Origin of the sequence: Flavobacterium cauense R2A-7, from assembly GCF_000498475.1 — a bacterium.
GTDB lineage: Bacteria > Bacteroidota > Bacteroidia > Flavobacteriales > Flavobacteriaceae > Flavobacterium > Flavobacterium cauense.
Map to the genome: position 1 here is coordinate 115,344 of NZ_AVBI01000001.1, position 115,343 is coordinate 230,686.

Consider the following 115,343-nt stretch of genomic DNA (forward strand, 5'->3'; position numbering starts at 1 on the left):
CTTGGACCACGGCTCCTATACTTTTCAGGTGCGTTTGGTCGATAAACTCGGAAATTTCATAAGCGCTCCGACAACGTTTTCTTTTAAAATTGACACTCCGTTTTATTACCAATGGTGGTTTTTACTGCCCATTTTCTGTTTCATCGGGCTCTTCCTGAAATTAATTTTTGACAAAGCTTCCACCTACAACAAAGATTTCATAAAGAATTTTTCGGAAACCGAAGACGACAACAGAAGTATACGGACATTTTTTTTCTTTCTGGGTATTATTTTTCCGCTAACCGAAGTCATTAATCTCTATTTCATTAAAAGGGACAATTCTGAATTACTGATAAACCTGATTATCGGTATGCTCTTCATTGCGATTTATATCGGTTCCAAAAAATCAGATTTCCTGAACAAACACCTCCGAAAAATATTCATTTCGATTTTACTGATTTATTCTGCCCATGTTATTTTTAAAATTGCGACACAGCCTTTCGAATTGATTACGTATACCGAATTCTTATTGATTATTTTCTTCTCCTACAGTACCTTTAAGAACGTCAATCACTATGTGTTTTTCATTATTGCGCTTTTTATTGCGTTACTCATATTACTGTTAAACATCCAATCGGAAACCAAACAGATCATCACCCTAATCAACACTTCTTTTATTGTATTGGTGATTAATTATGCGCGAAGAATTTCGATTTTAAACAACAATGACAAGGTTTTGTTTTCAAGCAGTATCATAAACAATTCCAACTCTTTAACCATTGCAACCGACCGAAATGGCGAGCTGACCTTTTGTGGAAAATCGATTGAGAAAATTTTAGGCTATACACCGGAAGAAGTGATGGGTAAAAACTTCTGGCTCCTTACAAATGACATTGAATTTCAGGACGTCGATTACAATACCATTTATGTTCCCGATTCCATTTACACCCGAAAACTGCGTTGCAAAAACGGAGAATACAAATACATTCAATGGACCGATCAAAAATACAGTGACAATCTTTTCGTCTCTAACGGACAGGACATTACCGGAAAAGTAATTGTAGAAGAACAATACCGCAATTTGGTACAATTTGCTTCGGATATTATTTTTGAAGTCGACAAATATGGTTATTTCACCTTTGTCAATCAATTTGCCGAAAAATCTTTGGGTTACCCTACGGATTATTTCATCGGTAAACATTTTTCAAGCCTCATAAAACCGGAAAATGCTAAAAAAATTGAAGACTATTATTTCAAACAACGGGAAAACCAAACCGAATTCGACATCATAGAGTTCCCAATTCTAAAAAGCAACGGCGAAGAAATGTGGGTTTCGCAAAAAGTAACCCTCAAAAAAGACGAAAACGGAAAAGTTAACGGATATTCAGCCATTGTAAGGGATATTACAAAACTCAAAAAAATCGAACAGGAAGAAAGTTTCCGTTTGGAAAAAAGTTTCCGTTTGAATCAAACCCTGAACGAACTGTCCACCTTAAACTTCTTAACGTACGGCAATCAGGAAAAGCTCATTGGTCATATTTTAAAAGAAGCAGCAATTGCGTTGGACATCAACAGGGCGAGCCTTTGGAATAAAACTGAAAAAAGTCTTGATGTGTTTTGCCTGTATATAAAAGATACCGATAGTTTTTCCAATGGAATTTCAATCAACAAAATCGATTATCCGATTTATTTCGATGCCATCGAAAACCAGCCTTTTATTGTGGCATCCGATGCTAAAAACCATCCGCAAACCATAGAATTTCAGGATGTTTATTTTAAAAACTACGACATTCAGTCCCTGCTTGATTTCCCTATATATGTTTCCGGGGAATTAAAAGGAGTAACGTGTTATGAAAATACATCTGAAATCAGAAACTGGTCTACCGATGAAATCAATTTTGCGCGAACCGTTTCCGATATCATAGCATTGGCCATCGAAACCTTAAAAAGAAAATCAGCGGAAGAACTCATTATCTATAAAAGTGAAATTCTATCCTCGATTGCCAAAACTACCGAGAAGCTGCTAAAAAGCAACAATCTGAATGATATATTTCACGAATCGATGGGCTATATTGGGGAAGCTACCAAAGTAGATCGTTTGTATTATTTCGAAAACGATACCACCACCAACCTTCTGAGTCAGCGTTTGGAATGGACCAGTAAAGAGGAACTGAAAGAAATCGACAACCCCGAGTTGCAGAATATCCCTCATGAGATGTATCCGGAATTCATGAAATCATTATTGCAGAATAAACCTTATCAATCCATAGTGCGGGAAATTAGCGAAAGTGCCTTTAAAAAGATTCTGCAGAAACAAAAAATACTTTCGATTTTAATTCTGCCGATATTCATCAAACAAAACTTCCATGGTTTCATTGGATTTGACGATTGCTCTACCGAAAGAATTTGGGGTGCCGATGAAATAAACATTCTTCAAACCTTTACCAACAATATCGCTTCTACAATCGAACGCATCAACAGTGAAAAAACGATTAAAGAAAGTGAGGAAAAATTCCGCCTGCTTGCCAATAACATACCGGCAACCGTATACCTGGTAAAATACAATAAGGAACGAACAAAGTTATTTTTGAATGATGAAATCGAAAAACTTACCGGATACAGCAAAGAAGATTTCTTTGAAGGCCGAATATCGTTATTCGAACTCTACCATGAGGAAGAAAGAGAACAGGTAACACGAGAAATTGAAAAATCGATTAAAAACGGGGTTCCGTTTCATATTTCCTGCCGTTTGGTAAAAAAGAACGGTGATATTGTATGGATTGAAGAATATGGTGAAGCCATCACCGTGGAAAACGAAATCTCCTATATTGAAGGCGTTGTCATTGAAACCACCGAGCGCAGAAAAATGCAGGATGCCATCAAAGAAAAAGAAATCGCACAAGCCGCCAATAAAGCCAAAACACAATTTTTAGCCAACATGAGCCATGAAATCCGTACGCCACTTAATGGAATTATCGGATTCAGCAACCTGCTTTTAAAAACACATTTAAATTCCGTTCAGGAACAATACATGATTACAGTGAATCAATCTGCAGACGCCCTGCTCGAGATTGTAAACGACATCCTGGATCTTTCCAAAATTGAGGCCGGAAAACTGGAATTGTACATTACCAAATCCAATTTGCATGAAATTGTAAATCAGGTTATCGATATGGTAAAATACTCCGCACATCAAAAGAAACTCGATTTAATCATTAATATTAAAGAAGACATCCCATGTCTTATATGGATTGACGAAATCCGATTGAAGCAAATTCTGGTTAACCTTCTTTCCAATGCCATTAAATTCACACAAGTAGGTGAAATAGAACTCGAAATCCAATACGAACCTTCAGCGCAGGATCGTACAAAAATGAAGTTCCTTGTAAAAGACACGGGCATTGGCATACGTCCGGAAAACCGTGAAAAAATATTTGAGGCTTTTTCACAGGAAGACAACTCCACCACCCGAAAATACGGCGGAACAGGTTTGGGTATTCCTATTTCGGAATCGCTCCTACGTCTAATGAACAGCAAGCTGGAAATCGAAGACCGGCCAACCGGAGGCACCATCTTTTTCTTTACATTGGAACTGGACGCGCAACCATGCGATACATTAAGCATCTTAGACCACAACAAAATAAAAAAAGTACTATTAATTGATGACAATGAAAGCAACTGTGAAGTTGTTGAGCGTATACTTCAGTACTATTCAATTGCAACGCTGACGAATAAAAATTATCAGAATGCTTACCAATACAATGACAAAGTCGATTTGTTTTTAGCCGATTACGAACTGATTGGGAAAAAAGGTCTTGAAGAACTTGCTAAATTTGAAAAACCAATCATTTTGATGCAAAATTCCAACGCCAACGAAATTGATTTTCCGGAAAAAGCGCTGGTAAAACCCATCGTTAAACCAATAAAAATTCATGTTTTACAAAACACCCTAAATGAGATAAACAATCCGGAAGCAAATACAAAACCAACCACTTCCGAAAACGAAGCGGTTCCTGCATTGATTAAAAATACGATCAAAATCCTTATTGTAGAAGACAATAAAATCAACATGCTGTTGTCAAAAACACTGGTAAAAAAAATCATTCCCAACGCAATTATATCAGAAGCCTATAACGGTATTGAAGCGGTAGAACAATTTGACATTCATCAGCCGGAAATCATTCTGATGGACATTCAGATGCCATTAATGAACGGTTACGAAGCCACAAAAAAAATTCGGGAGAAAAATACCAATTGTGTCATCATTGCGCTTACAGCCGGCATTATCGAAGGAGAAGAAGAAATGTGCAAAACCATTGGAATGAATGATTATATCACGAAACCTATAAACAAGGAAATTCTGGAAAACACCTTGTTAAAATGGTCGAAAAAAGCTAAAAGTTAATTTTTGAATCGCTGAAAACGTATCTTTGCATTCAAATGTATTCAACAAAAGTAAAATGACGAAAGCGGTTAGCGGTTTTTCGAAGTTATCGAAAGAAGAAAAAATAAACTGGATTGCAGAAACACATTTTTCAAATCCGGAAGAGGCCATAAAAACGATTAAAAAATACTGGAATTCCGATGCCGATTTACAAAAACTTCATGACGAATTCATAGAAAACACTATTTCCAATTTTTATTTGCCCTTGGGTGTGGCACCTAATTTTCTGATTAACGGAAAAAATTACACGATTCCAATGGCCATAGAAGAAAGTTCTGTGGTCGCCGCAGCGTCCAAAGCCGCAAAGTTCTGGGCAAATAGGGGCGGATTTAAAGCTACCGTGCTGAATTCAGAAAAAATTGGTCAGGTGCATTTCATCTATAAAGGAAAAAAAGAAAATCTGGAGGAATTTTTCAAAACCATAAAACCAAAATTCTTCACCGAAACCCAAAGCATCACTAAAAACATGCAAAAAAGAGGCGGTGGAATTTTAGATATTGAACTCAGAGACAAGACCTTTGACCTGGAAAATTACTATCAACTTCACGCCACCTTTGAAACCAAAGACAGTATGGGGGCCAATTTCATCAATTCCTGTCTGGAACAATTCGCCAAAACGTTAAAACAAGAAGCACTTCAATTTGAATTGTTTTCCGAAGATGAAAAAAACATTCAGGTCGTGATGAGTATTTTATCCAATTATGTCCCGAATTGCATTGTTCGTGTAGAAGTTTCCTGTCCGATTTCGGAATTAAAAGAAGACAAACACATCTCGCAGGAAGAATTTGCTGAAAAATTCGTGCGCGCCGTTAACATAGCCGAAATAGAGCCGTTTCGGGCCGTTACCCACAACAAAGGCATCATGAACGGTATTGACGCTGTGGTCTTGGCGACCGGTAACGATTTTAGAGCCGTAGAAGCCGGAGTTCATGCTTATGCTTCGAGAAACGGAAAATACACCAGTCTTTCCCATGCTAAAACAGAAAACGGAATGTTCAGTTTTTGGATGGAAATCCCATTGGCCTTAGGAACTGTGGGTGGATTGACCAATTTACACCCATTGGTAAAAGTAGCCATGGAAATGCTCGGAAATCCTTCTGCGCATGAATTAATGCAGATTGTAGCGGTAGCCGGTCTGGCACAAAACTTTGCCGCACTGCGCTCCCTGACAACAACCGGTATTCAACAAGGACACATGAAAATGCACCTGATGAATATTCTGAATCAATTCGAGGCGACGGAAGAAGAACGTAAAAAAGTGGTAAACCATTTTGAAAAAAACACGGTTTCCCACTCGGCCGTAGTGGATTATCTGGATGCCTTAAGAAAATAAGAACCTTGAAACAAACATTTTACAGCAACGGAAAATTATTAATTACGGGTGAATATACGGTTCTGGATGGAGCCATTGCTTTAGCATTGCCAACAAAATTCGGACAGTACCTCCATGTGGCCGACGGAGAAAACAAAACTTTTTCATGGAAAAGTTATGATAAAGACAGCAGTATCTGGTTTGAGGATGAAATTTCTTTTGAAGCCGTAAAAAACAAATCCCATAACAATTCAGAAAACACAATCCGTAATACTCTGATTGACATTTTACATCAGGCGTACCGACAAAATCCGGATTTTATTGAAGCCGCCAAGGGCTATAAAATAACCACGGAATTGACCTTCCCAAGGTTTTGGGGCTTAGGGACATCATCCACACTGATAAACAATATTGCCCAATGGTTGAAAATTGATGCGTTTGAACTTTTACGGGAAAGTTTTGGCGGAAGCGGTTATGACATAGCCTGCGCACAAAATGACACCCCAATATTATACCATCTCGATGGAGTAAAAATCGGTGTAGAACCGGTTTCTTTTCATCCTGAATTTGCAGAAAACATCTACTTTGTGTATTTGAACCAAAAACAAAGTAGTAAAACCGCAATAAACTCCTATCGGAATAAGCGTCAGAATATAGAAAAAATCATTCCTGAAATAAACAAAATTACAGCTGCGGCAGTAAAATCAAGCAACAGTAAAAACCTCTCCGAAATATTACAAAGACATGAAATTATAATGAGTCATGTTTTGGAATTCCAAACCGTTAAAGAAGCTTTATTTCCCGATTTTAAAGGTTGTATAAAAAGCCTTGGGGCTTGGGGAGGTGACTTTGTAATGGTAATTTCCGAAGAAAACCCCAACACTTATTTTAAATCACGGGGATTTGACACAATCCTCCCCTATGCCGATATGATAAAATAAAAAAAACGCTCCAAATTGGAGCGTTTTTTATTTATATAGTGTGAAGAATTTTATTGGAATTCCACTCTGTTATCTTCAATATCTGCGGCACTTTTAAGTGCTGTGATTACTCTACCCGAAGCAGTTCCTTGGTTTTGAGACTTCAATTTAGTTACATAAGCAGTATAGTTTGGTAAAGCAGGAGCTTTAACCACAGCTTTAGTTCTAATCATGTATACTCCCATTTCACCATCAATCAATTTTGAGGTTTTACCCGCTCCTAAACCAAAAGCTTTACCAACAACTTTTGGTTCAGAACCAACATTTGGAATTGAAGCGCCTTCTAAAGCGATTCCTGCAGCAGGAATAATGCTTGCACCTGATTTTTGAGCCACAGCTTCTAAAGTTGTTCCTGTCATTTTAGCTTTAATCAGTTCGGCTTTTTTCTTGTTTTTCAAAATAGGTTCAACTGCTCCTCTAGCCTGTTCAACAGACATTAAACCAGATTCGTTAGTTGCTTTAAGTCTTGCAATAATATGTCCTTGCAGATTGTCAAATTTCTTAACATCTCCAATTTTAGTACCTTTGTTAAAGGCCCAAGTAACAACCCCTCTTTGACTTCCAACAGCTGGAAGATACTCATCCGTACCTTTAACGGTAGCAGGATTTACAGTCAGATTTGCTTCTTTTGCCACAGTTGCAAAATCTTTCTCGTTAGCATCCGCTTCAAATTTGGTCGCTTTAGTGTAGATTTGATCTGCAGTAGTTTCTGAAGGCTCGATTTTACGGGCGATTGTTGCCAAACGAACAGCATCGTATTTTGCATCCACTTTAATCACATGGTACCCGAATTCTGTTTCCACAATTCCAATGGACCCAACAGGATTGTTAAACAGATAATCATTGAATGGTTTCACCATTTGACCTTTGGTAATATTATCGTAAGAACCACCGTTTTGTTTAGAACCGGTATCATCCGTATTAACCATTGCTAACATTGGGAAACTAGCCGGATTCGCTTTAACCTGAGCTAACAATTCCTCTGCTTTTGCTTTAGCTTCTTCTTTTGTTCTCTTTGCAGCAGCAGGAGCTTTACTTCCGGTGTAAGACAATAAAATATGGCTTGCCTTAGCCGTTGAACCCGCTTGTCTGCCTAACATTTTAGACAAACAATAGTAGCCATTGTAAATATAAGGACCGAAAACTTCACCTTGAGGCAAATTGAATAACTGCTCCTGATTTTCTAATGGTAAATCTTTTTTAGCAATATAAGTAGAATCAAATTTGATATCCGAATTTGCATTAACAAATTCTTCTACATTGGCAGCTGCTTTGAAACCTGGTAAGGTATCGTTTTTACCTGTTTTATCATTATAAACCACTCTTCCGGACAATAAGCCGTTGATAGTAGTTTTCATTTCAGCCTCATCTTCTACAGACGGTTTATTTTCAATAAATACGAATTCAATATCTCTTGAATTTTCAGATTTATATTTTTTCTCATTCTTTTTCATGTAATCCATGATTTCAGCATCAGAAACTTTAACCTGATCGTCTTTAATGGTAGAATATGCCACAGTTACGTAGTCGAAATCTACTTTATCATTTTCTTTGGCGTAAGCTGCTTTTGCTTCCACTTTTGTAGTAACCAAACCAGACTTAATCATAGTGTAGTACATTTGCTCCAAAGCAAAATCCTGAATGTTTTGCTCGTCTTTCAACCAAGCATTCCATCTTTCAGAATCGGAATTTTTTAATGTCGCTAAAAATTCATTGAATTTGTTAACGTCAAAAACACCGGCTGCATTTAAAAACTGAGGATTTTGAGCAATATTAGGATTTTGTTTGATTACGTTGATCAATTGGTCTTTTCCAATTTTCAAACCTAATTTTTCAAACTCACCATTCAATAGAATCTTTTTAACTTCCTGTTCCCAAACTCCATTTGCCGCCTGAGTACCACTTACACCCTGACCGTTTTTCTCCGCTGCAGAAACTTTCTGTAAAAAATCCTGAGCCGAAATGTCTTCGCCATTAACGCTTCCTACATTTCTTGAAGTTTGATTAAAACCTCCGTTCTGGATCACATCACCAACAACGAATGCCAATAAACAAAACCCAATTACTCCGATAAGTAATATGGAACGTTGTCTAATTTTTGATAAAACTGCCATTTCTTATTTAGTTAAATTTTTATTCAGTGGGCGAAAATACAATTATCTATTTAATAATAAAATAGTATTCTGAGTTTTTTACCCCTTACTTTAAATTATTTGTGGTTATTTCTGAATTTTATTGGAAAAATGTCTTCGAAAGAAAAACATAAAAATTGCCACAGCGGCAAAAAGGAAAACAACAATCGGGTTTTCATCCTGTTGCATCTTAACAATTCCCTCATAAAGGAACAATATTGCCATTACCAAATACAGATAATGCACGTATCTTAAAATTTTCATTGTTTATTCTAATTTGGTTACTTCTCCGCTGCTTTTCTGCATATTGAAGACTTTGAAATCTTTACTGAAATCGACTCCTGGACCTTCCAAATAGCCGCCAGCCTCATCCGTATATTTAAAATGTTTTTCAGTAAAAAACCATTCGTTTTTCTGATCGTAATACAATTGCTCCGTCTGCAGTAATTTCCCGTCTGAGGAAGTGATTTTTACATTACCCTGCAAATCAATGATGTCAGTCTTGGCATAGGTAATTGCATAATCCGAATCGACAAAGCTTTTTTTCTGGTTTTCATCAAAAAGCGTTACATGAATTCCTTTTGGAAATTCGGTAAAAGGATATTTGGCATTGGAATAATCCAACATTTTCGGACTCACCAAAATTGCTTTGATTTTTCCGGAATCGGTATATTTCAAATCAACATTATCAGCCTCACCCGAAGGCGAAAAAGCCACGGAATTGATTCGTTGCACCTCCTTAAAATTACTTTCGCATGAAAACAACAGGGCCACAGCAGAAACTACAACCAATGCTACCAAACTATCCTTAAGAAGTATTACCATAATCAGAAAGTTGATTAATCGTATTTCGGTTTCACAAACCAACGGTCGCTGAAAGACAATCCGATGTGGATATTAAAATAATTCTCCTGAATCAGCCCATTACTTGTAGTACCTCTTTTACCATATTCAAATCCTAAATTGATGTTCGAAATACTCGTTCCTACAGGAAATCCAAACCCAAAGCTCATACTTGTATCTCTGACAGACTGATTGTTTACTACTAAACCTGTATTTTCATGACGGAATCCCGCACGATACACAATGCGGTCGAAATAATTACGAAATGAATTGTACTTCGGAATATAAAAGCCTCCCACGGCAAAACGAGCCGCTCCTTCATAGCCTAAATTAGGGATATTGCCTTGACTTGCTGCATCATTTTTCCCTTGAAAGGTCAACTCTGTTCCAACAAACCATTTTTTACTTTTACCGAAAGCGGTACCAAAAGACAATTTCGATGGCAGTTTAAACTCAGAATCTGCTATTTCTATGTCTGTTCCTTCACCAATAAACTCGGTTCCGGTCACACTATATGTTACAGTAGAAACATTTCGGGTGTTATCCGACTTCAAGTTACTTTTTGGTGAAAAGGTAAAAGAACTCGACCACTCAAGGTTATTTTTCAATTTTGTATGATAATATAAGCCCATAGTCGCTGAAAAACCACTGTAAGTTGACTCGTTTTTAGTTCTGGATCCCAAAGCAATGGCAGGATCGGTAACAAAAACAATGGAATTCGTTTCTATTCCTCCAAAACTGTAGTTGATATCCATTCCAATACTTAGTTTCGGATTGATTTTATAAGCACCGCCCAAAAACACTTTGTTCAAACCGCCTTCACCTTTAAAAATTTTCGATTTAGGCAACCCATCTTCCGGATCAACTATTGTATTGGCAACTTTATAACCAACAGCAGTGTAAGGCATTAAACCAAAACCGACACCTGCTCTTCCCAAAGGAATTCCAACCGCAAGATACCCCAATGAGGTTCGGTCTGCCGTTTCTTTTTGAGAATCCGTTTTAAAAGTTGTTTTTGTATTGCTCCCTCCAACGGTTAATGAAGTGTATTTTAAAAAAGAATAAGAAGCGGGATTTTGCAAATTAACGTGGATACTGTCTACAAACACGCCAACAGTTCCCATGGCTCTGTTTTCATTGGTCCCTTTAAATTTAAGATCTCCAATTCCGTAAAATGAATACGGTGAAGCAGTACCTTCCTGAGCTAATATTACAGTAGAAAATAGCAAACTAATGCCAAGAATTATCTTTTTAATCATTGTCGATTGTATAATGGTGTATAGCCTCCAAACTTTCCAGAAGAAAATTTGAATTGGCAAATATGGTGTTTTTTATGTTTTTAGCCAAAAATTCCGCATCACCTCCTGTTAAAATTACTGTTAAAACTTGATATTGTTCACGATACCGATTAATAAACCCTTCAATTTCATTTATAATTCCGTTCACCACTCCCGAATGAATGGAACTATCAGTTGAATTTCCTATAAAATGTTCCGGTTGTTCTAACGTTAGTAACGGTAATTTTGCGGTATAATTATGAAGTGCTTCATAACGCAATCGGAATCCGGGCGAAATGGCACCCCCGAGATAAACATCTTCGGCCGTAACAAAATCATAGGTAATGCAGGTTCCGGCATCAATAATAAGTCGGTTTTGATTCGGATACAGCAACGTTGCTCCGGAAGCCAGCACCATCCGATCGACTCCTAATGTTTTGGGCGTGGCATATTTATTTTCAAAAGGAAAATTGGTTTCTGAGGAAATCACATTCAATCTGGAGGATTTTTGAAGCAGTTCAAGAACATCATTCTCTATTTTTCCTACCGATGAAAACACGGATTCGGTTATTTCTGAAAAATTTTTAAAAATATTTTCAATTTTTTTTCGGGCTTCTTCTTTCACAAAAACATCCTGAAACAAAAGGGTATGTTTCTCAAAAACAGCAACTTTAATTCGGGTATTCCCCACATCGATGGCTAAAAGCATATTTTCTTTATTGTGGAAACAAAGATACAAATTGATTTTTTTAAAAATTTGTTTTGGATAAATGAAAAATGGTTCTATATTTGCACCCGCAATCAACAAGCAATACACGCTTAACGAAAGCAGACATAATGGTGCCTTAGCTCAGTTGGTAGAGCAATGGACTGAAAATCCATGTGTCCCTGGTTCGATTCCTGGAGGCACCACTTTAAAACCCGAATAGCAATATTCGGGTTTTTTGTTTTATACAGTTCCACCAAAAACAAAAAAGCCACCTCATTGAGATGGCTTTCTTTTTATTTTCCTGTTTTTATCCAATCGTTTATTTTCTTTTCGAGCAGTGCCAAGGGCATCACACCGGATTCCAACACTTTTTGATGAAACACTTTAATATCAAATTTGCCTTTCATCTGGGTTTCCGCTTTTTTACGCAACTCCATAATTTTCAACTGTCCGATTTTATACGACAAAGCCTGACCGGGAATTGCCATATAACGCTCCACTTCCGAAATAATGCTTGCTTCGCTTTCTGCTTCGTTTTCCAACGAATACTTAATCGCCTGCTCGCGCGTCCAACCTTTAGCATGTAAACCGGTATCGACCACCAAACGAATCGCACGGTGCATTTCATTACCTAACATACCGAAATATTGATACGGATCAGCATACAATCCTAATTCCTGGCCTAAACTTTCTGTATACAACGCCCAACCTTCGCCATAAGCTCCAAACCAGTTGAATTTCCTGAAATCCGGCAACTCTTTATTTTCCTGTTGCAGCGAAATCTGAAAATGATGTCCCGGAATGGCTTCGTGCAGAAACAAATCCTCATCACCATAATAATTATAATTTTTTACATCCGGAATCGGCACGTAAAAAATTCCGGGTCTGCTTCCATCCGCCGTTCCCTGAATATATTCGGCACTGGCTGTTTTTTCGCGAAACGCTTCTGTTCGTCTGATTTCGAAAGGTGTTTTCGGCTGCAAGGAGAATAATTTATCCACATTAGGCTTGATTCGTTTATGAATCGCTTCAAAATTCGCAATCACTTCTTCCGGCTTTTTGAAAGGCTTCAGCTCCGGTTTGTTTCTCACGTAATCGAAAAACTCCACAATTGTTCCTTCAAAACCCACCTGAGTTTTCACCTTTTCCATTTCCGCTTTTAAGCGTGCTACTTCTTTCAATCCCAATTCATGAATATCCGAAGGTTTCATATCAGTGGTCGTCCATTGCTTCACATACACCGCATATAAATCCTTTCCATTAGGCAAACTGCCAATTCCGCTGGTTGCTCTGGAAGCCGGCAAATATTTGTTTTTTAAAAACTCTGCCATCTTTTTATATTGTGGCATCAGCTTCTCATTGATGGTTTTCGTATATTCGGATTTCAAAGAAGCTTTCACCTCTTCCGAAAACGATTGCGGCATTGTTTTAATAGTCGAATAAAACAGATTATCTCCAACATTCGGAACAATCTGCTCTTCAAACTGCGGAATTAGTTTTTCGGTTAAAGCCGTTGGCAACACCATCCGCTTCTGAATACCTTTTTCCATGTAAATCATCGCCGAATCAATCCAAACCGAATACATTTCCATTCGTTTTAAGAAATTACGATAATCTTTTTCAGTTTTAAAAGGTTGCGCACTGCTTCCGCTGGCAAATTGCGACATCGTTAAATGTGTGCCCCAAAACTGGTGTACTGGCATCAGGTTAGCCTCTTGTTTCAACAAGTCTTTACCTACCGCGGTTTCCCATTTAATAATGTGATAACTGATTTTTTCTTCCGCAGTAAGGACAACGGTATCTATTTCGGAAAGTTGTTTTTCATACTTATTAAAGAAATCACCTTGCTTTTTTCTGTACGCATCCGTCATTTCAAAGACGAATTGATCGTTATATTCGTTCTGACCATTCAACGTGGCATCCAACGGATTAAGCGCATTTTTTTCTTTAAAATAAGCATCGGTAACCGATTTAAAATCCACCATTTTTTCTTCTTTTTTACAATTCACAAATAATACTGAAAGCAGTATTGCCGAGGAAAGAACAAGTGTTTTTTTCATATATTTTTTATTTGAATATTGACTAATAAAGCTACGGATTTTATCCGTGATACACTCTTGAAGCAATGATTTTCCCTTCTCGGACTTCCAAAACTTCCGCTACCAGCATATCTTCTTCTCCGTCGACCTGGCGAATGTATTCCATAAAAACCCTGTCGGTATTTGCAGTTAAAGACGTTACCTTATAATGTAAACTCGGCAAACGATCAAACGCATCCTGCCACCATGCCCGCATAGCACTTTTCCCCACCACCAAACCATTGGTCTCGGGCTGACGGATTTTTAATTTCGGACTAAAATGTTCTGCTTCATCATCATAAAGCGACAATAATTTTTCAAGTTGCTTGGTATTGAACGCCTCAAACCAACGAAAGGCAATGGATTGTAAAGTTTCCGGACTCATGGTATACATATTAATAAAGGCAAATATTGGAAATAAATTTCAAATGCACATCACTCCTTTTTTATATCTTTGAAACTATGAAGATCGACAGTCAAATAGCAAAAATATCCAGTTTCCAGCATCTCGAATTACTAGCCAACCAAATTGTGGAAGGTTTTATTTCAGGCATGCACAAGAGTCCGTTTCATGGTTTCTCTGCCGAATTTGCCGAACACAAAGTGTACAATACCGGAGAAAGCACCAAACACATCGACTGGAAACTTTTCGCCAAAACCGACCGCTTGTACACGAAACGTTTTGAAGAAGAAACCAATTTACGATGCCATCTGATAATCGATAATTCGTCGTCAATGCATTATCCGAAGCTGAAAGACGGGCAATTGTTCTATGAAAACAAGATTGGATTTTCGGTACTGGCTTCCGCCGTTTTGATGAACCTACTGAAAAAACAACGCGATGCGGTCGGCTTGAGCATTTACTCCGATACTTACGAATATTATGCGCCGGAAAAAGGAAGTGATCGCCATCATCGCATGCTTTTGAACCAACTGGAGGGCATTTTACAGTCGCCAAAAAATTCAAAAAGCACCGACACCATAACTTTTTTGCATCAGATTGCCGAAAAAATGCACCGTCGTTCAATGATTGTTTTGTTTACCGACATGTTTCAGGGCGAAGATGACGAACGATTGTTTAAAGCGTTACAGCACTTAAAACACAACAAGCACAAGGTTGTTTTATTCCATGTAATTGACAAAAAAACCGAATTCAACTTCAATTTTGACAATGCGCCCCGTAAATTCATCGATTTGGAAACCGGCGAACAGGTAAACCTCTTTGCTGAGAATGTAAAAAATGATTACGAAAAATTGGTCGAAGCCTATTTTGCAAAAGTTGCCAATACCTGCTCTCAGTACAAAATAAAGTACGTTCCTGTTTCGGTTGACGAAAAATTCGAAAAAATACTAACCACCTATTTAGTTGAAAAACAAAAGTTTGGCTAATTGATTTGAAAATAATTTGAAATTTTTCGATAAAACATTTGGAGGATTTGAAAATGGTTGTATATTTGCATCCGCAATAAAGCACTGGTTTGGTAGTTCAGTTGGTTAGAATACATGCCTGTCACGCATGGGGTCGCGGGTTCGAGTCCCGTCCAGACCGCCAGTAAAGAGTTGAGAAAGCCTTTCGAAAAGAAAGGCTTTTTTGCCCTCTTAAAAATATTTAAAGCAGTTGTGTTGTTTAGGTACGAAAGTACCAGGTTTAGTAGTTAGACCAATGAAAAGCTTTCCATTTATGGAGAGCTTTTTTGATTTATACACTTTTCACTGTTCTTCAAAATTGACATTCAGCCATTTACATTTTTTATTGATTTTTCTTTGCAAAAACATTGCAAAACGACAAAATTCAACCTACTTTTGCAACGCAATAAAGCACTGGTTTGGTAGTTCAGTTGGTTAGAATACATGCCTGTCACGCATGGGGTCGCGGGTTCGAGTCCCGTCCAGACCGCCAGTAAAGAAAAAGCTTCGAGAAATCGAAGCTTTTTTTATTTTAATTACATTGTTTTTTCAATACAAACGGCATGAAAAACCCACGCCTTGCTTTACTAATCGGCATTTTCTGTATTTCCGTTTTCCCGATTCTGGTAAAATGGACGCCGGTTTCGGGTTTGAGTTCTGCATTTTACAGAATGGCTATTGCATCGGCAGTTGTTTTACCGATAGTTTTCTTTCGAAAGAAACTGGAAAGACCCAATCAAAAAACCGTGCTAATTATAGTATTGTGCGGCATTTGTTTTGGCTGCGATATCGCCGTTTGGAATATCGCCATACAGCAATCCTCAGCGACACAAGCGACTTTGCTCACCAATTTAGCGCCAATTTGGGTTGGACTCGGCATGTTTTTCTTTCTTCCGAACAAACCTAACCGTAATTTCTGGATGGGCGCCGCATTAGCAGTCATCGGAATGATTGTTTTGATTGGTTACGAAACTTTTTATGAATTGAAATTCGACATAGGTTTCGCTTTTGGAATACTTTCCGGAGTATTTTATGCCGCTTACATCCTGTTAAGCAAATACGTACTCAATCAGATGCAGCCCATAAGTTTTATGACTTACAGCATGCTGGTTTCAAGTATATTTTTAGCTGTGATTTGCTTGATATTCGAGCAGCCTTTTTACGGATTTTCAACTACGGTTTGGGGCGTTTTAATGGTTCAGGGTATTTTATGCCAACTGATTGCCTGGACGTTAATCAGCTATGCTACCCAGAAAATGGAAGCCAACAGAGTTTCCCTGAGCCTTCTGAGCCAAGCTTTGATTACTTCCGTATTCGCATGGCTTTTTCTGAAAGAAACCATATCGCTTCAAATGACTATCGGAGGAGCAATCATTTTATTAGGAATCCGGATTACGTTCTACAAAAAAAAGTTACCCTAAAACCACGAGCTTCGGTATTCCCAAACTTTCATCAGAAATACTCCGAAATAAATCACACAAACCACAAATTTCATAAAAGTGGAGGCTAAAAACCCCACGAAAGAACCCGTTGCCGCTTTTACAGCACGTTTATGATCCTGACTGTCGTAAATCAACTCACCAATGAAAGCCCCCACAAACGGACCAACAATTACCCCAAAAGGAATCGGCGCAATCAACCCGATTATCAATCCGATGTTGGTTCCCCAAACACCATAGGAACTGCCTCCAAAACGTTTTGTTCCTTTTGCAGGAATAACGTAATCCAAAATCGCAACAACGACCGCAATCCCAAGTGTAATTCCCAAAACCCAATAATCTTCAGGAACCGCTTTCGTAAGATAGAGCAACAGTAAACCAGCCCAACTGATGGGCGGTCCGGGCAATACCGGAAGAAAACTTCCTAAAATCCCAACCGCCATAAAAACGAACCCGGTAATTAATAAAAAATATTCCATCTTTTTTTTACTATTTTTGGCACTTAAAATTACACTTTTACGATGTCGAAAAAACTTTTGGTATTCTTTTTCTTTTCCTTAGCGGTTTCTTCCTGTCAGTTCTTCGACAAGAAAGCACCGTCTGAAGACGAATTACTGCAAAAAGAACTTCAGAAAATCGACTGGAAAAAAGTAGATGCATTTCCAAGTATTGATGCTTGTGAGGTAATTACCGACGAAGCCCAACGCAAACAATGTTTTTTCGAATACCTGACCCAAACCATTCAGGAGAAATTAAGCGTCGACACTTTGGCCATTTTATATCCCGAAATCGATACCATTGAAGTAAAAGTAACGGTTTTCCCGGATGCGCGATTGGAATTTGAACCGCAATTCCCAAAAGACAGCGTGGCGTACGACAAAATTAAAATCGACAGTATTTTACACACCAGATTAGTTGATTTTCCAAAAGTCAATCCGGCCATAAAACGCGGAATTCCGGTGAAAACACAATTTGTACTACCGGTTATTTTAAAAACGGAATAGTTATCTAATATTCTCGCGCTTCCATTCAAAACCACCAATCAAAGAGTACAACGCAACAAGCGTACTAAAAAAAGGATAAATCAGACTGCTTACCACCACGGAATACATGCGCATTTTCAAAAATCGGTTGGCCTGATACATCAATATGAAATCGACTATAAATTTTACAAAAAGCAATGTTATAAGGAATTGAATCTGCATCAGATTAAAAAACGAAAGTACTAATCCGCAAAGCAGTGTGAAATTTGCCAGAAAAACCAAAATGGCCAATCCTTTGGCGAAATCACTTTCATAAGCCGTTGCCTTTGAAGCCCAACGCACCCTTTGTTTGAATAATTTGAGCCAGCTTTTTTCTGGTTTTGTAGTTACAATCGCTTCCTGATTTTTCAGATAACGGACTTTCTCAGGGAAATTAGCAATTGCTTTCTGCAACAAGAAAACATCATCACCACTGGCAATATGATTGTTCCCATGGAAGCCTTTCAAATCCGAAAATAACGTTTTGGTATAAGCAAAATTCGCACCGTTACACATAAAAGCCTCTTCCAGACCAAAACTTCCGATGCTCGCTCCTTGCAGACTCAGCATATCCATCTGCTGAAAATGGGAAAGCAAAAATCCTTTCGTTGGAAATTTTACCGCTCCGGCAATCATTTCAGCTGATGCATTCACCTTAATATAAGCATCGTATACCGAAAGCCATTCGGGTTGCACCACACAATCGGCATCGGTGGTAATTATCCACGGATGTTTGGCAATCATCACCGCGCGGGTTATTGCGTCTTTTTTGGGTGATTTGGAAATACGGACATTGTCGAGAATCGTCAGATGAATCCACGGATTTTCCATGCGCCAATTGTTAATCACACGGGCGGAATTGTCTTTTGAAGCATCGTCGACAAAGATAATTTCAAAATGCTCTTTCGGATAATTCAGTTTTGTCAATGATTCTAATAAGTCCGGTAAATTGTGCTCTTCATTGCGAAATGGGATTACTATGGAAAATCCGATTTTGTTTCCGGAATCCGTCTGTTGAAATGATTTCACTTTTGAAAAACCCCAAATCAACAATCCGATAAAAAAGACATAATTGATAAAAATCAATACGAAAAGTAAGTTTACGATTTCCATTGCGCTTTAAAATTTAAAACAAAATAACTACCGATAAATACCGGAATAACCACATTCAAAAACCACATCAGCGTACTGATGAACACCACAATCCATTCGTTCACACCCAACAATCCGAAGAAATAAACCGCCACACTTCCTTTTACCGCAAAATCCAAAAACTGAAACGTTGGCAAGGAAGACGCTAAAAAATAAACGCTCGTAATGGCAGCCATTAACAAAAAGTACGGAATTTCCACATCGAAAATTAAAAATAGGAAATAATATTGATGCGAAAAAACCAAATAACGACCAATCGCCAACAAAATGTTTTTCTGATGAATGCATTTCGGAATTTCGTTGATTTTGTGAATGAGCTTTTCAACCGAATAGCCTTTGATGCTGATTTTTTTGGTGAAAAATAAAACTAACACCAGTATCGTGAGTCCTCCGAAAAGAATTCCGACCATAGTAGTGGTAATGATCTCGAATTGGGCATTGAAATACAGCAACCCGAAAATTCCAAAAACTATGGTGAGTATCATTTGGATTCCGTTGCAGATCAAATTCAGGAAAACGATTTTTTTGGCTTGCGATTTCTCAAAAAACAAAGCTTTCCCGGCATATTCCCCGATTCCGTTTGGCGTAAACAATCCAGCCGTTAGCGCTCCTAAAACCTGCTTCGAAGCTTCTCCCAGCCTTATTTTCCGGATGACTCCCACCAGATTCTGCCATTTTAAAATTTCCAGAAAACGGTTTAAAAACGTCAGAAATAAAATAAAAGCGATGTTAGCAAACGACTGTTTTTCCTGTACTAAATTTCGAAATTTATCCCAATCGAGCTTGTCGTTATGCGCCAGTTGATTGTAAATAAAATAAAATGCGCCGCCTACAACCAAAAGTTTGATCAGAAGAACGAGGAATTGTTTAGCTTTGTGGGGTATAGAAATCATCTGTGCAAAATAACAAATTAAAATTGGCAAACGAGCGCATCATATTAGGAATTGACCCCGGAACGACCATTATGGGTTTCGGTCTGATAAAAGTCGTCAACAAGAAAATGGAATTCATTCAACTTAATGAATTACAGCTCAATAAAATGGACGATCATTACATGCGATTGAAACGTATTTTTGAACGCACCATCGAGTTAATTGAAACCCATCATCCCGATGAAATTGCGATTGAAGCGCCGTTCTTCGGCAAAAACGTACAGTCGATGCTGAAATTAGGACGTGCGCAAGGTGTGGCGATGGCGGCAGGTTTATCCCGCGGGATTCCGATTACCGAATACGAACCCAAGAAAATCAAAATGGCCATCACCGGAAACGGAAACGCCAGCAAAGAACAGGTGGCCAAAATGTTGCAACAACTTTTAAGCTTAAAAGAATTGCCTAAAAATTTAGATTCAACCGATGGATTGGCAGCAGCAGTTTGTCATTTTTTCAATTCGGGACGCGTAGAAGTCGGCAAAAGTTATTCCGGTTGGGATGCTTTTGTGAAGCAGAATGAAAACAGAATAAAAAAATAGTGTTCAGCAATCTGTGATCAGTAAGCAATTCTGACCACTAACTACTGATCACTGATAACTAAATATGAGCGGTATCTACATCCATATTCCCTTTTGTAAGCAGGCGTGTCACTATTGCGATTTTCATTTTTCGACTTCACTGAAGAAGAAAGACGAAATGGTTTTGGCTTTGGCGAAAGAAATCCGTCTGCGCAAAAGTGAATTTGAAAATGACCCGAGCGAAAGCGAACAGGCGAAGCAAACCGTGGGAACCATTTATTTCGGCGGGGGTACTCCGAGTATTTTAGCGGTTTCCGATTTGCAGCTGTTGATTGATGAAGTATACAACAATTACAACGTCAGCGAAAATCCGGAAATTACTATGGAAGCTAATCCCGATGATTTATCCGAAGTACGAATCATCGAACTTTCCCAAACTAAAATTAACCGGTTGAGTATTGGAATTCAGTCGTTTTTTGAAGAAGATTTAAAACTGATGAACCGTGCCCACAATTCGGCAGAAGCCAAAAAATCATTGGAAATCGCCACAAAATACTTCGATAATATTTCGGTGGATTTGATTTACGGAACGCCCGGAATGAACAACGAACGTTGGTTGCAAAATATCCAAACCGTTCTGGATCTGAACATTCCGCACATTTCGAGTTATGCCTTGACGGTCGAACCGAAAACCGCCCTACAAAAATTCATCCAACAAGGTGTTGTACCACAACCGGATGATGCAGTGACACACGAACAATTCCTGATGTTAGTCGACACCCTTGAAACCAACGGATTTGTGCATTATGAATTGTCGAATTTCGGAAAACCGGACTATTTCTCTAAAAATAATTCAGCCTATTGGCTCGGAAAAAAATACTTAGGCATTGGTCCGTCGGCACACAGTTATGACGGCAAAAACCGAAGCTGGAATATCGCCAACAACAGTATTTACATTAAATCTTTAGCCGAAAACAAACTACCCAATGAAACGGAAACGTTAACCGAAACCGACCGCTACAACGAATACATCATGACCGGATTACGTACCGTTTGGGGCGTTTCGTTAGATCGGATAGCAACGGAATTCGGTGAAAATATGTTGCAGTATTTGCTTCAAAACGCTAAACGTTATCTCGACGATGAAAAACTTATAGTTGAAAACAACATCCTTCGAACCACCAAAAAAGGAAAATTCTTTTGCGACGGAATTGCTTCCGATTTATTTTGGTTAAATTTGGAGGAATAACAGAACGCAGATTTTACGGATGCTTCGCAGCGCTGATAAATCTGTTTAAATCCGCGTTAGAATATTCGTAAAATCCGCGTTCCATTTATGATAACAATCATCAATCATCAGAATAATGAATTCAAAATCGACCTGTCAAAACCGTTAGACATCTCGATTCCATTAACCAATACCGACGAAAACCCGATTGCCTGGTACATCGAAAAACCGGAAATCGAACCGGTACGTTTTGGCGATTGGGTGGGAAAAGTTTCCGAAGGCAGTTCGTCTACGAATTTCAACAATATTTTTTTCAATCCGCACGGGCACGGTACGCACACGGAATGTCTGGGACATATTACCCGCGATTTTTACAGTATCAACCAATGTTTGAAACAGTTTTTCTTTACGGCGGAGGTGATTTCGGTGGTTCCGGAAGCGCAAGGAGAAGATTTTGTCATTACCAAATCGCAAATTGAAAACGCTTTAGAAGGAAAATCTCCTGAGGCCATTATCATCCGAACATTACCGAATTTAGATGAAAAAAGATCAAAAAAATACTCAAATACTAACTGGGCTTATCTTTTGGAAGAAGCGGCGACTTACATCCGCGAAAGCGAAATCCAACATTTGCTGATTGATTTACCGAGTGTGGACAAAGAGCACGACGAAGGCAAATTACTGGCGCACAAGGCATTTTGGAATGTAAAAGACGTAAATACACTGAATTCGGATGCACGATTGAATTGCACGATTACCGAATTGATTTTTGTCTCCGATGCCATTTTGGACGGAAGTTATATGCTAAATTTACAAATCGCTTCGTTTGAGAATGACGCGAGTCCGAGTAAACCGGTTTTATATAAAATTCTGTAAATATGACTATTGACGTATATTACGATTATTGCCTGAACAAAAAAGGGGTTACTGAACATTTTCCTTTCGATGAAGACACCCTGGTATTTAAAGTCGGCGGAAAAATGTTTGCCTTATCTTCGTTACAGGAATGGGAAAACGGAACCCCATCGGCCAACTTGAAATGTGATCCCGAATGGGCTTTGGAATTGCGCGGACAATATGACGATATTCAGCCCGGTTATCATATGAGTAAAATACATTGGAATACTATAAAAATTAACGGTTCGGTTCCTGATGTATTTGTAAAAGAGCTCATCGACCATTCGTACGACTTGGTTTTTAAGAGTTTAACTAAAAAACAACAGCAGGAAATAGCCGAATCTTAAAAATAGGCATTACTTTTGCAGCCAAATAGACGATAAAATTATTTACAACATATCATGATTGACAATTTAAAGAAAATATTAAACGAAGACCAGGATCCGAAAGCGATTGAAAAAATCACTTCCAAACTGGAAAACTTATTAATGACCAATGAAGAAGTGGGATATATAGCCGTTCAGAAAAAACCGGCAGTAACCATTCTTCCGGACAGTGTTGTGGTAACCAACAAAAGAATCATCCTTTGCAAACCGAAAAACTTAGGTTTATCGATGGAATTTGTGGATTACGATTGGGATGACATCGCTGCTTCGTTTGTAAAAGAAGGTATTCTGGGTGCCGATTTCACGTTTACCACGAAATCCGAATTAACGCAAACCGTTGATTATTTACCGAAAAATCAGGCCCGAAAATTATACACCTACGCCAAAGAACAACTGGATTTATTAAAGAATCCTATAGCTGCAGCTCCAATGGCTTCAACGCCTATAGTAGAAGAAACAAAAGCAGAAATTCCGGTTGCGGAAGAAGTAATTGAAGAAATGGAAACCGAAGAAGTAACTTCCTTTGCCGAAATCATTCCTTCGACTCCGGCAGTTCAGGAAACGTTTACCGAAACAGCGCCACAACAAGCAAATGCTGAGAAAAAGTTAAGCGAAATGAGCAGCGATGAATTGTTTGCCAAATTGCAGAATTACAAAAAACTTTTGGATAACGGATTAATCCTTCAGGGGGAATACGATAAACTTAAAGCGGAAATTTTACAGTACATGTAACATCAGAAAACAAAAATAAAAAGGGATAAGCATTTGAAAACTTATCCCTTTTTTGTTTCTATACTAAAATTGTAACGCCTTATTTCGTTAAATCGATTGGAATTTTGACCCCAAACATGATATTGAGACCCGGCTCGATAATTTCATACGATCGGAATCTTGACATATGATCTAGATAGGTCGTATCCAAAACATTGTTAGCGGCAAGTGTAAATTCGGTTTTTCTGTATGTCGTTCCCAAAGAAAGATTCAGCAAAGTATAACCGTTGGTTTTCATCTCATTGGCAGCTACTTTTCCTTGTTTAAATGCGGTTACGGTTCCGATGCTCAAAAATGAATTCCTGAAATTACGAATAGCCTCCCAATTAAAACTCAACGTGTTGAACAATTTTGTAGCCGGCATGGTTGGCAAATACGAATCATTGTCTCTTCTTTTGGCGGTCAGCGTCGAAATTTTCGATTCAAAATGTGTCCATTTCAAAGTTGCGGGATGAATATCAATTCCCGCTTCTCCACCAAAAATCCTAGCATCGGATTGGTAAAATTTGTATTCAGGCACCATATTGGCCGGATCAATATTGCTGGCAACTGAATTTCCTGTCGGTGCAATATAAATATAATTGTTAATCATGTTATTGTACACTGCTCCCTCAATTGAAATATGTTTGGAAGTGTACGACAAGTTAAAATCCAATTCATTATTGGTTTCTTTGGTGAAATTTTCATTTCCGATTTCAAAACGTTGGTTTTCCAATTTCACGCCATAGGAGAAAAGCTCGTTTAAATTCGGCGTTCGGTAACCGGAAGCAAAACTTGCTCTCGCAATCAGATTTTTCCCGATTAAATACGATGTAGCAAAAGAATAACTCAAGTTGTTAAAGTTTTTTGTGGTGCTGTTGGCCGCATTGATCCGTTTTGAATCCAGATGTCGGGTATCGTAGCGGGCACCAAAACTAAAGGAAAGTTCGTCCAGATCTAATTTCGTTACTCCCAAAATGCCGAAATCGTTTATTGTCGCATCCGGAATTAACTGTGCAGCGGCATCTTTCATGTTTTTGTTGTTCTGATACATTCCCTGCGTACCGATTATGGTGAAAAACTTATACCAGTTTGGCAAATACCATTTGACATCGTAAGTTAAGGATTGTAAACGCATATCCAGATACGTGTATCCTTTTTTAACATATTTCAACTCTTCATTCTCCGTACGACGGTTGTTCTGATAGCCGAAATTTGTTTCGATTTTCGATTTTCCTAAAAGAAATGTTGATTTAGAATTCAAACGATTATCGGTAACCCCATGAAAAGGCGCTTCGATTTCGAAAGGGAATTTTTCAGCTTCCAGACTGTCGATATTTACGATTTGACCGTCTGCATTTTTTACGATATCCTTACCGTCTAAAATTCCGTAATAAGCCTTATTGAACTGATACGACAATATGGTAGAACCCCACTTTCCGTTTTTACCTACGTACCCTTTTGCGCCGTATTCTAACACCCGCGTGTTAGGCACTCTGAAATCGTACCCGTTGTAAAAATAATCCGACAATAGCCTACCCAAGGCATTAAAACCCCAATTGTATTTTTCTTTTGCCCCCTTTAAATTTAGTTCGCTGCTTGCGCCTAAGTTATTGGAGAACAACCTACTTGTAACGTATCCTTTTTTAGTATTCACCTCAGCCGGTTGCTCCCCAACAATATGAACAATTCCACCCATTGCCTCGGGACCGTACAACAAACTCATTGGACCTTTTATAATTTCAACGCGGTCCAACCCCACCTCATTAACGCCGATTCCATGCTCATCATCCCACTGTTGCGTTTCAAATCGCACACCGTCTACAACCGTTAAAACCCTATTCCCGGACAAACCGCGAATGACCGGTCGGGAAACCAATGGCCCGGTGGTAATTGCATCAACACCGGCTACTTTCTCTAAGGCGTCCATTAAAGTAACGGCGCCATTTCTTTGAAAGTCATTCTTTTTAACAACCTCAACCTTATGGGCATTTTTATCCTGTTTGTTATAAAAAGCATTGGAAATTACCACTTCATTTAACCTAAACGATCGCGTTTCCAAGGCAAAATCCAAAACTAAATCCTCCCCTTTTGTAATTTTAATCTTCTCGACTCTTGTTGCATAACCCAAATGACTGATTTTTAAATGGTAAACTCCTTTTCCTAAATTGGAAAAAGCATACTCCCCATTTTCGTTGGTTAACACATTCTTATTGATTTCCGAAAGAAAAACACTGGCATGAACTAAAGGCTGGTTGGTGTTTACATCTGAAATTTTACCTTTTAAGGTTTGTGCATTGGTCATCTGAAAAATCAAACCAATAATAATGTAAAAAAGTGAGCGCATATCTAAGGTTAAGTTCATTAATTACGTCGCAAAAGTATTGTTTTTTTAAAAAACCGTTACTTTTTTTTCATTTTATTCAATAAAAAACATAATTATATGACAGACCTCGTCAAAGAATAAAAGTAATTCTTACAGATTAAAAAAGGGATAAATCGTTTTAATGACTTATCCCTTTTCCTTTGTCTTAAATGCAGTTACATGACACTTTTCTGTTTTTCCACATAAGCATCCGATTGTAATTTCAGCAGTTCGGAAGCGGCTTTCCGTTTGTAATCATAAATTTCTTTGTCGTCCCGAATGTCTTCATATACCTTGTCGTAAATAGAGGCATCGGTTTGTTTCTGAAGATTACGTTGGTAATTGTTCTGTTCGATATGGGTTCGTAATGCCGTTTCAGTATCTTCGAGTTTGAAATCGTATTCCCCTTTTGGCGACAGTAATTTGGCGATAATGGGCGAAGTTTCAATTGCTAAAAACAACAGCATGATAAAGAATGAAGGCAGCCAGGGCAATTTACCCAAGGCGTTGATGCGTGCCATCAATCCGTCGAAACTGTCTATAATAGTTTTTGAATCGGCTACTTTTTTATCCAAATCGGTTTGCAGGGTTTTGGCCCGCGCTTCTTTTTCGGTAATGGTTTTCGCAGAATTGGCTTTTAAGGAATCCAATTGTTTTAGCGCCAAATCATGTGCTTCGCGTTTTTCTTTATAAATAGGGCCTTTTCCCATTTTTTTGGTCCCGGCGGATCCTTCGGCTTCTGTAATGTAGGATTGGTACAAATCGGCCACTTCTTTCTCTTTCGCGTTGATATTCGATTTAATGCTATCGATTTCCGATTGGTTTTTCGTCACATCGCCTTTGAAATAATTGGTTACCTGATTTTTATTGGCAATGGCCATTTCATTCTTTTCTTTCAGTAATACCGTATTGATTTCCTTTTCGAAAATTTTGATTTCCAACGGTTTTGAAATCACGACGGCAATAATCATAGCCAGAACAATTCGCGGTGACGCCTGAATAAGTTCTCCCCAAAAATTCTCACGTTTGCGGATGGTGGAAACAATAAAACGGTCGAGATTAAAAATTAGTAGTCCCCAAACGATTCCGAAAAGCAAGGCCGGATAAACGCTGTCGAAAACCGTAAAAAGAGCATACGCACTGGCGATAAAAGCCATAACCGCCGTAAAGAAAACAGTGGCTCCAATGCCTGCGTACTTGTTTTGTTCGCCATTGGAACAGGAGTAGATCAGGTCTTTGTCTGCGCCGGAGCACAGAATAAAAAAACGTTTTAACATGATGATGATTTTTTTCCGCGGCGCTCCAAACAGTTCGGCTGCGCCACAGGTTGATTGATGATGTAGCAAATTTAACGCCAAATTTTATATTTTGTTGTAAACCAGCCATTTATTTTACCTTGCTTTTAATTTGACAGCAAGAACGGTAGTTCGTCGATATATTTTATTGACAATCAGGTATTTGTGTTAAAATAATTGTAAATTTGTATCAAATACCGCATAGTTTTCAAAATCCACACCGCCTCAGATTTCAAAATTGAATTTTTATTTATTCATCAACATAAATTTTGAAATTATGAAAACTGTCCATTACAAATTTTACGTCCTAATTTTGTTTTTTTTTCTGCAACACGCTTTTCTTTCAGCACAGGAAAAAATGTATTACTTAACGGTTACCACCACCTACAGAAATTTTGAGAACAAAGAAGCTAAAGCTGCGGATTGGTTGGCGTTGGAGAAAGAATATCTCGAAAAAGTGATTAAAAAGAACGAGTTCATTGTGGGCTATAATGTTTTGAACCACTATTATACCGCAAACAATGGTGAGATTGTCTTTGTAAACGTTTACGAAAACTGGGATGCGATTGAAAAAGCCTGGAACAAAAATCAGGAATTGGTAAAACAAGCCTGGCTCGATGAAAAAGCCAGAAAAGCATTTTATGAAAAAAGAAGCATGTTCTACAAACCCAGACATTCCGATGAAATCTACGTGACGTATGGCGATCGTAAACGCATGGCAAAAGCACCCGACAAACCGATGGTCTATTATGTGCGTAAAAGTATTTTTGACACTCCGAAAGACGGTACCGACAAAGAATTTGATGATTTAAACAAACAATTATTCGACAACCTTACCATGAAAAACGATGTTGTGAAAGCCTATTACGCTTACAATCATGCGTGGGGCTCCAACAACATGGAATTTGTGGAAGTTTTTGTAGTGGACAATTTAGCCGATGTTGAAAATGCCTGGAAAAAAGACGACGAGTTGTTTAAAGCCAAATGGAAAGATGAAAAAGGCCGCGAGGAATTCAATAAAAAAATGGGTAAGTATTTTACCGGTCAGCATGGGGATTTCATTTACCAGTCCGTTCCCGAATTGTACAAACAGGTAATGCCTAAATAATTTAACAAGCCGAGGATTAATTCCGAACCTTTATTATTAAAACCGAAAGCCACAACTTTTACAGCTGTGGTTTTTGATTAAAATTTGTCTTTTCAAGATTATTGCCTCTATTGTGAACCGATTGCGTTAGGGATAGAGGCGGTATCCTTTCATGGAGTGGTAACGGAATAAAAGATAAAGCCGAAAGCCCGACCGAAGGAAACGCCAAAAAAAAATCCGCCACTGTATTGGTGACGGATTTTGTATTGTTTATGATTGTATTATTTAGAAAGTTCCACGAAATATTTGTAGAACAACGGAATGGTTTCGATGCCTTTCAGATAATTGAATACTCCGAAATGCTCATTTGGCGAGTGAATCGCGTCGCTGTCCAAACCGAAGCCCATCATGATCGTTTTTGATTTTAATTCTTTTTCAAACAAGGCTACAATTGGAATACTTCCTCCGGAACGCACCGGAATGGGTTGTACACCAAACGTATCGGCATATGCTTTGGAAGCCGCTTGATATCCAATTGAGTCAATCGGAGTTACATAACCTTGTCCGCCATGGTGCGGTTTTACAACCACTTTCACCGATTTTGGCGCAATGCTTTCAAAGTGTTTGGTAAACAATTTTGTGATTTCTTCCCAATCCTGATTTGGCACCAAACGCATCGAAATTTTAGCGAATGCTTTGCTTGCGATAACCGTTTTTGCCCCTTCACCGGTATAACCGCCCCAAATTCCGTTTACATCTAAAGTAGGTCGGATGGAATTTCTTTCGTTAGTAGTATAGCCTTTTTCTCCATAAACTTCTTCGATATCCAGCGCTTTTTTATATGCTTCTTCCGAAAACGGACGTTTGCCCATTTCGGCTCTTTCTTCCGTAGAAAGTTCTTCTACGTTATCATAGAATCCCGGAATGGTAATATGATTGTTTTCGTCGTGCAACGAAGCGATCATTTTGGTCAATATATTAATAGGATTTGCCACAGCACCTCCGTATAATCCTGAGTGTAAATCGCGATTCGGTCCGGTAACTTCCACTTCCACATAACTCAAACCACGTAAACCTGTAGTAATAGAAGGTTGTTGGTTGGAAATCATTCCCGTATCGGAAATCAAAATCACGTCGTTTTTCAGTTTTTCCTGATTGCGTTCCACGAACCATCCTAAACTGGACGAACCTACTTCCTCTTCTCCTTCAATCATGAATTTCACGTTACAAGGCAAACAGTTGTTCTGAATCATGTACTCGAACGCTTTTACGTGCATGTACATCTGTCCTTTGTCGTCACACGCGCCACGTGCGAAAATAGCGCCTTCGGGATGTAATTCGGTAGCTTTGATTACCGGTTCAAACGGTGGTGAAGTCCATAATTCAATGGGATCGGCCGGTTGGACGTCATAATGCCCATATACCAGAACGGTTGGCAAAGCCGGATCGATTATCTTTTCCCCGTAAACGATTGGGTAGCCCGGTGTTTCGCAAAGCTCGACAAAATCGCAACCAGCTTTTTCAAGGCTTGCTTTTACAGCAGCTGCAGTATCAATAACATCCTGAGTGAAAGCACTGTCGGCACTTACGGAAGGGATTTTTAATAATTCAATTAACTCATTAAGAAAACGTTCTTTGTTTTGCTGAACGTACTGTTTAATATTGTCCATTATGTTGTTAAAATGATGAAAGCCAAATATACAAATAGAAATCCCAATACTAAAATTGAAAAACTCAATTTTTTAGAAATTAACGAGTTAAAAAAAGTTTTACAGGAAATTGATGTTTCCATTTTGGAATTACAAAAATATGTATATCTTTGCACCCACTTACTGAAACAACTACTTGTTTTATAAGCCTGCGGGTGTGGTGAAATTGGTAGACACGCCAGACTTAGGATCTGGTGCCTCACGGTGTGTAGGTTCGAGTCCTATCACCCGCACAACAAAAACCCTAAACCTTTTTAATTAAAGTGTTTAGGGTTTTTTATTTTCTTTATATTCCCAAAAATATACGTAAAAGAATTTACACTACTTGAAATCAGCAATTTCCTTTTGAACAGAACCGCATTGTACGCCTTTAAAAAACAATGCGCATTCCGGCCAATGTGTAATTTTGTGTTGTACTGAAAGTGTAATTAAATTCAGGCTTGACACGTTCGGAATGTCCTGTTTTGAGTTCTTTTTTCTCATTAATTCTGCTTTTCACAATACTCTTGCCTATTATATATCCCATAAAAAGAGCCAACGGATAATCGGAAACCCAATGCACTTTACTTTGTGTCATTTCAAAACACATCAATCCTATAAGACCACAACTTACCGGTTTGATCCATTTAATCTCTTTGTAATTTTCCGACACAATCACAATTGTGGTCATTATAGTAACCAAGTGTCCTGAAGGCATGGCATCATAATGTGGTGTATTTGTTGCATATGCTTTAAATGAGGGAAATAAAGTCCATTTTCCACCTTCATTCCGGTTTTCTTCCGCAATAAAAGGACTTTCCCTACCAGTTGTCCTCTTAACTGCCTGAACAAAAAAACCAGAGATTATCATCCCTTCCAATATTTCACTTGATGTCTGAACGGCTCTGTAATCATCATTTTTCAAACCATACGTCAGCAATCCTCCACCTATTAAAATCGCAGTAAATCCATTACCAAACCTGTAAATTGCCGAATTCAAATCTTTTGGAAACATTTTCAAAGGTCCTGAGTAGTTATGGCTTTCATTGAACCCAATCTCTTGCCCAAAATCTCGCGAAGAATCAACCATATTCTGATCAAAAGGAACCAAAGCTGCTGTTGCTCCAATGGAGGAACCAAACCAAATTAAATTATCTTTTTGAATAAATTGATCTCCCAGAATTACAATACTGTTTGGGATTTTTGTAACAAAGTCGAAAAATTTCGGTTTTTGATATTGATAACTGAGATTACTATTAATCCTAAATTCCTGAAAATCTTTATTTAAATTGTTCGACACGGAAAGCGAATCATTTTTTTGCCCAAAGCTCAATGAAACATAAAAAAATAAGACCGCTCTAAGAACAACCATCTTTTGCATAATATTGATTCGATATCCGTATTCTACATAAAGTTAAAAAAACCAATATAGTATACGAACATCAAAAAACACATTTTCGTCAGGAGGTAAATATTTTAGTCGAAACCTATTATTATCTAAGGTTTTATCGCAACGGACGAAGTTTATTGCTGTACGTAATCAAATAAGGATTCCCCTGTTGCGCATAATCTTTCATTACATACACAAACTTGTATTTTCGGGCATTTTCAGGATCAATTACCGCTTCTTTTTCACTTAATTTATCCGAAATTCTTGTGGCAAGCGTATTGTCAATCGTGAGATAACCCGCAATGCCGGTTTCCAGATGACTGATTGGATTCCCTTTGTACAATGTCTTTTTTTCATTCGTTACAACAACGTCTTCGCCTTTAAATCCCTTGGTCAGAATTAAAACCGATGCCGTTTCACCATTCGCCTTCATTTCAGTTAAAAATTTCCTTTTGCCTGTCTCAGAAACCGATCTGAAATCATCGCGATACTGAATTACCGCCTCTTTTCTTTCCGTAACAGGTGCCTTTTTTGACGAACAACCCAACATCAAGAAAACCACAATCAAAACAATTGCCGTATTTTTCATAATCCCTTCATTAATCCTTTTAATTGTAACGAACCACCAAGCAAACTATTATCTTTGTATCGTTAATTAAATGCCAAAGTTTTATGGTTCAGAAAATCGGACATCGCGGAGCGAAAGGATACGTTGCCGAAAACACGCTGGAATCTTTCCAAAAAGCTTTAGATTTAGGCGTAAACGGCATAGAACTAGACGTTCACGTATGCGCATCGGGTGAATTAGTGGTTTTTCACGATTTTACTGTTGACCGTATGACCAATGGCACGGGAGAAATTCACAAACTGACTTTATCCGAATTAAAAAAACTAAAAATCGCCGACGCCTTCGAAATTCCGACTCTCGAAGAAGCTTTCGATTTAATTAACCGAAAATGTTGGATTAACGTCGAATTAAAAGGACACGAAACGGCAGAACCCACCTGTAAACTGATTGAAAAATACGTTTCCGAAAAAGGCTGGACGTATGAGGATTTCATCGTTTCCAGTTTTCAGAAAGAAGAATTAGACCGAACACGCGCCCACAATACTGAAATAAGACTGGCAACTCTTTCGCAGGCCAGTGTGGAACAGGCCTTGGAATGGGCCGATGAACTTTCCGCTTACGCTATTCACCCTCATTTTTCTTTATTGACCGACGACAACATTCACGAAGCCAAAAAGAAAGGCTATAAAATCAATGTTTGGACCGTAAACCATTACGAAGACATCCAACGACTGGAAGCCCATATTATAGACGGAATTATTTCCGATTTCCCGGACCGATTATGATTTCAAATTACGACATCCTTATTGTAGGCGGCGGCGCAGCAGGTTTTTTTACCGCCATCAACATTGCCGAAAACAATGCTAAATTAAAAATTGCCATTCTCGAACGCGGCAAGGAAGTACTGACCAAAGTGAAAATTTCAGGCGGCGGACGTTGCAATGTCACCCACGCCTGTTTCATTCCGAATGATTTGGTAAAATTTTATCCGAGAGGCGAAAAAGAACTCAAAGGTCCGTTTCATCAGTTTTGTTCCGGTGACACTATCGAATGGTTTGAAAAACACGGTGTTGAACTCAAAATCGAGGAAGACGGCCGAATGTTTCCGATTTCCGACAGCTCGCAAACCATCATCGACTGTTTTTTGTCGGCAACCAAAAAATTAAACATTGACATCCTAACCGGGCAAAGCGTGCAGTCCATTTATAAAGGAGAAGGCTATTGGAAAGTCGACACCAACCAGGAATCGTTCAAATGCGATAATTTAGTGATGACTACCGGAAGCAATCCAAAAATCTGGGAAATGATGGAAGCCCTCGGGCACACAATTGAAGCACCAGTACCTTCGCTATTTACCTTTAACATCAAAGATTCCCGAATCAAGGATTTGATGGGACTCTCCGCACAAACATCGGTGAAAGTAAAAGATTCCAAACTAAAAGCGTCCGGACCACTGCTGATAACCCATTGGGGCATGAGCGGACCTGGAATCTTACGTCTTTCCGCTTGGGGTGCACTGGAATTGGCTGCTAAAAATTACCAATTTACATTACAGGTCAACTGGCTGCATGAAACCGATTTTGAAGAAGCACTGGATACTTTAAAAGATTTAAAAGACGAAAATGCCAAAAAATTAATGGTGAAATTTTGCCCTTTTGAGTTTCCGAAACGCCTTTGGGAAAGTTTGGTTGGCGCAGCCGGAATTTCAGCCGAAACCAAATGGGCTGATTTATCCAAAAAACAACTCACCGATTTAGCGAACCAACTCACAAACGGAGAATTTCAGGTAAATGGAAAAAGTACCTTTAAAGACGAGTTTGTAACCGCGGGAGGTATCAATCTGAAAGAAATCGACTTTAAAACCATGCAAAGCAAACTCCACGACAATTTGTATTTTGCCGGTGAAATTGTCAACATCGATGCCATTACCGGTGGTTTTAATTTTCAAAACGCCTGGACCGGTGGTTTTTTAGTTGCAAAAGCCTTAACCGAAAAATAACCTACTCCAAACCGCCTTGCAGCGATTGCTGCCAAACTTTTAGATCACGCCATTTTCCTTCATACGCCAATCGCGCCTGACGCGGCCATGTAGATGGATTATGACGGGCAAATTGCTCTCCGGCTTTACTTAAAATTTCATTGCAACGGTCTACAGACATTTCGGCTAAACTTTTCCAGGTAAGAATCCCCGAGGTTTTGAATAGTTTTTCGATTTTCGGACCAACACCTTCAATCACCTTCAGGTCATTTTCCTCCACATCTTTTCCTAAAACCGACGAAGCCAGATCATGGTCAAACGGATGGTATTCGGGCGCTCCGGAAGCAAAACCCAAATTATGACTTCCCGAAGCACTTTTTGCTTTTACATGTTCCAATTCTGCCGCAAGTCGTTCAACTTTTCTTTTGTACTTTTCTAATTCTTCATCATTGTTTACGGATGATTTCCCTATAAGATAACCTACCAAACCACCTATAAAGCACAAAATCAATACAATTATCGCTCCCATAAGTAAAAATTTTTAGTTATTCTAAATTGCTTTTCATCGCCACAGACGAATTCAAACCGACAGTGTAAACTTTTAACAGTGTAAGTTGCGGTAGGATTCAGGAGTACAATAAAGTTACTTAAAAAAATTAATTTTTTACTCTTTTTTAGCTACTTAAATCAATGATAACCAAAAAATTATCGGTTCAACCAGCAGATGGCCGCGTTTAAAATCCCGGCGAAAGTAACCCAGGCAAGGTAGGGCAAAAGCAACATGCCGGCGATTTTATCCACTTTTCTGAAAACTATATAAGTTTCAAAAATCATCAGCCAAAGCACCGCCAATTCAGCTAAAGCAAGGAGTGGATTGTGTAATCCGAAGAAAAGGTACGACCATAAGAAATTCAACACCAACTGAATCGCAAAAAACTGCAACCCTTTACGAACGTTAATCCGGTCCGTATCGATTCGGTGCCAAACCAAACCGGCAGCAACGCCCATCATCGCATACAACATCGACCAAACCGGCGCAAACAGCCAATTGGGCGGATTAAAACTTGGTTTTACCAAAGTGGGATACCAGATTTCAACACTTTCACGGGTAACCATTCCGGAGAAATAACCAATACAAAGGCAGGTAACGACAACAGTCAGAATCTTAGTAATTTTGTTCATAGGAATGATTTATCTTTCAAAAATAGGAAATTCTTCAGAATAAAAAAGCCTGCAGGTTAAATACCCGAAAACTGTATCTTTGCGTAAATTTTCAAGTCTATGATTTCTGAAAAAGATTTTATTCTAAACAACTATACGCTTTCGGTAGAAAACGGCAGCTTTCAGTGGAGTGCCCCAAGCAATATCGCCTTGGTGAAATATTGGGGCAAAAAAGACCATCAGATTCCAGCCAATCCTTCCATCAGTTTTACGCTAAATAACTGCAAAACAATTACAAAGTTGACTTTCGAAAAGAAAATCAACGATGGAAAGTTCTCCTTTGATTTATTATTTGAAGGCCAGCCCAAAGAAGATTTCAAACCGAAAATACAGAAGTTTTTCGAACGCATTTTCGAGTATTGTCCGTTTCTGAAGGATTTTCATTTCACGATCGACACGCAAAATACCTTTCCGCACAGTTCCGGGATAGCTTCCTCAGCATCAGGAATGGCAGCGTTGGCCATAAATATTATGAGTCTGGAAAAAGTATTAAATCCAACGATATCAGAAGATTATTTCAACCAAAAAGCGTCTTTTTTAGCGCGATTGGGTTCCGGAAGTGCCTGCAGAAGCATAAAAGGAAACATTGTAGTTTGGGGAAATCATGCCGAAATTTCAGGAAGTTCCGATTTGTTTGGCGTGGAATTCCCTTCATCTGTTCATGAAAATTTCAAAAACTATCAGGACACGATTTTATTGGTAGACAAAGGCGAAAAACAGGTTTCCAGTACCGTCGGACACGATTTGATGTTCGGACATCCGTTTGCGGAACAGCGTTTTTCTCAGGCACATCACAATTTATCCGCCATCAAGAACGTTTTGGAAAACGGCGATGTGGAACATTTCATCAAAATCGTGGAAAGTGAAGCCTTAACATTACATGCTATGATGATGACTTCCATGCCGTATTTTATCCTGATGAAACCCAACACACTGGAAATCATCAACAAAATATGGAAATTCAGAAACAACACCCAAACATCGGTTTGTTTTACTCTGGATGCCGGCGCTAACGTTCACGTTTTATATCCGGAAAGCACAAAAGAAAAAGTTTTGCAATTTATTAAGAACGAATTGGTTGGCTATTGTCAAAATGGTCAGTACATTTGTGACGAAATTGGCAATGGTGCTGTAAATTGTAATTGATTTTTCATTACTTTTACTAAACCCAAATTCGTGTTAAACCAAAAACAGCATATGAAAGGACCGCTTTTTTACTCAAAAATATTACTCTTCGGAGAATACGGAATCATTAAAGATTCTAAAGGCTTGTCTATTCCTTATAATTTTTACAACGGCGCTTTGAAAGTGGATGAAAATCCATCGGAAGAGGCTGTAAAATCAAATGCCAGTTTAAAACGTTTCGTTGCCTATCTGAAAGATTTGCAAAACGAACAACCCGAATTGGTAACCTTCAACTTAGAAGTTTTAAAATCTGATGTAGAGCGCGGGATGTATTTCGATTCCAGTATTCCGCAAGGATATGGCGTAGGAAGCAGTGGCGCTTTGGTAGCCGCTATTTACGATAAATATGCCAACAACAAAATCACGGTTTTGGAAAACTTAACGCGTGAAAAGTTATTACAATTAAAAGCTATTTTTTCTCAGATGGAATCATTTTTCCACGGAAAAAGCTCTGGTTTGGATCCGTTGAACAGTTACTTGAGTTTACCGATTTTAATCAATTCCAAAGACAATATCGAACCCGCAGGAATTCCTTCACAAAGTACGGAAGGAAAAGGTGCCGTGTTTTTGATTGATTCGGGAATTGTGGGCGAAACGGCTCCGATGGTCAACATTTTCATGGAAAACCTAAAAAAAGAAGGTTTCCGAAAAATGCTGAAATCACAGTTCATCAAATATACTGATGCCTGTGTGGAAAACTTCTTGCACGGCGACATGAAATCCCTTTTTGAAAACACCAAAAAACTGTCCAAAGTCGTTCTGAATAACTTCAAACCAATGATTCCTGAGCAATTCCACCAAGTATGGCAGAAAGGAATCGACACCAACGATTATTACCTGAAACTTTGCGGTTCCGGCGGTGGCGGTTACATTTTAGGATTTACTCAGGATTTGGAAAAAGCCAAACAATCGTTAAAAGATTACAAATTGGAAGTGGTATATCAGTTTTAAGAAATAACTTCAAACTTTTAAACCTAAAACTTTCAACCACAACTCATGCTTACACGAAAAACAAAATTATTGTTGATGAAAATCCTCAGTTTGTTTTCTGTGGTAAGAGGTTATAATATTCCGGTTATTGTTTTAGCGCAGTATTTGTCCTCGATTTTCATTTTGGCGCCCGAAAAAAGAGCATTAGACGTACTACTCGATTGGCGCTTATTCATCATTGTTTTTGTTTCTACACTTACGATTGCGTCCGGTTACATCATCAATAATTTTTACGATTCCGAAAAAGATTTAATCAATCGCCCCAACAAATCGATGCTGGACCGATTGGTGAGTCAGAAAACAAAACTACAGGTTTATTTCGGACTGAACTTTCTGGCTACGGCACTCGCCTACATCATTTCCTGGCGTGCCGCCTTGTTCTTCGCCGTGTATATTTTCCTGATTTGGTTCTATTCCCACAAGTTGAAAAAATTCCCCATCATCGGAAACCTGACTGCTTCTTTATTGGCGGTATTGCCGTTTTTCGGAATTTTACTGTATTTCAAAAATTTCTACCACGTGATTTTTGCACACGCTACTTTTTTATTCCTGTTGATTTTAATCCGCGAAATGATTAAGGATCTGGAAAATATCAAAGGCGATATAGCGAACGATTACCAGACCATTCCGGTTCGGTTCGGCGAAAAAATATCAAAACAACTTATTACAGTTTTAACCATTTCGACAGTGATTCCGGTTTTTATTCTAATCGACCGATTCGATGTGGGCTACATGGACATCTATTTCTACATTAGTCTTATTGTGTTGATTTTCTTTATTTTAAAACTCTGGAAATCACAAACCCAAAACGAATACGTACAGTTGCATATTATCCTGAAATCATTGATTGTAGCAGGCGTTTTCTGTATCGTTTTAATCGATCCTTCGGTCTTACTAAATGGCCGAACCGTACTGAAGATCTAACTTCTAAGTTCTGATTTCTAACTTCTAATGATTTTAAACACTATCTTTGCAAAAATTATACAGTGCAATGAGTTACGGAAAAGGTAATAATAAAAAAAGACCGTCAACAGACAAACCAAAATCCGGAGTAAAAAAAACTTCGGCAGCGGGCAAGTCTACCATCAAGAAAGATGACAAGAAAACTGGTTTCCCGAGACCAAAACCAGCTTTAGATAAAAAACCAAAAGCGCCAAAAAAACCAGCCAATCCGGACGAAATCCGTTTAAATAAATACATTGCCAATTCGGGCGTATGCTCGCGTCGTGATGCGGACATTTACATCCAATCCGGAAACGTAAAAGTCAACGGAGAAGTGGTAACCGAAATGGGCTACAAAGTGCAACTGAACGATGTGGTCAACTTCGACGGAAGCCTGATTACTCCGGAGAAAAAAGAATACGTTTTATTGAACAAACCAAAAGGATTCACAACTTCCAAAGAAGAAGACATCAACTCCAACAATGTATTGGATTTGGTTCGCGGTGCTACAAGAGCCAAATTACAGGCCGTTGGACGTATGGACAAAACCACAACCGGTTTGTTATTGTTTACCAACGATACCGACATGATTCGTAAGTTCACGATTCCCAACCAACGCTCTTCGAAAGTATATCAGGTTTCTTTAGACAAAAATCTGAAATACGAAGATTTGGAAAAAATTGCAGGTGGATTGACTATCGACGGACACCGCGTTTACGTGGAAGAAGTCTCCTATATCGAGGACCAGCCGAAAAGTGAAATCGGCATCAAAATGAAAACCTCCAACGTAAAAGTGGTGCGTTCCATTTTCGAACATTTCAAATACGATGTTTTAAAAGTAGACCGTGTGGTTTTCGCCGGTTTAACCAAAAAGAATTTACCAAGAGGCAATTGGAGATTCCTAACCGAGCAGGAAATCATCAATTTGCGAAACATATAAAACCAAAAAGGCTAACGAAATGTTAGCCTTTTTTTATACTTTGATGCGTCGATTATAACAATGCGTCGATAGCTTCTGTGTATGTATTTTTAGGAGCAACTCCTACCTGACGTCCTACCACTTCCCCATTTTGGAAAACCAAAACCGTTGGAATATTACGAACACCGTATTTTGCTGCAAACTCCTGATTCGCATCTACATCTACTTTTCCGATTACCGCTTTTCCAGCATACTCCTCACTGATTTGGTCAATGATTGGAGCCACCATACGACATGGACCACACCAAGCTGCCCAAAAATCCACCAATACCGGTTTGTCTGATTTCAATACTACTTCGTCAAAAGTTGCATCTGTTATTGCTAAAGCCATTTTAATGTTGTTTAAAATTTGAGTAACAAAAATAATACTTTATTTTGATTCCCAATCGGTTTGAAAATCAGTTTTGATTATGATTGTATTGTTATTTCTTATGTCTATCAGAAAAGATTTTTCAATGCTTCTCGTTTAGCCTTTTCAAAATCAGCCGTGACTTGTTTGATTTCCTTATGTTTTTCCTCATTGCTCAAACCCTCTTTATTCTTTATTTCCAATACAATTTTATCGAATTGTTTTTTGAGTTCCTGAAGGAAATCACTTTGTCCCTCCGAATGTAATTTCAAGTTTTCCATGTAGAATATCTAATTCAGCTTAAAGTTAATCTGTAAACGCTCGAGCTCACTCAATACCGCATTGGAAATCCCAACTTTCAGTTTCCGGCTCGGCATGCTGAGTTTGGTCACCACTTTAATTTCTTCTTTTTCTTCCGGCATGGTAATTTCTACCTCATCCAGACTTTCATCTGCATCACCAACCTCATCGGAATCGTTCAGTTCACTAACTACCGGAACTTCTACAATCCTTTTAACCCGTTCCAGCTCCATTACTTCAAAAGTTACCGTGGTTTCCCCGGTATTGGCTTTGAACAGTTCGTTCAGTTCCATAATAAGTTGCTCCTGCAAATCAGTAATAGAGAACATTAAAATCAGTTTTTTAGAAAATTTAGGCAACACATCCTGCAATTGCAACACGTCCATAAACTGCAAACGAGGATCCGATTTTTTCCCGGTTTCTTTATTGGTCCAGCCTTCTTTCACATTCAGTCGGATGTACACAAAATGATTTTGTCCTAAATAATGACGGAATTTCAGATATTCTTCATCAAAAATCCGGAATTCGTAACTCTCATCATACCCTTCCAGATTGAAGGTTGCCCAGCCTTTTCCGTTCTTAGCCGTTCTGTGTTGCACATTGGTTACAATTCCGCCAACGGCTATATTTTTTCCTACATGCGGAGTCAAATCTTTCAAAGCTTCAAGTCGCGTACTGCAGAAATATTTCATTTCAAATTTATAATCGTCCAACGGATGCCCGGAAATGTAAATCCCCACCACTTCCTTCTCTTTGGCCAGTTTTTCCATCGTGAACCATTCTTCACAAGGCGGCACGGTAGGCTCGGGAATCTGTACTTCGGAAGCATCGCCGAACAAACTTACCTGCGAGGAGTTTTCATTTTCCTGCGTTTTCGATCCGTAGCGCATCGCCTTTTCCAAAAAGGTAACATTATCCCCATCATGATGGAAATACTGGGCGCGGTGTGTGTTCTCAAAACAATCAAACCCTCCGGCTAACGCCAAATTCTCAAAAGCTTTTTTGTTGGCAGCTCTTAAATCAATACGTTTTGCCAAATCGAAAATGGATTTGTACTTCCCGTCTTTTCGGGTTTCCACTATGGTTTTTACAGCACCTTCCCCTACTCCTTTAATCGCACCCATTCCGAAACGAATTGCATAGTTTTCGTTTACCGTAAATTTATAGAAGGATTCGTTCACATCCGGTCCTAAAACCGCTAAGCCCATACGCTTACACTCCTCCATAAAGAACGACACCTGTTTGATGTCATTCATATTATTGGAAAGTACCGCAGCCATATATTCCGCAGGGTAATGCGCTTTTAAGTAAGCCGTTTGATAAGCAATCCAGGCATAACAGGTCGAGTGCGACTTATTAAAGGCGTAACTTGCAAACGCTTCCCAGTCGGTCCAGATTTTATCCAGCTTTTTCTCATCGTGCCCGTTAGCCATGGCCTGATCGATGAACTTGGATTTCATTTTATCCAAGACATCTTTCTGCTTTTTACCCATCGCTTTACGCAAAACATCAGCATCCCCTTTCGAGAAGTTGGCCAGTTTTTGCGACAAAAGCATTACCTGCTCCTGGTATACGGTAATCCCATAGGTTTCTGAAAGATACTCTTCGCAGGCATCCAAATCATAGGTGATGGGTTCTTCACCATTTTTTCGGCGAACGAAAGATGGAATGTACTCTAACGGTCCCGGGCGATACAAGGCGTTCATCGCAATCAAATCCCCGAAAACCGTAGGCTTCAGTTCCTTCATGTATTTTTGCATTCCGGCCGACTCGTACTGGAAGATTCCAACCGTTTCTCCCCGCTGGAACAACTCGTATGTTTTTTGGTCGTCAATGGGAAACGTATCCGGATCGAGTTGGATTCCGGTACGGTATTTCACCAATTTGACCGTATCTTTTATTAAGGTAAGGGTTTTTAAACCCAGAAAGTCCATTTTCAGCAATCCCGCACTTTCTGCAACGGAGTTGTCAAACTGCGTTACGTACAAATCGGAATCTTTGGCCGTGGTTACCGGTACGAAATTGGTAATATCATCCGGTGTGATGATTACCCCACAGGCGTGAATTCCGGTATTTCGCAACGAACCTTCCAAAACTTTTGCCTGCTGAATGGTTTCTCCGGCCAAGTCTTCTTCGTTGGCAATTGCAATCAATTCTTTAACCCTGTCAAACTCTTCCGAAGATTTCAAGGCTTTTTTTACTTCGCCTTCATCTTCTGCCAGAAAACGTGCCAGATTCCACTTTGATGGCATCATCGCCGGAATCAGCTTGGCGATTCTGTCGGCTTCAAACAACGGTAAATCCAACACACGAGCGGTATCACGAATCGCCGATTTTGTCGCCATTTTACCATACGTGATAATTTGCGCTACCTGATTCGCACCGTATTTGTTGATTACGTAATCCATAACCAAACCACGGCCTTCGTCGTCAAAATCGATATCGATATCGGGCATGGACACACGATCCGGATTTAAGAAACGCTCAAAAAGCAAATCGTATTTAATCGGGTCGATGTTGGTAATACCCAAACAATACGCAACCGCTGAACCCGCTGCCGAACCACGTCCCGGACCAACAGAAACGCCCATTTTCCGAGCTTCGGCAATGAAATCCTGTACGATCAGAAAGTAACCCGGATATCCGGAATTGGAAATTGTCAACAATTCAAAATCCAAACGTTCCTGAATCTCCGGCGTGATTTCCTCGTACCTTCTTTGTGCGCCTTGCATCGTCAGGTGGCGTAAATAGGCGTTTTCACCTCGTACCCCGCCATCGGTTTTGTCTTCTTCCACCACAAATTCTTCGGGAATGTCGAATTTCGGAAGCAATACGTCTCTGTACAACGAATAAGCTTCAATTTTATCGATAACTTCTTGAATGTTAATGATGGCTTCTGGCAAATCGGCGAAGAGTTTTTTCATCTCTGCTTCCGACTTGAAATAGTATTCCTGATTCGGTAAACCGTAACGATAACCACGACCGCGACCAATTGGCGTCGCCTGCTTTTCTCCGTCCTTCACACACAATAAAATATCATGAGCGTTGGCATCTTCTTTGGCTACATAATAGGTGTTGTTGGTGGCAATCAGTTTAACATTGTGTTTTCTTGCAAAAGCAATCAGGGTTTGGTTGACACGATTTTCATCTTCCTGATTATGGCGCATGATTTCGATGTAAAAATCGTCCCCAAATTGGGATTTCCACCAAACCAATGCTTCTTCGGCCTGATTTTCACCGATATTTAAAATTTTGCTCGGAATTTCCCCATAGAGGTTTCCGGACAAAACAATGATGTCTTCTTTGTATTTTTCGACTACCGTGCGATCGATTCTCGGCACGTAATAAAATCCGTCGGTATAGGCGATGGACGCCATTTTCGCCAGATTGTGGTAGCCTTTTTTGTTCTTGGCCAGAAAAACAACCTGATAACCGTTGTCTTTTCGGGTTTTGTCTTTATGGTCGTCACAAATATTGAACGTACAACCCACTATGGGCTTTACAATAGTTTCCGAAGGTAACTCGCCGTTTTCTTCAGCTGCTTTGTTCTTGGCTTCGGCAGCTTTGTTGTGATTGAATACGGCACTCACGAAATGGAATGCGCCCATCATGTTTCCCACATCGGTCATGGCTACGGCAGGCATCTTGTTTTTTACCGCCGCACTGACCAAAGCGTTAATGGAAATGGTGGATTGCAAGACCGAAAACTGCGAATGGTTGTGCAGGTGCGCAAAAGCCGCATGTTCCAAATCTTTGATCACTTCTTCGGAAACAGAGGTCGTAACTTCCTCCTGCTGGATTTGTTTTAAACGCGCCCGGATTTCATCGGAAGCTTTTTTCAGGTTGATGTGTTGTAACCCTATCAATTGAATTTCCTGCGGGTTGTTCTCGCGGAAACGGTCGTAATAGTCTTCGGTAACGTCGAGTTCTTCTTTAGTAAAAACCTCGCGTTTGATTAACTCTAAGAAACAGCGTGTTGTGGCCTCTACGTCGGCAGTGGCGTTATGGGCTTCCGCAAACGGTTGTCCGAAAAGGTATTGGTGTAATTCGGTTAGCGTTGGCAGTTTGAATTTTCCGCCGCGCCCTCCGGGTAATTTTAATAATTCGGCTGTAGTTTCGGTACAGGTGTCCAAGACAGGCATTTTCACCATATCGGAACCTACGTTCATACGGTGGAATTCACACCCCATAATATTAACGTCGAACCCTACGTTTTGTCCTACGATGAATTTGGTTTTGGAAAGTGCGATGTTAAATTTTTCAAGTACCTCCATTAACGGAATTCCCTGTTCCATGGCCAACTCGGTAGAAATCCCGTGGATGCGTTCGGCATCATAAGGAATATTGAATCCTTCCGGCTTCACCAGATAATCCTGATGCTCGATAAGATTTCCCATTGCGTCGTGCAACTGCCACGCGATTTGAATACAACGGGGCCAGTTGTCGGTATCGGTAATGGGTGCCGCCCAACTGCGTGGTAATCCGGTGGTTTCGGTATCGAAGATTAAATACATTTCTCTGATTTTTAAGCCGTAAGCGATATACTACAAGCCATTTTTAGACTGAAACAAAAATACGTTTTCGGAAGCGGAATGTCAATTTTAGTTATCAACAAACACAAAAGACGCCAGCTTACCAGCCCCGGTTGAGCCGGTAGCCCCCGATTTTTATCGGGACTAAAGGAGAAGACGGGAATAGGGATGGCCTAGAAGCCCGAACCTTTCGCTCCAAAAAAAAAAAAAAAACAACCCCAACCTTCTGAAATCTTTGCAAATGAAGGGAATAAAAAAAGCCGTCTCTTGCGAGACGGCTTCTGTTATGTATCTAAAAAAAGATTAGTATCTTCCTCCTCTGTTTCCACCACCGCTGTTTCCACCACGATTGTTTCCACCACCGTAACTTCCGCCTGAACGGTTGTTATTGAAGCTTCTTCTTTCACCTTCCGGTTTCGGCTCTGATTTGTTCACTACTATAGTACGACCACCAACAGTGGCACCATTCAACTCTTCGATTGCTTTCTGAGCTTCCGCGTCGTTTTCCATTTCAACAAAACCAAATCCTTTACTTCTTCCGGTAAATTTATCGGTGATAATTTTAACTGAATTCACCTCACCGTATACAGCAAAAGAATCTCTTAAATCTGCTTCGTCAATTGAAAACGGAAGACTTCCTACAAAAATGTTCATATATATTATTTAAATAATTTTGGTAAAGGTAGGTTATTAATTTTGTAAAACACTCAATGTTAAGGTTTTCTTTTGAAATAAAATTTACCCCAATAAAAAACCACCTCTTTAGAAGTGGTTATTAATCAATATTTTATATTTATTTATCGCGGTACTTTGTAAAAAGTCCCTTCTGTAAAAATCACTTCATTCCCTTCTTCATCTTCACCCACAAACTGGAAATTTCCGCTTATGGTTCCCGTTGCCTGATTCGGGGTAATTATAATTTTTCCTGAACCTACACCCGTTCCGGTTGCAAATAAAGCACCTTCGCCATCCACCGATTCATAGGTTGCTGCATTAACATTATTAACTCCTAAAGTATATGTCCCAGGGTTAGCCGACGCAGTATGAAGCGTAACAATTTCGGTACCCACAGCTGCAATAACCGTAAGCCCCCCTGCATCAGAAAAAGCAGTCATATCATTGGCTTTCCAGATATTACCGTTTTTATTGGCCTGAAATGCAGGACTATTGAATTTGATTTCTTCACCACAAGAAGCGAATGTAACTGCTAAAATGAATAATGCAATTATTTTTTTCATTTTGATGTAAATTGGGATTTAAAATAATACGTACAAAAATAACTTTTAATTGATAATGTGCAAGTTTTTATTCAAAATGATTTACCCTACAGCATACCAACCCTTGTTTTTTTAACAATTCAAAATGATTTTGTCACAAACAATCAAATAATTTAATTTGAAAGAATACTATTATATATTAGTTTTTTAATTCATCCTCTAACAGATTTATTTATGAAAATTAAAGTGTTTTTTACATTACTATTATGTAACTTCATCTATTCGCAATCCCCATGTCCTGAAGTTTTATACACAGGAACTCCAACAAATATAATCTCTAGCTACAACACAACGCTCAACGAAAATCTACAGAGACCCTCTTCCCCTATGGCAACTCCAGATGAAAGACAATACATCGACAACTATCCCGATAAGCAATATGTTTACAAACTGGTTTTTAAAATTATTAGAGACAATTATGGCAACAGAATTACCGGTTTTGTGGGAGAAGACCAAGCTATGAATGCCATAAGAGATTTAAATTTAAGCTTTAACCCTTTTAATATTTTTTTCAAATATGGCGGTTTTGAATATATTGATGATTCCAATTTAACTGGAAATCGTTCTATCGGGACATTATACAATGATATTTCAAATCCACATTCGACTCCAAATTCATTCAACATCTTTGTTTTAGATGGCGATATTCTAAGTTCCGACGGTTTAACACCGGGTTTTGGTCCGCAAACAGGAACACTTACATTCGTTAGCTATATTGGTTTAACTTCCAAAAGAATACTTTCCCATGAAGTAGGTCATAATTTCTACCTATATCATGACTTCAGGAATTATGGAGATGCGACAAGTTGCGAACATGCTACCAGAGATTTCCAAAACTCCTTTAACACATATGACTATAATGCTGATTGGGCGGGAGACAGAATCCACGATACACCTGCAACAAAAATATGGAACATTTCAGAGTATACTACCGAATGTAGTACTTACCAAGGAGGCGATATCGATTGCAACCAAGAAAGACCTCTTTAACGACCCACTCAGGCTATACAAAAATGCTTATCCAACATTAACCAATTTTATGCATTGGCATGATGGAAACGATTTAGCCTGCAATTACAGTTTCACCCCAGGGCAAGGAAAAAGAATCCGATGGGCGATATCTTTGGACACTCAATTTAACTATGGTATCTTTACCCCTACAGAAATAGACAAATCCCTTCTATATCAACCTTTTGAAACCACTGAAGTAGGAGGTGACAATATTGTTAGCATAACAGATAATCGTGATGGCACGGCTACCGTTTGCAGAAGTATAGTTAGGCGTGATCGTTTCCAAAAAGGATTTGACTGTGTATATTACGCCATGAATAACAATGTGATTGATACTTCAGCTCCTGATGATTTGAAAGTAATTTCAGAACGCACCTTTGACTACAAGGTAAAAATCAACCAGATGAACCCTATAGCAACTGAAATTGTGCCTGTTGTTTGTACAAGGGGTGTCATTTGCAATACAGAACCCTATGTTTCGGGAGTAATTTTATCCATGCAGGTTTTAGGCTCTATGAACATTACCGTGAAAGAACTCAATGAAGTACAGGTTAACGATCCCGAATTATTTGACAAACTGATGGCAGAATATTACCACATCATTAAAAAACAAACAGCCTCAGGAGCTGTAGACGAAAAAATTATATACAAACCCTAACTAAATTACAAATCATGAAAATCATCACTGTTTTCTTGTTTTTTGTTTACAGCAGCATGCACTCCCAGGCTCCGGCCATGGATTGGATGCTTCGTTACGGCGGCACACAACTAAATTATGGTTTTTCTTTGATTCCTACTTTAGATGGTGGATTTATGATTGGTGGCCATAGTAACTCCAATGCATCAGGTATAAAAACAGAAAATCTGGTTGGGTTCGATTATGATTATTGGATATTAAAACTTAACAGCGTGGGTGCTATTGAATGGCAACGCGACATTGGAGGTGGTGTAATCAATCCTTTTATTGATTCTATGGGAGACCGGCTTTCTGATATACAACAAGCTTCTGACGGAAGTTATTTTTTAGGAGGTTCCTCGGATTCTCAGATTTATGGACACAAAACTGAGCCATGTTATGGTTATTACGATTATTGGGTAGTAAAATTAGATGTTTCCGGAAACATTCTATGGGACAAAACTTTGGGAGGTGCCTTAGGAGATGGTCTTACAGTCCTACAGCCCACACCAGACGGCGGATGTATCGCAGGCGGAAATTCTAACTCTAATGTTTCAGGAAATAAAAGTGAAAACTCCAGAGGAGGAAACGATTTTTGGATTGTAAAACTGAATGCTTCCGGACAAATCGAATGGCAAAGAACCATGGGCGGTAGCGGTAATGATATATTATCCTCCATTTTGGAAACGAACAGCAACGAATACCTTCTGGGAGGATGGTCGGACTCGAATATTTCCGGTGAAAAAACCGAAAACTCAAAAGGCAGCAGTGATTTTTGGATTGTAAAAATAAACCTTTCCGGCACCATCTTATGGCAAAAAACCATTGGAGGTAATAGCGGCGACCGACTTTCTAGCATGACAAAATCCAACAATTCAATTTTACTCGCCGGAGATTCATCGTCTAACATTTCCGGAGATAAAAGCGAAAACAGTAGAGGGCTGTCGGACTATTGGTTAGTGAAAATTGACAATAACGGTACCTTACAGTGGGACAAAACCTATGGTGGTGCTGATAGCGAAGACATGTTTGAAGTTACTCCACATTCTAACGGCGGATACGTCGTTTCAGGCGGAACAAAATCCCCCTCATCCGGAGACAAAACCGACGCTTTTTTTGGAGGTACAGGCGATGCCTGGATTATACGGATTGCCGAAAACGGAAGTCTTTTATGGCAAAAAGCTATTGGCGGTAGTGATGGAGAAGCGCTTTACAATGTAATCACCCTTCCTGATCAAAGTATTGTTTTAGGAGGCTCTACTATTTCACCCGTTTCCGGAAATATTAACGTTCCAGGATATGGTGGTTTAGATTATTGGCTTGTAAAACTACAACCCGAAACTTTAGGCATTAGCTACAATGAAGCAAACCAATTCAGCTGTTACCCCAACCCTACCAAAGAAGCGGTTAATCTCCACTTTGAAACCCCAAAAGAAAAAATTTCCATTACAGTGTACAACGCACTACTACAAAAAACACAGGAAATGGTTTTTAACAACAGTAATAGTGCTACATTTATGTTAAAAGGCACCTCAGGAATGTATTTTGTAAAAGTAAAAACAGACAACGACAGAGAAAACCTTATTAAAATAATAAAAAAATAATACTTAAAAACGATTGTATCCTAAAGTTTTATATCTTTGCACCCTTAAATAACCGAGGTCGAGAACCTCAAATTAATCAAACAAGATTATGTCAGTAAAAATTAGATTACAAAGACATGGTAAAAAAGGGAAACCTTTTTACTGGATCGTAGCAGCAGATGCTCGCGCGAAAAGAGATGGTAAATTCTTAGAGAAAATCGGAACTTACAATCCAAACACTAACCCTGCAACTATCGACTTAAACCTTGATAAAGCAGTTACATGGTTATTCAACGGTGCTCAGCCAACTGACACTGCAAGAGCTATCCTTTCTTACAAAGGTGCTTTATTGAAACACCACCTTGAAGGCGGAGTACGTAAAGGCGCTTTAACTGCTGAACAGGCAGAAGCTAAATTAGCGGCTTGGTTAGAAGCAAAAGCAGGTGCTGTTGATGCTAAAAAAGCTGGTTTATCGAAAGCAGAAGCAGATGCTAAAGCGAAAGCTTTAAAAGCTGAAAAAGAAGCTAACGAAAAACGTATTGCTGCACAAGCTGAGGCTGCTAAAGCTGCAGAAGCTACAGAAGAGGTTGCTGAAGAAGTAGCTACTGAAGAAGCTCCGGCTGCTGAAGAAAACAACGAAGAAACTCAAGCATAATTTTAAAGCGATTCCATGCGTAAAGAAGAATGTTTCTATTTAGGTAAAATCGCTAAAAAGTTTAGTTTCAAAGGGGAAGTTCTTATCTATCTGGATACAGACGAACCCGAAATGTATGAAGATTTGGAATCAGTTTTTGTTGAATTCAACAAAAATCTGATTCCATTTTTTATTGAAAAAGGCGCGCTTCACAAAGGCGACTTCCTCAGAGTAAAATTTGAAGAAGTGGACAGCGAGGAAGATGCCGATCGCTTAATCGGCTGCGAAGTCTATCTGCCATTAAGCACGTTGCCAAAATTGGAAGGTAACAAATTCTATTTCCACGAAGTAATTGGTTTTGATGTGGAAGACCAGCGTTTGGGAAATATCGGAAAAATTGTTTCCATTAATGATTCCTCTGCACAACCGCTTTTCGAAATCATGAAAGACGATACGGAAATCCTGATTCCGATGATTGACGCTTTCATTGTTCAGGTGGACCGCACCAACAAAAAAGTGGTATTAAACACTCCGGAAGGTTTAGTGGATTTGTATTTGAATTCCTAAGTATTCCAACTTCATTCTGATGTTTCAATTCAAACAATTCTCCATTGCACAAGACCGCTGCGCCATGAAAGTGGGCACCGATGGGGTTTTATTGGGTGCTTGGACTCCTCTCATCAACAATCCATACAATATTTTAGACATCGGTACCGGAACCGGAGTTATTGCTTTAATGTTAGCACAACGCAGTCATGCCGAGCAAATTGACGCGATTGAAATTGACGACGAAGCCTACGAACAGGCTACCGAAAATTTTGAAAATTCTCCTTGGAACGACCGCCTGTACTGTTACCACGCCGGTTTGGATGAATTTGTGGATGAAGTCGAAGAAGAATTTGACCTGATTGTTTCCAATCCGCCGTTTTATACCGAAAATTACAAATCCGAAAACGAACAACGGGATGCGGCCCGATTTGAAGATTCTCTTCCGTTCGAAGAATTGGTGGAAGCCGCCGATTTTTTCTTGTCCGACCACGGAATTTTTTCCCTAATCGTACCCTTTAAAGAAGAAGAAAAGATTATTTCCCTGTGCAAGGAACGCGACTTGTTCCCTTTAAAAATCACGCGGGTTAAAGGCACGCCAACTACAGAAATCAAACGCAGTCTGATGGCTTTTTCAAGAATTGAACAAACTCCTTTATCGGACGAATTGGTAATCGAAACCGCCCGTCATCAATACACTCCCGAATACATTGCACTCACCAAGGATTTTTACCTGAAACTTTAATTCGGTTTAAAAACATCCCTAAACTGGTACAGAATTCGCTCCAGCAAACGCAAATCTTCGGTAATAATTTCAGCCGACCCTTTCATTTCCTGTTGGAACGGGATTTCTTTTTTATAACTGGTCCTCATATTTTGCGGTAAAACAACATCCAACATTATGTTTCCGTCTTTGTCCGGCACCAACGAGATAGTCTTCACTTCTCCTTTTAAAATTCCGAATTCACGATCCGGAAAATTAGCCAAACGGATGTTTACCTGTTGTCCCACTTTCAGTTTACCTGAATTACGCACAGGCGCTTTTACTTTCCCGATGTAATTTTTCCCGGTTTTAGGAACCACCGAAAACACGTTATCACCCGCTGTTATGGTTTGATTTTCGACCCAAATCTGTGCAAAAGACACTTCGCCCTCGATAGACGATTTCAAAACATAGTTCAGTTCCCACTCTTTAACAGCTTTCTTCAGTTGGTAGAAGGATTGCGTAACATTTCGATCCAGCGTCACTTCCTCTTTGGTCCCGCTGATTTCCGTTCCTTTCACCGCTCTTGTATTTTCAATCAAAGACGATTTTAATTGCGAAATGGAAGTCAACAGGTTTTTATAATTTTTTTCCGATTGCAGAAAATTCAGCTTTTTGGTTTCAAATTCCTGATCCGAAATCACGCCTTTACTGTGCAATGTGGTATACCGGCTAATTTCATTTTTTTGCAGTTTCAGCTCCTGTTCGTTGATGCTTTTCTGTTGAAGCAATAAACGCAGTCGTTCCTGAATTTGGGTGCTTTCGGATTTTTTAGCCGTATTTTCCACCTTAAAGGGCTGTAAATTGGCATTCAGTCCTTCCGCAACGTAATCTTTCTGGAAAACCGCATATGCATTTTCGATTTCACCCAATTGCGCATTATTCAATTTTTCAAAAGGGAATTTCTTACCGGATTCCGATTCATTGATTAGTTTTGTCAACAAAAAAACATCTTTGTAATTCGCGGCGTTTTCAATGATGGCTAAAGGGGTATTTTCGGGAACAACCGTTTTATTGTTCACAAGAATCGCCTCGATGCGTCCGGAGACTTTTGCCACCAATTTTTCCGGCGGAATGCTGGTTGTGATAACAATTTCACTTGCGACCACATCCGGATATTTCAAAAACCAGGACGTAAAAAACAGCATGATGATGATACCGAAAATCAGCACCGTTCCCCAACGGATCATCCAATGGGGTACTCGGGTGAGAATCTCCTGTACCTCTTCACTACGCAATTCGAATGTATCTTTATTTTTCTCTTCCATGACTAATTTCCTAATTGCAATTGGTTTCTGACCAGCTCAAAATAATTCCCTTTTTGTTCCACCAAAGCCGAATGATTGCCCATTTCGATGATTCTTCCTTTATCAAGCACCACAATCTGATCAGCATTCATTACGGTACTTAACCGATGGGCAATAACCACAACCGTTTTGTCTTTGAAGAACAAATCCAGCTTGCGCATGATTTCCTTTTCATTGTTGGCATCCAAAGCGGATGTTGCTTCATCGAAAAACAACATTTCTGGGTTTTTATACACCGCCCGGGCAATAAGCAATCGTTGTTTCTGACCAGTACTCATTCCGACACCTTCCGAACCGATTTTGGTATTGTATCCCAATGGCAGCCCTGAAATATACTCTTTAATATTTGCTACATCGGCGGCATAAACCAGACGTTGTTTGTCGATACTATCAACTCCTACTGCAATGTTGTTGGCAATCGTATCGTTAAAAATAAAACCTTCCTGCATCACGGCCCCTACACTGTTTCGCCAGGCTTTTTGGGAAATATTTCTAAGTTGCGTATTTCCGATCAAAATTTCGCCCGCATTTGGTTCATAGAATTTGAGCAGTAATTTCATTAAGGTGGTTTTTCCGCTGCCGCTCACCCCTACAATTGCCGTTACTTTATTCGTAGGAATCGTTAAATTTAGATTTTCCAAAACCGGAACATCCGAACCCAAATAGCGATACGAAAGGTCTTTTATATGAATATCTTCGTTTTGAGGAACATCGTGCATCTGATGTGCTTCCTGTTGGATTTCATCTTCTTTTTCATGGATTTCAGACAATCGGGCCAAGGAAATTTTAGCGTCCTGTACTTCTCTGACAAAACCAATAAGTTGCGTAATGGGTCCGTTCAAACTTCCCACTATGGAACTGATTGCCATCATCATTCCGAGGGTGATTTCGCCGTCGATAACCAATTTGGCCGATAGAAAAACAATGAAAATGTTTTTAAGTTCGTTGATTACCGAGGAACCGATGGTTTGCGTTTGTTCCAGCACCAATCCTTTTATGGAAACCCGAAACAATCTGGCCTGAACGTATTCCCAACCCCAGCGTTTTTGTTTTTCGGCGTTGTGTAGTTTGATTTCCTGCATGCCGTTAATGAGCTCCATTACTTTACTTTGTTCCTGACTGACTTCGGAAAACCGCTTGTAATCCAAAGCCTCCCTTCGTTTTAAAAACAAGGTAATCCATCCGAAATACGTAACACTTCCGGCAAAGAAAATAAAGAAAATCTGCAGATTATAATATGCCAAAACGCCTCCCATGACAACCATATTGATTACAGAGAACAAAACATTTAAGGAAGAGGTCGTAAGAATGCGTTCGATACGACGGTGGTCGTTGATTCGTTGCATGATGTCGCCCGTCATTCTTACATCGAAAAAAGAAATCGGGAGATTCATCAGTTTGATGAAGAAATCGGAAATCAATGAAATGTTTATTCGAGTCGAAAGATGTAACGTTATCCAACTCCGAATCAATTCCAAACCTGTTCTTCCGGCAAAAAGGAACAACTGAGCAAACAAAATCATATAAATGAAGTTGATGTTTTGGTTTTGAATTCCTACATCGACAATACTTTGGGTAAGAAACGGAAAAATAAGCTGCAGTAAACTGCTCGCAAACAAACCAATGCTTAACTGGATTAAAAACGATTTGTAGCGCCACAGGTATTGGTAGAGCATCCCAAAACCGAGTCCTTTTTTTTCTTCAATATCAAAATCCGACCGGTGGAATTTCGGGGTAGGCTCCAGTAAAAGTGCAATACCTTCTTCCGTTGTTTCATCGGCATTATTGCCGATCCAGAATTTCAGGAATTCTTCTTCGGAATAGTCTAACAGCCCTTGCGCCGGGTCAGAAATAAAATAAGTACCCTTCTTTATTTTGTACAGCACCACATAATGGTTGTTGTTCCAATGCAAAACACAGGGTAGCGGTGCTTCTTCCAATCTTATCAGATTGAGCTTTACCCCTAACGTCCGGAAACCGATTTTTTCGGCGGCATCGCTAAGATAAAGCAAATTACTCCCCTCACGGGTAGTTTCGCTTAAATTGCGTAATTCCTGAATATTAAGGAGTTTCCCATACTGTTTGGCAATGATTTTTAAACAGGTGGGCCCGCAGTCTTTGGAATCGGCTTGTATGTAGTTGGGGAATTTTTTCAATTAAATAATCTTTAATATTTTAAACAGGCACATCATTAGCTAAATCTTCAATAAAATGGATCAGACTATTTCTGTCGTATTGCACAGGAAAATGATATCCGTTTATAATTATTGCAGGTACAAATGTAATTTGATTGTTCCGGTTCCAAGTTAATTGTTCGCGTAGCAATTCACTTATTTGTAAATCAGTTATTTGTTGTGCAACTTTTGAAATTAATTTGGTTTCCTCCTTGGTTTCAAACCAATTATGCAATGCTTTTAAAAAGGATTCCTGGCCTTCATCAAAATAAATCCGCATTAATTTATAGTGAATCTTTTTTGCATTTTCATTCCCTTTTTCATCATAATTAAACCGTAAATCAAAAACCACTTTATCACCAAAACGTTCTAAAACTTCTTCCAGAATTTTATGAGCCTCTTTACAATGGGCGCAAAAAGGACTGGAGACCAATATTATTTTCAAATTGGCTTCAGGATTACCTAAAAAGACTCGTCTTACTTCATTGCTTTTATCACTCACCGTGTCTGAAGACAACAATGCTATTTTAAACAACGAGTAATTACGTTTAAAACGATTACTTTTTACAATTTCAGATTGTAAATTCAGATTGTCTTTCATGGTCTTTTTGACAAAAAAAACAGTCAAATAAAGCCCTAACAAAATAGTAGTATAATACAACACCATTTGGAAATTAAACTTCCATTGGGATTCCTTAAAAAAATATAGTGCAATAATTTCCGAATAAAGTAATCCAATAATAACCATACACATCGGGCATATTTTTTTCACTACAACAATTTGCTGATACAAGGAGATTAATGTAATTGGGAGAGAAACAATCAACAACGTCATTGAAATAGAAAAAAAAGAATCCAATTGATTAGAAATCGAAAAAAACAACAAACACAACAGTTGAGCACCAAAGAAAGTAATACTGGCATCACTAAACCTAAAATGCTCTAATATTTTTGACTTTTGGGAAGTAATAACAACGTTGCAATCCGTATTTTCAGCAATAGAGCAAACGGCTTCGGAGAATTTTGTTTTGATTCCAAATTCATATGAAATGGCTTCAACGGATAAAAAAAGGCCAATCAACCCAAAGAAAAGAAACAGACCTGATAGTATTGAAATCGTGTTCATTAAAATCAAAACCACATAGAGCATGCCGAATATCCACAATCCAAGATTCCGAAAATTATTGATTTTTTTGGACACTACAACGTCTTCCTCTTTTTCAGCAATCAAAACTATATTTTGAAATACGTCCTGAAATGCTTGCTTAGAAAGAATGACCGGTTTTTTATTTTGGGTATACCTGTAGCCCGTTTTGGTGCGTTCAATATGTGCCATTGCCGGAACAGGGTCTTCATTTTTTATAAGACCGATAAAATTATCCGGTAAATGTTCCAAATCGTCATTTTCTATTCTTGCTGTCAGATTGTTTATCTTAAAAAAGCCCAAAGTATCACTTACGGCAAGTAGCGAAGGATAATAAGGATGTGATTGTATCTGAAAATCAAACTCGTCTTCATCGATTGCTATCTTTTCCTTTTTAAGATATTGAAAAAAGAAAGTGAAATTTACGCTCATCGTTTAATTGTTTTTTAGAGCACTCAGAATTTCGTCGTAAAGATTTTGGCCTTCAGACGGTCTTTTCGCATTAGTTAAAACCAATTCTCCTTTCAAATTAAACAGTAAATAGCGGGGTATTGAAATTTCACCGTTTACATTTAGCAATTTTTGCAATGATGCAACTATGGTAGAAGAAGCAAAATAATGACCTCCTCTTAAATCATAAGCAAGGATATCTTTTTCCCATTTGGAAATCTGACTCTTATTGTCGACAGAAACGTATAGTATTTCAATATTATTCGCCTTTAAAAAACTATGAAGCGGTTTTGAATAGCCAAATTCTTTTTTACAGGGAGCGCAATATGATGCCCACAAATCCACAAAAACAGGTTTTCCAGTAAATTTATGCTGAATCAACTCCGTCAGCCCTTTAAATTCAAATACACTTTCCAACTTCAACTTGGTTGCATTATAAGGGTAAAAAGCCAATGTATACGGCAACATTGGTACAACTGTTTTTGACATATTGTTTAATTCCTTAATTTTTACCAAATAAGGACTATTCGGAAAAGTTTCAATAAACTTCTCGTAGGAACATCCGCTCTTATCGAACCCAAAGTGTTTTATATTGTTCGCGATAAGTAATTCCTGATACCGAATCGGAGCATATGAATACATATCCTCTGAACCGCTCCAAAGGCCAATATCTTTTTTACTTCCTTCCAAAATTTTTCCACTGATATTCAAGCACTTTCGTTGTATGGCAATGGTTCTTATTAAGCCATCACAATTGTCATATTTCTCGTCAAAACCGTCGTATTTATGATCTGTTTTAATTAAAATCTGAGTCAAATCATTTTCAGTCAAATGCAATCCCTTTAATTTATTCGGATCGCCTTTGAAATTGTAGACTAAAAAATTGATGTTAAACAACAAATACAAATCAACCTGTTTATTTGCTATTTCATAAAACGGAAGCGTTATATTTTTATTTTTCAAAAGAACCTCAAAAGGTTTCATGAACTCGGTCCTTAGATTTTCCATTTTTAAAAAAAAATCATCCGAAGTGCTAGCACTCTCAAAAATTGATTTTAAATACGGAGTCATTTTTTTAAAATTAAGCAAACTGGATCTGTTCAACTCTTCAAGTCCCAAAGCATTGTTTCCTTCAAATTCGAGAGCAAACTTGTCATTTTCTTTTTTTACAATCAGCTTTATTTTATCGCCTTCTTCAGCGATAATCATTACCGAAGGCATATAAGGATTCGATGCTATTGTAAAGGCGCCCACTCCTTTAGTTTTAAATGACTTTCTAAAGAAATTATTTTGAGCAATTGTATAATCTGAGTTATTCAAATAATTGAAATAACCTGCATCGACAGATTTATTAAACCAAACTTCAGTAGAATCTTTCACTCCTTGCAGCACCCCTTCAATCTGAACATTTTGTCCTCTTGCAACCACCATTATAAAGAACAAGAAAATTAACGTATAACTATTTTTCATTATTACTTAAAGCAAGAATTATGGAAAATGGAAGGAGAGGATTTGCTCCTCTCCTATCTTTAACTACTAACATCCGTTAATTTCACAAATTAAAAGACATTGCTCAATTGACGTTGCATACCCCATGAAGTATCCATCACAATAGCATGTAAAATCACTAATTGGTAATTTACCTCCATTAATGTTTTTCATTTCTTCTCTCTCTAAACTTTTGCCTAAGTTTAGGGCTTTTAGTTTTTTCATCTTTACTTATTTAGATGATTAATAATTATTTTTAACTCTAAAATCTTTCTTGATAAGCTACTCACTGCGCGCTGGTTTTTACAAATAAAGTAAGAATTCGTTTGCTAAAATATTTTCATTGGGTAAATTATCCAAATTTTAAATGTTAATTTTTTAAAATATTTTTCCTACAAAATCAAATCAAATGTAAGAACTTTCTTTTTTAAATCAAATCAATATCAAAAAGGGGTACTTCTTTACAGGCAAGTTCTTCGCATTGATCTCCGTATTGTGCGCACATTCTGTCTTGTTTGCACAAGGTCTTTTCGGCCGCAATGCTTTTTTGGATGGTTTTGGATATTTGTTCAATCCCTGCGATACTTAAAATGTTGTTTAGCATAATGAATAGTTTTTTGGTATTTGATACTTACCCAGTCTTTTTTAGGACAGCCGGGATTTCTGTCCGTTTTATAAATGTATTTGGCACAGATTCTTAAGCTCTTACGGAGAGACTGTTTTCCAGCCTTTCGTTTTCTTTTAAAAAATCATTCAGAAAATATTTCAAATCACTGATTTCATATCCCTCCGGCAACAGCTTTCCATTAATAATTTTAACCGGCGCATAATTAAATTTGTTATGACGGCACCAGTTGTACTGCTGTTGGATTTGATGTTTTGCCTTCATATCAATAACATTGCTTGCCCATTTCGCTTTCCATTCTTCAAGTTCCATTTTCTCAGCAAACCAATCAACAATGGCATCCATTGCTTTTTCCGGAGTGGAATTATTCATGACCATAAGATTTTCTACAATAACTTTATAGGGATTCTCCTTGTTTTCCGGATCGATGTTAAAAAGTATATTTAAAAAAACACGCTCCGGAAATTTTGAAACCAGCGCATAGGCATCTTCAAAAGCAGTATGACAGTGCATGCAACTCGGACTGACAATTATTGTTAATCGGGTAGCCGCATTTTTATTTCCGAAAAACACCCCTTGAAGCTGATTAAGTCCTTTGGTTGTCGGAATCTTCTTCGTTAGAAAAGTAAACAACTCGAAATTTCTTTTGAACCTTATCGACTGAACCACCGTTTGATTTGCTGTAACCTTTTCTTCAAAAACGGGTTTAACCAACAGCCAGAGCAGTATAAAAAGAAAAGCAAAAAAGAAAAACTCGAAAAAACGGATTGAAAAAACATCCGTAAAAGACTGATTCCCGAAGGTAAAAATCAAAACCTGAACTACCACTATAAACGAAACCGCCAAACATAAAACGCACCATTTTTTTAATTCGGTTTTTTGAATCCATAGCGAATACAACAATATAGGAAGGGAAAAAACACTCAGGAATCCGACAATTATTGCCGAATCGTTGGGCTGAAAGAGTATTGCAGCAACACTGATACCAAAAAAAAGGAACGGTAAATCTGAAAACTGAATCCAATTTTTTTCGGAATTTGAGTTAATCACAGAAGCACAGGAAGTATTCGATTTGAGTGTGCATATTTTGGCAACCAAAACATTTGCGTAGCCAAACCGCTCCTGAAGGATAAAAATACCGGTAATCAGTCCTGCAAGAGAAGTAAACAACAAGGCAATACTACTCGCATTGTACGGATTGGAAAGCAATGAAACGGTAATCAGCACAACGGCCAGAAACACATAATACAACCCTCTCATGTTCAACGGTTCCGTATTGATATCGATTACCTCATTTGGCTCTATCAGTATAACAACCTGATCCCAGTCGGTAAGGAATTCATTAAACGTGAGATTTTGTTTTTTTCTGTTTTCAAATTCGATTGTTACGCCACTGCCTTTTTTCTGAGCCAAAACCATAGTGCCTCCCATAAGGGTTAAAAAATATTCGGGCAATTCCACAACCTGTTCTTTTGGAATTTTAGCTACAGCATTCACAATCGACAATGAATCCAATGCTTCCGTAATGGCAAAAACACTCGGGTAATTGGGATGGGAAGTATACAGTTCCGAGAAGTCATCTTTCTGTTCCGAAAAATGATTTTTATCCAAATATTTTCTGACTAAATAGGCCATTCGTTTTTTCCTTTTTTAATGCAAAATTTCACTGATTCAGTTGACGAAATTCAGCATTTTAAGAATTAAAAAAAAGAGAACCTGCCTATAATTCATAAATAATGAATAGATAATTTATAAATTATCATAGGATTTAAAAAAGTACAATGTATTGATTTAAAGAAAGTTAAATAAAAAAAATAGCAACCCGCTTTTGCAAAAAGGAGATTTATCGTTTTCTGTCTCTCTTGGGGATAAATTTGTTAAAACATCAATTTAACCAACAAAAAATTATGAAACGCAAAACCTTAAATCTTGAAGATTTCACAAGAAATCAATTGACCAAAAAAGAACAAAAAACCATTAAAGGATCAGGCGATACAACAACGCCGGAAGACGATAAAAAAGATCCCCTGAATCCTATCCCGGTAAAAGGAAACGGAAACCTATAAATCAGGTATCGGAAGAGGATTTAACTATCATTTCCTCTTCTATTTTTTTAATAAAACGAATCGGAGTTACTCCGGTTCGTTTACTAAAACTTTTGGTAAACGAAACCGCATTTTTATATCCAACACTTTCCGCCATGGCTTGTGTTGAATATTTCCGGTAAGTTGAATTGCTGATCATTTCGTCTATTACATAATTGATTTTCAATTCGTTGGCATATTCACTAAAGGTTTTACCAAACCGTTTATTCACTACATACGACAAATAGGTGGTATTGGTTTTTATTTTTTTAGCAATAGACTGCAAGGTAAAATCCGGATTGAGGTAATACTGCTTTTTCTCCAGTTGGAGTAACTTGCTCACAATTTCATTTTCTTTTTCCTCATCAATACTCAATGCCGCTGGTTTATTTTTTTCAATCGCAACTGTCGTTTGAGTATCATTAGAAAGCAAAACATCTTCCACTCCGTTAATTTTCTTTTCAAGATTTGCTTTGTGTTCTGCGATTAAGGCGCTTATTTTAACTTCGATTTCCCTTCGGCGCTTAATATTCCTGAACAAAACAAACAACAGCACGATAAACAAAACAACCGTAAAGCCTATCAAACCATTTTTTAGAAGAATCCGGTTCCGATACTTATTCTGTATCCCGTTCATCTCTTTGTTTAAGTCCGACAAACCCATCGTATAATTCACATCCAAAGCTTCTTTGGTTATTTTCGATTCGTTTTTTTCGAAAGCATCCAAATAAATCTCCGAATATTTATAAGCATTAGCTGCATCGTTCTTTTCATTATAAATCTTGGCCTGATAATAATTCGACTTTATAAATTCCAAATCGCCCGTTTTCCTGATTTTGTAGATGGAATCCACTTTCATAAAACAAGCCAGCGCCTTATCGTACTTTTTTTGGGTAAAATACAAACTCCCGAGATTAAGATTTACATTGTAATATTCGTCATCATAACCATTGTTTTTGGTCAGTAACATCAAACTGTAATATACTTTTTCAGCAGCCGCGTACTCTTCTTTCATAAAATAAATATTCCCCAGATTTATCTCGCAACTGATTTTTCTGTCGGTAAATTTTGCAGAATAGGTTATCGCTTTTTTATAAAAATATTCGGCTGAATCCAATAAATAAAATTTTCGGGTATCGTTATGGGTATAATACTCCCCTTCATAAAAATTCCCCAGATTGATATAAACATTCCCTTTATCTCTTATAAATTGTTCATCAGTATATTTATATTTTAGACCATCCAACATTGCACTGACCCCTCTCGAAATATCAATGGCCTGCTTATAATTCCCAACCTCATCATTAATCATTGCAATGTTATTCTTAAATTTTATAACCTGCATAAAATCACCAATACTTTGGGAAAGCCGTATTCCTTTTTCATACTTGTCCAAAGCTAGCTTGTAATTTCTCCTTTTCCAGTCAATTAACCCCCCTACATTTAACATAAAGGCATTTATTTTCACTTTTTCTTTAGAGGAAGGTGCTTTACGCAAATAGGTAAGTGCGGCGGCATATGATTTATCCGATGAAGGTCTGTCGCTTTTCAGCTGAAAATAATAGGCTTTACTGGCCAATGCAAAAGTCTTGTGCAACGGATTTTCATCTATTGTTTCCAATTCGGAAGCATAAACCAAAACGCTGTCAATGTTAACATTGAACGATGTTTTTATTTTTTCCTGTAGTGCCAGGATTTTTTCGTCATAAGCACCCTTGTCTTCCTGTGAATACACAGAAAAAGGGAGCATTAAAAATACCAAGAAGAAGAAAAAACGCATCGTCACTAATATTTTTTTTACAAAAGTAACTATAATCAATCGAACTCTGCTAAAACATTTTTTCGAATAAAATTATAACAGCCCTAAATTGAATAGTTAAATACTTATAGCACAATAACCAAATTAAAAATCAGCACTTCTGCAATTTCCCAATTTGTAAAAATGTTATTGACACAGTTCTCTTTGTCATGATGTTACAAAAGCCGAATATTTAACATAACGATACCTACTGTTTCTGAATTTCAATTTTTCTTACGTGGTCTAACAATTTTAAAATTCATTTTATTTACCCTGCAAACGATAATATTCTATTGCTTCTTGCTTCAATGGATTGGTACTCCATTCTTCCCACTCATTAGTATAAGGATCATAACCGCATTTTAAAGGTTTGGAATATTGGTCCTCCGGATTTTCTGTATAGGCACGACAATCGGTACAAATATGACGAAATTCGCAGTCTTTACAAACTTCTATCTGATCTTTTGTGATATGCCAGTATTTTTTAAAATTGGGGTGATTTAAAGCTTCTTCAAGGGTTGTGTCTTTAATATTTCCGAAGCTTTCAGTCATGGAGGGGCAGTTTTTGATGTTGCCGTTTTTATCTATAGAAATTTTCCGATTGAGACAGGTGTTGTGATGTTGGGATTCGGTGAAAAGTTTTGTATTTATCACCAAACTCATATTGGTAATTAAACCGCAATGCGTAGCATCATTAACCACATCTTTTGTGTAAATAATATAACCTACATTATTGGACAAAGATTTAATAAAATTATTCTTAGGTGAATTTGTAATCACAAAATATGCAACCCTGGAATTATTTGAAATAATAGCATTTAGAATGTGCTCCGTTGTTTCTTCTGAATAGTGCAGTACAAAACCGACTGAACTGATTATGGATTTTTTCAACTGCAAATAGTTCAAAATATCGTTTACAATTTTAATTGCCTTCTGATCATAAAACCTAAACTCAACTGCTTTACATTTTAAACTATCCAATTCAAAAAGTATTTTTTCAAATTCAAAGTTTTCTCCAACATCGATTATTGCATTATTAATCCGGAAAGGGTCTTGCCATTGTAAACCCATTTTAGGAAACCAATTGGGATGGTGTGTAAAAAAAACATACTCTTTTTCTAACAAAAAATCGATGTATTCATCTATAATTTCATCATACAGATTCTTATATATATATTTTATTTCAGTTGTCGATTTACCCTCATGTAAAATCAAAATTTCACATAAATCATTCGGAATGAAATCAAATCTATTCCTTTGCAAATCACAAATCAAGCTTCTTTCTGCACCTTTAACCGGAATACAGTTGGCAAATAGTTTTATTTTTTTAATCGAACTCAAATTTGAAAATCTTAGATATGGGTTTGAAAAAATTCTGAGGTGTAATTTGATTGGATTGATAAAAATCAATATCCATGACTTTTTTGTTTCTTAATATTGTTTGCTCTTTTTCAACTTTTTGCACTTGCTGAAATTCTAAAGGAAAACCCTCTTCAATAAAATTATTCATAAACTACTTTTTCGATTAACAGTTCTGCTATATGCTTATCAACATAATAATTACAGGACTCCGACAACCAATGATACTGACCCATAGGATTAATTTCCAAAAAAACAAACTTATTCTCTGGCGTTAAAATCAAATCTATTGACCCGGAATTACATCCAATAAGGCTGACAAATTCTTTAATTTTTGCTAAAGTAGTTGCCTCTAATTCAAAAGGAACGCATCTGTTCGGGCTCACATCATTATAATTCCTAAAATCAATTTGCGTTTTTAAATCATTTTGAGAAAAGATTGCCATGGCATAAAAATTATCCAAAATAAAAAAAATCCTTATTTCAATTTCTTTGTCAATATATTCTTGAATCAATGAGGGAGCAAAATATTCCGACACCTTTTCAAAGTCCACAACAATTGTCCCATTCCCTTTATAATAGCAATCTTTTTTTTCAAGGAATGGAGAATAAACCAATGATTTTGTGATGTATTTTTTATTTACTTCAACAAAGTTTAGCAAATCTTGCTTATTATTTGTAACTATTGTTTTAGGTATTTCAAGCCCTACCTTTGCAGCTGCTTGCAAATTGTTAAGTTTATTATTCTCTAATTCATGGACATACGACCCTATATAATTCTTTGGATTGCTTTTTTCAAGAGTTGCGAGAACCGGAAACTGTTCTTTTTTTAAATACCCTATCCATTCCGATTTTTTTAAATGCGTAGGCAATAAAGACATATACCCTCTTCTGTTCCAAACAATACAATCCGAAACGGAAGTAGTCGTTTCCTGTGTAGAAATCCTTATACAAAAATCTGACCTATCGGAATCCACGTTTTTTCTTTCAAAGTCAATATCATAATAATCCAACCATTCGAGTACATTGTTCGTCGACTTATCATTACGCTCTGATATGATAATCAAATTCTTATTCACTACTGTTGTTTTTTATCCATTTATTTACATCAATATTTTTTCCAAACGAACCGTCTTTTCTTCCGTCTACATCCCATAAATAATGTTTCATTTCCTCATCAGAAACTCTTCTCGCCTGGTATTCTTTTAACATTAATCTTTTGATTTTTTTTCCAACAATACTTTGATGATTGATGTGGGTTAAAACACTTGTAATTCCTTGCTTTAAAGAATCACTCTTCCACGTCCTGAAATAATAGGACGGATAACCGTACTTTTGTAGGATCTTATATATTTTATTTGCGTGAATGCTGTCAGTAATAAAAACTAACTTTTCACTTTCCTTCACTTTTTTTTCAAATTGCTTTTTTACTTCCATCGGCATTTTTTGCAGTTGACTCGAAACGGAAGGCAATTTCGAAACATCAATCACGTTTAAGTCCTTCGCCCCAGTTACAATCAAACTATCCCATACCGAACTTGGCGTTCTTATTTTGTATTCTCTCTCCAATACTGTATTTTGTTTTCGAACAGCCTGATCGGTAAAAACCATTACTTTAAGTTCATTAGAAATAGACACTTGATCTCTTTTAAACAAATAATTTTTAGAACAGGATAAAAAGCATATTGATATTAAAATAACAAATAAATTTTTCATCTTTTTTTTGAATAAAAAAGTTGGACCGTGTTTCCACAGTCCAACTTTTATAGTTTATGGCTTAGGCGGATCTGCAATTACAGAAATATAAGAGCCTGCTTCAGCATCTGAATTCACTTGACCATTTCCATCTTCATCATAGAAAACATCACTTATATATCCTGCAAAAAATTCATATCCTGTATGAACAAATCCAGCTTTACAATTTTGCGACATCAAACCTCCCCGAACACCTGTCAGTTCAGAATTATTTAGCGCTTTAAAATCACATATCTTTTTCATAAATCCATTCATTTAAGGGCAAGATATCGAAGTACATACTGTTGCTGATTCCCCAGTATTATATACCCCATCATAATTTACATCGTTAAAACTATCCGTTGTTGTAACTGTACAACCATTTGCATCTTTGTAAGGATCCTTTGAAGTTGCAATCCAATTTGAAATTTCAGGTAACCTACCGCCCGTAAAAATCCCCAGTTTCGTTTTTTCATTGATAAATTCATTCAATTTTTTCATCTCTTCATTTTTTAATAAATAATTAAATATTTGCTAATAGCTTCTTAACTAAATCAAAGTTTCTGCGCACAAAACCGTTTTAAAAAAGTAAGAATCCACTGCAATATTAAAATATTTGTAAGAATATTCCAAATAAAAAATAATCTTTGATATTTTTTAATAATAAATTGAACAACATCCTTTACCCAAGCACCTATCGAAACCAAATTATAACACCTACAAATTGAATAGTTAAATTTCTTTGCGTACTTTTGTGAACCAAAAATTGTATTCAAAATGAGACCAGACTTATTTCAAGCTCCTGATTATTATCTGTTAGACGATTTACTAACGGAAGAACATAAATTAGTACGTGACTCAGCTCGTGCCTGGGTAAAAAAAGAAGTTTCCCCAATTATTGAAGAATATGCTCAAAAAGCGGAATTCCCGAAACAAATTGTAAAAGGTTTGGCAGAAATTGGTGGTTTCGGACCATATATCCCTGTAGAATATGGTGGTGCCGGTTTAGACCAGATTTCATACGGTTTAATCATGCAGGAAATTGAGCGCGGAGATTCCGGTGTTCGTTCCACTTCTTCTGTACAATCTTCATTGGTAATGTATCCAATCTGGAAATACGGAAACGAAGAGCAACGCATGAAATATTTACCAAAATTAGCAACCGGAGAATTCATCGGATGTTTCGGATTAACAGAACCGGATTACGGCTCTAACCCGGGCGGAATGGTAACCAACTTTAAAGACATGGGCGACCATTATTTATTGAACGGTGCCAAAATGTGGATTTCCAATGCTCCTTTTGCCGATATCGCAGTGGTTTGGGCTAAAAATGAAGAAGGAAGAATCCATGGTTTAATCGTAGAAAGAGGCATGGAAGGTTTCTCTACTCCGGAAACCCACAACAAATGGTCGTTAAGAGCTTCGGCTACCGGTGAACTTATTTTCGATAATGTAAAAGTTCCGAAAGAAAACTTGTTACCAAACAAATCCGGATTAGGAGCACCACTAGGGTGTTTGGATTCAGCACGTTACGGAATTGCATGGGGTGCTATCGGTGCCGCAATGGATTGTTACGATACGGCTTTGAGATATTCTCAGGAAAGAATCCAATTCGACAAACCGATTGGGGCTACACAATTGCAACAAAAGAAATTAGCCGAAATGATTACCGAAATTACCAAAGCGCAATTACTGACTTGGAGATTGGGTGTACTAAGAAACGAAGGAAGAGCAACTACCGCTCAAATCTCGATGGCAAAAAGAAATAACGTAGACATGGCATTGACCATCGCTCGTGATGCCCGTCAAATGTTAGGTGGAATGGGAATTACAGGGGAATATTCTATCATGCGTCACATGATGAATTTAGAATCAGTAGTTACTTATGAAGGAACTCACGATATCCACTTGTTAATCACAGGTATGGATGTAACTGGTTTCCCGGCATTCAAATAATAGATTTCAATAGTCTTATTGATAAATTCAATGTTAAAAGCTTCTCTAAAACGGGAAGCTTTTTTACATTTGTAGAACAAACTACTATTGCTATGACTATTCATACTATCAATAAAAGTATTCAGCCTCAAAGGGAACTTTTATTACAGCACTCACTGTACAAACAAATTCAGACTGTTGATGATTTGCGTCATTTTATGGAAGGACATGTGTATGCCGTATGGGATTTCATGTCACTCCTCAAAGCACTGCAGCAAAAGTTAACGTGCACCACCACTCCTTGGTTTGCATCACCCAATCCGGAAATGCGCTACCTGATTAACGAAATCGTTTTGGCGGAGGAATCCGACCTTACCATGGACGGAAAACGCCTGAGCCATTTCGAAATGTATCTGGAGGCGATGAAAGCCAGTGGTGCAAATACGGCAACTATTGAGACTTTTCTGGACAGCGTAATCTCGATGCAGAATATTTTTGTTTCGATAAAAATTAGCGATTTGCATCCGAAGATAAAAGAATTTCTGAATTTCACCTTCGAAGTAATCGAGCACGGAAAAGCGCACGAAATTGCAGCAGCATTTACTTTCGGAAGAGAAGATTTGATTCCGGATATGTTTTCGGAAATCCTTAAAAACTTTCAGATCAATTTCCCGGAAACCGATTTATCACAACTGATTTACTATTTCGAAAGACATATCGAATTGGACGCCGACGATCACGGACCAATGGCGATGCAGATGATTACTGAGCTTTGCGGACAAGACACCCAAAAATGGAGAGAAGTGGAAGCCGTTTCGATTCAGGCCTTAGAAAAACGCATTGGTTTGTGGGATGCCATCGAAGAACACATTCACGAAATGCATTTAGCAACCACATAAAAAAGAAAAATCCCGAGTTATTCGGGATTTTTTATTTTGATTTCCAAATGAACCCGTCTAACAAATAATGGGTAAACTGCGGTACTGTGAGCAACGGAACAACCAAAAACTGCCAATTTGAAAAACTAACTAAATCAAAGGAAAAGTGTTCCTTCCAAACTAATATTTCCCATAAATACTCTTCCGAAAAAGCGATTAAAAGCAAAATAACCACATAAAGAAAAACACCTTTAAATTCTTTCAGATGCCGTAAAATACCTAATTCGGAAACCTCCTTCTGATCAATTTCCTTCAAATAAATCAATGCCATATACGGAATTCCGTGCGAAACGACATTCAGCAACGTAAACACCAAATCATTGTTAAAGTACACAATCCCGAAATACCAAGACAATGCTGTCCCTGTGATGATTGCATTTTTAGGAATATTGAAATAGTTGTCTTTTATCGATTTATAACCGGTTCTTATAATATAAAACACCATTACAGCAGCATAAATCCAGGTCAGTATTTCGATTAACCGATCATTCTCAAACCGGAAGAATTCTTCTTCCACAAACCAATTAAACGCCCTTGGGGAAGACAAAAACCAATACAGCATCGGAAAACCGGTTGCTGTATAAATCACAAAAGCATCAAACCACCTATTTACCTTTGTTTGTTGTTCTTTCCTTGCATAAAGACGCATAAAACCATATTGCTGCCGGATAAAATGAAACACTGCCACATAAGCCAAAACAGACCAAAAAACCTTGCTACCGAAAGAAAAAAGCAGTAATCCAATACTAAAACAAATTATGGGTAGTACAATTAACAATTTTTTTCTTTTCCGGGATTCCGAAGCCACGAAATAGGTTTTGAATAAAGTCGCATAAACGTGAGCCACATCAATGAAAACAATCAAAAACAGCCAAGTATAAAACGAATGGTTCGCTTCTACCGACTGCAACCAATTTTGACATAAAAACACAATTGCCACCACAACAAAAGAAGGTGCGAGAATAAAAACACTATCTGTTTTTGCTTTATGAATCCAAGGTTGTGCCATCCAAAATTGTATTTACAACATTTATCCCCTGATGAAAAGCTTCCTCGAAAATGGAAATCCCTGCCAAATCCGAATGTGCAAAGAAAATCTTATTTCCAATACTTTTACCTGCCTGATTTTTAGCGGCACCAAAAAGAAATCCGGGCACAGGACTTATCATTCCGTGTCCCAATAAACGAATTGAAATTTCTTCCGTTTTACCCTCAATATCAGGATGTGCTGTTTTTAAATCATCAAAAACCATTTGCTTCCAATATTCTTTTTTCTGCTTATACAATGCTCTCCGGGTTTTCCTGATATCGGGCGAAGAAAAACTGAAGTAATAGGTTATCACTTTTTTAGATTGCACTTGCTGCACCGACTGATGTTGATCGTAAATATACCCCAACCCTTTCGAACCGTGAATGACATTATCCCAACACAGAGGATAACTGTAATTGTCGGTTAAATCAGAAACCGTTAATGTTGCCAAAAGCCACGGAGCATAATGAAATTCACGGGCGATGTGCTTTCTGTTTTCCAGCAAATACTGATTGATGAATTGCGGTGTAGCCAAAATAACCTTGTCAGCAATTATTTCCACCGATTCTTTCTTCATATCATCAAAGGCATGTACAACAGTTTTATTTCCTTCAATTTTAACTTCATAAGCCAAATGATTTTTCAGCGTTTTTCCCTCGGAATATTTTTTCAGATGTGAAGCTAACCGCGCATTGCCTTCCGGCCAGGTAAGAACATTTTCTTTTCCATCGGAAGTAGCATTATGCTTTCTACCTGCAAAATAATGAATGCCTGCCCAAGCGGAAACGAAATCAATCCCCAAACCAAAATCGTCCCGGCAACAATAATCAATATAAGCAATCAGTGGTTTAGCCGTAAGTTTATTTTCATCAAGCCATTGCTTCATCGTAATGTTGTCCAGCTTTAGGGTTTGCTCATCGTTGGAAGAATGTCCTAACGGAATATCAAAAAGATACTTTCCATCGGCTCCTTTCGTTTCGCGGAAATAATCCATTTTCGAAAAGAAAACCTGAAACGCATTTTCATCAGCATGCGAATTTCCGTATTTCGGCACTAAACCTTCCTGCCAGTCATTTTTGTAAAACAACCGTTCCTGAGGTGAAAATGTCAGTTGTGCCTCATCAAATTCAGGAAAACCTTTGGCATCATAACCAAGAATTATCTTTTCTTCTTCCAGAAATTGCAGCAACGTTTTATCATGAAAATTAGGCAATGGTAAATAATGTGCTCCTAAAGGAAATTTGGAATACTGATTTTCACCGTTAGAAGAATTGCCGCCCAAATAATTTTCCAGTTCCAATACTAAAAACTCAGAAATTCCTTTTTTGGTAAACTGACGGGCAGCACTTAAACCGGAAATGCCGCCACCAATGATTAAATAAGGAATCTGAATCTGACGTGTCGGTTTCGGGAAATTCTTAACCCACAACCGGTGTCCGAGAATGTGATTGGTTCCCGAAAGACGAATCAGCAATGCAATTACTTTCTCTTTACATGACTGCAATACCGGAAGGAGTAATAACGACGCTGCAATTCCTTTCAGGAACGTTCGTCTCGAATTATAATTTTCCCCATTCCTCATCGAAGTAGCGTACTAAAACCTGGTTGTCCAGTCGGTTAATTTCAATATCTTTTGAAACCATGTCTTTTGAGAAATAATTCAGCTTTTCGAACTGATAATTGTAAAATCGCAAGCCGTCAACCTGTCTGTTTACGGTATTGAAATTCGTCACAAAACTGTTGGCAGCAATGGTATAACCCCATTCTCCGAAAGAAGGTACATAAGCATGATACGCATCCACTTGCGGAAAAACTTCCATCATGGTCTTATTGATACACCAGAAAGATTTCGGCGCAAAATAAGGCGATGTCGTTTGCACCACTACAACCGCATCCTTGGAAAGAATCTGATGAAGTGTTTTGTAAAAATTAAGCGAATAGAGTTTCCCTAAGCTGTAATTGGACGGATCGGGAAAATCAACGATCACAACATCATATTTCTGTTTACAACTCTTAGCCCAGATATAAGCATCCTGATTAAGGACTTTTACTTTCGGGTTCGTTAAGGATTGTTTGTTTAAGTCGGTCAGGATTTTATTGGTTTTAAACAACTTTGTCATCCCTTCATCCAAATCTACCAACGTGATGGTTTTTACTTCTTTATATTTCAGAATTTCGCGAACCGCCAAACCATCACCCCCTCCCAAAACCAAAACGGTTTCGATTTTTGGAGCCATTGCCATTACGGGGTGCACCAAAGCTTCGTGATAACGGTATTCGTCAGCAGAACTGAACTGCAAATTATTATTGAGGTACAAACGGTAATCACTTTTGTTGTGCGTAAGAACAATGCGTTGGTAAGGCGTTGAACTGGTATAAACAATGTTTTCGCCGTATAATTTTCCTTCTGAAAAAGACAATATGGAATCTGAAAAGATAAAGACCGTAAGAAGTAGCACGAATGACCCGATGGCTTTTGCTTTTAACAAATACCCTTTTTTAAGTTCGGATTTGAGTAAAAAACACAAAACAATAGCGATACTGATATTAATCATTCCGAAGAATAACGAGGTTCGCATCACGCCCAATTGCGGCACCAAAACCAAAGGAAAAAGAATGGATGCCAACAAGGCACCGATGTAATCAAAAGTAAAAACATTCGATACCAAATCACGGAACTTAACCCTGTCTTTCAAAATGTTCATCAGTAGCGGAATCTCCAATCCTACAAGGCATCCGGTAATAAAGACCAGAAAATAAAGGATAAACTGAAAATAATGAACGCTTTCAAACAGCAAGAAAAGAATTACCGAACTCAGTCCGCCAACCAATCCCACGAGAATCTCGATTTCCACAAAAGTATTCAACATATTGCGTTGAAGAAATTTCGAGAAATAAGAACCCACCCCCATTGAAAAGAGGTAAACCCCTATAATGAAAGAGAATTGTTTAACCGAATCCCCCAAGAGATAACTCGCTAAGGTTCCGGCCACCAACTCATACACCAATCCGCAGGTCGCAATGGTAAATACTGCTAAAAGAAGTAAAAATTCGAATCTTAAAAATCGTTTACCCATGAATAGCCGCACTGATTATCATGGAAATACCGATAATAAAAGCTCCAAAAACGATAGCAATGGCAATATTATTTTTCTGTACAATTTCTTTCCAGGTATTTTCAGGTGTAATTTTTTCGATGATAAAATAGGTAATCAACAGAATAGCGATTCCTAAAAGAGAAAAAATAAGCGAATTCAGAATTGGTTTAATTGATAGAATGTCCATAATTTATATTTTTTATACTATTTATGATAAAAACGATTTACTGCAGTATGCCCTGAGGAACGACCAGGATTATAATCTTCGGTGGATTCGCAATCGCAAATTCTGTTTCCCGAATAAGTAAAATACAGAAAAAGAAGATAGAAAAACAATCCAATCGCAATGGCGATGAAATTACTTTTTATTAGCTTAGAAATTGTATCCATAATTATTTATCGTAAGGTGAAAACTACTTTCCGCCCATCTTTTTTGTTCGAAATACACAGCGTAATAATACAATGCTATCGTTAAAATACCCATAAACAGAATAGGCATCCAAACGTTCCACAGGGAAGGTTGGTTCCAAACGGCAGTTACTTTTATAAAATTATTCGCCTTATCTTCCGGTGCTTTTAAAGGGGTTATCACCAAATGATACTTGCCCGCATTAACCCCACAGATATTAAACTCTTCATTAGTATCTCCCTCCGTCCAATGTTCTCCTTCTGTATAGCCATGATAATACTCGATATCCTTATTCGCATACACTTCCTCACTTGTGTTTTCGTTCACCAAAGCTACCTGAAGATTCGCCCATGAATTATCAACATCCGAACGCGTAGAAACCGTTAATGGTGCCGAACCTCCCTCCAGTACAAAAGAAGGACTTACAAATGATTTATCGTTATACTGATCAAAAGTTAATGATTCGCTTAAAACTATTTGTTGTTCTTTATCATTATAGATATACAGGTGGGAACACAAAATCAACACAGCCATTGCACACATAATAATGGCAAAATTCCGAATGTCTATCAAAAAAGGCTGCACCAGACCAATTCCTGTTTTCAAAGGTACTCTTTGCATGGAAAAAGCCTTTTTAATTTCATTTACCGAAATATGTTCGCCAAAAAAAACCGACTCCTGATCTCCTAAACTTTCAAAAGAAATAATATACGGTGGCTGAATATATTCTATAAGGTGGATTTTTTTTACCGGAATAACAAAATCAAAATAACCTTGTGCAGCTACAATTTCAGTGTCCGTATAATCATAAAGATTCATACGAATGTCGTTGTGAGTTAAAAACCTTGGATGATTATCAACCTCATAACGGTCTTCAATCTCTTTAAGTAAAATCCAATGACCGCTGGATTCCGAAAGATAGATAAAATCTCCTGTTTTACTCTCTAAAATATATTCATCCCAATAGTAACTACCGTAGGCTTTTTTCGTTAAAATTCCTGTAACCGTATATTCTACTCCACGCAGCACCCCTTTCTGTCCCACGTTCATTCCCACCAAAGGTCTTCTATGCTTAAAACTCCTTTGAGCACGAAGCCCGTCATTAGCCATAACATAGAGGTTCTGACAATTCGGACACACAAACGTCTTAACTTCAAAATTAACATGCACATCTGTTGTTACATCACAGTGATAACAAGGAACCTTCATAGTTTATCTGTTAATTTCAAAATCTTTAATAATTACCGCACTAAAATAATCAATATAATCGTTGACTACCGCTCGTACTTTTGCCGAATTATCCTGTAAATAATTACACAGATAAACATCCAAAGTCAGTTGTTGAAATTCAGGCCAAGTGTGTATGCAAATGTGGGATTCTTTCAAACAGACAGCAATCGTAAAACTATCATTGTCGAAATCATGGGTTACTAATCCGACTTTCTCCAAGTCAAATTTTTCAAGAATTGCGTCCGTGAATACAATAAACTGTTTGCTGTTTGTGAGTTTGTTTATATCATCAACCTGAAGCGTAACCAGTTTATGCAGACCCGGGGAATAAGAATTTGAATTCATTAAAGTAGCTTGTTCTACATTTTTTTGCAGAATTACGATGGTTATACGGAGCTGTTAAAATTTTGTTACAAAAAAAGCGAAGAAAAATCTTCGCTTCTGTTTTTTTTATGCTTCCGGCGCCAATTCGACTTCCAAACCGTCAATGGCTTCGGTGATGTGAATCTGACACCCCAGTCGGCTGTTGTCTTTTACGTTGAAGGCTTCCCAAAGCATCGCTTCCTCATCCGGATTTTTTTCCGGGAGTTCCACATCGTTTAGAACGTAACACTGGCAAGAAGCACACATGGCCATTCCGCCACAGATTCCAATAGTTCCTTCCGGAGCCAGTTCGTAAGCACGAACCAATTCCATGATGTTCATGTTCATATCGGTAGGCGCCTGCACTTCATGCGCAATGCCTTCCCGGTCGATAATTTTTATGGTAACGTCTTGTGACATATTTAATCGATTGATTTTACTACTGCTTTTTCGGCTTCTTTTCGACTTCCGTCAAAGCCATCGATTCCGGAAACCGTAGTGTATTTCAATACATATTTTTTTCCCGGATTGATGCGGTTGTAGACACTCTGACACATTAAGGTTGCTTCGTGGAAGCCACACAAAATCAGTTTTAATTTCCCAGGATAAGTATTCACATCGCCAATGGCATAAATCCCTTCAATATTGGTCTGGTAATCCAAGGCGTTGTTTACTTTGATGGCGTTCTTTTCGATTTCCAGTCCCCAATTCGCAATAGGACCCAATTTTGGGGTCAACCCGAAAAGCGGTATGAAATAATCGGTCACTACATTCATGCGGGCGCCGTTGACTTCAATATCCACCGACTCAATGCGCTCCGAACCTTTAAAACCAATCACTTCACCCGGAGTAATCATCTTGATTTTTCCGGCCGATTTCAATTCCTGTACTTTTTCCACAGAATCCAAAGCACCGCGGAACTCGTTTCTGCGGTGTACCAAAGTTACCTCTGAAGCCACATTGGAAAGGAAAATACTCCAATCCAGCGCCGAATCGCCTCCTCCGGAAATCACCACTTTTTTGCCTCTGAATTTTTCGGGATCTTTTACGAAATATTCCACGCCACGGTCTTCCTGTTCGTAGAATTCCAAATCTTTTAAAATAGGTTTTCTCGGTTCGAAACTTCCCAAACCACCAGCAATGGCAACTGCTTTCGCTTTATGTGCCGTTCCTTTGTTTGTGGTTACGATAAATGTTCCGTCGTCGAGTTTATCAATTTTTTCGGCAATTTCACCCAAGGTAAATCCGGGTTGGAATTGCTTGATTTGTTCCATCAGATTGTCGATAAGTTCGCCGGCACCTACTGAGGGATAACCTGGAATATCGAAAATCGGTTTTTTGGGATATAATTCGGTTAACTGTCCGCCGGGTTGTGGCAAACCGTCAATGATATGGCATTTTAATTTTAAAAGTCCGGCTTCAAAAACGGCAAAAAGTCCTGTTGGACCCGCACCGATAATTACTATGTCTGTTTCAATCATTATTTTAAAGTTGCTGAGTGACTAAGTTACTGAGGAACAAAGTTACTAAGTTGTATAATTTCCAAACATGATTAATGTCAGGTTTTGCGTTAGGGATAGGAGCGGCATCCTTTTTTAAGGGGCGTTGAGGCTCTCGAAACGCCCCTTAAAAAAGATAGAGCGGATAGCCCGACCCTTGAGGAACGCCCAAAAAAATTACGCTATGTTTACCACGGTTTCAATTTGTGGCGCGTATTTTTTAATCGTGGTTTCCACCCCTGCTTTCAAAGTCATCTGGTTGATTTTACAGGACGTGCAGGCACCTTCCAAACGTACTTTTACGTGCTTTCCTTCTTCGATTCCGATTAGAGTGATGTCGCCACCATCGGAATTTAAAAACGGACGGATTTCATCCAATGCTTTTTCTATCGTTAACGTAAGTTCTTCTGTATTCATTTTTTCAGAGTATTGGATGGTTGGATTGTTAGATGATTGGATTCTAAAAATTACGACTTATTTCTAACAATCTAACAATCTATTTTTTATTTACCGCAGAACAGCCTGCCATGGTGGTAATTTTAATTGCTTCGGTTGGCGGAAGGTTGTCGTTTCTTTTTACGGTTTCAGACACCACGCTTCTTGCCAATTCCTCAAAAGCAGTTTGCACTGCCGTTGCAGTTTGTAATGCTGCCGGACGACCGTAATCGCCTGCTTCACGGATACTTTGTACAATCGGCACTTCACCTAAGAACGGTACACTTAAATCTTCTGCAAGATTCTTGGCGCCTTCTTTTCCGAAGATGTAATATTTGTTGTTCGGTAATTCTTCCGGAGTGAAATAGGCCATGTTTTCGATGATTCCCAATACCGGCACATTGATGCTCTCGTTTTGGAACATTGCCACGCCTTTTTTAGCATCGGCCAAAGCTACGGCCTGTGGCGTACTTACCACAACCGCTCCCGTGATAGGCAACGACTGCATAATCGACAAATGAATGTCGCCCGTTCCCGGAGGTAAATCGACCAACATGAAATCCAATTCGCCCCAATCGGCATCGAAAATCATTTGGTTCAAGGCTTTTGCCGCCATTGGACCTCTCCAGATAACCGCCTGATCCGGACTGGTGAAGAATCCGATAGACAAAATCTCAACGCCATAACTGGTAATCGGTTTCATTTTTGATTTTCCGTCTACCTCAACTGAAATCGGTTTTGATTTTTCAACATCGAACATTATTGGCATGGAAGGACCGTAAATATCGGCATCCAAAACACCTACTTTAAAGCCCATATTGGCCAAGGTTACCGCTAAATTTGCCGTAATGGTTGATTTTCCAACACCGCCTTTTCCAGAAGAAACCGCAATAATGTTGCTGATTCCGGGAATGGATTTCCCTTTGATTTCGGGTTTTTCAGGAGCTTCTACCTTAATATTTACCTTAACTTTTGCTTTGTCGTAGATTTTCTCATGAATGACTTTGATGATATCCACTTCGGCACGTTTTTTAATATGCATCGCAGGAGTTGTCAATAATAAATCTACCACTACTTCATCGCCAAAAGTGATTACGTTTTGTACCGCACCGCTTTCGACCATATTTTTTCCTTCTCCTGCGATGGAAATGGTTTCCAAAGCGCCAAGAATTTCTTTTCTGTCTAATTTCATATTATTATGGGACTACTTTAAATCTTTCTTTTTCAGCCCTTTATTAAGACTGAATTTAGATTGCAAAGATAATCTGAAAAGTTCAATAGGAAAAAGAGAAACGGGAAAAGTTTTGTGAATTATTTATTAAAATTGCACTTCCGGCTGCCAGAAATGTTTATCGAAATCCACTATCTGATTGTTTTTCACTTTCACACCTTCGCTTTCGAGCAATTGTTGCATCAGATTGGTTCCGTCAAAATGGTGTTTTCCGGTTAACATCCCAATTCGGTTTACCACACGATGGGCCGGAATATCTTCTTTTAAATGGGAAGCATTCATCGCCCAACCTACCATTCTTGCAGAACGGGCAGCTCCTAAAGCCTTGGCAATAGCACCATAAGACGTTACTTTGCCGTAAGGAATCTGACGGGCAACCTCATATACTCTTTCGAAGAAATTGGCGTTATCCGCAGCCATGTTAACTGTTGATGATTTTGAAAAGCGTAACCAGGGATATGATTCCGGTAACGGCACCAATAATATAATTACCGTTGGTCATTAAAAACGAGGGCTTGTCTTTTTCTTTTTTCTTGAAGAATAAAATGTAGAGGTAGAAAATTAAAAACGAACCTACCACAGCCCCCAAAACGAAAAGCCAAATATAGGATTGATTAAAGAAAAACCAACCTTTTCGGGAGAACCATACGCTCAGGAAAACATAGTACGGTATTGGCAATAAATTTAAAAACGAAAGCAGCATACCCAGAAAAAAACGACTGGTTTTACTCTTCATTTTAAGCTCTTCCTGCTGTTTCTTTTTCTTTTTTCCAGCCCAGAAAAAATAGACCGTAAGACCGGAAAAAATAAAAAGTCCGATTTCCTGTAAAAGTACAATCACATCGGGATTGCTGTCGATGAATTTAGCGAATAAAACTGCGATATAGGTTTGAAAAACAACTGTCACGCTTGCCCCTAAAGCAAAAATAACCGCTCTGCTTCTGCCGTCAATCGCACTCACTTTTGCCGCTGTCATGTTCAGCAGTCCCGGAGGAGCAACCCCAACCGAAGCGGCTGTAAATCCTAATATAAGCGGCAAAAAGTAATTCATCTATTTAATTTTAAACTGAATATAGGTAATCGGTTTGTTTTGTTCTAAATACTGACTTTCGTAAAACGTTTGAATTGCCGTTACCACTTCGGGAGCACCTTCATTTTTATAAACGTTATGGTTGGCGTAAACCACCTCATGTCCTTCGCCGTGCAACAACCCAAGTGTATAACCGTGCATGAATTCGCTATCGGTTTTCAGGTTCATCACCCCGTCTTTTTTCAATATTTTTTTATAGCGTTGCAAAAACTCGGAATTTGTCATTCGGTGTTTGGTACGCTTGTATTTTATTTGCGGATCCGGGAAGGTAATCCAGATTTCATCTACTTCATTTTCGGCAAAACAATGCTCGATTAATTCAATCTGGGTGCGCAAAAAGGCCACGTTATGCATTCCATTCTCTACCGCCGTTTTAGCTCCCCTCCAAAATCGTGCCCCTTTGATGTCGATTCCGATAAAATTTTTCTCCGGATAGCGATTCGCCAGTCCGACCGAATATTCACCTTTACCACAACCCAATTCCAAAACAAGGGGATGGTCGTTTTTAAAAAACTCCTTATTCCACTTGCCTTTCAACGGAAACTCATCATTTACAACTTCTTCTCTTGTTGGCTGAAAAACATTATCAAATGTAGCGTTTTCCTTAAATCTTTTTAACTTATTTTTACTTCCCACGACTTTATTTAAAATTTTGGTAAAATTAAGGAAATATACCGCAATAAAAATAGTTTTACTTTGCAGTATTATTTCGCGGTCAAAAATAACCATTGTATTATAAATATTTGGTTATTAAACAGTTAAAAAAATCAATACTTTCGGGTTTGTAAAATGCAGAAAAAAAGAATTTTAGTCGCGCCTTTAAATTGGGGATTGGGTCATGCTACGCGATGTATTCCCATCATAAAAGCATTGGAAGAGAACGGCTTTGAACCCGTGATTTCTTCCGATGGGATTGCCCTGGCGTTGCTGAAAAAAGAATTTCCGGAGTTGACCGCATTGGAACTTCCTTCCTATAAAATTCAGTATGCGCAGAACGGGGAAAATTTCAAATGGAAGCTTTTCAAACAGATTCCGAACATGTTCCGTGCCGTACGAAATGAGCAAAAACAAACAGAAAAATGGCTCGCGGAATATCAGATTGACGGCATTATTTCAGACAACCGATTAGGCGTTCATTCCAAAAAAGTGCCTTCTGTTTTTATTACGCATCAATTAAATGTTCTAACCGGGAATACGTCATGGTTTACCACAAAAATCCATCATTTGTTCATCAAAAAATTCAACATTTGTTGGATTCCCGATGTTGCCGGAAAACCGAATTTATCAGGGAAACTAGGGCACTTGGCAAAAACCAACCTCAACATAAAATATATTGGTCCGCTTAGTCGTTTGCATAAAAAACCCATGGAGGAAATTTATGATTTGATGGTGCTTTTATCCGGACCCGAACCCCAACGCACCCTTCTGGAAAACAAACTTCATGAAGAGCTGAAAAACTACGACGGTAAAATCGTTTTCATCCGCGGTGTAGTAGAAAACGAACAGAAAATTACCTCGCGTTTTAACATTACAAGCTATAATTTCATGAATTCTGCAGAATTGGAAACGGCTTTCAATCAGAGCAAGATGGTTTTATGCCGATCGGGTTACACTACCATTATGGATTTGGCGCAATTGGGTAAAAAAGCGTTTTTTATACCAACGCCCGGACAATACGAACAGGAATATCTGGCCAAAAAACTAAATAAAAAAGGATTGGTTCCGTGCTGCAAACAAGACGATTTTAAAGCCGCACGTTTGCTTCAGGCGGATTTGTACAAAGGATTGCAAAATGTCGCTAAAGAAACAGTAACCTGGCAGGAATTATTTGGTCTTTTCGAGGGTAAATGAGAATTCGGAACCGAAACCGTGCTTGCTTTCCACGTAAATTTTCTCGTTGTGCGCTTCAATAATATGTTTTACGATGGACAGCCCTAAACCGGAACCGCCTTCGGAACGCGCCCCGCTTTTATCGACTCTGAAAAAACGTTCAAACAAACGCGGAATGTATTTTTTCTGAATCCCTTCACCATTATCGGTCACACGGACAATCACTTTATTGTTCACCAAATCTTCAATACTCACTTCGGTCGTTCCGTTTTCTTTTCCGTATTTGATGGAATTCATAATCAGATTCGTGAGCACCTGTTCGATTTTCTCCTGATCGGCAAAAACCATAATCGGCTTGGTGTATTTCATATCGAACATCAGCATGATGTTCTTTTCATCGGCTTTCATCTCCAGCAAATCAAAAACACTCTGCACCACATCCACGATATTAAACTCAGACAGTTTTAAATTCAGATCGCCGGTTTCCAGTTTGGTGATCATATCTAAATCTTTCACAATATAAATCAGTCGCTCCACCCCTTTTTCGGCACGTTCCAAATATTTTTTGCGAATGGTTTTATCGTTCATCGCGCCGTCCAGCAAGGTAGAAAGATAGCCCTGAACGGTAAACAAAGGCGTTTTCAATTCGTGGGAAACGTTTCCCAAAAACTCTCTTCGGTATTCCTCGCGGACTTTGAGTGACTCAATTTCTATTTTTTTCTCTTTGGCAAACTTCTGAACATCCTGCGTTAAGGTTGCCATGTCGGTAGTAATCGGTTGGCTTCGCAAAGTAGTAGAATCCAACAGCGAAACGTCATCGTAGATTTTTTTCACTCTTTTATAGATGAATTTTTCTACGCGGTATTGCAGTACAAAAAACGAAAAGGCTAAGGTTGCCAATCCGAAAAGAGCAATGAACTGATAGTTGATTTCAAAAAAAAAGTACAATAAAATAGCCGTAAAACCCGTCGCAAACAAGGATATGTAAAACGATGACTTTACGGCAAATTTGTATGATTTCTTGAAATTGATGCTCATTTACAATTCCAGCTTGTAGCCTACTCCTTTAATGGTTTTAAACAAATCGTCGCCGATTTTCTCTCTTAATTTTCGGATGTGTACGTCGATGGTTCTTCCGCCCACAACCACTTCATTACCCCAAACCTTGTCCAGAATTTCTTCGCGTTTGAATACTTTTCCGGGCTTGGAAGCCAACAGATAAAACAACTCGAATTCTTTTCGCGGTAAAATGATTTCTTTTCCGCTGCTGATGATTTTATATTCCTCGCGATTGATCTCGATATCGCCAATTTTTAAAACATCCGATTTCTGCTCGTCTTCTTTCAGCCTTCTTAACAATGCCTTCACCTTGCTTACCAATAATTTCGGTTTGATGGGTTTGGCTATATAATCATCGGCTCCGGCATCAAAACCGGCAACCTGGGAATAATCTTCGCTTCTGGCGGTCAAAAAAGTAATGATTACGTTGGCCAGTTCGGGAATCTTACGAATGTTTTCACAAGCTTCCATCCCATCCATTTCCGGCATCATCACATCCATAATAATAAGATGCGGCAATTCTTTTTTGGCTTTGGTAATCGCTTCTTTACCATTTGTCGCCGTTACAATCTGATAGCCTTCCTGAGATAGGTTGTATCCTACAATTTCCAGAATATCCTGTTCGTCATCAACCAATAAAATCTTAATGTCTTTCTTTTTCATAAATGGACACTGTTATGTGTTTTCGGGTTGTAAAGGTAAAGATAATACAAAAAGACTGACATTCCATTCTGTGTGTTAACGATTATTTAATGTCTTAACAATTTAGTAATAAATGCCAAACAAAAGCATAACAACCGAGTAACTTCAAGTTAACCTTACCGGAGTTCCTTTGCAGCAAAATTAAATAACACAACGATGAAACTTAAATTTTTAGTAACAGCATTTTTATTTACCCTGGTTGCATTTGCACAAAAGGGCACTGTTACAGGAACCATTACGGACAAAGACATGAATAATGAAGCGCTGTCTTTTGCCACTGTAATGATTAAAGGAACTACTATTGGAGTAAACACTGACGAACAGGGAAAATACTCCTTATCTGTACCAGAAGGAAACCATGTATTGGTTGTTTCTTTCTTAGGTTACGAAAGTATTGAGATTCCATTTACCGTTAAAGCTAACGAAACAAAAATTATCGACCAGGGATTAGGTTCGAAAGGCGTTGAACTACAAGATGTTGTTATCAAAGTAGAACAAAGCCGTCAAAAAGAATCAGCCCTTTTGGTAGAACAGAAAAAAGCGGTAGACATCAAACAGACTATCGGCGCACAGGAGCTTTCCAGAAAAGGAGTTAGTGATGTAGCTACTGCGATTACCAAAACTACCGGTATTACCAAACAGGAAGGTTCCGGAAACATTTATGTGAGAGGATTGGGTGACCGTTACAATTCGACAACCATGAACGGATTACCGATTCCGTCAAACGATCCTGAAAAGAAAAACATCAACCTGGAAATTTTCCCTACTGATATCGTGGAATTGGTTTCCATTGATAAAGTATACAACGGAAAAATGTATGGTGATTTTGGTGGCGGTAACGTAGATATCGTTTCTAAAGATTTTAAAGGAAAAAGCTATTTGAAAATAGACATGTCCACCAGTGCCAATACTAATGCCGTATCGGAAAAGAATTTCACCCTTCAAAAAGGATACAACGCATTCGGATTCAGCAATCCAAGCAATCCGTCTACCATCAAAACCTACGAATTCAACACCTTACAATTGGAAGGAAAATCACCTTATTCCGGTTCTTTCGGACTATCCGGCGGTAAATCGTTCAATATCGGATCGGAAGGCAAACTGAGCTTGTTCGCTACCGGATCGTTCGGAAACGAATACACCTCAAGACAAAACGGAACAGCCAAAAACGGCGTAAACGGTGATGCGAGTTTAATCAACAAAAACTTTGAAAACTATTCTTCCATCGGATACAACACCAATACAACCGGTTTGGCGAACATCGGATATAAAATCAACAGAAACCATAAACTTAGTTTTAACTCGATTTTCATCAATTCGTCTAGCCAAACCAAAAGCGAATACTACGGTTATATCGCTGATTTAGCGAACGACGGTAACGGTTTGATTCGTCGTATGCAATACGAAAAGAACACTTTGTTTATCAATCAGTTATTAGGAGAACACACGTTTAACGACAGAATAAAAGCAACTTGGGGCTTGGGCAGAAACACTATTGATGGCGACATGCCGGACCGTGTTACCAACACGTTCATCAAAACCAACGGACAGTATCAGATTCCTTCGCAGTCCCGTCCGGACAATAACCGTTATTTCCAAAGACTGACCGAAGAAGAAAATGTAGCAAACGTTGCGATTGATTACAAGTTCAAAAAAGATGCCAACGGCGACTTTAAAGGAAAATTAACAGCTGGTTACAATGGCCGCTCGAAAAGCAGAACGTTTAAAGCCACGCAATTCAACTTGAAATCGAAATCGCCTTATACCAGCATGTTTGTTGATCCAACCAATCTGGATACTTTCTACAACCAACAGAATTACGCAGCCGGTTATTTTGAAATTTTCACTTACACCGGAGGAAAAGACGACACCAACGCTTTATTACCTCAAAAATATACGGGTGACCAATACATTCACGGAGGATTTTTAACTTCCGAATACAAATTCAGTGATAAATTAACAGCTTCGTTGAATTTAAGAACCGAATCAATTTATCAGAAAGTAAAATGGAAAACCCAATTGGATCCGATTGGCGATAAAGACGATTTCGACAAAATGGCTTTTTTACCGAGTTTAGTGATGAAATATGAATTAAACGAAAAACAAAACCTGCGTTTCGGTGCCAGCAAAACCTACACTTTACCGCAGTTTAAGGAAAGAGCCTTGTTCGTATACGAAGACGTTACCGAGGTAAAAATCGGAAACCCGGATTTGTATCCTTCCGATAATTACAACATCGATCTTAAATGGGAAATGTTCCCTAAGTCGGAAGAAATCATTTCGATTGGTGCTTTTGGTAAATACATCAAAAACCCGATTAACGAAATCACCATTGCTTCTTCTACGAATGACATTTCTTATGTAAATACCGGAAACAAAGGATATGTTGCCGGAATCGAAGCCGAATTCAGAAAAATTTTATTCGACACCGGTGAAAACAACAGTCGAAAAATCACCGCCGGATTGAACGCTTCTTATATGTATACGACTCAGGACCTGGATGGTAAGAAGGTTGGTAATGAAACCCGTTACGAAGTGAACTTTTCCAAAGACAAAGCCGCGTTTACCGGAGCTTCCCCATTATTGTTAAATGCTGACATCTCTTTCTTAAAAGAATGGAACGACAAGAACAATAACCTTTCCGCAACTTTAGCCTACTCTTATTTCTCCGACAGGTTGTATGCCATCGGAACGAATTACAAAGGCGATCAGGTAGACAAGGCTGTAGGTTCGTTGGACTTCATCCTTAAATCCAAATTAAACAAAAACCTGGGATTAGGAATTAACGCCAAAAACCTCCTAAACCCTAAAATTCGAAGAGTACAGGAAAACGATAATGGCGACGTGACCCTATTGTCATACACCAAAGGACTTAATTTAAGTTTAGGACTATCCTATCAATTCTAAAACACAAAACAGAGCGCCAGGAGTCGCTCTGTTTTTTTTTTAAAAGTCCCTAGCATTAAGCGACTAACATTAAATTAATATAAAAATGCGCTTAATTTAAACAAACGTTCATACAGTCTTAACGCAATTGAAATTAGTATTAAGCAACTTTGCCTCATCAAACATAACTATTAAATTAATCAAGAAAATGAAAAAATCATTCTTAAAATTATTCGGTCTTTTCGCAATGTCGGCAGCCGTATTAACAAGCTGTACGAAATCAGAAGATGACGAGCCAACACCTCCTTCCTCTTCTTTTGTTGTAGATGCTAACAATTTTCAAGGAACCATAACAGACGGAACCGTTACTTTAAATGCCGGTTTGATTTATAAATTAACCGGTAAAATTCAGGTAAACAACGGTGCAACCTTAACCATTCCTGCAGGAACAAGAATTGAAGGAATGAACGGAACAAGTTCTTATATTGCCGTAGCACAAGGCGGAAAAATAAATGTTTTGGGTACAGCGGCAAGTCCGGTAGTATTCACAAGCGGTAAAACCACCAAAGCAGCCGGTGACTGGGGAGGATTGGTAATTTGCGGAAAAGCCCCTATCAACGTAGGTACGGTTACAGCACAATCTGAAGTGGCCGATTTAACTTACGGCGGTACTATTGCCAATGATAATTCGGGTTCAATCGAGTATTTAAGAATTGAATATGCCGGTGCCGCTTTTAACGCTACAAAAGAATTTAACGGAATTTCGTTCTTCGGAGTAGGTTCAGGAACAACTGTTTCTAACGTGGAAGCATATCACGGCGCTGATGACGGTTTTGAATTCTTCGGCGGAACTGTAAATACCTCAAACATGATTTCTATCGGTAACGAAGACGATCAATTTGATTGGACAGAAGGCTGGAACGGAACCAACACGAACTGGTACGGAAAATTAGATTTCGGAAAAGGAAACAGAGGAATTGAAGCCGACAACTACGAATTCAACTTCACCGCTTCTCCAAACTCAAACCCAACCATTTCGAATTTAACTTTAGTAGGACCTGGAAGTACTGCAGATGCTGTAATCTATGGAGAAAACCAAGCTCTTAAACTAAGAAGAGGAACTAAAGGTTTGTTTTCAAATGTGGTTTTAGCCAATTGGAAAACTGGTTTCGATGTAGAAAGCGACGAATGTATTGCAGCGGTTACTGCCTTAACATTAAAAGCTACTGATGTTAACTATACTTCAGATGTTGCTACAAAAACAAAAGGAAAAAACACTGCCGCAACAGCTGTTGATGTTACTGCCATGGCAACAGAATCGGCTTCTGCCACAGGTGCAGGTAACGGAACAGCAGCGCCAACATGGGCCGCACAATGGTCAGTAGGTTTCTAATTACAACCGATTGAAATCAAATAAAAACCAAACAAAAAACGCTCTTTATGTTAAGAGCGTTTTTTTTGGCATAAACTTTGAAATATTTTTTTTATATTTACACAATATTAGTTCACATGAAGAAAAATTACTTTTATATTATTCTTATCGCGCTTTCCTTATTTTCACTGACCGCTTCGGCTCAGGAAGGTAAAAGTGGCGTTGTGGGCAAAACTCAGGAAAGCACTATTGAAGGGTTAAGCATTTATCCTAATCCGACCAATGGCGATAAAATTTATATCGTTTCCAAACTGGCGCTTGAAAAAGAAATCGAAATTTTTGATGTTCTAGGCAAGCGCATACTCCAAACTACCCTCAGTTCCAAAGAACTAAATATTGGCAACCTCAATGCCGGTGTTTACATTATTAAAATCAGAGAAGGAGAAGCTTCGGCCACCAGAAAGCTGATTGTTAAATAATTACATTTTTAGTCGTTCATCGATTTAATCTTAAATTTACATAGAAAAGTTTTACATTTTGTAAATACTGCTTATCTTTGTCGTCCAATTTTTAAAATTCATTCACATGAAAAAAATTTACGCTTTATTGTTAACACTAACAGTTAGCACACTTTCTTTCGGACAGGTAAACTATCTTAACGACAGTTTTAACTATGCCGATAACAGTTTATTAACCGCTAACGGTTGGACAGCTCACAGTGGCGCAGGAACTCAAGCCATTGACGTAGGAGCTTCGAACGGTTTAACTTATGCCGGATATAACGATGGCGGCGCCAGTATTACAGGAGTAACCGCAGGAAATGCCGCTAAACTGGACAACAATGGAGAAGACGTAAACAAAGCTCTTACCACTGCCCCAACAGCCGGAACAACAATATACATTTCATTCCTGTTGAATGTTTCTAATGCTAATGCAGGTTACTTTATGCATTTATCCCCTACTGCAACCGGTACTCAAACGGCAAGAGTTTTCGTAAAACCATCAACAATTGATGCAGTAAACAAATTCAATATCGGTATTTCCAATACCTCAACCGGAGTATTTGCAGCCACTCCAACAGAATTAAATTTAAATACTACCTATTTAGTTATAATAAAATATGACAATACCGCAACCGGTTCGGTAAGCCTTTGGATAAAATCCAGCGGAATCCCCGCAACAGAAGCTGCAGCCGGACCAGCAGAAGTTTCAGCATCCGGAAGTGGTAACGCAGCCATTGACAGAATTTGTTTAAGACAATTCAGCGCTACACAAAACGAAATCGTTGATGCATTATACATTTCTTCAACTTGGTTAGGAACAGCACCATGCAGCTTAAGCTTAGGTTTAGAAACCGCAGTTTGTGACGCTGTAACTTTAGCAATTGACACTTACACTGCCACAATTCCTTTTACAGGAGGAAACAGCGGAACTTACAATTTATCCTCTAATGTGGGAACAATCGGAGGTAACAACCCTTCAACAACTGCATCTGGAAATATCATTATTACAAACATTCCTGAAGGAACTAACGCAACCCTAACTATTACAGGAACTTGTGGATTAAGTAAAGTTATTGCTGCCCCACAATGCAAACCGGTTAATACTTTACCTTACAGCGAACCTTTCAACTATACTGTAGGAACCGCTTTAGGCACAACACAAAGATGGTCTAATGTTAACACAGGAGACGACATCTTAGCTGTTGCCGGAAGTCTAACTTACCCTGGTTTAACATCTTCAGGTAATTCTGTAGCTTTTGATAATGGTGGTATCGATTGTATCACTACTTTCACTGACACAAACACAAACACTTTGTTTACAGGATTCTTAATGAAGGTTACTGACAACACTGCAATGGTGGAAGGAAGTCAAGATTACATTGCCGTTTTAACAGAAGACGGAAACTTCAGAGCACGATTATTCCTTAAAAAAACAGGCACAACTTACCAATTTGGATTAGCTTCATCAGGCACAACTACTACAAACCTTTCCTCAGGATTCTTTAATGTTGGTGATGTCGTTTATGTAGTTATGGCTTATGATTTTGCTACAAACGATCTAAAAGCTTGGTTCAACCCAACAGTTGCTACTTTCAGCGCTGCAACAGCTGCAGATCTAACAGAAGCAATGGCAGCCACTCCTATTGCCAAACTAAACGGTTTCATGTTACGTCAAGGAAATTCAAACGGAACTCCGTTTACTACAGTTGATGAACTTAGAATTGCTACAACAGTAGCGCAATTAGGTGTTCAAGAAAACAACATCTCCGGATTAAACATTTACCCTAACCCGGCTAACGATTTCTTACACATCACTACTTCAGCTAACGGCGTGAAAACTGTAACGATTTATGATGTAGTTGGAAAACAGGTTTTAAACACTACCACTGCAAACGAAGTAATCAACGTTTCTTCATTAAACGCTGGTATTTATATGGTTAAAATTACTGAAGAAGGAAAAACAGCAACTAGAAAATTAGTTATCAAATAATTCCTTTTTACCTTATACAAAAAGCATCAACGAAAGTTGGTGCTTTTTTATTTTTGTACATTTGTAACATGTTATCGACGTCCGACATTTTCCACATTGCTTCTAAAAAAGAGTTTGAAAAAATCACGCTCAAGGTTTTTCGTTACCAATACGATAACAACTCAGTATATCAAAACTTTTGCAACTTACTAAAGAAGAACAAAACAAACGTAAAATCGATTTCCGAAATCCCGTTTTTACCGATTCAGTTTTTCAAAACTCATGAAGTTGTAAGTTCAATGGCACCGATTCAGATTACGTTTACCAGTAGCGGAACCACAGGGATAGCAACCAGCCGTCATTTGGTAACCGATTTAAATTTCTATGAAGAAAGTTTCCGATTAGGGTTTTCGCAATTTTACGGTAATATTGAAGATTATGTAGTTCTGGCATTGCTCCCTTCGTATCTGGAAAGAGAAGGCTCGTCGCTAATTTACATGGCAGAAGATCTGATTAAAAGCTCCAACCATCCGGAAAGTGGTTTTTATTTGCACAATTACGACGAACTCATTGAAAAACTGATTGCTTTGGACAACTCCGGACAAAACGTTATTCTACTTGGCGTTACTTATGCTTTACTGGATTTGATTGAAAAGCAAAATTTCCATCTAAAAAACACCATCATCATGGAAACCGGCGGCATGAAAGGCAAGCGCAGGGAAATCATCCGTGAAGAATTACACGAGCTGCTTTGCAAAGGTTTCGGCGTTTCCAAAATCCATTCCGAATACGGCATGACCGAATTGCTTTCACAGGCTTATTCGTTAGGCGACGGTATTTTCGAATGTCCGCCCTGGATGGAAATTCTGATCCGCGACACCGAAGACGCTTTAAGTTATGTAGCCGAAGGAAAAACCGGCGGTATCAATGTAATTGACCTAGCCAATATCAATTCGTGTTCGTTTATCGCCACGCAGGATTTGGGCAAAAAAAATCCCAACCATTCTTTCGAAGTGCTGGGACGTTTTGACAATTCTGATATTCGCGGTTGCAACCTGATGGTTATTTAACCCTGATCACGTAATAATTTTTCTTTCCTTTCTGCAACAACAAAAACTGATTGTTAATCAAATCCTCTTTGGTGATGATTCGGTCTTCTCCGACTTTCTCTTTATTCAAAGAAATGGAATTTTGTTTCAACTCTCTGCGCGCATCGCTATTAGAAGCCAAGAAGTTGGTTTTGGCTGCCAATGCGGCAATCATATCCAAACCTTCGTTCAAATCTGTCATAGCAATTTCCGCCTGAGGAACACCATCAAACACTTCTAAAAACGTTTTTTCATCCAACTTTTTCAGCTCCTCCATCGATGGGCTAAAAAAAGCACTGGAAGCGGCAATCGCATTTTCCAAATCTGCTGCAGAATGTACCATTATTGTAATTTCTTCCGCTAAACGTTTTTGCAACACTCTTAAATGTGGTGCTTCGTTATGTTCGGCAATTAATTTTTCAATCGTTTCTTTGTCCAAGAAGGTGAAAATCTTTATGTATTTTTCAGCATCAACATCTGATGTGTTTAACCAATATTGGTAAAATTTGTAAGGCGAAGTTCTTTCCGCATCTAACCAAATATTTCCACCTTCCGATTTCCCAAATTTTGTACCGTCTGCTTTTGTGATTAGCGGACAAGTTAACGCATAGGCTTTTCCGCCCTCAATTCGACGGACCAATTCCGTACCCGTGGTAATGTTTCCCCATTGGTCGCTTCCTCCCATTTGCAGCGTACATTTTTTAGCACGGTATAAATGTAAAAAATCGTATCCCTGAACCAATTGGTAGGTAAACTCCGTGAACGACATTCCTTCCGAAGTTTCTCCGGTTAATCGTTTCTTCACCGAATCTTTCGCCATCATGTAGTTTACTGTAATGTGTTTTCCCACATCGCGAATAAAATCCAAAAACGAAAACTCCTTCATCCAATCGTAATTGTTAACCAATTCGGCAGCGTTTGGTGCATCGGAAGTAAAATCTAAGAATCGTGCCAACTGTCCTTTAATCGCCTCCTGATTGTGACGCAAAGTAGCTTCGTCCAATAAATTTCTTTCATTGGATTTTCCCGAAGGATCGCCAATCATTCCGGTTGCTCCGCCTACAAGTGCTAATGGTTTATGACCGCTTAATTGAAAATGTTTCAACAACATCACTCCAACCAAGTGCCCTATATGCAATGAATCGGCGGTTGGATCAATCCCCACATACGCCACACGCATCTGCTCCATCAAATGTTCTTCTGTGCCTGGCATTACGTCGTGGAGCATTCCTCTCCAAGTCACTTCTTCAATAAAATTTTTCATGTCTGTATTCAATTTCCACAAAGATAAACAGAATTAGGAATTAGGAATTAGGAATTAGGAATTTTTGAAACGAATCCTTCCGGAAATGCCGGGAATTTATTTTCCTGATTTGTATCACGCCCAGCGTTTCGGTTAATCAGAACTAAAAAATAAGCACCCGTATTTTGCAATCAAAAAAAAGGCAATTCCTAATTCATAATTCGTAATTTCGCCATATGATATTAGTTACAGGCGGAACCGGTTTGGTAGGAGCACATCTTCTACTGCATTTACTTCAGAAAAATGAAGCGGTTCGCGCTATTTACCGTTCGGAGAAAACCATCGAAAAAACCAGAAACCTTTTTCGTTCGGAAAACCAAATGGATTTGTTTGAAAAAATCGAATGGATCGTAGCCGATATCACCGACATCCCCGCCTTGGAAAAAGCATTCCAAAACGTTACACAAGTCTACCATTGTGCCGCACTGATTTCGTTTGACACGAATGACGAAGCTCTTTTAAGAAAAGTAAACATAGAGGGCACGGCCAATGTGGTAAATTGCTGTATCGATTTTAAGGTTAAAAAACTATGTCATGTAAGCTCCATTGCCGCTTTGGGCGACGTGAAAGAAGGAGAAACCATCATTACGGAAGAAACCGAATGGAATCCGGAAAAAAACCACGGCGATTATGCCTTAACCAAATACGGCGCCGAAACGGAAGTCTGGAGAGGCTCGCAGGAAGGTTTGGAAGTAGTCATTGTGAATCCCGGAGTTATTTTTGGAAAAGGATTCGGAACAGCCGGAAGCGGGGAACTTCTGCAGAAAATTCAAAAAGGTTTTCCTTTCTACACCAAAGGTTTTACAGGCATTACCGCCGTTGACGATGTAGTAAAAATCATGATTCAACTCATGAACAGCTCCATTTCAGGAGAACGGTTTACCATCGTTTCAGAAAACATCATCTTTCAGAATTTGCTGAATACCATTGCCGATGCGATGCAGAAAAAAAGGCCTTACATTTATGCAAGACCTTTTATGACTTCTTTATACTGGCGAATGGACTGGTTGTTTTCCAAACTGTTTTTCCAAAAACAAAAGTTTACCAGAGCCACTTCAAAATCTTCACATTCTACCGAAATATATGATAATTCCAAAGTAATCAACACTTTGAATTTCAACTTTCAGCCCATGAAAGAATACCTGACTATTGTATCGCAGGCGTATCAGAAGGTGCAATAGCTTTTCCGGTTTCTTTTAACGACTGTTGGTTCAGTTCTTCTTTTTTGGCCGCAATGCGCTCGGAAACCTTCTTAAACAGCTTCTGGTAATTATGTGCATCAGAAGCATAATAACGATTGCTTTGGGCAAAAGACGTACTGTCGATATGATACTTCTTGTATATCATTTCATTTACCTTAACATCATTCTGTAAAAAAAACAACGGATTATTGGATTCGGCCGACTGCACTATGGCCAAATCATACAAAATATCCTCCATCACCTCTTTATCGATGAGATTTTCCGGTTTTTCCACGGCTTTTTTTCCGCAACTAAAAACGGCGAAGACAATAAATACTAAGGCTATTTTCTTCATATTATCTTTCAAATAATAAACGTTGTCCGAAACGGGCTTCCTTTACTTTGGCATTGGCATACACCAATTGTCCGTTTACAAAAGTATGCGAAATTCGCGATTTAAAATTCGTTCCCTCCAAAGGCGACCAACCACATTTGTATAAAATATTATCTTTATTGACCGTCCAAGGCAAAGCGGTATTAACAATAGCTAAATCAGCATAATAACCTTCACGGATGAAACCACGTTTTTCAATTTTGAAAATTTTAGCCGGATTGTGTGCCATTTTTTCCACGATTTTCTCCACAGAAATTTTACCCTGCAAATGCGCTTCAAACATGGCTACCACCGAATGCTGTACCAACGGTCCGCCGGATGGCGCGCTGGTATACGGATTCTGTTTTTCTTCCCAGGTATGTGGCGCATGATCGGTAGCAATAACATCGATTCGGTCATCCAATAAAGCTTTCCAAAGTCCGTCTTTGTCGGCTTGCGTTTTTACGGCCGGATTCCATTTGATTAAAGTACCTTTCGTTTCGTAATCGGCATCAGTGAACCAAAGATGATGCACACAAACTTCTGCGGTTATCTTCTTGTCTTCCAAAGGAATTTTATTGGTAAACAAATCGGTTTCTTTTGCCGTGGAAACGTGAAAAATGTGCAAACGCGCTCCGGTTTTCTTGGCCAACGCAATCGCTTTTGAAGACGACAGATAACAAGCTTCTTCACTTCGAATCAAATGATGAAATTTCATTGGAATATTGTCGCCGTATTCCGCTTTGTAGCGCTCCAGATTTGCTTTAATGGTTGCCTCGTCTTCACAATGCACTGCAATTAACATTGGTGTGCTGGAGAAAATTTTCTCCAAAACCTCTTCATTATCCACTAACATATTTCCGGTTGACGAACCCAAGAACAATTTGATTCCGGCCACATTACGCGGATTGGTTTTTAAAACCTCTTCTAAATTATCGTTTGTCCCGCCCATCATAAACGAATAGTTCGCATAGGAGGCACCGGAAGCAATTTCATATTTTTGCTCCAACAATTCCTGCGTAACAGCATTGGGAACGGTATTGGGTTGCTCGATAAACGAAGTCACCCCTCCGGCAACGGCGGCACGCGATTCGGACGCAATATCCCCTTTGTGTGTCAAGCCCGGTTCACGAAAATGTACCTGATCGTCAATGGCACCGGGAATCAGATAATTCCCTTCCGCATCAATAACCTGGGAAATGGAAGACTTGTGACTGATATCGGTTCCGATTTCCTTAATGAATTCGCCTTCAATCAGCACATCGCCTTCAAAAATCACCCCTTCATTTACAATCTTCGCATTTTTAATTAACGTTGAATTCATGCTATTATAGTGTATTGAATATTTTTTTTAATCGTAATGTAATCACCCCGAATATCGCTTCCTTAATAATCGCGTTGCTCATCTTGGACTGCCCTTTAGTTCGGTCCGTAAAAATAATCGGCACTTCGACAATTTTTAATTTATTGACAAATGTTCGGTATTTCATCTCAATCTGAAACGCATACCCTATGAATTTTATCTTATCCAGATTGATCGTTTCCAACACATTTCGTTTGTAACAGACAAAACCGGCAGTAGCATCATGAATTTTCATACCCATGATAAAATCAACATACACCGAAGCAAAATAAGACATCAGCACACGGTTGAGTGGCCAATTCACTACATTTACCCCGGTTACGTATCGGGATCCTATCGCCATATCAGCACCATTTACACAAGCCTCGTGCAAGCGTTCCAAATCTTTGGGATTATGGGAAAAATCGGCATCCATTTCAAAAATATAGTCGAAATTATTCTGTAATGCCCATTTGAAACCGTGAACATAAGCCGTCCCCAAACCGGATTTTTTGGCCCGGTTTTCAAGATGCAGTCGTTCCGGAAACTCCCGTTGCAATTCCACCACCTTCTGAGCTGTTCCGTCAGGCGAATTATCATCTACAATTAAAACATGAAAAGGAGTACTCAGCGCAAATACGGCCCGAACAATGCTTTCTATGTTTTCGATTTCGTTATAAGTAGGAATAATTACTATACCTTGGCTCATTTTACTCTAAATTTACGTGCAAAAATACGTTATTTCTAACGGTGGAATCACAATAAAATTATAATAAATTTTCCAACTAATAGTGATTTTACGTTTCTCGAGTGCTGTTTAAATCTGTCTGTTCGGTTTATTTCTGGCGGACGCTGAAACAAGATGCTCAATTCATGCTAAAAATTAGTATTTTTACCTCCGCTATGATGGATTTAATTTTTAACGAAAGAATACCTGAAAATAAGGACTGGGCAACAATACTGTTTGTCCTGTGCTTTACGCTGATTGCCATTAATCGAGCCGTTTTTGAAGTTCGTTTCGCCGAATTCATCAGAATTGCCGTGTCTGACAAATACCTCAAAATATACCGGGACAGCGGCAACATGAAAAGTTGGTTTACCATTTCCATGTTTATCGTTCAATTGATTTCGTTTGCGTTTTTGATTCAGATTACCCTGGCGTATTTCGGATTAACCACTAAAACCAATTGGATTTCCTACATTCAGATTATCACCCTTTTAGGCGTATTTATACTTTCGAAATATTTGGTGGAAAAAATTATTGCCACCACTTTTAACATTGAAGATTTTAACGAACAGTTTAATTTACAGAAAGTTAATTACCGAACTTACATAGGTTTATTGGTTCTTCCCATTAACGTTCTGCTTTTTTACAACGATTTCTTGTCAAAAACACTGCTTCTTGTAATAATTTCTATTATTTTGATAATTAACATCCTAACATATTTCTTTTCTTTGAAGAATTATCAAAACTTAATACTAAGCAAGTTCTTTTATTTTATTTTGTATCTTTGCGCACTTGAAATAGCGCCCTATTATTTCATGTACTATTGGTTTACAAAAAGTTAGAATAATTGATTTTCTTTAAAATATGAAAGTGAAAACTATCTTGGTTTCGCAACCAGAGCCTAAAGTGGAAAATTCACCATACTTTGAACTTCAGCAAAAACTGAAAATAAAAGTTGACTTTAGGCCTTTTATTCACGTAGAGGGCGTTTCGGCCAAAGAAGTCCGCGCACAAAAAATCGACCTGAACAATTTTACGGCCATCATCCTTACCAGCAAAAACTCAGTAGATCATTTCTTCAGAGTAGCCGAAGAGATGCGTTACAAAGTGCCGGAAGATTTAAAATATTTCTGCCAATCGGAAGCCATTGCTTTCTATTTACAGAAGTACGTGGTCTACAGAAAACGTAAAATCTATGTGGGTCAGAAAGACTTTGTCGATTTGTCGCCGCTGATCAAAAAATACAAGGACGAAAAATTCCTTTTACCGTCATCCGATCAATTGAATGCCGATATTCCGCAAACCTTAAACGGATTGAAAGTAAATTGGGTACCGGGAACGTTCTACAGAACGGTTATGAGCGATCTTTCGGATTTGAAAGATGTATATTATGATGTTTTGGCGTTTTTCAGTCCGACCGGAATCAAGTCGTTGTTCAAAAACTTCCCTGATTTTGTTCAGAACAATACCAGAATTGCGGTTTTTGGAAGTACGACACAGAAAGAAGCATTGGAACACGGTTTACGAGTGGACATTATGGCGCCGACACCGGAAACCCCTTCGATGACCATGGCTTTGGAAAAATATATTATTAAAGCTAATAAAGAATCTAAGGATAAATAACATTACTTTTTATATTTAAAAAGCAGCCTAACGGCTGCTTTTTTTTATTTATTCACTTAAACACAAAATTAACCGCAGATTCGCAGATTAAAAAAACAGATAATCAATAATCTGCAAATCTGCGGTAATTCCTTTAAAGCTTAAAAGCAGAATATATTTGATTCCGGGATAATAAAAAAATCCCAACCTTTCGATTGGGATTCTCCTATTCTTATTTTCAATTACAACTGTGGTCCAGCTGCAACAAGGTTTTTACCTTCTTCGTTATCAGTGTACTGAACAAAGTTTTTAATAAATCTTCCTGCTAAATCCTCCGCTTTTGCTGTCCATTCTGAAGCATCAGCATAAGTATTTCTCGGATCCAAAATTTCAGTATTTACGCCTTCTAAAGCCGTTGGCACTTCTAAGTTGAACAAAGGAACGATTTGTGTATCGGCTTTTTCCAATGAACCGTCTAAGATTCTGTCGATAATCGCACGGGTATCTTTAATAGAAATACGTTTCCCTGTTCCGTTCCAGCCTGTATTTACCATATAAGCCGTTGCGTTGTGCTCTTCCATTTTCTTCACCAATTCTTCACCGTATTTTGTTGGGTGCAAGCACAAGAATGCTTTACCAAAACACGCTGAGAAGGTTGGCTCCGGTTGTGTAACACCTCTTTCTGTTCCTGCTAATTTAGCGGTGAAACCAGACAAGAAGTAATATTTCGTTTGCTCCGGAGTTAATTTAGAAACCGGTGGCATTACTCCGAAAGCATCTGCGGTTAAGAAGATTACTTTAGAAGCGTGACCTGCTTTGGAAACCGGTTTTACAATATTTTCGATATGATCGATTGGGTAGGAAACACGGGTGTTTTGTGTTACCGAACCGTCTTTGAAGTCAATTTTACCGTTAGCATCCAAAGTAACATTCTCCAACAATGCATTTCTTTTAATCGCTCCGTAGATATCCGGTTCGTTTTCTTTGCTTAAATCGATGGTTTTAGCATAACATCCGCCTTCAAAATTGAAAACACCGTCGTTATCCCATCCGTGCTCATCATCTCCGATTAATTCACGTTTCGGATCGGTTGATAAAGTGGTTTTTCCTGTTCCGGACAATCCAAAGAACACCGCAACATCACCGTCTTTTCCTTTGTTAGCCGAGCAGTGCATGGAAGCAATTCCTTTTAACGGAAGGTAGTAGTTCATCATCGAGAACAAGCCTTTTTTCATTTCCCCGCCGTACCATGTTCCTCCGATTAACTGGATTTTCTCGGTAAGGTTGAATGCAACATATACTTCCGAATTTAATCCGTGTGCCGCATAGTCTTTAAAACTGGTTTTAGAACCGTTCATTACAACGAAATCCGGCTCACCAAAGTTTTCCAATTCTGCCTCTGTAGGACGAATGAACATGTTTTTCACGAAATGTGCCTGCCAGGCCACTTCCATAATAAAACGTACTTTTAAACGAGTATCTTCATTAGCGCCACAAAAAGCATCTACCACGAATAATCGTTTCCCGGAAAGCTGCTTCACCGTAGTTTCTTTTAAAGCGTTCCAGGTATCTTGTGTAATGGGCTTGTTATCGTTTACTGCTTTTTCGGAAGTCCACCAAATCGTGTCTTTGGTAACGTCGTCTTTTACAATATATTTATCTTTAGGAGATCTTCCCGTGAATACACCAGTCATTACATTAACCGCGCCAAGTTCAGAAAGTTGTCCTTTCTCATACCCTTCCAACGCAGGATTCAGCTCTTCATTATACAAGAAATCAAATGACGGATTGTAGACAATTTCAACTGTGTTATTAATTCCGTATTTCTCTAATGAAATTGTTTTGGTAACATTCATAATTAAAATGTGTTGTTTGTTTGTTTTTAAGAACGCAAAAATAAAAAATTTAATTTTAGATACGTTTTTTTTAACCAACTATTCTGCTTTTTTACCCAGAATTTTAGCAAAAAGGAGTACCCAGGCTGCAATCATCAACATCCCGCCAAGCGGAGTAATCGGTCCTAAGAATTTCGCATTGATTAATGTAGCCGAAGCGGTTGCCAAAAGATAAATCGATCCCGAAAAGAAAAGTACCCCAACTACCACTAACCACAGGATTATTATCTTGGTTTTTTCATCAATTAAGCTCGTTGTCCCTACAAAAAGCAGGAATAACGCATGATACATTTGGTATTTAACGCCGGTTTCAAAAGTAACCAACTCGGCTTCACTTAAAATAGCTTTAAGTCCGTGAGCTCCGAAAGCTCCTAAAATAATTGCCACAGCTCCCATAAAAGCCGCAACTGCGATGATTTTCTTGTCCATAATTAAAAGTATGCCCAAAGGTAGCACAAAATTAAAAAGTTAAATAATAAAACTTATCTCGTTTTCTGCTTCCAAAGAATATAACAAATTCTTATTTTCGTGAACTTTTTAAAACAAACCTCATCATGAGAAATATTCTGATTATCGGAGCGGGTCGTTCGGCGTCTTCGCTTATTAAATACCTGTTGGAAAAATCGGAAAGTGAAAACCTGCACCTGACCATTGGCGATTTGTCTTTGGAATTGGCGCAGAAAAAAACACAAAACCACAAAAATGCCACCGCACTTGCCTTGGATATCTTTAATGAAACACAACGCAAAGCAGAAATTCAGAAAGCAGATATCGTAATTTCGATGTTACCGGCACATTTGCACATTGAAGTGGCCAAAGACTGCATCACCTATAAAAAACACATGGTTACGGCTTCTTATATTTCCGATGCCATGCAGAGTTTGGATGCTGCCGCTAAAGAAAACGGCTTGATTTTCATGAACGAAATCGGACTGGATCCGGGAATCGACCATTTGAGCGCCATGAAAGTGCTGGATGAAATTCGCGGAAAAGGCGGAAAAGTAATTTTATTCGAATCGTTCTGTGGCGGATTGGTAGCTCCGGAATCCGACAACAATCTTTGGAATTACAAATTCACCTGGGCCCCAAGAAACGTAGTTTTGGCCGGACAGGGCGGCGCTGCCAAGTTCATTCAGGAAGGCAAATACAAATACATTCCGTACAACAAATTGTTCCGAAGAACGGAGTTTTTGGAAGTGGAAGGCTACGGTCGTTTTGAAGGTTATGCGAACCGCGATTCTTTAAAATACAGAAGTGTTTACGGCTTAGACGATGCTTTAACGGTTTTCAGAGGCACAATTCGACGCGTGGGATATTCCAAAGCTTGGGATATGTTTGTACAATTGGGCATGACCGACGATTCGTATGTTATTGACGATTCGGAAAACATGAGCTACCGTGAATTCGTAAATCTGTTTTTACCGTACCATCCGACCGATTCTGTCGAAATCAAATTACGCCACCAACTGAAAATCGATCAGGACGACGTGATGTGGGACAAATTGCTGGAACTGGATTTATTCAACCCAAATAAAATTATCGGTTTAAAAAACGCTACGCCGGCACAAATTCTGGAGAAAATTTTAACCGACAGCTGGACGTTACAACCAAACGACAAAGACATGATTGTGATGTACCACAAATTCGGATACGAATTGAACGGCGAACGCAAACAAATTGATGCCACAATGGTTTGCCTAGGCGACGACCAAACGTATACCGCAATGGCGAAAACCGTAGGTTTACCGGTAGCCATGGCAACTTTGCAAATCTTAAACGGCAACATTAAGACACCAGGCGTTCAATTACCGTTAAACAAAGAAGTATATCTTCCCATTTTGAAAGAACTCGAAGAATACGGCGTTGTCTTTCATGAAAAAGAAGTCGATTATAAAGGTTATAAATAAATAAAAATCCCCCGCTGCAACGGGGGATTTTTTATGAAGCTTCTATCATTTTCTTCTGTTTGATGATTTCATCCTGAAGTTGACGACGTAATTTTTGTTCTCTTTCGATAGCATTACGTTTGAAGGTTTCCAATTCATCTTCCACTTCCGCCAATATGGCTTTTGAATTTTGAGTAATCACATTTGCTTTTTTAAACCGTACCGCCAAAAAACCAACCGTAATGAGCAATGTAAACACCAACGACCACATGATGGCATGGTACAACGTTGTATTCAGTGGCATTCCGAACAACAAAAACGTTTCGTCTTTGATTACAGAAGCCGCGAGCTGACTGTTCGCTTCTGCAATTTCTTCCTGCAGTTTTTTTATTTCACCATTTTTGTTTTCTATGATGGCTTTTGCATCAGATAAGTCGCTTTCATTTCGGGAAAGTAAAGTCACCACATCAGCATGCAATTCTTCCAACGCAGCTTTCTTAACCATTTTTACGTCGTTGTAATCGGCGGAATTTACCAAAATCCTGCTCATCTGACTTTCCACGGCTTTTTTGGTAATGGGTTTTTCAGGTACTGCTTCAATATTCTGAGCCGTTACCGCGAGACCATTTGACAGTGAAACCATCACTGCAAATAGTATTTTAAAAGTTGAATTTCTCATTTTACTAGATTTGGGGTTAGTAGTAAATGGACACTAAATTGAAAATGTTCCATAGAAAACGGAACTTTCCTTTCTATATAGATGCGTAAAATTTTACACTTTTGAGAATTTTTAACTTTTAACTAAAAATTATAATTATATTTAAACTTTAAAATTGGAAATAACTTTCATATTATCACAAATGAAACTAAATCACTTACAGATAGAAATCGACGGTATTGACAAACAAATCCTCCGCGATTTGATGGAAGATGCCCGAAAACCCATTTTACAGATTGCCAACAAAATCGGCATTTCGGGTGCGGCGATTCACCAAAGGTTGCGTAAGCTGGAACAGGCGGGCGTGATTTCGGGATCGAAATTTGTGGTGAATACTAAGGTTTTGGGCTACAGCACGATGGCATTTGTGGGGATTTATCTCGACAAAGCGGCACGAAATCCGGAAGCGGTAAGGGAACTGAAAAAAATTCCGGAAGTATTGGAATGCCATTACACTACCGGAAACTGGAGTATTTTAATCAAAATCATCTGTCGCGATAACGAACATTTAATGCAATTGCTCAACAAAAAAATCCAAGCCATTGATGGGGTTTCCAGAACAGAAACCTTTATTTCGCTGGACCAGCAGATTGAACGACAGATACAATTGTAGTACTCAGTAGTCGGTAATTAGTACGCAAACAGAAAAATGGCTTCCTGCCTAGCCCCGATTGCAGTGTAAATCCTCCCTCGTTTTCCAAAACGAGGGAGATTGCAACGAAAAGCGGGAACAAGGACTCCAAAAAAGCCCAAGCCTTTCGCTCCAAAAAAAAATCCGCTACTCACGTAACGGATTTGTATTTTATAAAATTTGCTCTTATTCTCTTCGTCCAAAAACCTGTAGTGCCCAGTACAACAAGGAAGCTACGGCACCCAAAGCCGCGACAACATAAGTTCGCGCGGCCCATTTTAAGGCGTCTTCAGCGCCGGCGTATTCTTCCTGACTCAGCATATTTTTATTTTTTAACCATGCCAAGGCACGATTACTCGCATCGTACTCCACCGGCAACGTAATTAAACTGAATAGTGTCGCAATCGCCATTAAAACCAAACCGGCCACTGCCACATAAAAGCCAATCGACGATTTTGCACCGATCCCCAAAATCAAACCTCCCATAATCAACCATTGCGACAAGCTGGAGGAAATATTTACCATGGGTACCATTTGCGAACGCATCGTTAACCATTGATAGGCCTGCGCGTGTTGTACAGCGTGACCACATTCATGCGCCGCCACTGCTGCTGCTGAAGCATTGCGTTGGTTGTACACGCCCTCACTAAGGTTCACGGTTTTATTCGCAGGATTGTAATGATCGGTAAGCATTCCGGGTGTGGAAATAACTCTCACGTCGCGAATTCCGTTATCGGCCAGCATTTTTTCGGCAATTTCTGCTCCCGACATGCCGTTGCGCAAATGTACTTTCGAATACTGTTCGAACTTCCCTTTTAATTTTGAGCTTATCAGAAAACTTGCTAAAGCTATCGCTCCCAATAAAATATAATATCCAATCATTTCTTTGTGTTTTTAACTCCTAAAGATAATCAAATCGTGCGCCAAAACCTCGTATTGCCATTTTGTCACGCTGTTAAATATTTTATAAAAAAATCCCGAACACTTTTCAGTATTCGGGATTTCCATCTCTAATTTATGCTTCGACAAGCGCCGCGCGACAACAAATCTTATCCTACCAGGTTGATAATTTTCCCGGGAACGATAATCACTTTGTTTGGCGTTCTGCCTTGTAATTGTGCTTGGGTTCTTTCGTCGGCCATTACGATTTCCTCGATTTGGGGGGCAGATAAATCCAACGGCAACTTAATCGTGAAACGCATTTTTCCGTTAAACGATACCGGATATTCTTTTTCGCTTTCCACCAAATATTTCGCTTCGAAAATCGGGAAGGCTACCGTAGCAATAGATCCTTCGTGACCTAAGGCGCTCCATAATTCTTCGGCGATGTGTGGCGCGTAAGGCGAAACCAAAATTGCTAGCGGTTCCAAAATCGCGCGGTGGCGGCATTTCAATTGTTGCAATTCGTTGACGCAAATCATGAATTGGGAAACCGAAGTGTTGAACGAGAAATTCTCGATGTCTTCGGTTACTTTTTTGATGGTTTTGTGCAACGATTTGTACATTTCGGCTGTGGGTTCGTCGTTGGTGATGATGGAACCATTGTCATCGAAATACAAACGCCATAGTTTTTTCAAGAATCCTGATACTCCGGTAATTCCGGCGGTATTCCAAGGTTTTGCCTGCTCTAATGGCCCTAAGAACATTTCGTATAATCTTAACGTATCGGCGCCGTATTGTTCGCAGATGTCGTCCGGATTCACCACGTTGTATTTCGATTTGGACATTTTTTCAACTTCGCGCCCTACGATGTATTTGCCGTCTTCTAAAATGAATTCCGCATTGGCATAATCGGAATATAATGGGTGCGCCTTGAATTTTTCGATATTCAATTCGTTGGTAACGTCATTGATACACGATAAATCAACATGTATTGGATGTACATTCTTATCAGCAATCAATCCTTTTGAGTACAACGTTTTGGAATCTTCGGAGCGGTATACAAACGCACTCATTCCCAAAATCATCCCTTGATTAATCAGTTTTTTGAACGGTTCTTCTGTAGGCGCAAAACCTCTGTCTTTTAAGAATTTGTTCCAGAAACGGGAATACAACAAGTGACCGGTGGCGTGCTCGCTTCCGCCGATGTATAAATCCACGTTTTCCCAATATTGCAAAGCTTCCTGGCTGGCGAAATCGTTCTCGTTGTGTGCGTCCATGTAACGCATCCAGTACCACGAACTTCCGGCCCAACCCGGCATGGTGTTTAATTCTAAGGCGAAAACAGTTTGATTGTCGATTTTTTCGTTTTCAACAACTTTATTATTAACACTGTCCCAAGCCCAAACCGACGCGTTGCCTAATGGTGGCTGGCCGTCTTCTGTGGGTAAATATTTTTCAACTTCCGGTAAAACGATTGGCAGGTGTTCTTTAGCAATCATTTGTGGTAAACCGTTTACGTAATAGACCGGAAACGGTTCGCCCCAATAACGCTGACGGGAGAATACCGCATCGCGCAAACGGTAGTTTACTTTCGCTTTTCCGGCACCTATTTTTTCTAATTCTTCAATGACTTTTTTGGTTCCTTCTTTATACCCCAATCCGTTTAGGAAATCAGAGTTTACCAATTCGAAACCTTCTTTGGCGCCGAACGCTTCTTGTGAAATGTCCTGATTGAAAATATTTTTGATTTCCGGCATCCCATGGGTTCCTTTGAAGAAATTTGCAAACGCATAATCTCTTTCATCACCGCAAGGCACTGCCATAACCGCTCCGGTTCCGTAGCCTGCCAACACGTAATCGCCAATCCAAACCGGAATCGGCTCTTTGGTGAACGGATGCTCGGCATAGGCTCCGGTAAATACACCTGAAATGGTTTTTACATCAGCCATACGCTCTCTTTCCGAACGTTTTGCAGTCGCTTCCACATAGGCTTCCACAGCGGCTTTTTGCTCCGGCGTGGTGATTTGCGCCACCAATTCATGTTCCGGTGCCAAAGTCATGAACGTTACCCCGAAAATGGTATCAGGACGGGTAGTAAATACTTCTATTACTTCCTCGTGGTTTTTCAAATTAAAAGTTACAGAAGCTCCTACTGATTTTCCGATCCAGTTTCTTTGGGACTCTTTCAACGATTCGGTCCAGTCGATGGTTTCCAAACCTTGCAGTAAACGTTCGGCATAGGCTGAAATGCGCATCGACCATTGCGTCATTTTTTTACGGATGACCGGATGACCGCCGCGCTCGGAAACGCCGTTCACGATTTCGTCGTTCGCTAAAACAGTTCCTAACGCCGGACACCAGTTGACTTCGGTTTCCGCTAAATACGTTAATCTATATTGAAGAAGAATTCTTTGTTGTGCTTCGGAAGAAAAACTGTTCCATTCCGCAGCAGTAAACGGCGTGATGTTGTCATCGCAAACCGCTTTTACATTAGCATTTCCTTCTTTTTCGAAAAGGGCAATTAAGGTTGCAATATCTTCTGCCTTATCCGAAGTTATATTATACCACGAATTGAACAACTGAATGAAAATCCATTGGGTGTGTTTGTAATAATCGGGGTTGGAAGTGCGTACTTCACGGCTCCAATCGAACGAAAAACCGATTTTATCCAACTGTTCGCGGTAACGCGTAATGTTTTCTTTGGTGGTTTTTTCGGGATGTTGCCCGGTTTGAATGGCATATTGTTCTGCCGGCAACCCAAACGAGTCGTAGCCTTGCGGATGCAGTACATTAAACCCTTTATGACGTTTGAATCGCGCCACAATATCCGAGGCGATGTACCCTAACGGATGCCCAACGTGCAATCCTGCTCCGGAAGGATAAGGAAACATGTCCAAAACATAATATTTTGGTTTATCCGACGTGTTGGACGCGGCAAACGTTTGGTTTTCGGCCCAGTATTTTTGCCATTTGGCTTCGATTTCGTTGTGAAAGTATTTCATTCTTGAGTCTCAAAGTTGCAAAGTTGCAAAGCTGCAAAGTTGCGATGATTATAAATATTCTTATAGTTTTTCCAATAGCCCCGATGGTAGTGGATCCCGATTTTCATCGGGAGGAACGGACAGCGGGAACAAGGACAACCGATAAAGCCCGAACCATTCGCTCCAAACTTTAAAAATTGTGCGGCAAATTTACATTATATTATAAGAAAGTTAAAACTTTGGGCGTTATAAAGGTTAAAAACGATTTTCTTTATTATTTTTACGGCTTAATTTAGAGTTATATGGCATCATCATTCGAGAAGTTTCAAAAAAGACGACTTATTTCTTCTTATTTTTCTGTGGTTTTGAGTATTTTTTTAGTGCTGTTCCTTTTGGGAGCATTGGGTATGTTTGTTATCCATTCCGAAAAAATCTCGAACAGTTTTAAAGAAGACATTCCGATGTCGGTCTATTTTAAAGACGAGGCGAACGATACGATTTTGAAAGCATTTGAGACGAAGCTGAAAAATTCGGCATTCGTGAAAGATTTTGCTTTTGTTTCCAAAGACGATGCCGCCAAAAACAACAAAGATATTGTGGGAGAAGATTTCCTTGAATTTTTGGGCATGAACCCGCTACCGAATTCGTTTGATATTCACTTGAAAGGAGAATATGTGGAAGCGGCAAAAATCAAACAGATTGAAAGCGATATCCGTACCAACGACATGGTTACGGAAGTAATTTACGATAAAAAATTAGTGGAATTAGCAAATGAGAACATCAAGAAAATCAGCTTCTGGATTTTGATTATCAGCAGTGTTTTCGGACTGATTTCAATGTTACTAATCAACAGTTCGTTGCGTTTATCAGTGTATTCCAACCGTTTCATCATCAAAACCATGCAAATGGTGGGCGCTACCAAATCGTTCATCCGCAAACCGTTCATCTGGAGAAGTATCCGCTTAGGATTGATTGGTTCCGGATTGGCTATCATGGCACTTATTGCCTTAACGTTCTATGTTGACGGCTTGTTCCCGAATTTAGGAATTGCCAAAGACTATGCTTCCATGGCGATTATTTCAATTGGTATTTTACTGGTTGGCATCGTAATTACCTGGATCAGTACGTTCTTTGCTACGCAGCGTTTTTTAAATTTAAGAACAGACGATCTTTATTAAGAGGGAAGTTAGAATTTGGAAAACAGTACTGAATACGGTTATCGATTTAGAAACATTTAAAATACGGGCATCACATTTTAGACCCTTTTAAAATTATGGAAAACAAACAAAAACCGGACTTTCTTTTTGAAAACAGCAACTATAAAATTCTTTTAATCGGATTGGGCGTAATTGCGCTTGGCTTTATTCTGATGGCCGGCGGTGGCAGCGATGACCCGAAAGTATTCAGCGAAGACATTTTTAATTTCCGCCGAATCAAATTGGCGCCGACCGTAGTTTTAATCGGTTTCGGAATTACGATTTATTCGATTTTTAAGAAAAGTAAACAATAGTAATATCGTGACTAAGTTTCTGAGTTCATTACCATCTTAGAAACTCAGCAACTCAATAACTCCCAAATGGATTTTTTTCAAGCCCTAATCATTGCCATCATTGAAGGTTTAACCGAATATTTACCGGTTTCTTCCACTGGACACATGGTTTTTGCCAGTTCCTATTTTGGCATTCAGGAAGACGATTTCGTGAAATTATTCCAGGTTTCGATTCAGTTTGGAGCGATTCTGGCCGTTGTGGTTTTGTATTGGAAGAAGTTTTTCGATTTCACCAAACTGAATTTCTTTATCAAATTAGCCTGTGCGGTTGTTCCGGCATTGGTGTTGGGAAAATTATTTGACGACAAGATTGACGCAGTTTTAGGCAACCCAATTCCCATTGCCATTGCATTAATTGTGGGCGGAATTATTCTGCTATTCATTGACAGTCGTTTTAAAAACCCAACCATAACCAGCGAAGAAGACATCACCGTTAAAAAAGCAGTCACCATTGGTATTTGGCAGTGTTTGGCCATGATGCCCGGCACAAGTCGTTCAGCAGCTTCAATTATTGGCGGAATGCAGCAAGGATTGACACGTCATGCAGCAGCAGAATTTTCTTTTTTCTTAGCAGTTCCGACCATGTTAGCGGTGACTTGCTATTCGGTGTTTTTAAAAACCTACGAGCATTCTCAAATGAAAGGCTACGAACTGATTTTAAAATCAGACGAAAACATAAAACTATTCTTAATCGGCAATATCGTGGCGTTTATTGTTGCGATTTTGGCGATTAAATTTTTCATCGGCATCATCAAACAATACGGTTTCAAACCTTGGGGCTGGTACCGCATTGTAGTGGGAATTGGTCTTTTGGTTTACTTCACTTATTTAAAATAATACGCTTTGCTGACTCCCGAAGACTACCTAAACGGACAAATTTTATTGATTGACAAACCCTTGAAATGGAGTTCCTTTCAGGCGGTGAACAAGTTGAAATACACCTTAATCAACAAATTAAAACTCCCGAAGAAATTCAAAATAGGACATGCGGGAACGTTGGATCCGTTGGCATCCGGCTTACTGATTGTCTGCACCGGAAAATTCACCAAAAGAATTACCGAAATCCAAAGTCAAGCAAAAGAATACACCGGAACCTTTCATATCGGGGCCACGACACCTTCGTATGATCTGGAAACCGAAATCGACGCTATGTTTCCCACCGAACATATTACAGCCGAACTGATTGAGAAAGCCCGCTTGTCATTTGTAGGCGAAATTGATCAGAAACCACCGGTATTTTCGGCCATTAAAAAAGACGGAAAACGTTTGTACGAACACGCGCGTGCCGGCGAAGAAGTGGAAATTGCCCACCGAAAAACCACCATTCACGAATTTGAACTGACCCGAATAGCCTTGCCGGAAATTGATTTCAGAGTGGTATGCAGCAAAGGGACTTACATTCGTTCGCTGGCTTATGATTTTGGAGCCGCTTTACAATCGGGCGCCCATTTAACCGCTTTACGCCGAACAAAAATTGGCGAATTCTCGGTAGAAAACGCCATTTTAGTTACCGATTTTGAAGACACGGTTAGTCCAAAGCAAGCATAATTTTCGTAATTTCTTCCATGGTCGACAAGCCTTTATCGTGCAGGTACCATTTCTGCAATTCGGTTTTGGCTTCTTCGTTCACGACTCCGAATTTTGCTTTGAATTCTTTTATAAGTCTTGTAGCACCTTCCGGTCTTGGCCCCCAAGCAGCCAGCACTTCGTGATTATCGGCATTGACAATAATTAATTTTGGAATGGATCTTCCGCCGTTGGTTAAAAATTCCTGCATTAACGGATCGTTTTCATCACGGAAAACAATTCGTAAATCTATTGCAGCGGCAACTTCGTCCATTTTATGCATGATTGGCAACAACTGGGCAGCGTCACCGCACCAGCCTTCCGCCAAAACTAACCAAATGTATTTTTTGTTCAGATTTCCCAAAGTAGTTTTCACTTCTTCCGGAACGACCAGCGTTTTGTCCAGACGGTTCATGCGCACTTCGTTCAACTGACTGTAATGCAGTAAATCTTCGGATTGTTCGTTACCGGACGATTTTCCTTCAGCCAATAACTGTGTTACTTTCGCTCTGTATTCGGCATAATTGCAACTGTTTTGCAATGCATTTTCTATGATGACTTTCATTTTTTCTTATTTTAACTACAAAGTTACTTCAAAAAACAAATTTGTAAGGTGACAAAAGTCACATTCGAATGCACAAAAAGTGTAATTTTATGGCAAAGTTTTAAAATGGATTTAAAAACAAAATCGATTGGATTGGTACTTTCCGGAGGCGGTACAAAAGGAATTGCCCACGCCGGTGTCCTTAAATTTCTGGAAGAACAAAACATTCGTCCGAATCACATTGCCGGAACCAGCGCCGGATCTATCGTTGCCGCGTTGTATGCCGGAGGAAAATCGCCTGAGGAAATTCTAGATTTTTTTAAGTCGATTTACTTTTTCAACTGGAAACATTTTACGTTTAAAAAGGCAGGTTTTATCGATTCGAACGCCTTTCATTTTTATTTTCATACGATTTTTGGCGAAACCCGCATCGGTGATTTAAAAATTCACACGCACATCACTGCCACCGATCTGGTAAAAGGAAAACTCAAAATTTTCGGTCCCGACACCAAAGTGGTGGATGCTATTTTAGCCTCCTCTTCGTTTCCGGGCGTACTTTCGCCGTATGAAATGAACGGAAAAATGTATAGCGATGGCGGAATTTTGAACCACTTCCCAACCGATATTCTGCAAGGACGCTGTGAAACATTGATTGGCGTGTATGTCAGTCCGATTCAAAAAATTGAAGCCAAAGACTTATCTTCGATCAAAGCGGTAACCTCCAGGGCTTTCGATTTGCTTTCGGCGAATTCCAACATGCAGAAATTCAACCTCTGCGACTGGGTTATTGCCCCGGAAGAACTAGCTATTTACAGCACCTTCGAAACCAGCAAAGCCAAAATGGATGCCATTTTTAAAATTGGGTATGAAGCGGCAAAAACGTCATACGAAGAACTTGTGGTATAATTTTCGGTTAACCTATTTCAAAAAAACAGATTATAACTATATTTGCACCATTAAATGAAACCTCCTCCATGAAACGAGGATCCAGTTTCGTTGACCATTGAAAAACAACAACATTCAACAAATGAAATACAATAGAATTCTTCTGAAACTGAGTGGCGAAGCGCTAATGGGCGACAGACAATACGGAATCGACCCGAAACGCTTGGCTGAATATGCTGCTGAGATCAAACAAATTCACGACAAAGGCGTTCAGATTGCCATTGTGATTGGAGGCGGAAATATTTTCAGGGGAGTTGCCGGAGCAAGCAACGGAATGGACCGCGTACAAGGCGATTATATGGGAATGCTGGCCACCGTAATTAACGGAATGGCATTACAAGGCGCTTTGGAAGATGCCGGAATGCAAACCCGCTTACAAACCGCTTTAAAAATTGAAGCCATTGCCGAACCATACATCAAAAGAAGAGCGGTACGTCATTTGGAAAAAAACAGAATCGTTATCTTCGGAGCCGGGACAGGAAACCCTTATTTCACAACGGATACCGCAGCAGTTTTAAGAGGAATTGAGGTAGATTGCGACGTGATTCTGAAAGGAACCCGTGTAGACGGCGTTTACGATTCGGATCCGGAAAAAAATGCCGATGCTGTTAAATACGACCACATCACTTTTGACGATGTATTAAGCAAAGGGTTGAACATTATGGACACCACTGCATTCACTTTAAGTCAGGAAAATAAATTACCGATCATTGTTTTCGACATGAACAAACAAGGCAATTTATTGAAAGTTTGTGAAGGCGCTACCGTAGGAACCACAGTAAATATTTAATATTGATTTATAAAAAATTAGTATCATGACTGAAGAAATTATTTTTATTTTAGATAGCACGAAAGAATCGATGACCGGCTCTATCGCGCACCTTGAAAAATCGTTTTTAAACATTCGTGCCGGAAAAGCTTCTCCGCAAATGTTGGGAAGTGTTTTCGTAGACTATTACGGATCACAAACGCCGCTTTCTCAGGTAGCCAATGTAAACACGCCCGATGCGAGAACCATCACGGTCACGCCTTGGGAAAAAGCAATGTTACACCCTATTGAAAAAGCGATTATGATTGCCAATCTTGGTTTTAATCCGATGAACAATGGAGACAACATTATCATTAGTGTACCGCCGTTAACGGAAGAGCGCCGTAAAGAATTGGTAAAACAAGCCAAAGCGGAAGCGGAAGACGCGAAAGTAAGTATCCGTAACGCTCGTAAAGACGCGAATACCGAAATCAAGAAATTGGAAAAAGAAGGCACGTCGGAAGACATTTGTAAAACGGCTGAAGACGATGTTCAGAAGTTAACCGATGCTTATATCAAAAAAATTGAAGAGCATTTAGCGATTAAGGAAGCTGAAATCATGAAAGTATAATTTAAGTCCCGATTTTTAATCGGGATTTTTTATTTCATACCTTTACCTTACATTTGTAACAATCATTCCGAAAGTCCGCTTGTATTTTGATGCGAATTTTTCTCTTTTTGTTTTCTGTTTTCAGCATTTTATGTAATGCCCAAAACCCCGTTTCCGGAATCGTTCGAAATGCAGGTACCAATAAACCATTGCCGTTTGCCACCCTACACCTAAGCAACGGGAAGACCATTATTGTGGATGTTGACGGCAAATTCGCCATTGAAAACACCAACGACGTAGCTGATTTTACGGTTTCCTATACCGGATTTCAATCGCAAGTTGTGGCATTAAAATCCAATCAGAAATTCTATTCCATAAAACTGGTGGAAAAAACACAGGAGTTGAACGAACTCGTAATCGGCGGAAATCCTGCATTGGACATCATCCGGAACACCATTATTTACAAAGACATCAACAATCCGCAGAAAAAACTCAACAGTTTTCAGTTCAACACTTACAACAAACTGATTATCACCGCCAATCCCGACTCCATCAGAGGAAAAATTGATACAATTTTCACTTATGAAAAAATAGGAACACGATTTCAAAAGCTGGATTCTTCCGATTTCAAATTCAAAAAAATCATTCAGAAACAGCATTTGTACCAAACCGAAAAAGTATCCAAAATACAATTCAATAAGAAACAAGGATTAAAAGAAACGGTTTTAGCCACCCGAATGGCAGGTTTCAAACAACCTATTTATGAATACATCGGACTGAAGCTACAATCGTATTCGGTTTACGACGACAAAATTGAACTTTTCGAAACCAAATACCCCAACCCTATTGCCAACGATGCCTTAAACTATTACAATTATAAAATACTGGATACGGTTTTTTTGGGCAACCGAAAAGCCTACATGATTCATTTCAAACATAAAAACCAAAACCGAAAATCGAAACTGGAAGGTATTTTATATATTGACAAAGTCAGTTACGCCATTGCGAAATCGGTTTACCGTTCCAAGGGAATTCTGGACATCAGTGCCACCAATGTTCTGAAATATTATAAAGAAGACGACATTTGGTTTCCTGAAAAAAACACCCTTAAAATTGTAAAAGGAAACAATAAAAATGATGTAAAAATCTTAGGCGAAACCATCAAATTTACGCCTGAAGAAAACCTGGAAAATGACGATTCGGGGAAACAAAAAAAATCAGCTTCCGATTTTGTGTACATTCTTTCCGAATCGAAAAATTTCGAAACCGAATTCAACTCGCCTGTACAAATCAAACATCAGTATATCGCCATTGACATTAATGAAGATGCCATTTCAAAAAACGAAAATTACTGGACGCCTTTCCGAAAAGACAGCCTGGACATTCGCAGCATGAGCACCTACTCGACACTGGACAGTTTGGTTAGCAAAGAAGGATACGAACAAAAAATTAAAATCGGGAGAAAAGTTATCAATGGTTTCATTCCGTTGGGCGCCGTGGATTTAGAACTTCGTCAACTCATCAAATACAACAACTATGAAGGTTTCCGTTTCGGATTGGGTGGAGTAACCACTGATGTGTTTTCAAAAACAATCCGCCTGAGCGGGTATGGGGCTTATGGCTTAAAAGACGATGGATTTAAATTCAGTTTAGGACAATCTACCCGAATCGGTAATTTTTCCAATTCCTGGATTGGCATTTCCTATACCGATGATTTACAGGAAATCGGAAGTACCATTTTCGACATCGACCGAAAGCGATTCCGACTCTATGATCCGCGTCCTTTTAACTTAACCACCTTCTACAGCCACAAAACCTCGAAGGTATATGTAGAAACCAAAATACTTCCAAAAACGGAAAGTGTCTGGCAGCTGACACAAACTCATATCGATCCGAAATTCGACTATACTTTTCTTGCCGGAGGTAATGTTTACGACAATTACAACCTCACAACCGCCTCATTATCGATACAGTGGAATCCGTTTAGTGATTATATGCAAACGCCTTCCGGAAGGATTGAATCGGAAAAAAAATATCCGAAATTTACTTTTCAGATCTCCAAAACACTTCCCGGAATACTTGGAAACGATTTGAATTTCGGGAAATTTGATTTCAGAACGGAAATTGAAAAAAAATACCTGGACGGACAAAAAACCTCCTTTTTATTTCAGGCAGGAATTGCCTTTGGAGATGTTCCAATTACGCATCTTTACAGTATCTCGCCAAACACCCAAGACCGTGACGCGATTTTGCAGCGCCTAAACATTACCGGAAAAAACAGTTTTGAAACCATGCGCTTTAATGAGTTTTTCTCCAGTGAATACGTAGCACTACATTTCAAACACGGATTACGGAAAGTAAAATTATTTAAGAAAGTAAACCCGACAACCGTCCTTGTAACCCGTGCTGCAATTGGAGATGCTAAAAATCAAAACAATCACACCGGTTTCGAATACAAAACACTGAATGCCGGCTATTTTGAATCGGGATTGGAATTCAACAACATTTATAGCGGATTGGGACTTTCCGGATTTTACCGTTACGGAGGCAATGCACTACCCACTTTTAACGACAATATATCCGTAAAGTTAAGTTTTGTACTGGATTTAGGCTTTTAATGAGAAGACACGAATTTTAGTCCGACTATAGACGCAATCAAGGTGGTTAAAAAAAATACCCGCCAAAAATCGGCCGGTTCTTTAAAAACGAAAATCCCGACAATAACTGTTCCCACAGCGCCAATTCCGGTCCAAACCGCATAAGCAGTTCCTATTGGCAAAGTCTGTGTAGCCTTGTACAATAAGGTCATACTGATGGTCAGACATACAAAAAAACCAACCATCCACAAAGTCGATGTTGTTCCGGAAGTTTCTTTTGCTTTACCCAAACAAGAGGCAAAACCCACTTCAAAAAAACCCGCGATAACCAATAAAATCCAATTCATTACTGTTGAAATTAATTTGACGGTAAAGATAGCATTTGAAACCTTAATCTTTTATAAAAACTGAACTTCAAAAGGTTAAATTCTTCAGCCTTTTTACTACATTTGCAGGCATTTAATTTTTTATTTATTGAAAATTCAGTTTTATTGAAAATTGAATAAAAAAACAATCTAAAAATGAAACACACCAAAGTTAAAGACCTGCTAAACAGTGCGCCGGGACTACATGAAGTAAAAGCAAAAGGATGGGTTAGAACATTTAGAAACAATCAGTTTATCGCGTTGAACGACGGTTCAACCATCAATAATATTCAGTGTGTGGTTGATTTTGCAAACACCCCTGAGGAAACTTTAAAAAGAATTACAACCGGAGCCGCCGTTTGTGTGGTGGGAACTTTGGCCGAAAGTCAGGGTGCCGGGCAAAAAGTGGAAATCCAGGTATCCAAAATCGAAATCTTAGGGGATTCCGATCCGGAAAAATTTCCAATGCAGCCTAAAAAGCACTCGTTGGAATTCCTTAGAGAAAATGCACATTTACGCATCCGTACCAATGCTTTTGGCGCAATTATGCGTGTGCGTTCGACTTTAGCCTTTGCGGTACACCAATATTTTCAGGAAAAAGGATTTTTCTATGTAAACACACCTATTATTACTGGTTCGGATGCGGAAGGTGCAGGCGAAATGTTTAAAGTTACCGCTTTACCTTTCGACGGAACGCCAAGAACCGAAGAAGGCAAAGTAAACTACAAAGAAGATTTCTTCGGAAAAGAGACCAACCTTACCGTTTCAGGTCAGCTGGAAGGCGAAACCTATGCAATGGCGCTGGGTCAGATTTATACCTTCGGACCAACTTTCCGTGCGGAAAACTCCAACACATCCCGTCACTTGGCGGAATTCTGGATGATTGAGCCGGAAGTGGCGTTCAATAATTTGGCGGACAACATGGATTTGGCAGAAGATTTCATCAAATACGTAATCAAATATACGGTGGACAAATGTGGTGACGATTTGAAATTCTTAGAACAACGTTTGATCGAAGAAGAAAAATCAAAACCGCAAGCCGACAGAAGCGAAATGGCTTTATTGGAGAAATTAAGCTTCGTAATGGACAACAATTTCAAACGTGTTTCGTACACGGAAGCTATTGACATCCTTAAAAACTCCAAACCGAATAAAAACAAAAAATTCCAATATCCGGTTGACGATTGGGGCGTGGACTTACAAAGCGAGCACGAGCGTTTTCTA

General features: G+C 38.7%; 111 protein-coding genes and 4 tRNA genes (2 of these 115 cut by a window edge). 52 read left to right on the forward strand and 63 right to left on the reverse strand.

Going from position 1 to position 115,343, the window contains the following annotated elements:
- The 3 genes in view from FCR2A7T_RS14580 to FCR2A7T_RS00515 are tightly spaced (at most 55 nt apart) and all read left to right on the forward strand, a layout consistent with a single transcriptional unit that may run on beyond the window.
- A protein-coding gene (locus FCR2A7T_RS14580) for a PAS domain S-box protein (RefSeq protein WP_023569302.1) crosses the window boundary here: on the forward strand, positions 1–4,384 show its 3' portion. It extends 2,141 nt beyond the left edge of the window; the window shows 4,384 of its 6,525 coding nt (coding positions 2,142–6,525); its start codon lies off the left edge, out of view; its stop codon occupies positions 4,382–4,384.
- Positions 4,385–4,439: 55 nt separating this feature from the next.
- Positions 4,440–5,756, forward strand: coding sequence for a hydroxymethylglutaryl-CoA reductase, degradative (locus tag FCR2A7T_RS00510; protein ID WP_023569303.1), 1,317 nt, complete (start codon positions 4,440–4,442; stop codon positions 5,754–5,756).
- A gap of 5 nt (positions 5,757–5,761) precedes the next feature.
- The gene (locus FCR2A7T_RS00515) at positions 5,762–6,676 is read left to right on the forward strand and encodes a GYDIA family GHMP kinase (RefSeq protein ID WP_023569304.1); all 915 of its coding nucleotides are present in this window, start codon (positions 5,762–5,764) and stop codon (positions 6,674–6,676) included.
- A gap of 50 nt (positions 6,677–6,726) precedes the next feature.
- On the opposite strand, the gene FCR2A7T_RS00520 is transcribed toward FCR2A7T_RS00515, so the two are convergent.
- The 5 genes from FCR2A7T_RS00520 to FCR2A7T_RS00535 form a co-directional block, all read right to left on the reverse strand.
- Complete coding sequence (locus FCR2A7T_RS00520; protein ID WP_023569305.1) at positions 6,727–8,829, reverse strand: peptidylprolyl isomerase; 2,103 nt, start codon at positions 8,827–8,829, stop codon at positions 6,727–6,729.
- A gap of 105 nt (positions 8,830–8,934) precedes the next feature.
- Complete coding sequence (locus FCR2A7T_RS15155; RefSeq protein WP_023569306.1) at positions 8,935–9,111, reverse strand: hypothetical protein; 177 nt, start codon at positions 9,109–9,111, stop codon at positions 8,935–8,937.
- A gap of 3 nt (positions 9,112–9,114) precedes the next feature.
- Positions 9,115–9,672 (reverse strand): LPS export ABC transporter periplasmic protein LptC, encoded by a 558-nt coding sequence (lptC, locus tag FCR2A7T_RS00525; RefSeq protein WP_023569307.1) that lies wholly within the window; start codon positions 9,670–9,672, stop codon positions 9,115–9,117.
- Positions 9,673–9,686: 14 nt separating this feature from the next.
- A complete protein-coding gene (locus FCR2A7T_RS00530) occupies positions 9,687–10,949 on the reverse strand; it encodes a hypothetical protein (RefSeq protein WP_035116744.1) in 1,263 nt (420 codons plus the stop codon).
- Positions 10,942–11,676: a type III pantothenate kinase gene (locus tag FCR2A7T_RS00535; RefSeq protein WP_035116949.1), complete on the reverse strand. Its 735-nt coding sequence runs from the start codon at positions 11,674–11,676 to the stop codon at positions 10,942–10,944. Before FCR2A7T_RS00535 ends, FCR2A7T_RS00530 begins: the two co-directional genes overlap by 8 nt.
- A 130-nt stretch (positions 11,677–11,806) precedes the next feature.
- Between FCR2A7T_RS00535 and FCR2A7T_RS00540 the strand changes: the two genes are divergently transcribed.
- Positions 11,807–11,879, forward strand: a tRNA-Phe gene (locus FCR2A7T_RS00540).
- Positions 11,880–11,969: 90 nt separating this feature from the next.
- Here FCR2A7T_RS00540 and FCR2A7T_RS00545 read toward each other — a convergent pair.
- Positions 11,970–13,736, reverse strand: a complete 1,767-nt coding sequence (locus FCR2A7T_RS00545) for a DUF885 domain-containing protein (protein WP_023569310.1) — start codon at positions 13,734–13,736, stop codon at positions 11,970–11,972.
- 40 nt (positions 13,737–13,776) lie between these two features.
- A complete protein-coding gene (locus tag FCR2A7T_RS00550; protein WP_035116951.1) occupies positions 13,777–14,139 on the reverse strand; it encodes a nuclear transport factor 2 family protein in 363 nt (120 codons plus the stop codon).
- Positions 14,140–14,216: 77 nt separating this feature from the next.
- Between FCR2A7T_RS00550 and FCR2A7T_RS00555 the strand changes: the two genes are divergently transcribed.
- The 4 genes from FCR2A7T_RS00555 (at position 14,217) to FCR2A7T_RS00570 (ending at position 16,582) form a co-directional block, all read left to right on the forward strand.
- Positions 14,217–15,143, forward strand: coding sequence for a DUF58 domain-containing protein (locus FCR2A7T_RS00555; RefSeq protein WP_023569312.1), 927 nt, complete (start codon positions 14,217–14,219; stop codon positions 15,141–15,143).
- Positions 15,144–15,229: 86 nt separating this feature from the next.
- Positions 15,230–15,306: transfer RNA gene (locus tag FCR2A7T_RS00560), tRNA-Asp, on the forward strand.
- Between the two features lie 271 nt (positions 15,307–15,577).
- Positions 15,578–15,654: transfer RNA gene (locus tag FCR2A7T_RS00565), tRNA-Asp, on the forward strand.
- Positions 15,655–15,724: 70 nt separating this feature from the next.
- Positions 15,725–16,582, forward strand: a complete 858-nt coding sequence (locus tag FCR2A7T_RS00570; protein ID WP_023569313.1) for a DMT family transporter — start codon at positions 15,725–15,727, stop codon at positions 16,580–16,582.
- On the opposite strand, the gene FCR2A7T_RS00575 is transcribed toward FCR2A7T_RS00570, so the two are convergent.
- Positions 16,579–17,079, reverse strand: coding sequence for a DUF456 domain-containing protein (locus FCR2A7T_RS00575; protein ID WP_023569314.1), 501 nt, complete (start codon positions 17,077–17,079; stop codon positions 16,579–16,581). The genes FCR2A7T_RS00570 and FCR2A7T_RS00575 overlap by 4 nt on opposite strands.
- A 42-nt stretch (positions 17,080–17,121) precedes the next feature.
- Here FCR2A7T_RS00575 and FCR2A7T_RS00580 point away from each other — a divergent pair, with 42 nt between their 5' ends.
- On the forward strand, positions 17,122–17,604 hold the full coding sequence (locus FCR2A7T_RS00580) for a hypothetical protein (RefSeq protein ID WP_023569315.1): 483 nt from the start codon (positions 17,122–17,124) through the stop codon (positions 17,602–17,604).
- Here the strand turns inward: FCR2A7T_RS00580 and FCR2A7T_RS00585 are convergent, their stop codons facing one another.
- The gene (locus tag FCR2A7T_RS00585; protein WP_023569316.1) at positions 17,605–18,735 is read right to left on the reverse strand and encodes a glycosyltransferase family 2 protein; all 1,131 of its coding nucleotides are present in this window, start codon (positions 18,733–18,735) and stop codon (positions 17,605–17,607) included.
- Positions 18,723–19,667 carry a lysylphosphatidylglycerol synthase domain-containing protein gene (locus FCR2A7T_RS00590; RefSeq protein ID WP_035116748.1) on the reverse strand — a complete coding sequence of 315 codons (945 nt, stop codon included), beginning with the start codon at positions 19,665–19,667 and terminating at the stop codon, positions 18,723–18,725. The genes FCR2A7T_RS00585 and FCR2A7T_RS00590 overlap by 13 nt, the downstream gene beginning before the upstream one ends.
- A 23-nt stretch (positions 19,668–19,690) precedes the next feature.
- On the opposite strand from FCR2A7T_RS00590, the gene ruvC reads away from it, so the two are divergent.
- From ruvC to FCR2A7T_RS00615, 5 genes are all read left to right on the forward strand, one after another.
- Positions 19,691–20,245, forward strand: coding sequence for a crossover junction endodeoxyribonuclease RuvC (ruvC, locus tag FCR2A7T_RS00595; RefSeq protein WP_035116952.1), 555 nt, complete (start codon positions 19,691–19,693; stop codon positions 20,243–20,245).
- A 64-nt stretch (positions 20,246–20,309) separates the two neighbouring features.
- Positions 20,310–21,473 (forward strand): radical SAM family heme chaperone HemW, encoded by a 1,164-nt coding sequence (gene hemW / locus FCR2A7T_RS00600; protein ID WP_035116750.1) that lies wholly within the window; start codon positions 20,310–20,312, stop codon positions 21,471–21,473.
- Between the two features lie 87 nt (positions 21,474–21,560).
- Positions 21,561–22,328: a cyclase family protein gene (locus tag FCR2A7T_RS00605; RefSeq protein ID WP_023569319.1), complete on the forward strand. Its 768-nt coding sequence runs from the start codon at positions 21,561–21,563 to the stop codon at positions 22,326–22,328.
- Between the two features lie 2 nt (positions 22,329–22,330).
- The gene (locus FCR2A7T_RS00610) at positions 22,331–22,696 is read left to right on the forward strand and encodes an MmcQ/YjbR family DNA-binding protein (RefSeq protein WP_023569320.1); all 366 of its coding nucleotides are present in this window, start codon (positions 22,331–22,333) and stop codon (positions 22,694–22,696) included.
- Positions 22,697–22,750: 54 nt separating this feature from the next.
- On the forward strand, positions 22,751–23,467 hold the full coding sequence (locus tag FCR2A7T_RS00615) for a PH domain-containing protein (RefSeq protein ID WP_023569321.1): 717 nt from the start codon (positions 22,751–22,753) through the stop codon (positions 23,465–23,467).
- A 79-nt stretch (positions 23,468–23,546) separates the two neighbouring features.
- On the opposite strand, the gene FCR2A7T_RS00620 is transcribed toward FCR2A7T_RS00615, so the two are convergent.
- Together FCR2A7T_RS00620 and FCR2A7T_RS00625 are read right to left on the reverse strand one after the other, a co-directional pair.
- A complete protein-coding gene (locus FCR2A7T_RS00620) occupies positions 23,547–25,850 on the reverse strand; it encodes a TonB-dependent receptor (protein ID WP_035116753.1) in 2,304 nt (767 codons plus the stop codon).
- Positions 25,851–26,026: 176 nt separating this feature from the next.
- Positions 26,027–27,127: a DUF4407 domain-containing protein gene (locus FCR2A7T_RS00625; protein WP_035116954.1), complete on the reverse strand. Its 1,101-nt coding sequence runs from the start codon at positions 27,125–27,127 to the stop codon at positions 26,027–26,029.
- A gap of 295 nt (positions 27,128–27,422) precedes the next feature.
- On the opposite strand from FCR2A7T_RS00625, the gene FCR2A7T_RS00630 reads away from it, so the two are divergent.
- A complete protein-coding gene (locus tag FCR2A7T_RS00630; protein WP_144680558.1) occupies positions 27,423–28,253 on the forward strand; it encodes a hypothetical protein in 831 nt (276 codons plus the stop codon).
- Between the two features lie 260 nt (positions 28,254–28,513).
- Here the strand turns inward: FCR2A7T_RS00630 and FCR2A7T_RS00635 are convergent, their stop codons facing one another.
- A complete protein-coding gene (locus FCR2A7T_RS00635; RefSeq protein ID WP_023569325.1) occupies positions 28,514–29,902 on the reverse strand; it encodes a dipeptidase in 1,389 nt (462 codons plus the stop codon).
- 12 nt (positions 29,903–29,914) lie between these two features.
- Here FCR2A7T_RS00635 and FCR2A7T_RS15160 point away from each other — a divergent pair, with 12 nt between their 5' ends.
- Both FCR2A7T_RS15160 and FCR2A7T_RS00640 read left to right on the forward strand, forming a co-directional pair.
- Positions 29,915–30,088, forward strand: a complete 174-nt coding sequence (locus tag FCR2A7T_RS15160; protein WP_165551919.1) for a hypothetical protein — start codon at positions 29,915–29,917, stop codon at positions 30,086–30,088.
- A 4-nt stretch (positions 30,089–30,092) separates the two neighbouring features.
- Positions 30,093–30,174 (forward strand) — tRNA-Leu (locus tag FCR2A7T_RS00640).
- Positions 30,175–30,311: 137 nt separating this feature from the next.
- Here the strand turns inward: FCR2A7T_RS00640 and FCR2A7T_RS00645 are convergent.
- Together FCR2A7T_RS00645 and FCR2A7T_RS00650 are read right to left on the reverse strand one after the other, a co-directional pair.
- On the reverse strand, positions 30,312–31,220 hold the full coding sequence (locus FCR2A7T_RS00645; protein ID WP_158634619.1) for a phosphatase PAP2 family protein: 909 nt from the start codon (positions 31,218–31,220) through the stop codon (positions 30,312–30,314).
- A gap of 205 nt (positions 31,221–31,425) precedes the next feature.
- Positions 31,426–31,899, reverse strand: a complete 474-nt coding sequence (locus FCR2A7T_RS00650; RefSeq protein ID WP_023569328.1) for a hypothetical protein — start codon at positions 31,897–31,899, stop codon at positions 31,426–31,428.
- Between the two features lie 83 nt (positions 31,900–31,982).
- Between FCR2A7T_RS00650 and FCR2A7T_RS00655 the strand changes: the two genes are divergently transcribed.
- Complete coding sequence (locus tag FCR2A7T_RS00655) at positions 31,983–32,663, forward strand: glycerophosphodiester phosphodiesterase (RefSeq protein ID WP_023569329.1); 681 nt, start codon at positions 31,983–31,985, stop codon at positions 32,661–32,663.
- Positions 32,660–33,877: a BaiN/RdsA family NAD(P)/FAD-dependent oxidoreductase gene (locus tag FCR2A7T_RS00660; RefSeq protein ID WP_035116754.1), complete on the forward strand. Its 1,218-nt coding sequence runs from the start codon at positions 32,660–32,662 to the stop codon at positions 33,875–33,877. The genes FCR2A7T_RS00655 and FCR2A7T_RS00660 overlap by 4 nt, the downstream gene beginning before the upstream one ends.
- 1 nt (position 33,878) lies before the next feature.
- On the opposite strand, the gene FCR2A7T_RS00665 is transcribed toward FCR2A7T_RS00660, so the two are convergent.
- Both FCR2A7T_RS00665 and FCR2A7T_RS00670 read right to left on the reverse strand, forming a co-directional pair.
- On the reverse strand, positions 33,879–34,385 hold the full coding sequence (locus tag FCR2A7T_RS00665) for a hypothetical protein (protein ID WP_023569331.1): 507 nt from the start codon (positions 34,383–34,385) through the stop codon (positions 33,879–33,881).
- Between the two features lie 176 nt (positions 34,386–34,561).
- Positions 34,562–35,038 (reverse strand): TspO/MBR family protein, encoded by a 477-nt coding sequence (locus FCR2A7T_RS00670; RefSeq protein ID WP_023569332.1) that lies wholly within the window; start codon positions 35,036–35,038, stop codon positions 34,562–34,564.
- Positions 35,039–35,137: 99 nt separating this feature from the next.
- Between FCR2A7T_RS00670 and FCR2A7T_RS00675 the strand changes: the two genes are divergently transcribed.
- The 4 genes from FCR2A7T_RS00675 to FCR2A7T_RS00690 all read left to right on the forward strand — a co-directional run bounded on the left by FCR2A7T_RS00675 (position 35,138) and on the right by FCR2A7T_RS00690 (position 39,134).
- Positions 35,138–36,223: a diphosphomevalonate/mevalonate 3,5-bisphosphate decarboxylase family protein gene (locus tag FCR2A7T_RS00675; RefSeq protein ID WP_023569333.1), complete on the forward strand. Its 1,086-nt coding sequence runs from the start codon at positions 35,138–35,140 to the stop codon at positions 36,221–36,223.
- A 51-nt stretch (positions 36,224–36,274) separates the two neighbouring features.
- Positions 36,275–37,213, forward strand: coding sequence for a mevalonate kinase family protein (locus FCR2A7T_RS00680; RefSeq protein ID WP_023569334.1), 939 nt, complete (start codon positions 36,275–36,277; stop codon positions 37,211–37,213).
- Between the two features lie 45 nt (positions 37,214–37,258).
- Positions 37,259–38,176, forward strand: coding sequence for a geranylgeranylglycerol-phosphate geranylgeranyltransferase (locus FCR2A7T_RS00685; protein ID WP_023569335.1), 918 nt, complete (start codon positions 37,259–37,261; stop codon positions 38,174–38,176).
- A gap of 67 nt (positions 38,177–38,243) precedes the next feature.
- On the forward strand, positions 38,244–39,134 hold the full coding sequence (locus FCR2A7T_RS00690) for a pseudouridine synthase (protein ID WP_035116759.1): 891 nt from the start codon (positions 38,244–38,246) through the stop codon (positions 39,132–39,134).
- A gap of 52 nt (positions 39,135–39,186) precedes the next feature.
- On the opposite strand, the gene trxA is transcribed toward FCR2A7T_RS00690, so the two are convergent.
- The 5 genes from trxA to FCR2A7T_RS00715 form a co-directional block, all read right to left on the reverse strand.
- The gene (gene trxA / locus FCR2A7T_RS00695; RefSeq protein WP_023569337.1) at positions 39,187–39,504 is read right to left on the reverse strand and encodes a thioredoxin; all 318 of its coding nucleotides are present in this window, start codon (positions 39,502–39,504) and stop codon (positions 39,187–39,189) included.
- 107 nt (positions 39,505–39,611) lie between these two features.
- Positions 39,612–39,803: a hypothetical protein gene (locus FCR2A7T_RS00700; RefSeq protein WP_023569338.1), complete on the reverse strand. Its 192-nt coding sequence runs from the start codon at positions 39,801–39,803 to the stop codon at positions 39,612–39,614.
- A gap of 9 nt (positions 39,804–39,812) precedes the next feature.
- Complete coding sequence (dnaE, locus tag FCR2A7T_RS00705; protein ID WP_023569339.1) at positions 39,813–44,336, reverse strand: DNA polymerase III subunit alpha; 4,524 nt, start codon at positions 44,334–44,336, stop codon at positions 39,813–39,815.
- A 321-nt stretch (positions 44,337–44,657) separates the two neighbouring features.
- Positions 44,658–45,008, reverse strand: a complete 351-nt coding sequence (locus tag FCR2A7T_RS00710) for an RNA recognition motif domain-containing protein (protein ID WP_023569340.1) — start codon at positions 45,006–45,008, stop codon at positions 44,658–44,660.
- Between the two features lie 143 nt (positions 45,009–45,151).
- Positions 45,152–45,592: a DUF6252 family protein gene (locus tag FCR2A7T_RS00715; RefSeq protein ID WP_023569341.1), complete on the reverse strand. Its 441-nt coding sequence runs from the start codon at positions 45,590–45,592 to the stop codon at positions 45,152–45,154.
- Positions 45,593–45,805: 213 nt separating this feature from the next.
- Here FCR2A7T_RS00715 and FCR2A7T_RS00720 point away from each other — a divergent pair, with 213 nt between their 5' ends.
- The 6 genes from FCR2A7T_RS00720 to FCR2A7T_RS00745 all read left to right on the forward strand — a co-directional run bounded on the left by FCR2A7T_RS00720 (position 45,806) and on the right by FCR2A7T_RS00745 (position 50,826).
- Complete coding sequence (locus FCR2A7T_RS00720; protein WP_023569342.1) at positions 45,806–46,621, forward strand: hypothetical protein; 816 nt, start codon at positions 45,806–45,808, stop codon at positions 46,619–46,621.
- Between the two features lie 49 nt (positions 46,622–46,670).
- A complete protein-coding gene (locus tag FCR2A7T_RS00725) occupies positions 46,671–47,300 on the forward strand; it encodes a hypothetical protein (RefSeq protein WP_023569343.1) in 630 nt (209 codons plus the stop codon).
- 14 nt (positions 47,301–47,314) lie between these two features.
- Positions 47,315–48,922, forward strand: a complete 1,608-nt coding sequence (locus FCR2A7T_RS00730; RefSeq protein ID WP_023569344.1) for a T9SS type A sorting domain-containing protein — start codon at positions 47,315–47,317, stop codon at positions 48,920–48,922.
- Positions 48,923–49,010: 88 nt separating this feature from the next.
- Positions 49,011–49,556, forward strand: coding sequence for a 30S ribosomal protein S16 (locus tag FCR2A7T_RS00735; RefSeq protein WP_023569345.1), 546 nt, complete (start codon positions 49,011–49,013; stop codon positions 49,554–49,556).
- A gap of 15 nt (positions 49,557–49,571) precedes the next feature.
- The gene (gene rimM / locus FCR2A7T_RS00740) at positions 49,572–50,102 is read left to right on the forward strand and encodes a ribosome maturation factor RimM (RefSeq protein ID WP_023569346.1); all 531 of its coding nucleotides are present in this window, start codon (positions 49,572–49,574) and stop codon (positions 50,100–50,102) included.
- Positions 50,103–50,121: 19 nt separating this feature from the next.
- On the forward strand, positions 50,122–50,826 hold the full coding sequence (locus tag FCR2A7T_RS00745; RefSeq protein ID WP_023569347.1) for a tRNA1(Val) (adenine(37)-N6)-methyltransferase: 705 nt from the start codon (positions 50,122–50,124) through the stop codon (positions 50,824–50,826).
- Here the strand turns inward: FCR2A7T_RS00745 and FCR2A7T_RS00750 are convergent.
- The 7 genes from FCR2A7T_RS00750 to FCR2A7T_RS00770 form a co-directional block, all read right to left on the reverse strand.
- Positions 50,823–52,112 carry an HlyD family secretion protein gene (locus tag FCR2A7T_RS00750; protein WP_023569348.1) on the reverse strand — a complete coding sequence of 430 codons (1,290 nt, stop codon included), beginning with the start codon at positions 52,110–52,112 and terminating at the stop codon, positions 50,823–50,825. The two genes, FCR2A7T_RS00745 and FCR2A7T_RS00750, sit on opposite strands and share 4 nt — an antisense overlap.
- 2 nt (positions 52,113–52,114) lie before the next feature.
- On the reverse strand, positions 52,115–54,307 hold the full coding sequence (locus FCR2A7T_RS00755; protein ID WP_023569349.1) for a peptidase domain-containing ABC transporter: 2,193 nt from the start codon (positions 54,305–54,307) through the stop codon (positions 52,115–52,117).
- A gap of 19 nt (positions 54,308–54,326) precedes the next feature.
- Complete coding sequence (locus FCR2A7T_RS00760) at positions 54,327–55,901, reverse strand: vitamin K epoxide reductase family protein (RefSeq protein ID WP_023569350.1); 1,575 nt, start codon at positions 55,899–55,901, stop codon at positions 54,327–54,329.
- Between the two features lie 3 nt (positions 55,902–55,904).
- On the reverse strand, positions 55,905–57,389 hold the full coding sequence (locus tag FCR2A7T_RS00765; RefSeq protein ID WP_023569351.1) for a TlpA family protein disulfide reductase: 1,485 nt from the start codon (positions 57,387–57,389) through the stop codon (positions 55,905–55,907).
- Positions 57,390–57,455: 66 nt separating this feature from the next.
- A complete protein-coding gene (locus FCR2A7T_RS15165; protein ID WP_023569352.1) occupies positions 57,456–57,632 on the reverse strand; it encodes a hypothetical protein in 177 nt (58 codons plus the stop codon).
- A 202-nt stretch (positions 57,633–57,834) separates the two neighbouring features.
- Positions 57,835–58,011 carry a hypothetical protein gene (locus FCR2A7T_RS15170; protein WP_023569353.1) on the reverse strand — a complete coding sequence of 59 codons (177 nt, stop codon included), beginning with the start codon at positions 58,009–58,011 and terminating at the stop codon, positions 57,835–57,837.
- 93 nt (positions 58,012–58,104) lie between these two features.
- Positions 58,105–59,667 (reverse strand): vitamin K epoxide reductase family protein, encoded by a 1,563-nt coding sequence (locus tag FCR2A7T_RS00770; protein ID WP_023569354.1) that lies wholly within the window; start codon positions 59,665–59,667, stop codon positions 58,105–58,107.
- Positions 59,668–59,939: 272 nt separating this feature from the next.
- Between FCR2A7T_RS00770 and FCR2A7T_RS00775 the strand changes: the two genes are divergently transcribed.
- Positions 59,940–60,098: a hypothetical protein gene (locus FCR2A7T_RS00775; protein WP_023569355.1), complete on the forward strand. Its 159-nt coding sequence runs from the start codon at positions 59,940–59,942 to the stop codon at positions 60,096–60,098.
- Position 60,099: 1 nt separating this feature from the next.
- On the opposite strand, the gene FCR2A7T_RS00780 is transcribed toward FCR2A7T_RS00775, so the two are convergent.
- The 7 genes from FCR2A7T_RS00780 to FCR2A7T_RS00810 form a co-directional block, all read right to left on the reverse strand.
- The gene (locus tag FCR2A7T_RS00780; RefSeq protein ID WP_051369480.1) at positions 60,100–61,896 is read right to left on the reverse strand and encodes a helix-turn-helix domain-containing protein; all 1,797 of its coding nucleotides are present in this window, start codon (positions 61,894–61,896) and stop codon (positions 60,100–60,102) included.
- 282 nt (positions 61,897–62,178) lie between these two features.
- Entirely contained in the window at positions 62,179–63,255 is a 1,077-nt protein-coding gene (gene gwsS, locus FCR2A7T_RS00785) for a grasp-with-spasm system SPASM domain peptide maturase (protein WP_023569357.1), read from the reverse strand.
- Positions 63,242–63,424 (reverse strand): hypothetical protein, encoded by a 183-nt coding sequence (locus FCR2A7T_RS15110; RefSeq protein ID WP_035116769.1) that lies wholly within the window; start codon positions 63,422–63,424, stop codon positions 63,242–63,244. The genes gwsS and FCR2A7T_RS15110 overlap by 14 nt, the downstream gene beginning before the upstream one ends.
- A complete protein-coding gene (locus FCR2A7T_RS14585; protein WP_131473129.1) occupies positions 63,417–64,352 on the reverse strand; it encodes a hypothetical protein in 936 nt (311 codons plus the stop codon). Before FCR2A7T_RS14585 ends, FCR2A7T_RS15110 begins: the two co-directional genes overlap by 8 nt.
- Positions 64,345–64,989 carry a hypothetical protein gene (locus FCR2A7T_RS00800; protein ID WP_035116770.1) on the reverse strand — a complete coding sequence of 215 codons (645 nt, stop codon included), beginning with the start codon at positions 64,987–64,989 and terminating at the stop codon, positions 64,345–64,347. Before FCR2A7T_RS00800 ends, FCR2A7T_RS14585 begins: the two co-directional genes overlap by 8 nt.
- A 54-nt stretch (positions 64,990–65,043) precedes the next feature.
- Complete coding sequence (locus tag FCR2A7T_RS00805) at positions 65,044–65,271, reverse strand: hypothetical protein (RefSeq protein ID WP_023569360.1); 228 nt, start codon at positions 65,269–65,271, stop codon at positions 65,044–65,046.
- Between the two features lie 12 nt (positions 65,272–65,283).
- On the reverse strand, positions 65,284–65,508 hold the full coding sequence (locus FCR2A7T_RS00810; protein ID WP_023569361.1) for a hypothetical protein: 225 nt from the start codon (positions 65,506–65,508) through the stop codon (positions 65,284–65,286).
- 276 nt (positions 65,509–65,784) lie between these two features.
- Between FCR2A7T_RS00810 and FCR2A7T_RS00815 the strand changes: the two genes are divergently transcribed.
- Positions 65,785–66,963: an acyl-CoA dehydrogenase family protein gene (locus tag FCR2A7T_RS00815; protein ID WP_023569362.1), complete on the forward strand. Its 1,179-nt coding sequence runs from the start codon at positions 65,785–65,787 to the stop codon at positions 66,961–66,963.
- Positions 66,964–67,055: 92 nt separating this feature from the next.
- Positions 67,056–67,841 (forward strand): DUF3050 domain-containing protein, encoded by a 786-nt coding sequence (locus FCR2A7T_RS00820; RefSeq protein ID WP_023569363.1) that lies wholly within the window; start codon positions 67,056–67,058, stop codon positions 67,839–67,841.
- Positions 67,842–67,872: 31 nt separating this feature from the next.
- Here the strand turns inward: FCR2A7T_RS00820 and FCR2A7T_RS00825 are convergent, their stop codons facing one another.
- The 14 genes from FCR2A7T_RS00825 to trmB form a co-directional block, all read right to left on the reverse strand.
- A complete protein-coding gene (locus FCR2A7T_RS00825) occupies positions 67,873–68,889 on the reverse strand; it encodes a hypothetical protein (protein WP_035116772.1) in 1,017 nt (338 codons plus the stop codon).
- A complete protein-coding gene (locus FCR2A7T_RS00830) occupies positions 68,867–70,492 on the reverse strand; it encodes a flavin monoamine oxidase family protein (RefSeq protein ID WP_035116777.1) in 1,626 nt (541 codons plus the stop codon). The genes FCR2A7T_RS00825 and FCR2A7T_RS00830 overlap by 23 nt, the downstream gene beginning before the upstream one ends.
- A complete protein-coding gene (locus tag FCR2A7T_RS00835; protein WP_035116779.1) occupies positions 70,470–71,987 on the reverse strand; it encodes a polyamine aminopropyltransferase in 1,518 nt (505 codons plus the stop codon). The genes FCR2A7T_RS00830 and FCR2A7T_RS00835 overlap by 23 nt, the downstream gene beginning before the upstream one ends.
- Complete coding sequence (locus FCR2A7T_RS00840) at positions 71,980–72,195, reverse strand: DUF350 domain-containing protein (protein WP_023569366.1); 216 nt, start codon at positions 72,193–72,195, stop codon at positions 71,980–71,982. The genes FCR2A7T_RS00835 and FCR2A7T_RS00840 overlap by 8 nt, the downstream gene beginning before the upstream one ends.
- Positions 72,196–72,212: 17 nt before the next feature.
- Complete coding sequence (locus tag FCR2A7T_RS00845) at positions 72,213–72,398, reverse strand: hypothetical protein (RefSeq protein ID WP_035116780.1); 186 nt, start codon at positions 72,396–72,398, stop codon at positions 72,213–72,215.
- Positions 72,382–73,626, reverse strand: coding sequence for a DUF4178 domain-containing protein (locus FCR2A7T_RS00850; RefSeq protein WP_081709354.1), 1,245 nt, complete (start codon positions 73,624–73,626; stop codon positions 72,382–72,384). Before FCR2A7T_RS00850 ends, FCR2A7T_RS00845 begins: the two co-directional genes overlap by 17 nt.
- 3 nt (positions 73,627–73,629) lie before the next feature.
- Entirely contained in the window at positions 73,630–73,992 is a 363-nt protein-coding gene (locus FCR2A7T_RS00855; RefSeq protein WP_023569368.1) for an S-adenosylmethionine decarboxylase family protein, read from the reverse strand.
- Between the two features lie 105 nt (positions 73,993–74,097).
- A complete protein-coding gene (locus tag FCR2A7T_RS00860; RefSeq protein WP_023569369.1) occupies positions 74,098–74,430 on the reverse strand; it encodes a 2Fe-2S iron-sulfur cluster-binding protein in 333 nt (110 codons plus the stop codon).
- A 2-nt stretch (positions 74,431–74,432) separates the two neighbouring features.
- Complete coding sequence (locus FCR2A7T_RS00865; protein WP_023569370.1) at positions 74,433–75,491, reverse strand: NAD(P)/FAD-dependent oxidoreductase; 1,059 nt, start codon at positions 75,489–75,491, stop codon at positions 74,433–74,435.
- 195 nt (positions 75,492–75,686) lie between these two features.
- Positions 75,687–75,926: a NifU family protein gene (locus FCR2A7T_RS00870; protein ID WP_023569371.1), complete on the reverse strand. Its 240-nt coding sequence runs from the start codon at positions 75,924–75,926 to the stop codon at positions 75,687–75,689.
- Between the two features lie 79 nt (positions 75,927–76,005).
- Positions 76,006–77,136, reverse strand: a complete 1,131-nt coding sequence (locus FCR2A7T_RS00875) for an Mrp/NBP35 family ATP-binding protein (RefSeq protein ID WP_023569372.1) — start codon at positions 77,134–77,136, stop codon at positions 76,006–76,008.
- A gap of 126 nt (positions 77,137–77,262) precedes the next feature.
- The gene (locus FCR2A7T_RS00880) at positions 77,263–77,595 is read right to left on the reverse strand and encodes an MGMT family protein (protein WP_023569373.1); all 333 of its coding nucleotides are present in this window, start codon (positions 77,593–77,595) and stop codon (positions 77,263–77,265) included.
- A 1-nt stretch (position 77,596) separates the two neighbouring features.
- A complete protein-coding gene (locus FCR2A7T_RS00885; RefSeq protein WP_023569374.1) occupies positions 77,597–78,226 on the reverse strand; it encodes a LysE family transporter in 630 nt (209 codons plus the stop codon).
- Entirely contained in the window at positions 78,227–78,901 is a 675-nt protein-coding gene (gene trmB, locus FCR2A7T_RS00890; protein ID WP_035116965.1) for a tRNA (guanosine(46)-N7)-methyltransferase TrmB, read from the reverse strand.
- Between the two features lie 153 nt (positions 78,902–79,054).
- Between trmB and FCR2A7T_RS00895 the strand changes: the two genes are divergently transcribed.
- A complete protein-coding gene (locus FCR2A7T_RS00895; protein WP_023569376.1) occupies positions 79,055–80,116 on the forward strand; it encodes a glycosyltransferase in 1,062 nt (353 codons plus the stop codon).
- On the opposite strand, the gene FCR2A7T_RS00900 is transcribed toward FCR2A7T_RS00895, so the two are convergent.
- Entirely contained in the window at positions 80,090–81,133 is a 1,044-nt protein-coding gene (locus FCR2A7T_RS00900; protein WP_035116784.1) for a sensor histidine kinase, read from the reverse strand. The genes FCR2A7T_RS00895 and FCR2A7T_RS00900 overlap by 27 nt on opposite strands.
- The gene (locus FCR2A7T_RS00905) at positions 81,134–81,817 is read right to left on the reverse strand and encodes a response regulator transcription factor (RefSeq protein WP_023569378.1); all 684 of its coding nucleotides are present in this window, start codon (positions 81,815–81,817) and stop codon (positions 81,134–81,136) included. It abuts the gene before it with no gap.
- A gap of 195 nt (positions 81,818–82,012) precedes the next feature.
- Between FCR2A7T_RS00905 and FCR2A7T_RS00910 the strand changes: the two genes are divergently transcribed.
- The 5 genes from FCR2A7T_RS00910 to FCR2A7T_RS00930 all read left to right on the forward strand — a co-directional run bounded on the left by FCR2A7T_RS00910 (position 82,013) and on the right by FCR2A7T_RS00930 (position 89,656).
- Positions 82,013–84,763 (forward strand): TonB-dependent receptor, encoded by a 2,751-nt coding sequence (locus FCR2A7T_RS00910; protein ID WP_023569379.1) that lies wholly within the window; start codon positions 82,013–82,015, stop codon positions 84,761–84,763.
- A 187-nt stretch (positions 84,764–84,950) separates the two neighbouring features.
- Positions 84,951–86,135, forward strand: a complete 1,185-nt coding sequence (locus FCR2A7T_RS00915; RefSeq protein ID WP_035116786.1) for a hypothetical protein — start codon at positions 84,951–84,953, stop codon at positions 86,133–86,135.
- A gap of 116 nt (positions 86,136–86,251) precedes the next feature.
- On the forward strand, positions 86,252–86,593 hold the full coding sequence (locus tag FCR2A7T_RS00920) for a T9SS type A sorting domain-containing protein (RefSeq protein ID WP_023569381.1): 342 nt from the start codon (positions 86,252–86,254) through the stop codon (positions 86,591–86,593).
- 106 nt (positions 86,594–86,699) lie between these two features.
- The gene (locus FCR2A7T_RS15070) at positions 86,700–88,607 is read left to right on the forward strand and encodes a T9SS type A sorting domain-containing protein (protein WP_023569382.1); all 1,908 of its coding nucleotides are present in this window, start codon (positions 86,700–86,702) and stop codon (positions 88,605–88,607) included.
- A gap of 68 nt (positions 88,608–88,675) precedes the next feature.
- Positions 88,676–89,656: a LuxE/PaaK family acyltransferase gene (locus tag FCR2A7T_RS00930; protein WP_023569383.1), complete on the forward strand. Its 981-nt coding sequence runs from the start codon at positions 88,676–88,678 to the stop codon at positions 89,654–89,656.
- Here the strand turns inward: FCR2A7T_RS00930 and tyrS are convergent.
- Complete coding sequence (gene tyrS, locus FCR2A7T_RS00935; protein WP_023569384.1) at positions 89,649–90,938, reverse strand: tyrosine--tRNA ligase; 1,290 nt, start codon at positions 90,936–90,938, stop codon at positions 89,649–89,651. The genes FCR2A7T_RS00930 and tyrS overlap by 8 nt on opposite strands.
- Positions 90,939–91,153: 215 nt before the next feature.
- Here tyrS and FCR2A7T_RS00940 point away from each other — a divergent pair, with 215 nt between their 5' ends.
- A complete protein-coding gene (locus FCR2A7T_RS00940) occupies positions 91,154–92,158 on the forward strand; it encodes an NAD-dependent epimerase/dehydratase family protein (protein WP_023569386.1) in 1,005 nt (334 codons plus the stop codon).
- Here FCR2A7T_RS00940 and FCR2A7T_RS00945 read toward each other — a convergent pair.
- From FCR2A7T_RS00945 to FCR2A7T_RS00955, 3 genes are read right to left on the reverse strand one after another with little or no spacing between them, the layout of a single operon-like run.
- Positions 92,124–92,513 carry a DUF4296 domain-containing protein gene (locus FCR2A7T_RS00945; RefSeq protein ID WP_023569387.1) on the reverse strand — a complete coding sequence of 130 codons (390 nt, stop codon included), beginning with the start codon at positions 92,511–92,513 and terminating at the stop codon, positions 92,124–92,126. The genes FCR2A7T_RS00940 and FCR2A7T_RS00945 overlap by 35 nt on opposite strands.
- A 1-nt stretch (position 92,514) precedes the next feature.
- Entirely contained in the window at positions 92,515–93,855 is a 1,341-nt protein-coding gene (locus FCR2A7T_RS00950; protein WP_023569388.1) for a dihydroorotase, read from the reverse strand.
- Between the two features lie 4 nt (positions 93,856–93,859).
- The gene (locus FCR2A7T_RS00955; protein ID WP_023569389.1) at positions 93,860–94,582 is read right to left on the reverse strand and encodes a polyprenol monophosphomannose synthase; all 723 of its coding nucleotides are present in this window, start codon (positions 94,580–94,582) and stop codon (positions 93,860–93,862) included.
- A 164-nt stretch (positions 94,583–94,746) separates the two neighbouring features.
- Between FCR2A7T_RS00955 and FCR2A7T_RS00960 the strand changes: the two genes are divergently transcribed.
- Together FCR2A7T_RS00960 and FCR2A7T_RS00965 are read left to right on the forward strand one after the other, a co-directional pair.
- On the forward strand, positions 94,747–95,442 hold the full coding sequence (locus FCR2A7T_RS00960) for a DUF4271 domain-containing protein (RefSeq protein WP_240471522.1): 696 nt from the start codon (positions 94,747–94,749) through the stop codon (positions 95,440–95,442).
- 22 nt (positions 95,443–95,464) lie between these two features.
- Complete coding sequence (locus FCR2A7T_RS00965; RefSeq protein WP_035116791.1) at positions 95,465–96,223, forward strand: uroporphyrinogen-III synthase; 759 nt, start codon at positions 95,465–95,467, stop codon at positions 96,221–96,223.
- Between the two features lie 221 nt (positions 96,224–96,444).
- Here the strand turns inward: FCR2A7T_RS00965 and pckA are convergent, their stop codons facing one another.
- Positions 96,445–98,058: a phosphoenolpyruvate carboxykinase (ATP) gene (gene pckA / locus FCR2A7T_RS00970; protein WP_035116974.1), complete on the reverse strand. Its 1,614-nt coding sequence runs from the start codon at positions 98,056–98,058 to the stop codon at positions 96,445–96,447.
- A 78-nt stretch (positions 98,059–98,136) separates the two neighbouring features.
- The gene (locus FCR2A7T_RS00975; protein WP_023569393.1) at positions 98,137–98,526 is read right to left on the reverse strand and encodes a DUF423 domain-containing protein; all 390 of its coding nucleotides are present in this window, start codon (positions 98,524–98,526) and stop codon (positions 98,137–98,139) included.
- Between the two features lie 125 nt (positions 98,527–98,651).
- Here FCR2A7T_RS00975 and FCR2A7T_RS00980 point away from each other — a divergent pair, with 125 nt between their 5' ends.
- The gene (locus tag FCR2A7T_RS00980; RefSeq protein WP_023569394.1) at positions 98,652–100,004 is read left to right on the forward strand and encodes a saccharopine dehydrogenase family protein; all 1,353 of its coding nucleotides are present in this window, start codon (positions 98,652–98,654) and stop codon (positions 100,002–100,004) included.
- Positions 100,005–100,035: 31 nt separating this feature from the next.
- On the opposite strand, the gene FCR2A7T_RS00985 is transcribed toward FCR2A7T_RS00980, so the two are convergent.
- Positions 100,036–100,662 (reverse strand): hypothetical protein, encoded by a 627-nt coding sequence (locus tag FCR2A7T_RS00985; protein WP_131473130.1) that lies wholly within the window; start codon positions 100,660–100,662, stop codon positions 100,036–100,038.
- Positions 100,663–100,843: 181 nt separating this feature from the next.
- Here FCR2A7T_RS00985 and FCR2A7T_RS00990 point away from each other — a divergent pair, with 181 nt between their 5' ends.
- Positions 100,844–101,314: an Lrp/AsnC ligand binding domain-containing protein gene (locus FCR2A7T_RS00990; RefSeq protein ID WP_023569396.1), complete on the forward strand. Its 471-nt coding sequence runs from the start codon at positions 100,844–100,846 to the stop codon at positions 101,312–101,314.
- Between the two features lie 204 nt (positions 101,315–101,518).
- Here the strand turns inward: FCR2A7T_RS00990 and FCR2A7T_RS01000 are convergent, their stop codons facing one another.
- Both FCR2A7T_RS01000 and leuS read right to left on the reverse strand, forming a co-directional pair.
- On the reverse strand, positions 101,519–102,214 hold the full coding sequence (locus FCR2A7T_RS01000) for a zinc metallopeptidase (RefSeq protein ID WP_023569397.1): 696 nt from the start codon (positions 102,212–102,214) through the stop codon (positions 101,519–101,521).
- A 167-nt stretch (positions 102,215–102,381) separates the two neighbouring features.
- Positions 102,382–105,216 carry a leucine--tRNA ligase gene (gene leuS, locus FCR2A7T_RS01005; RefSeq protein ID WP_023569399.1) on the reverse strand — a complete coding sequence of 945 codons (2,835 nt, stop codon included), beginning with the start codon at positions 105,214–105,216 and terminating at the stop codon, positions 102,382–102,384.
- Between the two features lie 281 nt (positions 105,217–105,497).
- Here leuS and FCR2A7T_RS01010 point away from each other — a divergent pair, with 281 nt between their 5' ends.
- From FCR2A7T_RS01010 to truB, 4 genes are all read left to right on the forward strand, one after another.
- The gene (locus FCR2A7T_RS01010; RefSeq protein ID WP_023569400.1) at positions 105,498–106,373 is read left to right on the forward strand and encodes a cell division protein FtsX; all 876 of its coding nucleotides are present in this window, start codon (positions 105,498–105,500) and stop codon (positions 106,371–106,373) included.
- 95 nt (positions 106,374–106,468) lie between these two features.
- A complete protein-coding gene (locus FCR2A7T_RS01015; protein WP_023569401.1) occupies positions 106,469–106,705 on the forward strand; it encodes a DUF3098 domain-containing protein in 237 nt (78 codons plus the stop codon).
- 66 nt (positions 106,706–106,771) lie between these two features.
- Positions 106,772–107,581: an undecaprenyl-diphosphate phosphatase gene (locus FCR2A7T_RS01020; RefSeq protein ID WP_023569402.1), complete on the forward strand. Its 810-nt coding sequence runs from the start codon at positions 106,772–106,774 to the stop codon at positions 107,579–107,581.
- Positions 107,582–107,590: 9 nt separating this feature from the next.
- On the forward strand, positions 107,591–108,292 hold the full coding sequence (truB, locus tag FCR2A7T_RS01025; protein WP_035116976.1) for a tRNA pseudouridine(55) synthase TruB: 702 nt from the start codon (positions 107,591–107,593) through the stop codon (positions 108,290–108,292).
- Here truB and FCR2A7T_RS01030 read toward each other — a convergent pair.
- Positions 108,273–108,875, reverse strand: coding sequence for a thioredoxin family protein (locus tag FCR2A7T_RS01030; protein WP_023569404.1), 603 nt, complete (start codon positions 108,873–108,875; stop codon positions 108,273–108,275). The genes truB and FCR2A7T_RS01030 overlap by 20 nt on opposite strands.
- A gap of 105 nt (positions 108,876–108,980) precedes the next feature.
- Here FCR2A7T_RS01030 and FCR2A7T_RS01035 point away from each other — a divergent pair, with 105 nt between their 5' ends.
- From FCR2A7T_RS01035 to FCR2A7T_RS01050, 4 genes are all read left to right on the forward strand, one after another.
- Entirely contained in the window at positions 108,981–109,760 is a 780-nt protein-coding gene (locus FCR2A7T_RS01035) for a patatin-like phospholipase family protein (protein ID WP_023569405.1), read from the forward strand.
- 121 nt (positions 109,761–109,881) lie between these two features.
- Complete coding sequence (gene pyrH / locus FCR2A7T_RS01040; RefSeq protein WP_035116798.1) at positions 109,882–110,589, forward strand: UMP kinase; 708 nt, start codon at positions 109,882–109,884, stop codon at positions 110,587–110,589.
- 25 nt (positions 110,590–110,614) lie between these two features.
- Positions 110,615–111,178, forward strand: a complete 564-nt coding sequence (gene frr / locus FCR2A7T_RS01045; RefSeq protein WP_023569407.1) for a ribosome recycling factor — start codon at positions 110,615–110,617, stop codon at positions 111,176–111,178.
- An 89-nt stretch (positions 111,179–111,267) separates the two neighbouring features.
- On the forward strand, positions 111,268–113,775 hold the full coding sequence (locus FCR2A7T_RS01050; RefSeq protein ID WP_023569408.1) for a DUF5686 family protein: 2,508 nt from the start codon (positions 111,268–111,270) through the stop codon (positions 113,773–113,775).
- Here the strand turns inward: FCR2A7T_RS01050 and FCR2A7T_RS01055 are convergent.
- Positions 113,772–114,101, reverse strand: coding sequence for a DMT family transporter (locus FCR2A7T_RS01055; RefSeq protein ID WP_023569409.1), 330 nt, complete (start codon positions 114,099–114,101; stop codon positions 113,772–113,774). The genes FCR2A7T_RS01050 and FCR2A7T_RS01055 overlap by 4 nt on opposite strands.
- A gap of 174 nt (positions 114,102–114,275) precedes the next feature.
- Between FCR2A7T_RS01055 and asnS the strand changes: the two genes are divergently transcribed.
- Positions 114,276–115,343, forward strand: partial view of an asparagine--tRNA ligase gene (gene asnS / locus FCR2A7T_RS01060; protein WP_023569410.1) — the 5' portion only. It continues 366 nt past the right edge of the window; 1,068 of the gene's 1,434 nt are visible here — the first part of the coding sequence; it begins with the start codon at positions 114,276–114,278; its stop codon lies off the right edge, out of view.

Coding starts and splice junctions, on each gene's coding strand:
- FCR2A7T_RS00975 (WP_023569393.1), bottom strand. CDS start 98,526: ATGGACAAGAAAATCATCGCAGTTGCGGCTTTTATGGGAGCTGTGGCA.
- FCR2A7T_RS15165 (WP_023569352.1), bottom strand. CDS start 57,632: ATGAAAAAACTAAAAGCCCTAAACTTAGGCAAAAGTTTAGAGAGAGAA.
- FCR2A7T_RS00900 (WP_035116784.1), bottom strand. CDS start 81,133: ATGAGCATCAATTTCAAGAAATCATACAAATTTGCCGTAAAGTCATCG.
- FCR2A7T_RS00675 (WP_023569333.1), top strand. CDS start 35,138: ATGATTTCTGAAAAAGATTTTATTCTAAACAACTATACGCTTTCGGTA.
- FCR2A7T_RS01015 (WP_023569401.1), top strand. CDS start 106,469: ATGGAAAACAAACAAAAACCGGACTTTCTTTTTGAAAACAGCAACTAT.
- pyrH (WP_035116798.1), top strand. CDS start 109,882: ATGAAATACAATAGAATTCTTCTGAAACTGAGTGGCGAAGCGCTAATG.
- FCR2A7T_RS15170 (WP_023569353.1), bottom strand. CDS start 58,011: ATGCTAAACAACATTTTAAGTATCGCAGGGATTGAACAAATATCCAAA.
- FCR2A7T_RS00775 (WP_023569355.1), top strand. CDS start 59,940: ATGAAACGCAAAACCTTAAATCTTGAAGATTTCACAAGAAATCAATTG.
- FCR2A7T_RS00555 (WP_023569312.1), top strand. CDS start 14,217: ATGAAGATCGACAGTCAAATAGCAAAAATATCCAGTTTCCAGCATCTC.
- dnaE (WP_023569339.1), bottom strand. CDS start 44,336: ATGTATTTAATCTTCGATACCGAAACCACCGGATTACCACGCAGTTGG.
- rimM (WP_023569346.1), top strand. CDS start 49,572: ATGCGTAAAGAAGAATGTTTCTATTTAGGTAAAATCGCTAAAAAGTTT.
- FCR2A7T_RS00880 (WP_023569373.1), bottom strand. CDS start 77,595: ATGGCTGCGGATAACGCCAATTTCTTCGAAAGAGTATATGAGGTTGCC.
- FCR2A7T_RS00710 (WP_023569340.1), bottom strand. CDS start 45,008: ATGAACATTTTTGTAGGAAGTCTTCCGTTTTCAATTGACGAAGCAGAT.
- FCR2A7T_RS00750 (WP_023569348.1), bottom strand. CDS start 52,112: ATGGAAGAGAAAAATAAAGATACATTCGAATTGCGTAGTGAAGAGGTA.
- FCR2A7T_RS15110 (WP_035116769.1), bottom strand. CDS start 63,424: ATGAATAATTTTATTGAAGAGGGTTTTCCTTTAGAATTTCAGCAAGTG.
- FCR2A7T_RS00955 (WP_023569389.1), bottom strand. CDS start 94,582: ATGAGCCAAGGTATAGTAATTATTCCTACTTATAACGAAATCGAAAAC.
- FCR2A7T_RS00760 (WP_023569350.1), bottom strand. CDS start 55,901: ATGAGCGTAAATTTCACTTTCTTTTTTCAATATCTTAAAAAGGAAAAG.
- tyrS (WP_023569384.1), bottom strand. CDS start 90,938: ATGAAAAATTTTATTGAAGAAGTGACTTGGAGAGGAATGCTCCACGAC.
- FCR2A7T_RS01010 (WP_023569400.1), top strand. CDS start 105,498: ATGGCATCATCATTCGAGAAGTTTCAAAAAAGACGACTTATTTCTTCT.
- FCR2A7T_RS00830 (WP_035116777.1), bottom strand. CDS start 70,492: ATGAGGAATGGGGAAAATTATAATTCGAGACGAACGTTCCTGAAAGGA.
- FCR2A7T_RS00930 (WP_023569383.1), top strand. CDS start 88,676: ATGTTATCGACGTCCGACATTTTCCACATTGCTTCTAAAAAAGAGTTT.
- FCR2A7T_RS00815 (WP_023569362.1), top strand. CDS start 65,785: ATGAGACCAGACTTATTTCAAGCTCCTGATTATTATCTGTTAGACGAT.
- FCR2A7T_RS00520 (WP_023569305.1), bottom strand. CDS start 8,829: ATGGCAGTTTTATCAAAAATTAGACAACGTTCCATATTACTTATCGGA.
- FCR2A7T_RS00915 (WP_035116786.1), top strand. CDS start 84,951: ATGAAAAAATCATTCTTAAAATTATTCGGTCTTTTCGCAATGTCGGCA.
- FCR2A7T_RS00730 (WP_023569344.1), top strand. CDS start 47,315: ATGAAAATCATCACTGTTTTCTTGTTTTTTGTTTACAGCAGCATGCAC.
- frr (WP_023569407.1), top strand. CDS start 110,615: ATGACTGAAGAAATTATTTTTATTTTAGATAGCACGAAAGAATCGATG.
- FCR2A7T_RS00745 (WP_023569347.1), top strand. CDS start 50,122: ATGTTTCAATTCAAACAATTCTCCATTGCACAAGACCGCTGCGCCATG.
- FCR2A7T_RS00940 (WP_023569386.1), top strand. CDS start 91,154: ATGATATTAGTTACAGGCGGAACCGGTTTGGTAGGAGCACATCTTCTA.
- FCR2A7T_RS01020 (WP_023569402.1), top strand. CDS start 106,772: ATGGATTTTTTTCAAGCCCTAATCATTGCCATCATTGAAGGTTTAACC.
- FCR2A7T_RS01000 (WP_023569397.1), bottom strand. CDS start 102,214: ATGATTGGATATTATATTTTATTGGGAGCGATAGCTTTAGCAAGTTTT.
- FCR2A7T_RS00530 (WP_035116744.1), bottom strand. CDS start 10,949: ATGATTAAAAAGATAATTCTTGGCATTAGTTTGCTATTTTCTACTGTA.
- FCR2A7T_RS00635 (WP_023569325.1), bottom strand. CDS start 29,902: ATGGACAATATTAAACAGTACGTTCAGCAAAACAAAGAACGTTTTCTT.
- FCR2A7T_RS00920 (WP_023569381.1), top strand. CDS start 86,252: ATGAAGAAAAATTACTTTTATATTATTCTTATCGCGCTTTCCTTATTT.
- FCR2A7T_RS00770 (WP_023569354.1), bottom strand. CDS start 59,667: ATGGCCTATTTAGTCAGAAAATATTTGGATAAAAATCATTTTTCGGAA.
- FCR2A7T_RS15070 (WP_023569382.1), top strand. CDS start 86,700: ATGAAAAAAATTTACGCTTTATTGTTAACACTAACAGTTAGCACACTT.
- FCR2A7T_RS00660 (WP_035116754.1), top strand. CDS start 32,660: ATGATTTCAAATTACGACATCCTTATTGTAGGCGGCGGCGCAGCAGGT.
- FCR2A7T_RS00580 (WP_023569315.1), top strand. CDS start 17,122: ATGTCGAAAAAACTTTTGGTATTCTTTTTCTTTTCCTTAGCGGTTTCT.
- FCR2A7T_RS00965 (WP_035116791.1), top strand. CDS start 95,465: ATGAAAGTGAAAACTATCTTGGTTTCGCAACCAGAGCCTAAAGTGGAA.
- FCR2A7T_RS00690 (WP_035116759.1), top strand. CDS start 38,244: ATGAGTTACGGAAAAGGTAATAATAAAAAAAGACCGTCAACAGACAAA.
- FCR2A7T_RS00840 (WP_023569366.1), bottom strand. CDS start 72,195: ATGGACATTCTATCAATTAAACCAATTCTGAATTCGCTTATTTTTTCT.
- FCR2A7T_RS00810 (WP_023569361.1), bottom strand. CDS start 65,508: ATGAAAAAATTGAATGAATTTATCAATGAAAAAACGAAACTGGGGATT.
- FCR2A7T_RS00990 (WP_023569396.1), top strand. CDS start 100,844: ATGAAACTAAATCACTTACAGATAGAAATCGACGGTATTGACAAACAA.
- FCR2A7T_RS00620 (WP_035116753.1), bottom strand. CDS start 25,850: ATGAACTTAACCTTAGATATGCGCTCACTTTTTTACATTATTATTGGT.
- FCR2A7T_RS00535 (WP_035116949.1), bottom strand. CDS start 11,676: ATGCTTTTAGCCATCGATGTGGGGAATACCCGAATTAAAGTTGCTGTT.
- FCR2A7T_RS00550 (WP_035116951.1), bottom strand. CDS start 14,139: ATGAGTCCGGAAACTTTACAATCCATTGCCTTTCGTTGGTTTGAGGCG.
- FCR2A7T_RS00605 (WP_023569319.1), top strand. CDS start 21,561: ATGATAACAATCATCAATCATCAGAATAATGAATTCAAAATCGACCTG.
- FCR2A7T_RS00835 (WP_035116779.1), bottom strand. CDS start 71,987: ATGGGTAAACGATTTTTAAGATTCGAATTTTTACTTCTTTTAGCAGTA.
- leuS (WP_023569399.1), bottom strand. CDS start 105,216: ATGAAATACTTTCACAACGAAATCGAAGCCAAATGGCAAAAATACTGG.
- FCR2A7T_RS00885 (WP_023569374.1), bottom strand. CDS start 78,226: ATGAATTACTTTTTGCCGCTTATATTAGGATTTACAGCCGCTTCGGTT.
- FCR2A7T_RS01055 (WP_023569409.1), bottom strand. CDS start 114,101: ATGAATTGGATTTTATTGGTTATCGCGGGTTTTTTTGAAGTGGGTTTT.
- FCR2A7T_RS00960 (WP_240471522.1), top strand. CDS start 94,747: ATGCTAAAAATTAGTATTTTTACCTCCGCTATGATGGATTTAATTTTT.
- FCR2A7T_RS00625 (WP_035116954.1), bottom strand. CDS start 27,127: ATGTTAAAACGTTTTTTTATTCTGTGCTCCGGCGCAGACAAAGACCTG.
- FCR2A7T_RS00980 (WP_023569394.1), top strand. CDS start 98,652: ATGAGAAATATTCTGATTATCGGAGCGGGTCGTTCGGCGTCTTCGCTT.
- FCR2A7T_RS00650 (WP_023569328.1), bottom strand. CDS start 31,899: ATGAAAAATACGGCAATTGTTTTGATTGTGGTTTTCTTGATGTTGGGT.
- FCR2A7T_RS00725 (WP_023569343.1), top strand. CDS start 46,671: ATGCATTGGCATGATGGAAACGATTTAGCCTGCAATTACAGTTTCACC.
- FCR2A7T_RS00715 (WP_023569341.1), bottom strand. CDS start 45,592: ATGAAAAAAATAATTGCATTATTCATTTTAGCAGTTACATTCGCTTCT.
- FCR2A7T_RS15160 (WP_165551919.1), top strand. CDS start 29,915: ATGATGAAAGCCAAATATACAAATAGAAATCCCAATACTAAAATTGAA.
- FCR2A7T_RS00585 (WP_023569316.1), bottom strand. CDS start 18,735: ATGGAAATCGTAAACTTACTTTTCGTATTGATTTTTATCAATTATGTC.
- FCR2A7T_RS00855 (WP_023569368.1), bottom strand. CDS start 73,992: ATGAATTCAAATTCTTATTCCCCGGGTCTGCATAAACTGGTTACGCTT.
- trxA (WP_023569337.1), bottom strand. CDS start 39,504: ATGGCTTTAGCAATAACAGATGCAACTTTTGACGAAGTAGTATTGAAA.
- FCR2A7T_RS00865 (WP_023569370.1), bottom strand. CDS start 75,491: ATGATTGAAACAGACATAGTAATTATCGGTGCGGGTCCAACAGGACTT.
- FCR2A7T_RS00910 (WP_023569379.1), top strand. CDS start 82,013: ATGAAACTTAAATTTTTAGTAACAGCATTTTTATTTACCCTGGTTGCA.
- FCR2A7T_RS00510 (WP_023569303.1), top strand. CDS start 4,440: ATGACGAAAGCGGTTAGCGGTTTTTCGAAGTTATCGAAAGAAGAAAAA.
- FCR2A7T_RS00680 (WP_023569334.1), top strand. CDS start 36,275: ATGAAAGGACCGCTTTTTTACTCAAAAATATTACTCTTCGGAGAATAC.
- FCR2A7T_RS00575 (WP_023569314.1), bottom strand. CDS start 17,079: ATGGAATATTTTTTATTAATTACCGGGTTCGTTTTTATGGCGGTTGGG.
- FCR2A7T_RS00665 (WP_023569331.1), bottom strand. CDS start 34,385: ATGGGAGCGATAATTGTATTGATTTTGTGCTTTATAGGTGGTTTGGTA.
- FCR2A7T_RS15155 (WP_023569306.1), bottom strand. CDS start 9,111: ATGAAAATTTTAAGATACGTGCATTATCTGTATTTGGTAATGGCAATA.
- FCR2A7T_RS00615 (WP_023569321.1), top strand. CDS start 22,751: ATGATTGACAATTTAAAGAAAATATTAAACGAAGACCAGGATCCGAAA.
- hemW (WP_035116750.1), top strand. CDS start 20,310: ATGAGCGGTATCTACATCCATATTCCCTTTTGTAAGCAGGCGTGTCAC.
- FCR2A7T_RS00655 (WP_023569329.1), top strand. CDS start 31,983: ATGGTTCAGAAAATCGGACATCGCGGAGCGAAAGGATACGTTGCCGAA.
- lptC (WP_023569307.1), bottom strand. CDS start 9,672: ATGGTAATACTTCTTAAGGATAGTTTGGTAGCATTGGTTGTAGTTTCT.
- FCR2A7T_RS01035 (WP_023569405.1), top strand. CDS start 108,981: ATGGATTTAAAAACAAAATCGATTGGATTGGTACTTTCCGGAGGCGGT.
- FCR2A7T_RS00845 (WP_035116780.1), bottom strand. CDS start 72,398: ATGGATACAATTTCTAAGCTAATAAAAAGTAATTTCATCGCCATTGCG.
- FCR2A7T_RS00895 (WP_023569376.1), top strand. CDS start 79,055: ATGCAGAAAAAAAGAATTTTAGTCGCGCCTTTAAATTGGGGATTGGGT.
- FCR2A7T_RS00985 (WP_131473130.1), bottom strand. CDS start 100,662: ATGAGAAATTCAACTTTTAAAATACTATTTGCAGTGATGGTTTCACTG.
- FCR2A7T_RS00545 (WP_023569310.1), bottom strand. CDS start 13,736: ATGAAAAAAACACTTGTTCTTTCCTCGGCAATACTGCTTTCAGTATTA.
- FCR2A7T_RS00630 (WP_144680558.1), top strand. CDS start 27,423: ATGAAAACTGTCCATTACAAATTTTACGTCCTAATTTTGTTTTTTTTT.
- FCR2A7T_RS01030 (WP_023569404.1), bottom strand. CDS start 108,875: ATGAAAGTCATCATAGAAAATGCATTGCAAAACAGTTGCAATTATGCC.
- FCR2A7T_RS00670 (WP_023569332.1), bottom strand. CDS start 35,038: ATGAACAAAATTACTAAGATTCTGACTGTTGTCGTTACCTGCCTTTGT.
- FCR2A7T_RS00870 (WP_023569371.1), bottom strand. CDS start 75,926: ATGAATACAGAAGAACTTACGTTAACGATAGAAAAAGCATTGGATGAA.
- FCR2A7T_RS00765 (WP_023569351.1), bottom strand. CDS start 57,389: ATGAAAAATAGTTATACGTTAATTTTCTTGTTCTTTATAATGGTGGTT.
- FCR2A7T_RS00945 (WP_023569387.1), bottom strand. CDS start 92,513: ATGAAGAAAATAGCCTTAGTATTTATTGTCTTCGCCGTTTTTAGTTGC.
- FCR2A7T_RS00805 (WP_023569360.1), bottom strand. CDS start 65,271: ATGAAAAAGATATGTGATTTTAAAGCGCTAAATAATTCTGAACTGACA.
- pckA (WP_035116974.1), bottom strand. CDS start 98,058: ATGAATGTTACCAAAACAATTTCATTAGAGAAATACGGAATTAATAAC.
- FCR2A7T_RS00735 (WP_023569345.1), top strand. CDS start 49,011: ATGTCAGTAAAAATTAGATTACAAAGACATGGTAAAAAAGGGAAACCT.
- FCR2A7T_RS01050 (WP_023569408.1), top strand. CDS start 111,268: ATGCGAATTTTTCTCTTTTTGTTTTCTGTTTTCAGCATTTTATGTAAT.
- FCR2A7T_RS00570 (WP_023569313.1), top strand. CDS start 15,725: ATGAAAAACCCACGCCTTGCTTTACTAATCGGCATTTTCTGTATTTCC.
- FCR2A7T_RS00610 (WP_023569320.1), top strand. CDS start 22,331: ATGACTATTGACGTATATTACGATTATTGCCTGAACAAAAAAGGGGTT.
- FCR2A7T_RS00800 (WP_035116770.1), bottom strand. CDS start 64,989: ATGAAAAATTTATTTGTTATTTTAATATCAATATGCTTTTTATCCTGT.
- FCR2A7T_RS00825 (WP_035116772.1), bottom strand. CDS start 68,889: ATGGCACAACCTTGGATTCATAAAGCAAAAACAGATAGTGTTTTTATT.
- FCR2A7T_RS00875 (WP_023569372.1), bottom strand. CDS start 77,136: ATGAAATTAGACAGAAAAGAAATTCTTGGCGCTTTGGAAACCATTTCC.
- FCR2A7T_RS00590 (WP_035116748.1), bottom strand. CDS start 19,667: ATGATTTCTATACCCCACAAAGCTAAACAATTCCTCGTTCTTCTGATC.
- FCR2A7T_RS00685 (WP_023569335.1), top strand. CDS start 37,259: ATGCTTACACGAAAAACAAAATTATTGTTGATGAAAATCCTCAGTTTG.
- FCR2A7T_RS00700 (WP_023569338.1), bottom strand. CDS start 39,803: ATGGAAAACTTGAAATTACATTCGGAGGGACAAAGTGATTTCCTTCAG.
- FCR2A7T_RS00905 (WP_023569378.1), bottom strand. CDS start 81,817: ATGAAAAAGAAAGACATTAAGATTTTATTGGTTGATGACGAACAGGAT.
- FCR2A7T_RS00850 (WP_081709354.1), bottom strand. CDS start 73,626: ATGAAGGTTCCTTGTTATCACTGTGATGTAACAACAGATGTGCATGTT.
- FCR2A7T_RS00820 (WP_023569363.1), top strand. CDS start 67,056: ATGACTATTCATACTATCAATAAAAGTATTCAGCCTCAAAGGGAACTT.
- FCR2A7T_RS00720 (WP_023569342.1), top strand. CDS start 45,806: ATGAAAATTAAAGTGTTTTTTACATTACTATTATGTAACTTCATCTAT.
- FCR2A7T_RS00860 (WP_023569369.1), bottom strand. CDS start 74,430: ATGTCACAAGACGTTACCATAAAAATTATCGACCGGGAAGGCATTGCG.
- FCR2A7T_RS00950 (WP_023569388.1), bottom strand. CDS start 93,855: ATGAATTCAACGTTAATTAAAAATGCGAAGATTGTAAATGAAGGGGTG.
- FCR2A7T_RS00780 (WP_051369480.1), bottom strand. CDS start 61,896: ATGCGTTTTTTCTTCTTCTTGGTATTTTTAATGCTCCCTTTTTCTGTG.